This is a genomic window from Tabrizicola fusiformis (genome assembly GCF_013328815.1).
In the GTDB taxonomy this organism is placed as follows: Bacteria; Pseudomonadota; Alphaproteobacteria; order Rhodobacterales; family Rhodobacteraceae; genus Fuscibacter.
The window spans coordinates 1-109,206 of record NZ_JABUHN010000009.1; the positions used below are offsets into that span (position 1 = coordinate 1).

A 109,206-nucleotide genomic window follows, 5' to 3' on the forward strand; every position below is an offset into this window, starting at 1 on the left:
GCGGCCGAACCGGCCCCCGCCCCGCGCCCCGCGGCCGAACGTCCGGCGCCGCAGCCGGCCGCAGCCGCCCCGGCCTCGGGTGCCACCGTCACCCCGCTGCCGGTGCGCAAGGCGATCATCCCCGCCGGTCAGCCGCTGCCGCCGCAACCTTCGGCCAATGAGATCAGCCCCGAGGCGCTGGCTTCGGTGCGCGAGGTCGAAAAGCGCGCCCGCAAGCTTACACTGATGGAACTGACCGAGCGCACCTGCAAATGGCCGATCGGCGACCCGGCAACCGAAGACTTCTGGTTCTGTGGCCTGCCCAGCCTGCCCGGCAAACCCTATTGCGAGGCACATGTCGGCGTCGCCTTCCAGCCGATGAGCGCGCGGCGCGACCGCCGCCGCTGACCCATGCGGCGGGTGGAGCCGCTTTATCGCAAGGTCAACACCCTTGCGCGCGGCGTCCGCCACCAAAGCGGCGGCGAAGCCCGCTGGCAGCGCAACACCAAGGCGGAAAAGGCCGAAACCGATGCGGGGCTGACCCTGGGCAAGATGGCGCAAGGGGTGCGGCGCGGTCTGGATTATACGCCGCTCTTTCGCTTTCTTCTCTCGAAGGTCGGGCAGGATTGGGACGCCGTGCAGGCAGAGGCCATTGCCCGCCTTGACCGGCCCGATCCGATCTATTGGCTGGTCGCCCGCACCGAAGAGGCGCGTCAGCCTGTGGTCTGGCTGGGCGAAAGCAGCCGCTACAGCGGGCTTTGCATCGACGATCAGAACCGGCTGCAACGGGTTGATCCCACGCTCACGATCAATGATCTGGAACCGACCTGCGCCTGTTGCACGCATACGTTCAACGGTCAGCGCCTGACCCGGCCCTATCGCCCGCCGGAGTAGCGCTCAGACCGACAGGGCCGTGGTCTGCACCACCGTCCGCAGGGCAAAGCTGGAATGCATCTGCCGCACGCCGGGCAGGCGGGACAGATACTGGCGGTGGATGCGGGCAAAATCCTCGGTGTCTTCGGCCATGATCTTGAGCAGGTAATCCGCCTGCCCCGCCATCAGATGGCATTCCAGAATGTCGGGGATGCGGGCCACCTCACGCTCAAAGGCGTCCAGCAGCTCATCCGCCTGCCCCTGCAGGGTGATTTCGACGAAAACCGTGGTGGGCTTGCCGATCTTGCGGGTGTCGAGCAGGGCGACGTATTTGCCGATGAACCCCTCTTCCTCAAGCCGCTGCACCCGGCGATGGCAGGCCGAAGGCGACAGGTTCACCCGCTCGGACAGGTCGGCATTGGTGATGCGGCCTTCCTTTTGCAGCACGGTCAGGATGCGGCGGTCGGTTGCGTCAAGCTGGGGCGTCATGGGATTTTCTGCGTCAATTTAGATTCTTCTGCGAAAAATCTACCACGCCACCGCCCGGACGCCACAGGAAATTCAAAACTCGTGCAACGATTCTGCGTCACGCTTTGCCGCAAGGACATCAGGTCCGACAGGGAGAGAGAACATGAAAATCGGTTGCCCGAGAGAAATCAAACCGCAGGAGTTTCGCGTCGGGATGACTCCCGACGCGGCACGCGAGGCCATCGCACATGGCCATGAGGTGATGATCGAGACCAAAGCCGGCCTGGGTGCCGGCTTTTCCGATTCCGATTATCAGGCCGTGGGCGCCAAGATCGTCGCCACGGCGGAAGAGGTTTTTGCTGCCGCCGAAATGGTGGTGAAGGTGAAAGAACCCCAGCCGGTTGAGCGCAAGCGTCTGCGCGCCGGGCAGCTTCTGTTCACCTATCTGCATCTGGCGCCCGACCCCGAGCAGACCGCCGACCTTCTGGCCTCGGGCGTCACCGCCATCGCCTATGAGACGGTGACGGATGACCGCGGCGGGCTGCCGCTCTTGGCGCCGATGTCCGAGGTGGCCGGTCGCCTTGCGCCGCAGGTCGGCGCCTGGACGCTGCAAAAGGCCAATGGCGGGCGCGGTGTGCTGCTGGGCGGGGTGCCGGGCGTTTTGCCGGCCAAGGTTCTGGTGATCGGCGGCGGGGTGGTGGGCACCCATGCGGCCAAGGTTGCCGCCGGGATGGGGGCGGATGTGACCGTCATCGACCGCTCGGTGAACCGGCTGCGCTATCTGGACGATGTGTTCGGGCATTCGTTCAAGAACGCTTATGCGAGCGCCGGCAACACGATTGCGCTGGCGCGCGAAGCCGATCTGATCATCGGCGCCGTGCTGATCCCCGGGGCGGCGGCGCCCAAACTGATCAGCCGGGCCCAACTGTCCGAGCTGAAGCCCGGGGCGGCGCTGGTCGATGTGGCGATTGATCAGGGCGGCTGCTTTGAGACCTCACGCGCCACCACCCACCAAGACCCGATCTATGAAGTGGACGGGATCATGCATTACTGCGTGGCCAACATGCCGGGCGCGGTGGCCCGCACCTCGACCCAGGCGCTTGGCAATGCGACGCTACCCTTCCTGCTGGCCTTGGCCGACAAGGGCTGGAAACGCGCCTGCGCCGAGGACCGCCACCTTCTGGCCGGGCTGAACACCCATGCGGGCAAGCTGACCTATGCGGCGGTGGGCGCCGCGCTGGGTCTGCCGGTGATCACGCCGACCGAAGCCTTGGCCCTGTAAGCGACGGAAGCCGCGCGCTGCGGCGTATATGGGGCATCTTGCACAGGGTGCCCCATGTTTTCCTACCAACGTTCGACCTATATCCTCTGGGCCGTGATGGCCCTTCCCGCGCTGACCATGGCCGGGGCGCTGTTTGGCGCCGATGCCCGCGCCTTTCACGGCCTGTTGCATCCGACCGGCGAATGGGCGGCGCGGCTCATGATCATCGGCATGATGGCCTCGGGATTGGTGCTGCTGTTTCGCGGGCAAAGCTGGCCGCGCTGGCTGTTGCATCACCGCCGCGACATCGAGGTGGCGGCCTTTATCTATGCCGCGCTGCACACGATCGTCTATGTGATCGACCGCGGCACTCTGGAGCGGATTCTTGCCGCGCTGCCCGAAACCACCATCTGGACGGGCTGGCTGGCGATGCTGCTGTTCGTGCCGCTGGCCGCCACATCGAACAATGCCGCGCAACGCTGGCTGCGGACAGGGTGGAAACAGGTGCAGCGGCTGGCATGGCCCGCCGCGGTGCTGGTGCTGATCCATTGGGCCGCGCTGCACGATTGGGGCGGCTGGGCCCCTGCGATGGTGCATTTCGGCCCGCTTCTGGCGCTTTGGGCCTATCGGTTGTGGTTCTGGAACCTGCGGCAGCGCCCCCAGCGCCCCGCCGCGGCCTGAACCACGGGCGGCCCGCAGGGAAACCTGCGGGCCGCTGCTTTTGCTGGCTTACTTCCTCAGCGCCGCCAGAATGTCCTTCAGCAGGTCCACTTCCGACGGGCCGGCCGGAACCGCCGCCGCCGCTTCGGCCGCCTCTTGCTTGGCCGTCGCCGCTTTCAGCTTGTTCACTGCCTTGACCAGCAGGAACACCACCCAGGCGATGATCAGGAAGTTGATGACCGCCGTCAGGAAAGCCCCATAGGCAAAGACCGGCGCTCCCGCCTCCTTGGCTGCCGCGAGCGAGGCCGGATTGGTCCCCGACAGGTCGATGAAGAGGTTCGAGAAGTCGATCCCGCCGGTGATCAGACCGATGATCGGGTTGATCAGATCGCCCACCAGCGAATTGACGATGGCCGTAAAGGCCGCGCCGATGATGATACCTACCGCCAGATCAACCACATTGCCCTTGGCGATAAAAGCCTTGAATTCGTTCAACATTCCACTGTTCCCCTTGAGATGTCCCGCGCCTGTTCACGCTTGGCCCCCGGATCATGCCACAATTACGCCGTGAACTTCACGGGGAAATTACAGCAATGCCGACCCGCAATTGCACCTTTCGAAATACTCCCGCCGGAGGCATCGCCGCCAGCCGCAGGCATGGTCACTCGCCATAGGGCACCCAGATGGTCTTGACCTCGGTCGCGCGGGCCAGAAACTCACGCCCCTCACCCGCAGCCCCGAACCAGTCGCGCGCCAGCCCGTTGTTCACCCATGTCCGTTTGAGGTTGCCGGCACTCTCAGCCTCGATCAGGCCCGAAACCGGCGCCGAGGTGAAGGACCAGAGTGCATCAAGGTCCATATGCCCCGCCAGCGGCTTGGCCAGTTCGCCATGGGCGCCGGTGACGATGTTGACCACACCGCCCGGCACGTCCGACGTATCCAGCACCTGATAGAAGTCGGTCGCCAGCAAAGGCGCCTCTTCCGAGGGCACCAGCACACAAGGGTTGCCCATCGCCATCGCCGGCGCCATCACCGAGATCAGCCCCAGAAGCGGCGCCTCCTGCGGGCACAGCGCGCCGATCACCCCCACCGGCTCGTTCATCGCCAATGCGACACCACGGATCGGCACCGGCTTGACCGCGCCTTCGTATTTGTCGGCCCAGGCGGCATAGGTGAAGAGGCGCCGCACCGCCGCCTCAACCTCGGCCTCGCCGGGCTTGCCGGTGCTGGCGCGCAGCCGGGCGGCAAACTCATCGGCGCGGGCCGAGAGGTTTTCGGCGATGTAATAGATCACCTGCGCCCGGGCATGGGCGGTCTGCCGGGCCCAGCCCCGGGCGGTCTGCGCCGCCTCGACCGCATTGCGGATGTCCTTGCGGTTGCCGATGCCGACATGACCCAACAGCGCCCCGCGCGCGCCGATCACCGGGCGGGAATAGCCGCCATCGGGCCGCGCCTGCTTGCCGCCGATGTAAAGCTTGGCGGTGCGGTCCAGCCCCGCAACCTCGGCCAGTGCGGGCGCCTCGGCCCGCGCTGGTTTCAGGCCCTGAGCGCGCCCCAGCGGGCGCTGATAGGCCGCCAGCCCCTCCCAGCCGCCCTCGCGGCCAAAGCCGCTTTCGCGCATCCCGCCAAAACCCGCCGCGGCGTCAAAGAGGTTGGTGGCATTGACCCAGACCACCCCGGCGCGCAGCTTGGGCGCCATGTCCAGCGCCAGATTGACATTCTCGGTCCAGACACTCGCCGCAAGTCCATAGCGGCTGTTGTTGGCCAGTTCCACCGCCTCGCCCGGGGTGCGGAAGGTCATGCTGACAAGAACCGGGCCAAAGATTTCCTCTTGCATCAGGGGCGAGGCCGAACCCAGCCCGGTGATCAGCGTCGGCGGATAGAAGCAGCCCTCGGGCACCGCGCAGGCGGCATGATAGACCTCACCGTCGCGGCACCCTTCGACCAGCGCGCGGATATTAGCCAACTGCACCGGATCGACGATCGCGCCTACGTCGATGCATTTATCCAGCGGGTCGCCCAGCCGCAGCCCGTCCATCCGGCGCTTCAGCTTGTCATGGAAGCGCGCTGCAACGCCTTCCTGCACCAGTAGGCGGCTTCCCGCACAGCAGACCTGCCCCTGATTGAACCAGATCGCATCCACCAGCCCCTCGACCGCGCTGTCAAGATCGGCATCGTCAAACACGATGTAAGGCGACTTGCCGCCCAGCTCCAAAGTCAGCGCCTTGCCGCTGCCCGCCGTGGCGCGGCGGATCGCGCGGCCCACCTCGGTTGACCCGGTAAAGGCCACCTTGGCCACATCGGGATGCGCCACCAGCGCCGCCCCGGTGTCACCATGGCCGGTGACGATGTTCAGCACGCCCTTGGGCAGGCCCGCCTCGCGGCTGATCTCGGCAAAGAGCAGCGCGGTCAGCGGGGTATATTCGGCCGGTTTCAGCACCACCGTATTGCCCGCTGCCAGCGCCGGAGCCACCTTCCACGCCAGCATGAGCAGCGGGAAGTTCCACGGGATCACCTGCCCGCAGACGCCCAGCGGGCCAAAGCCCGGCCGCTCGGCCTCGACCAGTTGCGCAAGGCCCGCGTGATAATAGAAATGCCGCGCGACCAGCGGCAAGTCGATGTCGCGCGCCTCGCGGATCGGCTTGCCGTTGTCCATCGTCTCCAGCACGGCCAGTAGGCGGGAATGCTTCTGCACCAGCCGGGCCAGCGCATAAAGATACTTCGCCCGCTCATGCCCCGAAAGCCGCGCCCATTTCGGCTGCGCCCGCTTGGCCGCCGCCACCGCCGCCGCAACATCGGCTGCGGCCCCCTCGGTGACCTCGGCCAGAACCTGCCCCGTCGCCGGGTTCTTCGTGGCAAAAACTTCGCCCGGCGCGGTGAAGGCGCCGTCGATCCAATGCCCGAACCTGCCTTGATGCCCGGCAATCCAGGCCAGCGCCTCGGCATTGCCCTCCGGCGCGGGACCATAGCACATGCTGTCGAAAATTTCCTTGATAGTCATCTCAAAACCCACTTTCGACCTGAGAGACCCAGTCGCCCTTGATCCCTCAGGGTCTGCCCGGCCCATCGCATATCGTACTGCCACGTATAGAAAATATCTCCTGACCGCCTGAGCTCCGCTTCATGCGCGGCCCAAATCGCCTTCGCGACTTCAACCAAAGTGGCCTCGCCACCCAGACCCTTGAGGGCAGTCACAACTATCTCGGGGAAGTCCGCTCTGCTAATTGGCATTACCCTACCCCATCGCGTGGCGGTTGGCGGCCGAGTAATGGCCGGTCAGGTGGTGTTCCAGTTGCCGCTCGATATCGCCCAGAAGCGACGAGGCGCCAAAGCGGAAGAGGTCGGGTTGCAGCCAGGGGTGGCCCAGTTCATCCTTCATCAGCGCGAGGTAGAGCAGCGCATCCTTGGCCTTGGAAATCCCGCCTGCGGGTTTGTAGCCCACCTTGATGCCGGTGCGGTCCTGATAGTCGCGGATGCAGCGGATCATGGTCAGCGTGACCGGCAGCGTGGCGTTCACCGTCTCTTTGCCGGTCGAGGTCTTGATGAAATCCGCCCCTGCCATCATGCAGACCAGCGAGGCGCGGGCGACGTTGCGCAGCGTGCCCAGCTCGCCGGTGGCGAGGATCGCCTTGACATGGGCCGCCCCACAAGCCGCCCGCATCTCGGCCATCTCGTCATAAAGCGCCTGCCAGTTGCCGGTCAGCACATGCCGGCGCGAGATCACAATGTCGATTTCCGCCGCCCCGGCCCGGACACTTTCGCCGATTTCGGCAATCCGCAGCCGGTAGGGCGACAGCCCCGCCGGAAAGCCGGTCGAGACCGCCGCCACCGGAATGCCCGAACCTTCCAGCGCGCGGACGGCGGTTTCCACCATCTCGTGATAGACGCAGACCGCGCCGGTGGTCAGGCCCTCCATCCCCAGCGCGGCGAGAAGGTCCGGCCGCACCGGCTGGCGCGCCTTGGCGCAGAGGCGCTGCACCCGGCCTGCCGTATCGTCGCCCGCAAGGGTGGTCAGGTCGATCAGCGAAATCGCCTTGAGGAGCCAGGCCGCCTGATAGTCTTTCTTAACGCTGCGCCGCCCGCCCAAGGTGGCCGCCCGCCGCTCGATCGCCGAGGTGTTGGCCTGCACCGAGGCCACCCAGTCAAGGTCAAGCGTCATGCCCGGATTGCGCGCATGGGTCAGTTGCGGCAACTGGCTGCGCGTCTGCTCGGTCGTCTGCATCCTGCCGGCCCCCCGCGTGGTGATCTTGGGATCAGGCTGGCATGGTCGCGGCAGGCTGGCAAGGTGGCGGGCGGCGCAGCGGCAGGAATTTGACTATCGGGTCAGCTTTCGTGGCGCCGCCGCATCGGACCGAAACCGGACCATTCAGGGACCAGCCTCAGGCATCGTCCAGAGTGTCATCCTGCGAGGCCCAGCGGGCGCCGGTGCCCGGCTGCGGCAGGCTGCGGCGGTCCACCGTGCGGTGCATATGGGTGCGCGCCAGATAGAGCGCTGTCAGCGGCGCGGTCAGGTAAAGGAAGGCCGCCACCAGAACCTCACCCAGCGAGAAGCTGCCGTTTGCCCAAGGCAGCGCCAGCGCCGCCGCCAGCATGGCCGCCCCGACGCCCACCGTTGTTGCCTTGGTGGGGGCGTGCAGCCGCTGCATCGGGTCGCGCAGCCGAAGCAGCCCCCAGCTTCCGATCAGGCCGAACAGGCCGCTGAGGATCAGCAGGGCGGCAAGGGCAATGTCGATCAGCAGGCTCATGGCATCCTCATTCGATGATGCTGCCGCGCAGCAGGAATTTGCAGAAGGCCACGGTCGAAACGAACCCCGTCATCGCCAAAAGCATCGCCGCCTCGAAATTCAGGCCCGAGGCGGTCTTGACCCCGTAAAGCACGATCAGCGCGATGGTGTTCACCACCATCGTATCCACCGCAAGGATGCGGTCCGGCAGGGTTGGCGCCCGCAAAAGGTGGATCAGGTTCAGCAGAAGCGCCACGGCAAAGCAGCCGAAGGCAAAGGTCAGGGCAAGGGCCATCATGGTTCAAAGATCCTTTTCAGGCGGGCCTCGTATCGGGTGGCAACCTCATCGCGCAGCGCGTCGGGATCGGGGGCGTGCAGGGCATGGACCAGCAGCACCTTGCCATCGGCCGAGATATCGGCGGTCAGGGTGCCCGGCGTCATGGTGATGGTGCCCGCGAGGATCGACACCGCCTCGGGCGAGGTCAGGGTGACGGGCACCGCCACCCAGGCCGAGCGGATGCGTTCGGGCGGCCAGAACAGCACGATCCGCGCCACCTGAAAATTCGCCTTGATCACATCGACCAGCACCAGCCCCAGATAGGGCGGCAACAGCCATGGCCGATAGAGACGCGACTGGTCCGGCCAGTAGCGCGCCGTCAGAAGCGGGATCGCCGTGGCGAGGATCAGCGCCATCACCAGCGAGCCAAGCGCCGGGCGACCAACCAGCATCAGCCAGAAGATCACCAGAAGCAGGCTGAGGAGCGGATGCGGAAACAGGCGGCGCAGCATGGGTCAGCCTCCGCTTTGCGGCGCGGTGGCCGCGATATAGGGGGCCGGATCGGCCAGCCCTTCGGCGACGCCCTTCAACCACAGGGTCAGCGGCCCGGCGAGCAGCGTCATGGCAACCAGCCCCGCCAGCAGCAGGCCAGTCGCGGCAAGGGCCAGCGGCTCTGCCGCCGTGGGGGCGGTGCCGCGCGCCTTCCAGAACCGGGCCGAGCCGGTGAGGGCAAAGCCAAGGATGGTCAGGAAACTGGCCAGCAGAACCGCGCTCCAGATCAGCGGTGCCTGCGCCTCAAGCGCCTGCAAGAGCAGGATTTTTCCCAAGAAGCCCGACAGCGGCGGCAGGCCCGCCACGGCAATCGCGCTGGCCATGAACAGCGCCGCCACCGGGCCCGAGGCGCCCCGCCGCCCCGCCAGATCGGCGACAAGGAACAGCGCCGCCCCGGCGAGGGTCGAATGGATCAGGTAGTAAAGGGCGGCCACCGTCGCCCCGGGTGTTGCGGCCGCCACACACAGAAACACCAGCCCCATTGAGCCGATGGCGGCAAAGGCGGCCTGCCGGGGCAGGTCGCGGCTGCCCAGCACACCAACGGCGCCCAGCGCCAGCGTGGCCAGCGCCGCCGGTTGCAGAAGTTCGGCCCACATCCCCGCCGTCGGCCCGGCGTCAAACACCAGCCAGCCCAGCCGCAGCGCCGCGTAGGCGCCGACCTTGGTCATGATGGCAAACAGGGCGGCTACCGGCCCGGGGGCGGCGGCATAGGTGCCCGGCAGCCAGAATTGCAGCGGCACCAGCGCGCCCTTTACCGCAAAGACCATCAGCAGCAGCACCGCCGCCACCCGCGCCAGCGCCTGATCTCCCGGCGGCAGCAGCGGCCATTTCTGCGCCAGATCGGCCATGTTCAGCGTGCCGGTCACCGCATAGATCGTCGCCAGCGCAAAGAGAAACAGCGTCGAGCCGACAAGGTTGAAGCCGACATACTGGATGCCCGCCCGCAGCCGCCCTGCCCCGCCGCCATGCACCATCAGCCCGTATGAGGCGATCAGCAGCAGCTCGAAGAACACGAAGAGGTTGAAGGCGTCGGCAGTCAGGAAAGCGCCGGCCAGCCCGGCCAGCAGGAACAGGAACAGCGCATGGAAATGCCTGCCCCGCGCGTCCCAGCCGCTGGCCATGGTATAGACCAGCACCGGCAGCGCCACCACCGCAAGCAGCAAAAGCATCAGCACCGACAGCCCGTCGGCAATCAGCACGATGCCAAAGGGCGCCGGCCAGTTGCCAAGGTGATAGGCCACAGGCGCTCCGCCCCGCCCCGCCAACAGCAGCGCCAGCGCAAGAAACCCCGCTGCCCCGGCCAGCGCGATCAGCCGTTGCAGCGCGATCCCGCGCGCCACAAGCAGGATCAGCCCCGCCAGAACCGCAGGCAGCAGGATGGGCGCGATGACAAGATGGCTCATTCCCCCGCCTCCGCATCATCGCGCAGGTCCACCCGGTCATGGCCCGCCCCCAGATGGGCGCCAATCGCCATCAGCACCAGCACCGCCGTCATGCCAAAGGAAATCACGATGGCCGTCAGCACCAGCGCCTGCGGCAGCGGGTCGGTATAGCCGGGCGCGGCCTTGTCGATGATCGGCGGCAGGCCGGGGGCAAGGCGGCCCGAAATGAAGATGAAGATGTTGACGGCATAGGACAGGAAGGTCAGCCCGAGGATCACCGGGAATGTCCGCAGCCGCAGGATCAGATAGACCCCGCAGGCGGTCAGCAGCCCGATGGTGACGGCGATGAGCAGGTTCATGGCCGATCCTCCCGCTGCGCCAGAACGTCATGCGGGGCCGAAGCCACCCGCTCCCCCCCGCGCTGCGCCAGCCGGGACAGTTGCGCCAGCGCCAGCATCACCGCCCCCAGCACGCAAAGGAACACCCCAAGGTCAAACACGGCAGCGGTGGCCCATTCGAACTCTTCCAGCGGCCAGGGGTGAAGATAGCCATAGGCCGAGGTCAGGAAGGGCCGCCCGGCAAACCACGCGCCGATGCCGGTGGCACTGGCCACCAGAACCCCGGCGCCGATCAGCAGATGCGCGTCCAGCCGCCGCCGCGCCTCGCTCCAGCCATAACCCGAGGCGAGGTATTGCAGCATCAGCGCGATGGCCGCCACCAGCCCCGCCACAAAGCCGCCGCCCGGCATATTGTGCCCCCGCAGGAAGATATAGGCAGCCACCATCAGCGCGACCGGCAGCAAGAGCCGCGTCGCCATCACCAGAATCACCGGATGGCGGTCGCCCGCGATGCCCGGGTCTTCGCGCCGGGCCAGCAGCCGGTCATTGGCCGGGCCCGGCGACAACAGCGCATCAGCCAACGCAAAGATGATCAGCGCCGCGATGCCCAGAACGGTAATCTCGCCCCATGTATCAAAGCCGCGGAAATCGACGATGATCGTGTTCACCGCATTGGTGCCGCCCGCCCCCGGCTTGGACTGCGCCAGATGATAGGCCGAGATCGGTGCGAACGCGGCATCGCGCGACAAAAGTGCAAAGGCCAGCGCCGCCGTGCCCAGCCCCGCCGCCGCCGCCAGCACCAGATCGCGCGCACGCCGCCATGGGTGGCTTTCGGCGGGCGTCTCACGCGGCAGGAACGACAGCGACAGCAGCATCAGCAGCACCGTCACCACCTCGACCGTGATCTGGGTCAGCGCAAGGTCGGGCGCGGCAAGATAGGCAAAGCCCAGCGCGATCAGCAGGCCGACCACCCCGATGAACAAAAGCGCCAAGAGCCGCTGGCGATGCAGGACCACCGTCGCAAGGCTCGCCACCGCCAGAACCGCCGTGGCCGCCAGCACGGCAAGGTCCATCGGCACCGGCGGCCTTGTGCCGGCCATATGACTGCCGGTCAGGAAGGCCCAAAGCCCGCCCGCCAGCATCGCGCCCACCGCAATCGCCAACGCCCCGGACAGCCTCCCGCTGTCCGCCCGGGCCAGAACGGCCCGCGACAGGGCCAGCGCGCCGGCCACCAGCGCCTCAAAGATCGCCTTGGCGTCGGGGCGCGGGCTGGTCTGCCACAGCGTCGCCAGACGCGGCCACAGCCCCCAGAGCGCCAGCCCCGCCCCCACAGCGCCCAGCGACAGCCAGAGCGCGGGCACTTCGGCCCCATGCCACAGCGCCAGATGCAGATGCGGCACATGGCCCGTCACCGCCCCCGCCGCCGCCTGCGCCAAGGGCGCCAGCAGCAGCATCGGCGCGAGCCCGGAGGCGACAACCAGCGCCACCAGCAGCGCAGGTGCGAGCCAAAGCCCCGGCCCCGGATCATGCGGCGGATGGTCCAGCGGGCCGCGCGTCTGGCCAAGGAACGTCGCGGACCAGAGCCGCAGCGTATAGCCCACCGACAGGGCGGCACCCGCCACCGCTGCCACCACCACCCAGCCCCCGGCATGGGCCGCGGCCTCAAGCATCAGTTCTTTCGACAGAAAACCGTTCAGGGGGGGCAGGCCCGCCATCGCCGCCGCCGCCAGCGTCGCCAGCGCGAAGGTCAACGGCATCTGTTGCCGCAAGCCGCCCAGCCGGTCAATCTCGCGGGTATGCGCCGCATGGTCGATGATCCCCGCCAGCATGAAAAGCGCCGCCTTGAAACTGGCATGGGCAAGGATATGCACCATCGCCGCCGCCGCGGCCGCTTCGGTTCCCAGCCCCAGAAGGAAGGTGATCAGACCCAGATGGCTAACCGTGGAATAGGCGAGGATCGCCTTTAGGTCGGTCTTGAACAGCGCAATCGCCGCGCCAAGGATCAGCGTCACCAGACCCGCCCCGGCCACCAGCGCCGTCCACTCCGGCGTGCCCGCCAGCACCGGCCAAAGCCGCGCCATCAGGAATAGCCCCGCCTTCACCATGGTTGCCGAATGCAGATAGGCGGAAACCGGCGTGGGCGCCGCCATGGCATGGGGCAGCCAGAAATGGAACGGAAACTGCGCCGATTTGGTGAAGGCGCCCAAAAGAATCAGCAGCAGCGCCGGCAGATACACCGGGCTGGCCTGAATCTGGTCGCGCGCAGCAAGGACCGTGTCCAACTCGAACCCGCCCGCGATCCGGCCCAAAAGCAGCACACCCGCCAGCATGGCAAGCCCGCCGCCGCCCGTCACCGCCAGTGCCATCCGCGCGCCCTGCCGCCCATCGGGCCGGTCGCTCCACCAGCCGATCAAGAGGAAGGAGGTGAGCGAGGTCAGCTCCCAGAAGACCGCCAGCATCAACAGATTGCCCGACAGAACGATGCCCAGCATCGCCCCCTGAAACAGCATCAGATAGCTCAGGAACCGCCCCATCGGATCGGCGGCGTCCAAATAAAAGCGGGCGTAGAGGATGATCAACAGCCCGATGCCCAGAATCAGCGTGGCAAAGAGCAGGCCCAGCCCGTCCAGCCGCAGGCTGAACATCAGCCCCGCCTCGGGGAGCCAGCCCGCCTGCCAGCGGATCACCTCGCCCCGCAGCACCGCCGGGGCGTGGGACATCACGCCATAAAGCGCCAGCGCCGTTGCCAGAGCCGCCGCGAGTGCCGCCGCCCCGCGCCCCGCCCGCAAGGCCAAACCGGGCAGGAACGCGCCCAGAAAGGGAAGCGCTGCAATCAGGGCAAGCGTCATGTTTGCGGCCTTCCTTCGTCGAGGCGGTGCGGATGCGTCGCGGCGAATTTCCTGCAAGATGGCGCCTAAGTGCCGCCGTTTCAAGCAAATGCGACCGAATACCCACCCAGCCACCGCACCGCAAAGCGCGGGCAGGCCCATTTCCGGGCTTCAGACAGGCCGCGGCGGGGGGCGGCGCTACATCGCCCCTAGCCCCTCGCGCAGCGCGGCGTTCTGGTCCAGCAGGTAGCGCTGCGACAGGGGAATGGCCGCAGCGCCCAGCGAGCGGGCCTGCGCGCCCACCGTGCCTTCGCGGATCGCCGGGGGGGAAACCCCTGCAAGGTCCAGCCGGTGCAGCGCGGCATGGGTGCGGCGGGTGACCTCTGCCCGGATGGCGGAGGGCATCCAGCCGTCGATCAGGATCGCCTCAAGCTCCAGAAGCGTCGCCGCCGACAGGGCCGCCGCTGCCAGCCCCTCGGCGGCCAGAGTCATCCAGCCGTCCAGCACCGGCGCCGAAACGGTCCAGCCATCGGGCTGTTCCCAGAGGTGATCGGCGCTTTCGCCCGCCGCCTCCATCCTTGCCGCCAGCACCGAGAGCGAGGCGACATCGAAAAGCCGCCGCATCCGGCCATCACCGCCGGGCACCGGCATCGGCCCCACGCCGGCGGCATTGCCGGTGCGGCCCAGAAAAAGCTGGCCGTTCAGCACAAGCCCGCCACCGATGAAGGTGCCGAAGTAGAAATAGAGGAAATCCTTGGGCCGCTCGCCGGTGCCGAAGATCAGCTCCGCCCCGCAGGCCGAGGTGGCGTCGTTCTGCACATAGACGGCCATGCCGGTGGTCGCCGTCAGCTCCGCCTGAATGTCGCGGTCGCGCCAGGCGTCCATTTCGGCCTGCGGCGCGCCCAGTTCCTCGACCCAACTCCACAGTTGAAAGGGCATCGCCACGCCCAGCCCGCCGATACGGTCGCGCAGCGCCTCGGGCAGCACTGAGAGCAGGCCCGGCAGCGCCTCGGCCACGAAACCGACAATGCGGTCGGGGGTGGGATAGCGGTAAATGCGGCGCAGGGTGTTGCGGACCCGCCCCAGAAAGTCGATCAGCGTCAGATCGGCCGACCGCCGCCCCACCTTCAGCCCGACAAAGAACGCCCCCTCGGCATTCAGCGACATCGGCACCGAAGGCTGGCCGATCCGCCCGCGCACTGGCTCGCCGCGCTGCAAAAGCCCCTCTTGTTCCAGCGCGCGCATGATCACCGAAACCGTCTGCGCCGACAGGCCGGTGATCCGGGCAATATCGGATTTCGCCAGCGCCCCGTTCTGCCGCACCAGCGACAGCACCAGACGTTCGTTATGCGCCCGCATCCCCGACTGATTCGTCCCGCGAAGCGCGGTCGCCTCGGCAAGCGAAAGGTCTGGAGTGGCGTCCTGCATGACGGGCCTGTCGGTTTGAACGGGTCAGCTTGACCCATCTGGGAAAATGACACCTTTGCGAAGGATCACGTTGCCGTAAAGCGCGGGCTCGCCCGTGGCAACCACTGTATGCGCGGCGCGGATACGGGGATAGAGAGCGTCGCCCGAAAGCGGCACCACGGCAAAGTCGGGCACCATCCGGGCGGCAAGCGCGTCGATTTCATGGTGGATCGGGGCGGCCTGTGCCGGGTCATTGTTCAGACTGGCACGGAACACCGCCTGCGGCACCGCCCGGTCCAGCGGCAAAAGCCGCAAGATCGCCGCCATCAGCGCCAGAACGCCATGGCCATCGGCCCGCACCAGCCGCCGCGCATGGTCCTGCGCGGGGTAATTGCCATCGACCAGCGCGATTTCGTCGCCATGCCCCATCGCGCGCAGGGTGGCCAGCAACTCCGGGCCAAGGATGGAAGGGATGCCGATCAGCATCGGGGCTCTCCGTTTGTGGACTGCCGCCATTTTGCGCGACCTTTGGGCCGCGATGGCGCTTGAAGAGGCAGATTGCGGGGCGAGGGCGGGCCTGTCAATATTAAATCACTCTGATTTATTTATCTTGACGCAGGACCGGGAATCAGGCCATCTGAGCGACGACGCCGGGTCGGGAGCCTGTCGCCAAGCCTAAACCGGGGGGCATGACCCCCACCCTTGGGAGGACTGCAATGAAACTGAAAACCACAGCCCTGTTGGGCGCAGCCGCGCTTGCCCTGATGGCAGGCACCGCCTCGGCCGCCGATCTGGCCTGCCTGATCACCAAGAACAACACCAACCCCTTCTTCGTGAAGATGAAGGACGGCGCCGAAGCCGCCGCCACCGCCGCTGGTCTGGACTTCCAGGCCTATGCCGGTGAGAAGGACGGCGACGCCGCCCCGCAGATCACCGCCATCGAGAATTGCATCGCCGCCGGCGCCAAGGGCATCCTGATCACGCCCTCGAACGACTCGGTCGGGCCTGCCCTGAAAGACGCCCGCGCTGCCGGCATTCTGGTCATCGCGCTGGACACGCCGCTTGCCGATGCCGAAGCGCAGGACATCACCTTTGCGACCGACAACTTCGAAGCGGGCCTGCGCATCGGCAAATGGGCCGCGGCCAAGCTGGGCGCCGAAGCAGCCAATGCCAAGATCGCCATGCTGGACATCAACAAGGACAACATCTCGGTGGACGTGGCGCGCGACACCGGCTTCCTCGTGGGCTTTGGCATCGAAGTGCCGAACCTTGCCGTTCTGGCCTCGGAAACCGACCCGCGCGTGGTGGGGCATGAAACCTCGGACGCGAACCCCGAAGGCGGTCTGCGCGCGATGGAAACCCTGCTGGCCAAAGACCCCGACATCAACGTGGTCTACACCATCAACGAACCGGCCGCCGAAGGTGCCTATCAGGCGCTGAAGGCTGCGGGCAAGGAAGGTCAGGCGATCATCGTTTCGGTTGACGGCGGCTGCCCGGGCGTTGCCTCGGTCAAGTCGGGCGTGATCGGCGCCACCTCGCAGCAATACCCGATGCTGATGGCATCCAAAGGCATCGAGGCGATCGTCGCCTATGCCAAGGACGGCACCAAGCCGATGGTTTCCGAAGGTCTGTCCTTCTTCAACACCGGCGTGAACCTTGTCACCGACCAGCCGGTCGAAGGCGTCGAGTCGATCGACACCACCAAGGGCACGGAGCTGTGCTGGGGCTGATCCCGGCTTCCATCTGACTTGATTAAATGAAGGGCGGCTTTACAGTCGCCCTTCTTCATAGCCGGGGCTGCCCTGCCCCGTCGGCCATCACGGGGGAACCGCAGAGATGAGCGCAGAAGACACACCGACCAAGACGATTTCCGATTACGAGGCCGTGCTGACCAAGGCGAGTTCCGCCGTCGCCGCCTTTGAAAAGGACGACAAGACACTGGTTCACGTCGCGCGGGGTTATCTGCGCAAGAACCCCACGTTGATCCCGGCCCTGGTGCTGCTGATCTCGATCACCGCCTTTTCCATCATCGCGCCGCGCTTTCTGGGGATCGGCGCGCTTTCGACCGTGCTGAAACAGGTCACCGTCACCGGCTTTGTCGCATTGGCGCAGACGCTGGTGATCCTGACGGCGGGGATCGACCTTTCGGTGGGCGCCATCCTTGTGATCTGTTCGCTGATCATGGGCAATCTGGCTGTCTTTTCCGGGGTGCCGGTGCTGCTGGCGGTGCTGATCGGGCTGTTCTTCGGTGGGCTGATGGGCCTGTTGAACGGGGTGCTGGTGGCCAAGGTCAAGCTGCCCCCCTTCATCGTGACGCTGGGCACGCTGTCGATCTTCAACGCGCTGAAACTCTGGTATTCGCAGTCGGAATCCATCCGCAACGTCGATATCACCGAAAAGGCGCCGGGCCTTCTGTGGTTCGGCAATGGGTTCAACCTTGGCGGCGCCTCGATCAGCTATGGCGGGATCACCCTGATCCTCTTGGCGGCGCTCTTGTGGTATGTGCTGAACCATACCGCCTGGGGCCGCCATGTTCATGCCATCGGCGATGACCCGGATGCGGCGATGCTTTCGGGGATCCGGGTGAACCGGGTGCTGATTTCGGTCTATTGCGTGGCGGGCGTGATCTGCGGCTTTGCCGCATGGATTGCGGTGGGCCGCGTCGGCTCGATCTCGCCCATCGCCTTTGACACGGTGAACCTCGGCTCGATCACCGCAGTTGTGATCGGGGGCACCTCGCTCTTCGGCGGGCGCGGCTCGATCATCGGATCGGTGCTGGGTGCGTTCATCGTGGGGGTGTTCAACACCGGCCTGTCGCTGGCCGGCGTGGATGACTACTGGCAGATGTTCGCCGCCGGTTGCCTGGTGATCGTCGCCGTCGCTCTGGACCAATGGCTGCGGAGGGCTTCGCAATGACTGCTGTTCAACCTGTCCTGAAGGCCACCGGCCTGATGAAGCGCTATGGCACCGTGGTGGCCATGAACGGTGCCGACTTTGACCTGATGCCGGGCGAGATCTGCGCGGTGATCGGTGACAACGGCGCAGGCAAATCGACGCTGATCAAGGCGCTGTCGGGCGCCGTGACGCCCGACCATGGCGAGATCCTGCTGGACGGCCAGCCGGTCCACTTCCGCAGCCCCGACGATGCCCGCGCGCTGGGGATCGAAACGGTCTACCAGAACCTTGCCATGTCGCCGGCCCTGTCGATTGCCGACAACATGTTTCTGGGCCGCGAATGGCGCAAGCCCGGCATCATGGGCAGCCTCTTTCGCCAGATGGACCGCCCGCGGATGGAGAAATTCGCCCGCGACAAGTTGAGCGAACTGGGCCTGATGACCATTCAGGACATCAGCCAGGCGGTGGAGACGCTTTCGGGCGGCCAGCGGCAGGGGGTTGCGGTGGCACGGGCGGCGGCCTTTGGCTCCAAGGTGGTGATCCTTGACGAACCCACCGCCGCGCTGGGCGTCAAGGAAAGCCGCCGGGTGCTGGAGCTGATCCGCGATGTGCGGGCGCGGGGGATTCCGATCATCCTGATCAGCCACAACATGCCACATGTGTTCGAAGTGGCCGACCGCATCCATATCCACCGTCTGGGCCGCAGGCTCTGCGTGATCCGGCCGCAGGATTATTCGATGTCGGATGCCGTGGCCTTCATGACGGGCGCCAAGCTGCCCGAAGGTGTGAGCGAGGCGGCATGACCCCGCAGGCGCTGGCCGATCTGATCCGCCGGCGCGCGGAAAACAATGGCCCGGGGCGGTTCCTGACCGCCCTGGCCGGCCCGCCGGGCGCGGGCAAATCCACCCTTGCGGCGGCGCTGGTGGCCGCTTTGGGCGCAGGCGCCCGGGCGGTGCCGATGGACGGGTTCCATTATGACGACGGCCTGCTGATCCGCCGCGGGCTGCGCGACCGCAAGGGCGCCCCGGAAACCTTTGACGCAGCGGGCTTTCTGCATCTGTTGCAGCGCCTGCGGGTTGAGGACGAGGTGGCCATTCCCCTCTTTGACCGCGATCTGGAAATTTCCCGGGCCGGGGCCGATGTGGTCAGCCCCGAAGACCGTTTGCTGGTCGTCGAAGGCAACTGGCTGTTGCTGGATGAAGCACCCTGGAACGCCGCCCGCTATGACCTGACCGTCTTCATCGACGTGCCCGAGGCCGAGCTGGACCGCCGCCTTGTCGCCCGCTGGGCGCATCACGGCAAGACCCCGGAACAGGCCCGCGCATGGATCGACGGCAACGACCTGCCCAACATCCGCCGTTGCATCGCAGGCTCGCGCCGGGCCGATGTGGTGATCGGCTGGGGATGATCCCGGGCGGGATGGGCAGATTGCCCATCCTACGCCGCCCGCCTGTAGGATGGGCAATCTGCCCATCCCCCTCCCCCGGAAATGAAAAACCCCCGGACCAGCCGGGGGTTGATCGGGCGGGCATCGCTGCCCCAGTGTCGCTTGAACGCCTTAGAGAGCGCCTTCGCGTTGCGCCTTCTTGCGCGCCAGTTTGCGCGCACGGCGGACCGCTTCGGCTTGCTCGCGCGCTTTTTTGACGGAGGGTTTCTCGAAATGTTGCTTGAGCTTCATTTCGCGGAACACGCCTTCGCGCTGGAGCTTTTTCTTGAGGGCCCGGAGGGCTTGCTCGACGTTATTGTCGCGGACGCTGACCTGCATGTGGTTGTCACCACCTTCCTAAGTTAGAGTTGCACTAGATGTGCAGGCGCGGCCCACTTATCAAAGGGGCGCCGCGCTGTCTACAGCGGGCTGGGGCCGGAGGCGAAATGGATCAGGAATACAGCGCAGATCAGGCAAAGGACCGGGTTCTGGAGGCCGCTTTGGCCCATGTGCCGTTTGACGGCTGGTCCGAGGCCACGCTGGCCGCCGCGATCACCGATTCGGATGTGGCCCCCGCGCTGGCCCGCGCACTTTATCCGCGCGGCGGCATCGACCTTGCCGTGGCCTATCACCGGCGCGGCGATGCCCGCATGGCCGAGGCGCTGGCCGATCTGCCATCCCTGCGCTACCGCGACCGGGTGGCGCTGGCGGTGATGCTCCGGCTTGAAGCCGCCGAACGAGAACTGGTGCGGCGCGGTTCGGCCCTTTTCGCGCTGCCCCAGCACGCAGCCGAAGGGGCGGGTCTGATCTGGGGCACCGCCGATGCGATCTGGAACGCGCTGGGCGATACCTCGCGCGATGTGAACTGGTATAGCAAGCGCGCCACGCTTTCGGCGGTTTACGGGGCGACTGTGCTTTACTGGCTGGGCGACACATCTGAAGGCAATGCCGACACCCGTGCCTTTCTGGACCGCCGGATCGAGACGGTGATGCAGATCGAAAAGGTCAAGGCGGGGTTCCGCGCAAATCCCCTTGGCAAGGCGCTGCTGAACGGGCCGCTGGCCTTTCTCGACCGGCTGCAGGCGCCGCAGGGCACGGGTGACCTGCCCGGCCAAACGCCCCGCTGAAGCCCCCCCCCGACCGAAGGATCGACCATGACGCTTTCCCACAGCATGACCGCCATTGCGATCAGCGAACCCGGCGAGCCGGATGTGCTGCACCCCGTCACCGTGCCGGTGCCGGTGCCCGGCCATGGCCAGATCATCGTGCGGCTGGCCTATGCCGGGGTGAACCGGCCCGATGCGCTGCAACGCGCCGGGGCCTATGCACCGCCGCCCTCCGCCTCGCCCCTGCCGGGGTTGGAAGGGGCGGGCACCGTGGTTGACCGTGGCCCCGGCGTGACCCGCTGGAAGATCGGCGATCAGGTCTGCGCCCTGTTTCCCGGCGGCGCCTATGCCGAATATGCCGCCTGCGCCGAGGCCCATGCCCTGCCGATCCCCGCCGGGATGAGCCTGCGCGAAGCCGCCTGCCTGCCGGAAACCTGCTTTACCGTCTGGTCCAATATGGTGACGCGCGGCGGCTTGCAGGCCGGAGAGCGGTTTTTGGTCCATGGCGGCACATCTGGCATCGGCACCACCGCCATCCAGATTGCCCGCGCCCTTGGCGCCCGGGTCTTTGCCACCGCCGGCAGCGACGAAAAGGCCCGCTTCTGCGAGGAACTGGGGGCAGAGCGCGGCATCAACTACCATGACGAGGATTTCGTCACGATCCTCAAGGCCGAAGGTGGGGCGGACCTGATCCTTGACATGGTGGGCGGCCCCTATCTGCCGCGCAATATCCGCGCGCTGGCCGATGACGGGCGGCTGGTGCAGATCGCCTTTCTGCAAGGCCCCAAGGTCGAGGTCAACTTTGCCGAGATGATGACCCGCCGCCTGACCCTGACCGGATCAACCCTGCGGCCGCAATCAGATCAGGCCAAGGCCCGCATCGCGCAGGCGGTGGAAACCCATGTCTGGCCGCTGATCACACGCGGCGCGCTGCGTCCGGTGATCGACAGCGAATTTGCCCTGACCGAGGCCGCCAAGGCGCATTGGCGCATCGAAAGCCCGGGGCATATCGGCAAGATCGTGTTGAAGGTTGGTTAGGATGGGCAGATTGCCCATCCTACGCCAGCGCGTGTGATGGCCCCGCACAACCGGACGGCACCCCGCGTAGGATGGGCAATTTGCCCATCCCGCCGATCCCTCAATCGCCCAACTTGCGATGCACCTCGTCCAGGTCGACCTCACCCACCGGCATCTTGTTGTCGGGATCGTCGAAGTCATATTTGAAAAGCTGGAAATCCTTCTTGTAGATTTCCCAGATCAGGTGCCGCGACAGATCATCGAAATAGTCGCTGACCGGATGGGCGCGCTTCGGCCCGTGCCCTTCGCTTTCGTTGAAACGAGGGATCTTCTTGAGGTCGATCTTGTGCTTGGGCTTGATCCGCTTGACGACCTTCTGCATCCCTTCATCGAATTTCTCGGTGTGGAAGATGCTGTCATAGCGCCCGCCGTTGACGATGAAGGTCGAGATATGCCCCGACATCGCCGACCAGTGGATGTCCGGCTCCATCGGCTTGCGGAAGCGGATGGTGTCGCGCGCGAACAACAGGAAGCGGCGAAAGCTCTTGATCTGGTCAAAATCGAACCCGTTCTCGGGCGTGCCCGTCTCAACCCCGTATTTCTGCATCAGGAGCGGCACCAGATTGCCGCGATAGCGCTTGCCGTTGCGCTGGATGCCGCAAATCTTGTCGAAATAGGACGAAAGAATCCGGGCATAGGGGTTGCGCACGCAGGTAAAAGCATAAGACTTGTGGGTCTTGACGTTGCGCTCGATCAGCGGCTGGCTGGCCTCCAACGCCCATTTGTGCATACCGCCCGTCGCATCGTGAATGTCCCCATCGAAGAACACCCCATGGTCCGAGTAATACATGATCTGGCCGATCGTCGAGCAGGCGCATTTCGGCACCACGCGGTAAACCACGCTTTCGCTCTCCGTCATCCAGGTGCCGGGAAACCCCATCGTCTTCAACCTCCACGCGCGCAGATGCGCAACAGGCGCAGCTACCATTCAATCGGCGACAAAAAAGCAAACAAACTCTGTCTTTTCAATGTCCCTTGGAGGTAATTAAGGAAACAATGACCCGTCGGACCCCATACTGTCGCTGAAATGGCAAAAATAGCCTACATCCTGCTGTGCCACAAAGACCCCGAGGGCATCGTCGCCCAGGCCCAGCGCCTGACGGCGGCCGGTGATTTCGTGGCGATCCACTTCGATGCCCGCGCCCCGAAAGAGGCGTTTGACAAGATCCGGGCCGGTCTGGCCGCAAATCCCTCGGTCACCTTCACCCGCAAGCGCATCAAATGCGGCTGGGGGGCCTGGAGTCTGGTCGAGGCCACCCTTCTGGCTGTCGAGGCCGCGGTCGAGGAATTTCCCCGGGCCACGCATTTCTACATGCTGTCGGGCGACTGTATGCCAATCAAATCGGCCGAGTTCGCCCATACCTTCCTTGACCGCGAAGAGGTCGATTACATCGAAAGCTTCGATTTCTTCAAATCGGACTGGATCAAGACGGGCATCAAGGAAGAGCGGCTGATCTACCGCCACTGGTTCAACGAACGCACCAGCAAGCGGTTGTTCTACGCCTCGATGGACTGGCAGAAGCGGCTGGGGCTGGCGCGGGGGGTGCCTTCGGACATCGCCATGCAGATCGGCAGCCAGTGGTGGTGCCTGCGGCGGCGCACGGTGGAATGGGTGCTGGACTTTGTGAAGTCGCGCAAGGATGTGATGCGGTTCTTCCGCACCACATGGATTCCCGACGAGACCTTTTTTCAGACCATCGTGCGCCATCTGGTGCCCGAACATGAAATCCGCACCCGCACCCTGACCTTTCTGATGTTCACCGATTACGGGATGCCGGTCACCTTCTACAACGACCACTATGACCTGCTCTTGTCGCAGGATTATCTCTTTGCCCGCAAGATCAGCCCCGACGCCAAGGATCTGAAGGAACGGCTGGGCAAGCTTTATGCCGCCAAGGGGGTGCGCTTCGGCATCTCGAACGAGGGGCGCAGCCTTTTCACCTTCCTGACGGGCCGGGGCCGGATCGGCCGCCGCTTTGCCCCGCGCTTCTGGGAAACCGAGGCGAGCCTTGGCCGCGAGCGGACGCTGATGATGGTGACCTGCAAGAAATGGCACGTCGCCAAACGTCTGGTGGAACGGGTGCGGCAGGTCACCAACATGCCGGCGGTGGATTACCTCTTCAACGAGGCGTCCACCCCGATCCCCGATCTGGGCGGCATCCAGTCCACGCTGGAAAAGCGCACGCGGCACCGCCGGGCGCTGGTGCGGATGCTGTATGACTACTGGCAGACCGACCGGCTGATCTTCTGCATTGATCCGGCCATGGTCGATCTGATGCAGGATTTCTACAACGACAAGGCCAAGGTCCGCCTTCTGGAAATCGAATGCGACTTTACCGATGACTACCTGCTGGGCCATGCCCGGCGGGTCGGTCTGGCAGGCGAACGCACGCCGCAGGAAACCATCGACCGGCTGCTGCCGACCATCCGCTATGATGTGCGCTTTGAAAGCGACCGCATCCGCGATGCCGGATTCTCCGGCTTTCACCGCATCCGGCAAAGCGCCTCGGTTGACGAAAACACCGTGCCGCTGGCCGAGTTCCTTGATATCCCGGTCGACAAGGCGCGCGAGATCGCCGGCACCGACTATCTCTATGTGGACTGAGACATGGCCTATAGCTACGACCCGCAGAACATCTTCGCCCGCATCCTGCGCGGGGAAATCCCGAACAAGACCGTGGTGGAAACCGCCCATACGCTGGTGTTTCACGACATCCGCCCCCATGCGCCGGTGCATGTGCTGGCCATTCCCAAGGGCGCCTATGTGAATCTTGACCATTTCGCCGCCGAAGCTTCGGCGGAAGAGATCGTTGATTTTCACCGCACCGTGGCCAAGGTCATCGCCGATCTGGGGCTGGCCGGTGAGACAGGCTATCGCGGCATCACCAATGCGGGCCGCGACGGGATGCAGGAGGTGCCGCATTACCACCTGCATATCCTTGGCGGGCGGCTGATGGGGCGGCTGATCGACCCCGCCTGAATAAGCAAGGATCGGGTCGCGCGGCGGTGGCGGCGCGGCCTATAGCGGAACCAGACCGAACAGGAGGTTCCGATGATCCGCTTTACCCCGATCCCGACCGAAACCGTCCGTGCCTTGCAGGCCGGCGGACCCGATGCCAATGGCCAGTTGCCCGAGCGGCACATCAGCGACGGCGGCGGCAACCCCTGCCGCCATTGTCTGGCGATGATCCCCAAAGGTGCGGGAATGCTGATCCTGTCGCACCGCCCCTTCCCGGCGCCGCAGCCCTATGCCGAACAGGGGCCGATCTTCCTGTGTGCCGATACCTGCGCGCCGGGCGGCGGCGCGACCCTGCCCGAGATGCTGGCCTCACCCGACTATATCGTCCGGGGTTACGGGCCGGATGACCGCATCGTCTATGGCACCGGCGCCGTGGTGCCGACCGACAGGATTGCGGAAGAGGCCGCAACCCGGCTGACCGACCCACGCGTGGCTTATGTCCATGTGCGGTCCGCCCGCAACAACTGCTATCAGCTCAGGATCGACCGGGGGTGACCCCGGTCAATGCGCCTCGGCCCAGTTCCGGCCCTGCCCCGCATCGACCACCAGCGGCACCTTGAGTTTCACCGCAGGGTCAGCCGCCCCTTCCATCACGTCGCGGGCGGCCTTGATCAGCGGTTCCACGGCCTCTTCGGCCACCTCGAACAGCAATTCGTCGTGGACCTGTAGCAGCATCTTCGCGTCGATGCCCGCGATGGCGGCGGGCATCCGCACCATGGCGCGGCGGATCACATCGGCCGCCGTGCCTTGGATCGGCGCGTTGATCGCCGCCCGCTTGGCAAAGCCTGCCCCCGGACCCTTGGCGTTGATCTCGGGCGTGTGGATCTTCCGCCCGAACAGGGTCTGCACATGGCCATTCTCTTTGGCAAAGGCAATCGTGGCGTCCATATATTCGCGGATGCCCGGGAACCGCTCGAAGTAACGGTCGATGAAGCCCTGCGCCTCGGCCCGCGGAATCCGCAGGTTGCGGGCAAGGCCAAAGCCGGAAATGCCATAGATCACCCCGAAGTTGATCGCCTTGGCCTTGCGGCGGATGTCGGAGGTCATCTGCTCCAGCGGCACGTTGAACATCTCGCTCGCCGTCATGGCGTGGATGTCGAGGCTGTCGCGGAACGCCTGCTGCAAGGCCGGGATATCGGCGATATGCGCCAGAATCCGCAACTCGATCTGGCTGTAGTCAAGGCTGACGATCACCCGCCCTTTGGGCGCCACGAACGCCTCGCGGATGCGGCGGCCTTCCTCAGAGCGGACGGGGATGTTTTGCAGGTTCGGATCGGTTGAGGCAAGGCGCCCGGTGTTCGCCCCGGCGATGGAGTAGGACGTATGCACCCGCCCCGTTTCGTGGTTGATATGGTCCTGCAAGGCATCGGTATAGGTGGATTTCAGCTTGGCCAACTGCCGCCAGTCCAGCACGCGGGCGGGCAGTTCGTGTTCGGTGGCCAAGTCCTCCAGAATGTCGGCGCCGGTGCCATAGGCCCCGGTCTTGCCCTTTTCGCCGCCCGGCAGCGCCATCTTGTCGAACAGGATTTCGCCCAGTTGCTTGGGGGAGCCCACGTTGAATTTCTCGCCCGCAAGGGTCTGAATCTCATCCTCAAGCTGCGCCATCTTCTGGGCAAAGGCGTTGGACATCCGGCTAAGGGTATCACGGTCCACCTGCACGCCCGCCATTTCCATATCGGCCAGCACGGGCACCAGCGGGCGCTCAAGCGTCTCATAAACCGTGGTCACCCGCGCCTTGTGCAGTTGCGGCTTGAACAATTGCCAAAGCCGCAGCGTGACATCGGCATCTTCGGCGGCATATTTCACCGCATCGTCAATGCCGACCCGATCAAAGGTGATCTGGGTCTTGCCCGACCCCAGCAGCGATTTGATCGGGATCGGCGTGTGGTCAAGGTAATGTTCCGACAGGTAATCCATGCCGTGATTGTGCAGCCCCGCGTGCATCGCATAGCTCATCAGCATCGTGTCGTCGAAGGGGGTGATGCGGATGCCGTGGCGGGCAAAAATCTTCCAGTCGTATTTCATGTTCTGGCCGATCTTCAGGATCGACCCATCCTCCAGCACCGGCTTCAGAACCTCCAGCGCCTCATCCAGCGGAATTTGCCCATCGACCAGATCGCTTGAGCTGAAAAGGTCGCCACCGCCCTGTTTGTGGCCAAGGGGAATATAGCACGCCTTGCCCGCCTCCACCGAAAGAGAGATGCCCACCAGTTCGGCACGCATTTCATCAAGGCTGGTGGTTTCGGTATCCACCGCCAGAACCCCCGCCTCTTGTGCCGCCGCGACCCAGCCGCGCAGCGCCGCCAGATCGCGGACCGCTTCATAGCTGGCGGGGTCGAAAGGCAGGCGCTCGGCGGCGGCGGGCGCCTCATGCGCGCCGGCCACCTCATATCCCTTGCCCTCGGCAATCACGGGCGCCTCGATTTTCAGCTTGGTGGCCACCCGCGCGGCCAGCGTGCGGAATTCCATCCGCGCAAGGAAGTCGATCAAGGTCTGCGGCTCGGGCGGCTGCACCGACAGATCGTCCAGCGCCACCGGCACTTCGACATCGGTGCGCAGCCGGACCAGTTCCTGCGACAGGCGGATTTTCGCGGCGTTATCCACCAGCGACTCGCGCCGCTTGGGCTGCTTGATCTCGCCCGCCCGGGCGAGCAGGGTTTCCAGATCGCCATATTCGTTGATCAGGAGCGCCGCCGTCTTCAACCCGATCCCCGGCGCGCCCGGCACGTTGTCCACCGAATCCCCGGCGAGCGACTGCACATCCACCACCCGCTCTGGCCCGACGCCGAATTTCTCGATCACCTCGTCGCGGCCGATCGCCTTTTGCTTCATCGGGTCATACATGCCGATCCCCGGCCCGACGAGCTGCATCAGATCCTTGTCGGACGAGATGATGGTGCAATCCCCCCCCGCCGCCTGTGCCTGAAGCGCCAGCGTGGCCATGATGTCATCAGCCTCGAACCCCTCCATCTCGATGCAGGCGATGTTGAAGGCGCGGGTGGCATCGCGGGTCAGCGGGAATTGCGGCCGCAGGTCTTCGGGCAGTTCGGGGCGGTTGGCCTTGTATTCGGGATAAAGATCGTTGCGAAAGGTCTTGGACCCGGCATCGAACACCACGGCGATATGGGTGGCATGAGCCTTGCCCGCGGCGCCCGCGGTGATCTCGCTCCAGATCAGGTTGCAGAACCCGGCCACCGCCCCCACCGGCAGCCCGTCAGACTTGCGCGTGAGCGGCGGCAGCGCGTGATAGGCGCGAAAGATGAAAGCCGAGCCGTCGATCAGGTGAAGGTGATGCCCCTTGCCGAATGCCATGTGCCCGCGCTCCCTTTCGTGTCAGGATGCAGTATTGGCACGAAGCGGCGCGGGCTGCCACCCGCGAGAGGGGGAAGGGATGCGGACCTTTCTGTGGATCGCCGGCGGGTTTGTTCTGGGGGCCGGGCTGGCACTGGGGATCGGCGTGGCCTTGCCGAAGATCATCAGCGTTTCGCAGGCCGAAGGGGCCTATGCGATGGGGGTGGTGTTCTTCTGGATGCCGGCGGGGGCGATCCTTGGCGCGCTGGCGGGTCTGGCGGGACGGCTTCTCAGCCGGGGTTAGGCAGGTGCCACCAGAGCGCCAGCGTCACCGCCTGCGGCGTCGGCGTCCAGCGGCCAAAGGGCAGACCCGCCGCGCGCAACTGTTCGCCCACCCAGTCATTGCAGGGGTGCAGCAGGCTGAAATGCCCGGTGCCGCGCCAGAACCCGTCGCTGCCCGTCAGCCCTGCAACCGGCAGCGGCTGCGGCTGGCCATCGTCCGCCCGGACAAAGCTGGCTTCGATTCCGGTCAGCAGCCGGGCATATTGGGCAGGCGTGATGTCAAGCCAGCGCGGCCCCTCGGCACCGGCAGGAAACGCCGCCAGCACATCCACCCGCATCACGGCATCATCGCCGGTGGCCGCAGTCCAGACGGCACCCGCCGTGATGTCGGCATAGCTGCCCGCAGTGGTGTAGAACGCCGCGCTGCCCCAGCCCAGCACGATCCAGCGCGCCTGCGGATGCGACACCGGCACCCCCTTTTGCGCTTCGGCAAAGGCAAAGGCGGGGCGGGTCCGTTCATCCACCGGCAAGAGGAAATCATAGTGGATCGGGCCGCGCAGCAAACCGATCCGCACCGTCGCCGGCCCCTCAGCCCCCTCGCCGCCGCCGGGGATCAGCGCTCCGACGAAACCTGCCAGAAGATAGAGGACCGGCAGCGCCAGCACCAGCGCCGCCAGCCGGGTAAGCCAGCGGCCCATGGCACTAGTGGTCGTCGTGGGCGTGGTCGCGGTCGATCACATAGCGTTTGTCGCAATAGCCGCATTCGACAAAGCCGGTATCTTCGGGAATGGTCAGCCAGACGCGCGGATGGCCCAGCGCACCTTCGCCCCCGTCGCAGGCCACTTTCCAGCGGGTGACGATTTGGGTTTCCGGCGCAGAGGTGGTCATGGGGCTATCCTTGGCTGAAATGCTGCTCACATTCTAGCGATTGGGCCGTCCGGGGCAAGGGTGGCCGGTGCGCAGCCTCCCCCGGGCGTTGACATCGCCCCGCCCCTCGCCCAACAAGGCGCCATCTGAGGCCGAGGAGCGCATGTCCTACATCCCCTTCCCCGAGATTTCGCCCAACATCTTCTCGATCCCGCTGGGGCCGGTGACGCTGACCCTGCGCTGGTATGCGCTGGCCTATATCGTGGGCCTGATCGTGGGGTGGAAGCTGATCACCCGCATTCTGGCCACGCCGCGGCTGTGGTCCGGCACGCCCCCGGTGACCGCCGACCAGATCGAGCGGCTGCTGACATGGGTTATCGCCGGGGTGATCCTGGGCGGGCGGCTGGGCTATGTGTTCTTCTACCAATGGGATTTCTTTGCCGCCAACCCCAGCCACATCTTCCGGGTGTGGGAGGGGGGGATGTCTTTCCACGGCGGGTTCCTTGGCGTGGTCGCGGCGGGGGTGCTGTTCTGCCGCCGCGAAGGCATCCCGATGCTGACCATGGCCGACCTGATGGCCATTGCGACGCCCGCCGGGCTGTTTCTGGGGCGCATCGCCAATTTCATCAATGCCGAGCTTTGGGGCCGCCCGACGCACCTGCCCTGGGGAGTGGCTTTCCCGGGCGAGGCGGCGCAGACCTGCCCCGACATGCTGACCGTTTGTGCCCGCCATCCCAGCCAGCTTTATGAGGCGGCGCTTGAAGGTGTGGTGCTCTTCGCGCTGCTGGCCGCAGCCATCTGGCTTTGGGGCTGGCTGCGCTGGCCGGGCCGGGTCGCGGGGCTGTTCTTTGCCGGCTATGGCCTGTCGCGCTTCCTCGTCGAATTTGTCCGCCAGCCCGATGCGCAATTCGTCACGCTGGGCAATCCGCTTGGCCTTGCCGTGCATGTGCAGGGCTGGGGCCTGACCATGGGGCAGCTTCTGTCGCTGCCGATGATCGCGGCGGGCCTGTGGTTCATGCTGCGCGCCCGGCGCGCATGACGGCGCTTGCCGATATCCTCCGGGCGCGGATCGCCGCAACCGGACCGATCAGCCTGGCCGATTACATGGCCGAATGCCTGCTGCACCCCCAGCATGGCTATTACACCACCCGACCGCCTTTCGGGGCCGAGGGCGATTTCACCACCGCCCCCGAAATCTCGCAGATGTTCGGCGAATTGCTGGGCCTGTGCCTTGCCCAACACTGGCTGGACCTTGGTCGCCCCGCGCCCTTCACGCTGGCCGAGCTTGGCCCGGGGCGCGGCACGCTGATGGCCGATGTGCTGCGCGCCACGCGCGGGGTGCCCGGGTTTCATGCCGCGGCGCAGGTGGTGCTGGTCGAAGCCTCGCCCCGGCTGCGGGGCGTGCAGGCGGCCACGCTGGCACCCCACGCGCCGCTCTGGCTGGATGACACCGCCGATCTGCCCGACCGGCCACTGTTCCTGCTGGCGAATGAATTCTTTGATGCCCTGCCGGTCCACCAATACCAACGCGACGCGCGGGGCTGGTGCGAGCGTCTGGTGGGTCTGCGCGACGGCGCCCTGTGCTTTGGCCTCTCCGAGCCACAGTCGCGCCCCGACCTGACCGCCGCCTTCCCCGGCGATCCGCCCGGAACCGTGGTGGAAACCTGCCCCGAGGCGCAGCGGCATATGGCCCATATCGCCCGCCGCCTGCGGGATCATGGCGGGCTGGCACTGATCCTCGACTATGGCGGCTGGCAGTCCAAGGGCGACACCCTGCAGGCGCTGCGCCACCATGCCTTTGCAGACCCGCTGGCAGAACCCGGGCTGGCCGACCTGACCGCGCATGTCGATTTCGCCGCACTGGCCGCCGGGGCCGACGGGCTGGCGCACCGCTATACCGCCCAAGGCCGCCTTCTGCGCGCGCTGGGGATCGAGGCGCGGGCGACCCGGCTGGCACAGGGGCTGACCGGCGCGGCGCTTGAGGCGCATCTTGCCGCGACACGCCGCTTGACCGACCCCGCCGAAATGGGAGAGTTGTTCAAGGCGCTGGCGGTTCTGCCCGCCACCGCACCGCCGCCGCCGGGATTCGACTGATGCTGGAATTCATCACCTCCGACGCGCTGCCGGTCAGGCATGGCTTCTTCACCCGCAAGGGGGGGGCATCGTCCGGCATTTTCGCCGGGCTGAACTGCGGCACCGGCAGCTCTGATCTGGCCGAGATCGTGGCGATCAACCGGGCCCGCGTGGCCGAGGCGATGGGTGTCCCCCCGGATCAGATGATGACGGTGCATCAGGTGCATTCGCCCGATGTGCTGACGGTGACCGCCGCCCAGCCGATCCGCCCGCGCGCCGATGCCATGGTCACCGCGACGCCCGGCGTGGCGCTGGCGGTGCTGACCGCCGATTGCCAGCCTGTGCTGTTCGCCGATGCTGCGGCGGGCGTGGTGGGGGCCGCCCATGCCGGCTGGCGCGGGGCAAAGGACGGTGTGCTTGAGGCGACTCTGGACGCGATGGAGGCATTGGGGGCCAAGCGTGCCAACATCGCCGCCGTGATCGGCCCCTGCATCAGCCAGGCCGCCTATGAGGTCGGACCGGAGTTCTATGAGACCTTCACCGACGACGACCCCGAGACGCGCCGGTTTTTCGCGGGTGGCAACGGCGACCGGATGCTGTTCGACCTGCCCGCCTATGGGCTTTGGCGGTTGCGTCAGGCGGGGGTGGGCCATGCCGAATGGACCCGGCATTGCACCTACCGCGACCCCGAGCGATTCTATTCCTACCGCCGCACTACCCATGCCGGTGAAGTGGATTATGGCCGTCTGATCTCGGTGATCCGGCTTTAGGGCAGAAAACGGCCCGGATTTGCCGCAATTCAGGAAACAATCGCACGGCACTGTTTCCTGAACTTGGTTTATCCGATAGATAACAACGGGTTGGAACAGGAAAGCCGCCGCCACAATCGCGGCACCCCGCCCCCTGACTTGGGCGAAAATTCCACAATTGCAGCCAAAACGCCGCCGCAAAGCCGGGCGATAGTGGCCTCAAGGTTGAACAAGCCAACAGATCACGCGCAGGAGCCCGCCATGAAAAAAGAACGCCGCTGGATGAAATCGGTCCTCGCCGCCTCGACCGAGGTGCAGGTTGCGATGCCTTGGGCCCGGGGCGCCCGCCGCCGCCCGCAAGCGATGAAGCCTGCCATCGCGCAGCCGGTAAGCCGCGCCCTCGCCGCGCGCTAACCCTGCCTCTGATTCGCGCCGAAGGGCCGGGATCTTCCCGGCCTTTTGTCATTTTTCGGCCCGGCGAATCGCGGGGCGGCGTCACAACCTGCGGGATTGTTCGCGCAGCGCAGAACAATCCCCGCCATCCGCCCCGCGCCGGTTTCAAAGCCTGATCAATTAAGGATTAATTTTGACAGCGGGTCGCGTTTCCGCCATCTTCCGCCCTACAGACGTCCCTCTGTGAAATGGCGGAAACGGGAATGGTAAGACCTTCGGGCAGCCCCAACCGCACCGGACCTTCCCGTCCGGTCATGCTCGGTCAAGGCCGCCCCGGTGTTCTCTGGCACCATCACGGGGCGGCCTGAACTTTTCCGGGTTACCCCTTGAACCAACCGGCATATTCGGCGCGCAGCAGGTTCTTCTGCACCTTGCCCATGGTGTTGCGCGGCAGGCTTTCGACCACCAGCGCGCCCTTCGGCTGCTTGAACCGCGCCAGCCGGTCGCGCAGCCCCGCCAGCACGGCGCCTGCATCAAGCGTGACGCCCTTCTGCGCCGTCAGCACGGCAAAGACCGCCTCGCCGAAATCGGGATGCGGCAGGCCGATCACCGCGCTTTCCAGCACGCCGGACTGTTCGTCGAGCAGCATCTCGACCTCTTTGGGATAGACGTTGTAACCGCCGGTGATGATCAGATCCTTCGCCCGCCCGACGATGGTGACATAGCCGTCGGCATCCTGCGTGCCCAGATCGCCGGTGATGAACCAGCCATCCTCGCGCAGTTCCTCGCGGGTTTTTTCCGGCATCTGCCAGTAGCCCTTGAACACATTCGGGCCGCGCACCTCGATCACGCCAACCTCACCCCGGGCCACTTCACCCGCCTCACCCATGATGCGCAGTTCCACCCCCGGAAGGGGCAGGCCAACCGTGCCCGCCCGCCGCTCCCCGTCGTAGGGGTTGGAAGTGTTCATGTTGGTTTCCGTCATGCCATAGCGTTCCAGAATCCGCAGGCCGGTGCGCTCTTCAAACGCGCGGTGCGTTTCGGCCAAAAGCGGCGCCGAGCCAGAGATGAACAGCCGCATATGCCCGGTCAGCGCCCGGTCCAGCCGGGGATCGTCCAGCAGCCGGGTGTAGAAGGTCGGCACGCCCATCATCGCCGTCGCCTGCGGCAGAAGGCCGATCGCCTGATCGGTGTCAAACCCCGGCAGGAAAATCATCGACCCGCCGGTCAGCAGGCTGAGGTTCGAGGCCACGAAAAGCCCGTGGGTGTGAAAGATCGGCAGCGCGTGCAGCAGCACATCCCTGTCGGTAAAGCGCCAGAGATCGGCCAGAACCCGCGCGTTGGACAGCAGGTTGTCATGGCTGAGCATCGCCCCTTTCGAGCGCCCCGTGGTGCCCGAAGTGTAAAGGATCGCCGCCAGATCCTCTGGCCCGCGCGGCGCGACGGCCAGCGTATCGGGCAGACCGGCGGCCAATTCAGCCAATTCACCGCCGCCTGTCACCCCCAGGGTCAAAAGCCGCGCACCATGCTGTGCCGCAACTGGCGTCAGCGCCGCCTGCCGGACCGAATCGCACAGGAACACCCGCGGCGTGGCATTGCCAAGGAAATAGCCAACCTCTTCCGGCGTGTAGGCGGTGTTCAGCGGCAGGAAGACCGCCCCCGCCGCCACCGTGGCGCCGTAAACCGCCAGCGCCTCGGGCGATTTGGCGACCTGCACCGCCACCCGGTCGCCCGGCTGCACCCCTGCTGCGCGCAGCGCATGACCGAACCGCGCCACCATCCGCAAAAAGGCATCACCGGAAATCGAGCCCCCCGAGGCCAGTTTCAGCAGCACGGTCTGGCGCCCGGCAAGCGGTGCGAAGAGGGCATCGTAAAGCGTGTTCGTCATGGGGCGGCTCCTTCGGCTCTGCCGTTCTCGCACGGGGGAAGGCCGGTCCTCAAGCCGGTGGAAACCGATTGTTGCCAGATCGCGCGGAACGGGAGCGAAATGACCGCAAGACGGTCATGTTCCTGCCGCGCTTCACCGTCAGGTTGATCCCGACACCGCATCCAAGGGAGGTCAACATGACCCGCGTCCGCGCCCTCTTTGCCCGCATCGGCCTTTTCGCCCGCAAGGCGCAGGCCCCCGATCCGTTTGAGGGCCGCCTGATCCGCATTGGCATCCGCGAGCGGCGGCGCGACGGCGGCTGCCCCTATCAGCTTTTCAGAAACTGACCTCGACGCCCGGCAGTTTCAGCGCCTTCATCAGGTCGCGCACTTCCTGCCGGGCCGCCACGTTGGACAGGTTCAGCACATCCACCCCGGTGTCGCGCAGGTCCAGCACGGTCAGCCCGCGCGGGAAAAGCTCGCGGAAGATCACCCGCTCGGCAAAGCCGGGCGCCACGCGAAAGCCGATGCGGCGCGACAGGTCTTCCAGCGCAGCCCCCACCTTTTTCTTGTTGTGCATCGCCTGCGCCCCCAGCCGGTTGCGCAACACGATCCAGTCGATCGGCTTCAGCCCGGCCTGCGCCCGCAATTGCCGCGCGTTCCACACCATCTCGGAATAGATCGACGGCCCCTTGACCTTGCCCGTCTCGGGATCGACGCGCGCCAACAGGTCGAAATCAACGAAACTGTCATTCAGCGGCGTGATCAGCGTGTCGGCAAGGCTGTGGGCCACCTGGCTCAACCGTGTATGGCTACCGGGGCAGTCGATGATGATGAAATCGCTGGTCGGCTCCAGTGCGGCGACGGCGGCCGACAGCCGCGCGTCATAGGGATTTTCCCCCGCCGGAATCTGGGCCGGGGCAAGGTCGGGCAGATCGCGGTAATCGGGCACCGGCAGGTCAAGCCCCTGCCGCGCCAGATAGGCGCGGCGGTTCTCGACATAGCGGCCAAAGCTTTTCTGCCGCAGGTCAAGGTCCAGCGCCCCAACGCGGTGGCCCAGCCGCGCCAGCGCGGTGGCCACATGCATCGAGGTGGTCGATTTGCCCGAGCCACCCTTTTCGTTTCCGACAACGATGATATGCGCCATGCTGCGACTTCCCCAGAACCGGCCGATCTCGGCGGACTTCCGCTATAAGGGGCCGGCGCCGCGAAGGGAAGCGTTCCGCGACGCGCTATGAGGTCGGCGCCTCTTCGCCGCAACGGATCGTCACATTCACGCAGCGCCCCGCAGGCCAGTCGGTGCGGCCCCAGCAATAGCCGTCCAGTGCCGCCACCCGCCGCATGATCCAGACCGCCGGGGCACCATCCTCGGTCAGCCGGGTTTCCCCTTCGATCCGCATGGTGACCATGTCGGCATCATGGCTCAGAACCTCATAGCTGCCTTCCAGCCGCTCTTCGCCGCGAAAATCGGTGATCGGATGGTCCCAGACAAAGAAAGCCCGGCTGCGGGCGGCATCAAAACTCACGCGATGGGGGTTTCGCGCGCAGGTGTTGGGATTGAAGGTTGCGCCGAAGCGGCCCGACAGATCGTCAAAGATATCTGCCCGGGCGGGCACTGCGGCCAGCACGAGGGCAAGGCACAAAAGGCGAATCGGCATCATCCTCGAACCCTGTCGCCTTTCGCCGCCCCCCGCAAATGAAAAGGCGCGCCCCGGGGGACGCGCCTTGATCGCTGCATGGGTCAGGCTCAGAAGCCCAGACCGGCATATTTGTTCTTGAACTTCGACACGCGGCCGCCGGTGTCCATCAGCTTGGCCGACTGGCCGGTCCAGGCCGGGTGCGCCAGCGGGTCGATGTCGAGCGCCAGCGTGTCGCCTTCCTTGCCCCAGGTCGAGCGGGTCTCGTAGGTCGAACCATCCGTCATCTTGACGGTGATCGTGTGATAATCGGGGTGAATACCGCTTTTCATCTGTCCGCTCCTTACTCGTCTTTGGCTTTGTAGTTCGTGACTTCCGCGATCCGGGCCGATTTGCCGCGACGCGAGCGCAGATAGTAGAGCTTGGCGCGACGGACCTTGCCGCGACGCACCACTTCGATGCTGTCGATGTTGGTCGAGTAGAGCGGGAACACGCGCTCGACACCTTCGCCGAACGAGATCTTGCGGACGGTGAACGAGGCCGAGATGGTCGCGCCACCCTTGCGGCCGATCACGACGCCTTCGTAGTTCTGCACGCGCGAACGGGTGCCTTCGGTCACTTTGTAGCCGACGCGAACGGTGTCACCGGCCTTGAAATCCGGGATGGTCTTGCCGAGGGCGGCGATCTGCTCCGCCTCGATCTGTGCGATCAGGTTCATCGCAAGTCCTTTCGATGCTCGGGGTAATGCCCCGAAGATGATGCCGCACCAGCGCTCTTGGTCTTCGACCGGGTCCCTACCCTTTCAGGGTAAGCCCGCCAGAGATGGGGCCTGCTTTTGGGGGCCGACCCCGGGCTGACCCCCGGCGAAGCGGATGAGGGCAAAGGCCATGGGAATCGGGTCCGGCGGGCCAAGGCCCCGGACAGGGCGCGTATAGGGGTGACAGGGCCGACGGTCAAGGGATTTGCCCGGCGGGACGGCATCGGCACCAGGCCCCGTATTGCCTGCCACAGTCGCCCGGCCATGTCTGCCCCCGTCTGCCCAATTCGGCCAGATCAGGTTGCGCCGCCCCATTGCCTGTGCCTTTATGGCGCAAAACAGGCGGGGCCCCTGCCCCGGCCAAGTGCCAGGAATATCGCACATGCGGGTTATGCTGGTTGGAACCTCCAACTCGATCTTCAAGGACGGATACCGCGCCGAGTTTGAAAGCAACAGCGCTGTCACCCGGTTTAAATATCATGGGATGGGGGCGTCCTCTTCGATCATCCTGCCGTATTTTCTGGCGAACGAGGATCTGGCCGAATTCGACTTTCTGGTGATCGAAACCTCGATCAACGATGTGCTGCAATACATCAAGGGCGTGCTGAGTGCCGATCAGATCCGCGACAACCTGCGTTGGGCGTGTGCAAGGGCCGTCAGCGCCGGGTGCAAGCCCGTGGTCATGATCATGCCGACGCTGGGCGGTGTCCGAAAGCGCAACATCGCCGATGTGATCCACCGGCAGGTCGCGGCGGAATTTCAGGCCGGCTACATCGACGGCTACGATTTTGTGCGCACCGCCACCCTGTTCAAACCGCAAAAACCGGCCGGTTTCTTCAAGGACCAGTCCCATCTCAAACCCGCGATCGGACGGATTGTCGGCAAACTGGCGATTGCCAAGATGAAAAGCCTTGACGGCGCCGCGCTGCCGCCGGTTACGCTTGGCCACGATTTCCGCACGATCCTTGCCGGCGATCTTACGGATCAGCCGCTGGTGCGCACCAATTCGCTGATGACCATTTCCAGCCATGTGCTGGGCGAGGGCGATACCCTGACGGTCGATATCGGTGCCGGAAACGCCCTGTCGGGGCTTGCCATGAACCGGGTCGAATCCTGGGGTTTCCTGAACTTGCGCGGCAAGACTTCGGCGACCATGCCTCTGACGACCCGCTATTCCAAGCTGGCGGTCAGCTTTCTGGCCGGGGTCAAGGCGGTGCCGGCGCTTTTGCCGGATGCCGAAGGGCGGATCACCCTGTCGATCTCTGCCAAACCACAGTTCGGCACCTTGGTCAGCGTGCCGCAGAGCAGCAACAGCGCCGGACCGGAGGGCGCGCAGGTTGAGCTGATGGGGCTGGTGCTGCGCCGCGACCTCTAGCTGCGCGGCAAGCGCGCCAGCAGGTCAGGCCGCCGTTCGCCGGTGATGCGCAGCGCCTCGGCCCGGCGCCAGCGGGCGATTTCGGCATGGTTGCCGCTGGTCAGCACCGCCGGAATCTCGCGCCCTTCCCAGACCTGCGGCCGCGTATATTGCGGATGCTCCAGCAGCCCCTCGGAAAAACTTTCCTCGTCGGTTGACGCCTGATTGCCGAGCACGCCGGGCAACAGCCGCACGGTGGCATCCAGCACGGCCTGCGCCGCAATCTCGCCGCCGGTCAGAACGAAATCGCCCAGCGAAATCTCTTCGATATTCCAATGGTCCAAAAGCCGCTGGTCCACCCCCTCGAACCGGCCGCAGAGCAGGGTCATGCCGTCGCAGGCGGCCAGCCGCCGCGCCGCCGCCTGATCGAACGGACGGCCCCGCGGGGACAGATAGACCACCGGCCAGCGGGCGCGGTCGGGCGTATCCTCGGCCGCGTGGCGTAGGGCGCGGTCCAGCACATCGGCGCGCAGCACCATGCCTGCACCGCCCCCCGCGGGCGTGTCATCGACATTGCGATGCTTGCCTTCGCCGAATTGTCGCAGATGGATGGTCTGCAACCGCCAGAGCCCGATATCCAGCGCCTTGCCGGTCAGCGACAGGCCCAGCGTGCCCGGAAACGCCTCGGGGAAAAGGGTGATCACCCGTGCCTCCCACGCGCCTTTCAGGCGGGGCGCCTCTTCCATCAGGTCGCGCGGTTTCAGGCTGGCGCGGATCGACAGGCGGCCATGGGATTTCGTCGGCTGGGGTGCGGGTTCGTCAGTCATGCCCGGGTTCTAGTCGATCGGCGGCCCGCTGGAAAGCGGCGGCTTGCCCTCGACCAGCAGCCGGGCCAGCGTGACCATCTCATGCTTGATACGGTCAAGCTCGTCGGGGTCCAGCCCGGCCCGGTTCAGCCGCACGAAGGTATCGGCAAGATCCACCGGCGTGTTGCGCCCCACCGGCGGCACCGGGGACAGGGTGCTGCGCAGGGCATCGGGCAGGCGGATCAGATCATACAGCGCCTCGACCGGGCCAAGACGGCGCGGTGCCAGCAGTTCAAGCGGCACCTCATGCAATCGGGCCGGGGCCAGCAGCGGCACCAGATCCCGCAGAATCGCGCCGGGATCGGCGGCGGCGGCATGGTTGCGGGCAAAGGCGCGGGCGGTCAGCACCATGTCGGGATGTTTGGACAATTGCCAGTGGATCGAGCGCAGCCAGTCCGGCCCGGCCCGCGTCGTCAACAGCACCTCGACCTCGGCGGCGGGAAAGCGGCTTTGCAGCGCCTGCACCACCTCGGGCAGCAGGAACCTTGCGGCGGCATAATCCATGCGGCCAAGGCGCCCGGGCATGTGGCCCACCAGATCCTCGCATGAGATCAGCAAGCCCTGATGCGACCGCAACCGCAACCCGCCCAGCCAAAGCGCCAATGCGTTGCGCAAATCCGGCAGGGCGGACGGCTCAACCGAGGTGGCAAGTGCCGCCCTGCCCGCCGCCGCCAAAGGGCGCGACAGGGCGGCGGTCTGCACCAGAAAGCGCGGGCCAAGCGCGGCACGATGGGCTGCGAGGGCGGCCTGCACGCTGCTGGTGCCCGTCTTGTGAAACCCCGCGTGCAGCACGATGCGCATGGCCTATTCCCGGGGGGCCAGATCCATGGTCAGCGCCAGAAGGTCGCGCAGCGGCATTTCGGCCGCGCTGTCCGCCACCCGGTCGATCCGCGCCATCAGGGTTTCAGGACTGGGGCAGGCATCCCAAAGCCCGGGGTCGTCCGACAGGCTGCGGACCAGTTCGGTTGCATAAAGCGTCAGCAAGGCGGGGTCGTCGGGCAACAGCATCAGGCAGCGGGTGGGATAATCGCCGCCGCCGAAATGCACCGCGCTGCCCTCGGTCGCGTGCAGGATCAGCGCCTGCCAGTCGGCCCGGCGCGGCGTTCCGGCGACGCGGGCGAAAAGCCGCTCTTGCAGGGCGCGGGGGTCCAGCTCTTCGATGGCGCGGTGCATCAGCCGGGCCACCGCTGCGGGGGCATCGTCGGGCAGCGCGTCAAGTTCGGCCAGAAAGCGGTCGATCATGCCGCCATCCGGCGGCGCCTCTCGCGGCAGCCCCTCGATCTGCGCCAGCGCCCCGGTCAGGAAGGCGTCCATTTCCGCTGCCTTGACCGGGTTCCAGACCAGCCGCGCCACGGGAATCGACAGCAGCGACAGACCCAGCGGCAGCGCCACCGGCAGGGGCGGCAGAAAGCCCATGACCCCGCCGATCCCCCGGCCGATGCCGAACATCAGCGCCACCAGCAGCACCTGCACCACCACCTGCCCCAGCGCCCGCACCGGCACCTCGGGGCGGGCCCAAGCCGACAGGTCACGCGGCCAGTCGCCGGGCCGCATCGTGATCAGCCACAGGGTGAAGATGGTGGCAAAGGCATAGACCATCGGCCAGCCAAACCCGGCCAGCCCCGCCAGAAGCGGGCCGAGATAAAGCAGCGCCGTCGCCGCCATCAACATCCTGATACGCATGGTTTGTCCCGCCTTTGCCGCGCAAGGTGACGGCGGATGCGGCTTTAGTCCAGCCCCTCGGGCAGGTCGGCGATGATCCGGCGCGCGGCCAGATCGACCGTCGGCACCGCCGCGCGGGTGAAGGGGATCATCAGCGCCACCTTGCGGCCATTGCCCGTCACCTCAAGGATATCGCCCGCGCCGTGGTTGTGGATCGCGTGCAGCAGGCCCAGCAGGGCGCCGCCGGTGTCGCGCACCTCAAGCCCGATCAGATCGGCGTGGTAGAATTCATCGGCGGGCAGCTTGGGCAGCCGCGTCCGGTCCACATAAAGCCCGGCACCGCGCAGGGCATCGGCCTCTTCCTTGGTCTTCACGCCCGACAGGCGCGCGCCAAGTCCGCCTGCAACAGGGCGGCTCAGGGTAATCTTGAAGCTGCGGCTGCCGTCTTCGGTAAAGACGGGGCCGTAATCGGCAATCGCCGTCGGCTCGGCGCAGAAGCTTTTCAGCCGCACCTCGCCGCCAACGCCAAAGGCGCCCGCGATGGAACCGATGCAGATGCGGTCGCTGTCAGCAGCCATGACGGCCCTCCGCTGTGGGGTGGAGGCGGCCCTGACCGTAAACGGGGGCCGCCTCTGACGGGATATTATTCCGAAGCCGGAGCGGCAGCGCGGGCGGCCTTCTTGGCGGCGCGCTCCGCCATCTGCTTGCCGGGGACGGCGGCCTTGGTGTTGGCACGGACCTTCTTGGCCAGAACGCCGGCCGATTCCAGGAAACGCGCAACGCGGTCGGTCGGCTGGGCGCCTTGGGCCAGCAGTTCCTTGACGCGGTCGAGGTTCATCACCACGCGCTTTTCGTCGTCCTTGGCCAGCATCGGGTCATAGACGCCCAGCTTTTCCAGGAAACGGCCATCGCGGGGCATCCGCGAGTCCGACAGGACGATCGAGTAGTGCGGGCGCTTCTTGGACCCACCGCGGGCGAGACGGATTTTCGTTGCCATTTTGGTTCTCCTTGGGATGGCAGATGTAGGATGGGCAATATTGCCCATCCTACGGGGTTTCATTTCTGTAGTTTCTCGTGATGCCTGATGACTTCGGAGATGATGAAGTTCAGGAATTTCTTGGCAAACTCGGGGTCAAGGTTCGCCTCCTCCGCCAGCCGCTCCAGCCGGGCGATCTGACGTTCCTCCCGCGACGGGTCCGAGGGCGGCAGCCCGTGTTCGGCCTTGAGCCGGCCCACGCCCTGCGTGTGCTTGAACCGCTCCGCCAGGGTGAAGACCAGAATGGCGTCCAGCCGGTCGATCGACTCGCGGTGTTCCTTGAGCAGCGCGGCGGCGCGGGTGGCGGCGTCAACGGTCATGCGGTCCTCACGGGTTGGGCGGCGGGGCGCCGGGTATCGGGGCGGATCGGGAACGGCATCAGGCAAAGGCCCTCCGCGGCGGGTGGCGCCAGACCTGCATCGGGCCGTGCTGCGCGTGGGTGTATTCGTCTTCCAGCGTGCAGCCCATCCGCCTGGCCAGCGCCGCCGAACGGTCATTGCCGACCGCAATCAGGCTAATCGCCGTGGTCCAGCCCAGCACCGAATAGGCCCAGTCGCGCGCCGCCGTCGCCGCTTCAAAGGCAAAGCCCTTGCCCTCGGCCTCGGGCGCCCAGACGGTCCAGCCGATTTCCGGCTCGGGCCAGCCTTCGGGGAACCACGGACCGCACATGCCAAGGGGGGCGTCCGTCTCGCGGTCGGCAAAGACGAACATCGAATAGCCGCGATGCACCCAATGGCCGGTCAGATGGCAGAAGGCCCGCCACGCCAGATTGCGGTCGATCGGCCCGCCGATATAGCGGGCGCGGTCGCTGCCGGCGCAGGCGGCCCAAGTCTCGAAATCGCCCGACTTGGGCGCGCGCAGCACAAGGCGCGGGGTTTCCAGCCGGGGAATGCCACGAAGCTCGATCATGCCAGCCCCCGCAGGTCATGGCGGATCACCACATCGGTCGGGTCGGCGCCGGGGGCATCGGTGATCACCCCGCCCAGCCGCTTGCCCAAAGCGATCGAGCGGACATTGCCCGGGTCGATGTAATTGTCGATGTGGTCCCAGCCGAAACTTGCCCGCGCCCATGCCATCACGGCCCGCGCGCCTTCGGCGGCGATGCCCTGCCCTTCGGCGGCATCGGTCACGAACCAGCCGAGTTCGGGTTCAGGATAGCCCTCGGGCTGATAGATGCCGACCTCGCCGACGTAAGTGCCGCCCATCTCCATCGAGAAGGGGCCGAACCCCATCAGCGGCCATTGCCCCACTTCCGAAGCAAAGATGCGCCATGCCTGTTCGGCGGCAAACGGCCCGCCCTCCCAGACCGCGCGGTCCGAGGCGTAGAAGGCCAGCCGATGCGCGAAATCGGCATAGACCGGCATCCGCAACGTCAGGCGTTCCGTGGTCAGAACGGGCGCCGAGGGGAAGGCAATGCTGTCGGGGCGGCGGATCATGCAGCGGCCCCGTCAAACAGGTAAATCGCGCCTTCGTCCATCCAGACGGGGCGCATATCGGGCGCCAGCCGCCCACCCAGACGCCGGGCGATGGCATGGGAGGCGGCGTTGTCCCGATGCACTTCGGCGCGCGCCGAAGTCAGGCCCAGCGGGCCAAAGACCCAAGCCTGCATCGCCGTGGCCGCCTCGGTGGCAAGGCCCCTGCCCTCGGCCGCAGCGGTCCAGAGCGACCATGTCAGTTCGGCCTGCGCGTCGTCTTCCCATTGCATCGGGCCGACGTGGCCAACGGGCAGCCCCGCCGCACGCTCTTCGATGATCAGACGGCCAAAGCCGCGCAGCACCCAATGGCCAAAGAACGAGGTGAATTGCTCTGCCGCCTCGCGTTCCTTCTTGGGCCCGCCGGTAAATACCGTGCGCTCCGACAGGCGGTAATCGCGGAATGCAGGCCAGTCGGCCGCAACAGGCGCACGCAGAACCAGCCGCTCTGTTTCCAGAACGGGCAGGCCGGTCAACTGCGGGCGCAGGGCGGTGGTCATTTCTTCTTCATCAACCCCGACAGGCCCGAAGGCAGGCTCATCCCGCGCGGCATTCCGGGGAAGCCGCCGCCCATGCCCATGCCCTGCTGCACGCCCTTGGCGGCTTCGGCCATTTCCTCGGGCGACATTTTGGAGATGTCGGGCATTCCGCCCTTGCCCATCATCTGCTTGATGGCCTGTTTCATCATGCCACCCTTGCCCATCTTCTTCATCATATCGGCCATCTGCTTGTGCTGTTTCAGCAGCTTGTTCAGATCGGCGACATCCAGCCCCGCCCCGGCGGCGATGCGCTTCTTGCGGCTGGCGGCCAGAAGATCGGGGTTGGCGCGTTCTTTCTTGGTCATCGACTGGATCAGCGCGATCTGACGCTTGAGCATCCTGTCGTTGAAGCCCGCCTCTTCGGCCTTCTTGGCCATGCCGCCCATGCCGGGCAGCATCCCCATCAGCCCCTGCATCCCGCCCATCTTGAGCATCTGTTCCAACTGCATCCGCAGGTCGTTCATGTTGAACAACCCCTTCTGGAAGCGTTTGGCCATCCGCTCGGCCTGCTCGGCCTCGAACGTCTCGCGCGCCTTTTCCACAAGGGCCACGATATCGCCCATGCCCAAGATGCGGCCCGCGACGCGCTCCGCCTCGAAGGTCTCGATGGCGTCCATCTTTTCGCCAAGGCCGACAAAGCGGATCGGCTTGCCGGTAACGGCGCGCATTGAGAGGGCGGCACCGCCGCGACCGTCGCCGTCCATCCGGGTCAGGACCACACCGGAAATGCCGACCTTGGCATTGAACTCGGTCGCCACGTTCACGGCGTCCTGCCCGGTCAGGCCATCGACCACCAGCAGCGTTTCGCGCGGGGCGGCGATGTCGCGCACCGCCTGAACCTCGTCCATCAGCACTTCGTCGATGTGCAGACGACCGGCGGTATCGAGGAACAGCACGTCATAGCCGCCCAGATTGGCTTGCGTCTTGGCTCGCTTGGCGATCTGCACCGCGCTTTCGCCCTTGACGATGGGCAGGCTGTCCACCCCGATCTGGCTGCCCAGAATCGCCAACTGCTCCATCGCCGCCGGACGGTTGGTATCGAGCGAGGCCAGAAGCACCCGCTTGCCGTTCTTTTCCTTCAGCCGCTTGGCCAGCTTGGCCGTGGTCGTGGTCTTGCCCGAGCCTTGCAGACCGACCATCAGGATCGTCGCAGGCGGGTTGTCGATCTTCAGCGCATCCGGCTCGCCCTCGCCCGCCAGAACGCGGACCAGCTCGTCATGTACGATCTTGACGACCTGCTGACCGGGGGTGACCGAACGGGTCACCGCCTGCCCGGTGGCCTTGCCCTTGACCGCCTTCACGAAATCACGCGCCACCGGCAGCGAAACATCGGCCTCCAGCAACGCGACCCGCACTTCGCGCAGCGCGGCATCGACATCGGCTTCGGACAGGGCGCCCTGTTTGGTCAGACGGTCGAAGACGCTGCCAAGGCGTTCTGAGAGGCTTTCAAACATCGCGGCGCTCCTGCTTGCGGTCTGGCCCCCATATGGGAACCGGCGGGGATTTCCCAAGGCCAATGCAAAACGGCACCTGTGGGCGCAACGCGCTGACAGGTGGCGATCCCGGCATGTGCCAAGGGACCGGAAGCGGCAAGCCTCCGGGGAATTCAGGCGCGGATACGCCGGTCTGCCGCGCGAGTCAAGCGCCGCCCTTGCTTTCGGGCAGGTTGATGGGGCGGCGTGGCGCCGGATCGCCCTCCATCCAGCCGTTGATGGCGGCGGCAACGATATCGGCGGCGGGGCCGCTGGAATACATCTCGATCAGCGGTTCGCTGCGGCCGGTTTGCCAGACCAGCACCGGGCGGAACACCCGCACATCGGGCCGACGCTTGGCCAACCGCCCGTTCACCCGGTCGCGCCGTGTCGGATCGTCCTTCATCAGCGTGGCCTGCACCGAGGCGCCGCGCAGCCCCTGCAAGGCATAGCTCTTGCGCGCGGCGCCGAAAATGCCACGCTGATCGACCGTCACCTGCCCCGTGCCCCGGTCCAGTGTGATCACCTGCCGCTTGACGAAAACGCCAAAGCAACCGACCAGCAGGATCAGCGCAATCCCCGCCAGCACCGCCGCCGCCAGCCACATCTGCGCCCGCAGATAGCCGAAAGCCATCAGCGAGGGCACCGCCATGACCGCGATCAACCCGAGGGCCAGACCCCATGGAAAGGCCCGCAATTGCAGCCGCGTGGCGGAATATTCGGTGATCTTCATGGGCGCCTCCCTTGGGGAATTCTGCGCCTGTCGGGCGGGTCTGGCAACAAAAGCCTCTTGCCGAAGCGGCCATATTGCGCCTTTTCTGTGCGCAGACGCACAAAGGGCTTGCCATGGAAAACTGGGACGAGATCCGAACCGCCTATCAGGTTGCCCGGCTGGGCACCGTTTCGGGCGCGGCCGAGGTGCTGGGCGTGCATCATGCCACCGTGATCCGCCATATCGATGCGCTGGAAAAGCGGCTGGGGTCCAAGCTGTTTCAGCGCCATGCGCGCGGCTACACCCCCACCGAATCCGGGCGTGACCTGTTGGCGGTGGCGCAGACCACCGAAGAGCAGTTCGGCCAGCTTGCCAGCCGCATCAAGGGTCAGGGCGAAGAGGTCGCGGGCGAAATGGTGGTGACCGCCATCACCGGCGTCGCCGATCTGTTGACCCCGGTTCTGGCCGCCTATCAGGCCGCGCATCCCAAGGTGGTGATCCGTTTCCTGACCGATATGCGGGTCTTCCGGCTGGACTACGGCGAGGCGCATGTGGCGATCCGCGCCGGCGACACCCCGCAGGAACCCGACAATGTGGTGCAGCCTCTGGGCCGGATGAAGAACGGGCTTTATGCCGCGCGCAGCTATATCGCGGCCAACGGGATGCCGGCCTCGGTCGAGGAACTGGTGCATCACCGCTTCATCGGGCCCGATCAGCCCGACAGCCGTGCCCCCTTCTACCGCTGGCTGCGGGAACGGGTTCCGGCGGACCGCATCACCCTGCGCATCACCGAACCTTCGGCCAATCTGGCCGCACTTGAGGCCGGGATGGGTCTGGGCTTTTGCAACAGCCACTATGCCTCGACCCACCCCGATCTGGTCGAGGTGATGGCGCCGATCCCGGAATGGGAGGCGCCGCTCTGGATCGTCACCCATGTCGATCTGCACCGCACGCTCAAGGTGCAAAGCTTTCTTGCCTGCCTCAAGACGGCGGCAACCGGCTGGGCCTGCGTGTGAGCCTTTCGCCCCCTGCCCGCGGCCATTTGGCGATGCTGGCATTTTCGGCATTGGTGGCGGGGTCGTTCAGCCTCGGCGCCATGGCGGCGCCGCTGGTCTCGCCGGCGGCGCTGACGGTGGCGCGCTTTGCGCTGGCGGGGGCGCTGGTGGGGGCGGCGGCGCTGACCACAACCGGGCTGCCGCGCGGCGCGGCGCGCGCGCCCTGGCGCTATCTGGTGCTGGGGGCGCTGCTGGCGGCCTATTTCGTGCTGATGTTCGAGGGGCTGCGCACCGCCGCCGCAGTGCCTGCGGCGGCGGTCTTTACCCTGACGCCGATCCTTGCCGCGGGCTTTGGCTGGCTTGTGCTGCGCCAGATCACCACGCGGCGCATGGCGCTTGCGCTGACCCTTGGCGCGGCGGGCGCGCTGTGGGTGATCTTTCGCGGCGACTGGCGGGCGGCGGTCGGGCTGCATGTCGGCCGGGGCGAGGTGATCTATTTCTGGGGCTGCGTCGCCCATGCGCTTTACGCCCCCATGGTGCGCCGCCTGAATCGCGGAGAGCCTGCGGTGGTCTTTACCTTTGGCATGATGCTGGCGGGTTTTGCGCTGCTCTGCCTCTGGGGCTGGCGGGCGGTGCTGGAAACCGACTGGGCCGCGCTGCCGCCCATCGTCTGGATCTGCCTTGTCTATGTCTCGGTCGCGGCCTCGGCGATGACCTTTGTCCTGTTGCAATATGCGGTGCTGCGGCTGCCTGCGGCCAAGGTGATGGCCTATACCTATCTGGTGCCCTCATGGGTGATCCTGTGGGAGATTGCGCTGAACCATGGCGCGCCGCCGCCGGTGGTGCTGATCGGGGTGGCGCTGACGGTGCTGGCGCTGGCCCTGCTGCTGAAATCCGAACCTGAAACCCGTGGTGATCATGTCCTCCGACCCCAAGCCCCGCGCCCGTGACCTTGGCCTGCCCTTTCCCGGCACGCCCGGGCCGCTGAATGCCATCACCGATGTCGCAGGCGTGCAGGTGGGCTTTGCCACGCTGACCGACCCGGCGCGCAAGATGCGCACCGGCGTCACCGCCGTCCGCCCCCGCCCGGATGCCGGACAGCCCCTGCCGGTTCGCGCCGGGGTTGCCGTGCTGAACGGCAATGGCGAGATGACGGGAACGCATTGGATCGAGGATGCGGGCTATTTCATCGGCCCGGTCTGCATCACCAACACCCATGGCATCGGCGCGGTGCATCACGGCGCCACCCGCTGGATGATCGACCATTACGCCGATTTCTTCCGGCACAAACATGGCTGGGCCATGCCGGTCGTGGCCGAAACCTATGACGGCATCCTGAACGATATCAACGCCCTGCATGTTCGCCCCGAAGACGCCATTGCCGCCATTCAAAGCGCAAAGGGCGGTCCCGTCGCCGAAGGCTCGACCGGCGGCGGCAATGGCATGATCGCCTATGAGTTCAAGGGCGGCACCGGCACCGCCTCGCGCCGGGTCGGGATCGGCGGGGCGGACTACATGCTGGGCGTTCTGGTGCAGGCCAATCACGGGCGGCGCGACTGGCTGCGGATTCTGGGCCAGCCGGTGGGACAGTTGCAGCCCAAAGGCGCGTTTCAGGTCAAGGAAACGGGTTCTGTCATCGTGGTGATCGCCACCGATGCACCGTTGAGCCGGGTCTCGCTGCGGCATCTGGCGCGGCGGGCGGGCATGGGCATTGCCCGGGGCGGCACCCCGGGGGGCAACAGTTCGGGCGACATCTTCATCGCCTTTTCCACCGCCGACATCGGCCCCCTGCCGCAGGAAAGCCCTGCCCTGCTGACGCGGGTGGAGCTGAACAACGAATGGATCGACCCCCTGTATCTTGCCGCGGCCGAGGCGGTGGAAGAGGCGGTGGTCAATGCCATGGTGGCAGGCGAGCCGGTGGCCAAGGTCAAGCCCGAGGGCGAAATTCTGCCCGCCATCGACACCGAGGCGCTGCGCACCCTCTTCGCCGGTCAGGGCTGACAGCCCTGGTCAGCCGCGCCACAACATCGCAAGCGCCGCCCGCGTGGTCATTTCCGGCTGAAAGCGCCCCTGTTCCAGAAAGCTGGCCACCTGGGCGATCACCAACGGGTTGATCATCAGGAACGTATGCGTCACCGGCAGCACCAGATGGGCGCGCATCCCGGCAAGCCGGGTCGAGGCGACCGAGACCTTGCCGTCATCCTCGCCCGGGATCAGTTCGGAATAGGCGGGGTTGAGCGAGAGATTGCCCGCAATCACCCCCAATTCATAGCCTTCCGCCCCCGGCAGCCCGCGCGGCACCGAACCCGGCCCGGTGCCCAGTTCCGCCCCCGCCGGGCCGTTGATCCAGTCAAACAGCGCCAGATCACCCAAGGCATCCACCAGTTCCGAACCCTGATTGGGCGGCGCCAGCATGACGACCCGGCCCACCGGCGCGTCAGGATGGGTGGCAAGCCAGTGCCGCAGCACAATCCCGCCCATCGAATGGGTGACGAAATGCACCCGCGCGCCCGGTGCGCATTGCGCGACCTGCCCATCCAACACCCGCGCCAGTTCGGCAATCGGCGCCGAGGTGGAGCCATAACCCTCGTTCACCACCTGAAAGCCGCGCGCCTGCAGCACCTGCGCCATCGGCTCCAGCGACATCGGTTGCCGCGCCAGCCCATGCAGCAGGATCACGCAATCGCCCGCCGAAACCGGCAGCGCCATGACTGCCCACAGAAGAAATGCCCTGAACATGGGTCCGCAAATGGCCAGACCCGCCCCCGGATGCAAGGAGGGATGGACAAAACCGCCGCTGCGTCACAGGTTTGGCCATGGCCAGACGCGCTCTCCGGGTGGCGACCCGGGCCTTGATCCTGCAAGACGACCGGCTTTTGCTGGTCAACGCCTATCCGGGCGGGCGCTCCAACTTGTGGTGCGCGCCGGGCGGCGGCGCCGAAAGCGGTGCCTCGCTGCCGGTCAATCTTGCGCGGGAAGTGCATGAGGAAACCGGCCTGACGGTGGCGGTTGGCGCACCGGCGCTGATCAACGAATTTCACGATCCGCGCAGCGGCTTTCATCAGGTGGACATCTTCTTTCGCTGCACGCTGGTCGCAGGGCAGCTTTCGCCCAACTGGCGCGATCCCGAAGGCGTGGTGACCGAGCGACGCTTTTTCAGCCGGGCCGAGCTTGAGGCGCGGCTGGTGCGCTTCAAACCCGACAGCCTGCCCGCCGCCGCCTGGGGCACGGGCTGTCTTTACGATCCGTTGGAGGTGATCGTGCGTTAGGCAGGCCCCTTGCCCCGCCGCAGCATTGCCGCCACTCTGCACCAAGGGGCAGATGCAAGGGGATCAGGATGAGCCGCGCCTTCGTCAAGGAGGGAACCGCAGAGCTTGAGCCGCTGCCGGACCTGCCGCTTTCGTCGCATCCCAATGTCGTCACGCTGCGTGGTCTGGCCAGCCTGCGCGCAAGGCTGGCGGCAACGCAGGCCGAACTGACCCGCCTGCGCGCCCGGGCCGAACGGCTGGACCGCCTGCCCGAAGCCGCTGCCGAGCGCGATATCCGCTATCTCGAGGCGCGGCTGCGCTCGGCGATCCCGGTGGACCCTTTGGCACAACCGCTCTGCGAAGTGGCCTTCGGGCTACGGGTGACGGTGGCAGACGGGGACGGTCAGGAAACCACCTATGAAATCGTCGGCGAGGACGAGGCGGATGCCGCCCTTGGCCGCATCGCCCCGCAATCGCCGCTGGCACGGGCGCTGATGGGTGCCGGTCCGGGGGATGAGGTGGTCTGGCGCCGCCCGGCGGGCGACCTGCGGCTTGAGGTGCTTGCAATCGCCTATCCGGCAGAGGCAGGCGGCTGACATGGTGATCCGCCCGCTTGATCCCTTGGCCGATGCCGCGCTGCTGACCGGGTTCTTCGCGGCGGCGGCCGATTATATCGCGCTGGAACGCGACAGCGCGCCGGGGCCGGAGTTGCTGGACGAATTCTTCAACGACGCGCCACCGGGCTGCGATCCCGCCGCTTCGGCCCGGCTGGGCATGTTCGGCGACGACGGTCTTCAGGCGATTGCCGAAATGGGTTTCGGCTATCCGCAGCCACGGGACGCCTATCTGGGCCTGATGCTGCTGCACCCCGCAGCGCGGGGCAACGGAAACGGCGCCCGCTTCCTGCGCCATCTTGAAGAGCTGGCCCGTGGGCGCGGCATGGAGCGGTTGCTGCTGGCGGTGCTGGAGATCAACCCACGCGGCCGCGCCTTCTGGGAGCGGGAGGGATTCCGGCTGGAGGTCGCCAACCGCGAGGTGGAACTGGGCGGGGTGAAGCGGATCGCGCACCGTCTGGCCAAACCGCTTGTCCCATAGGGCGGACGAGGCGCCCCTCCCCCACGGTCATGTGATCAGGCCCGCCAGATGCGCCATGCGGCGGGCAAATTCGGTTTCGAAATCATGGGCGGCGGCAAAGGCGCGGGCGCGGGTGGCGGCGGCGATCAGGTTTGCGCGGTCCTTGGCCAGATCCGCCACGGCTTCGGCCAGCGCCTCGGGCCGGGCCATCGGCCGCACCCAGCCGGCGCCGGAAACCTGCGCCAGACGCCGCCACATCGCATTGTCATAGCCCAGAACCGGCACACCGCAGCCCATGCTTTCAAGATAGCTGCAAGACGGGTCCGCCTGCCGGTGACAGGACAGGAACAGATCGGCATGGGCGGTAACCCAAGGCACCAGCCCGCTTTCGAAGGGCAGCGGTTCATGCAGGCGGACGCGGTCGGACAGGCCCGCCTCGGCGATGCCCCGGGCAATGGCGGGGGCAAGACTGCCGGCACCGAAAATGTCGAGCGTGAAATCCACCCCGCGCGCCTGCAGGGCGCGGACCACCGGCACCAGATCCTGCGCGCCTTTCAGCGGCTCCAACCGGCCGGAATGCACCAGCCGCAGCGGCCCGCCCCCCGTCAGATGCGCCGCCCGCGCCGCCATAGCCGCCGGGGGCGCCAGCATGGCGGTTTTCATCCGGCCATCGAGGTAGAGCAGGCAGTCGCGGTTCAGCCCGGCATAGGCGGCCTCGGCCGGATAGCCGTTGACCTGCAATGCATCGGCGGCGCGGAAGGCGGCCCTGCGGCGGCGCTCCTGCATCAGATGCCAAAGCGCCGAACGCAGGCGGCGCGGCGCAGACAGCCCCGGATCAAGCCGTAGGATGGCGAGGCGGGTTTGCAGCGTATATTCAACCACATAGCACAGCCGCACGCCCGCCGCCCGGGCCAGAGGCGCCAGCCCCAGCGTCTGGTGCATATCCGCCGAAGCGGCGATGACCGCCGCCCCCGCCAACTCCGCCGCCGTAATCGCGGCGCCGGCTGGCAAGAGGCGCAGGCCAAAGCCCAAATCCCCGGGCGCGTGATCGCTGCCGAACGGGATCGCCCCCCCTTGCCAGAGCAGGCATTCCACCGGCCCGTCCCAGAGCGCGGCGTGCAGCCGCATCCCTTCGACGAATTTATCGTCGAGCCGCAGGCGCCCATCGGGCAATTGCGCCGCCGGGGCGGGGGCGATCATCAAGAGGCGCGGGCGGGTCATGCGCATGTCCTTCGGGCGGCAGATCGGGCTGACGGGGCGGGACCGGAGGGTTTCGCACCCTCCGGACCTCCCGCGGGATATTCGGGCCAAGATGAAAGCAGGGCGGCGCGGCGCATGGGTCAGCCCCCCCCGCGATAGGCGGCGGCGATCAGGGCCATGAGGTTCTGTTCCAGCCGGGCCCAGTCGCTGTCGGTTTGCAGCGGCAGGCCGACCAATGCACCGCTGGCGGCGGCAGAGAGGATGGCCGCCTCGATGGCGCCAGCCAGCAGGGCGTGCAGCGCGGGAATATCGGTTCCCGCCGGGGGCGGCAGGGCCGGGCGGGTGCGCACGACCCAATCCTGCAAGACCTGGCCCCGCGCCGCGACAAAGGGGGCAAGGCGACCGGGCGGGCTGGCGAATTCGGCAGCGCGGATGCGGCCCAGCAGCGGATCGGCCCGGCAGGCGGCGAGGAGGCCCCGGGCGAGGCTTTGCGAGAAGCTGGGCCAGTCGGGCGCCGGACTGTTGCGCGCCTCGGCAAGGCGGCTGGCCAGCCGGGTGGCCACGGCTTCGCCAAGGGCGGCCATCACCCCGTCGAGCCCGTCGAAATAGCGGTAGATCAATTGCTTGTCGCAGCCCGCCTCTTTGGCCAGCGCGTTGACGCCCAGCGCCGTCGCGCCGTCGCGGGCAAGGATCGTGGCCGCAGCGGCGATCACCCGGGCGGCGGTGGCGTCACGGTCGCGCCGGTGGTCGGTTCGGTCGGTTGCGGGCATGGGTCTCAGCTTTGTCACCGGATGGTGATAACAGGCTTGACGAATGTCACCAATAAGTGACATGCGCAAGTCACCGTATAGTGACAAAGGAATCACCCCATGACCCCGCTTCAGATCCGCCTGCTTGGCCTTGCCACCATCGGCGAGGCGCTGCTGTTCAATCTTGCTTTCGCCCGGCTGGCGGCGCGCTTTGATTATCCCGATATCCTGCGGCGCCCGGCGGAAGAGGTGCTGGCGCGTTTTGCCGAAGGCGGAGCGGCCTTGATTCTGGACTGGTATGGGCTGGCGGCTTCGGCGCTGATCATGGTGCCGATTGCGCTGGGGCTGGCGCTGCGGGGCGCGGCGCTGCACCCGCGGCAAGTGGCGGCGGCGATTCTGGGCAGCCTGGCCGGGCTGGCACAGGCGATCGGCCTGTTGCGCTGGGTCTTTGCGGTTCCGGCGCTGGCGGCGCTGCCGCAGGCGGATGCGGCCACCTTTGCCGTGCTGAACCAATGGGGCGGCGTGGCGATTGGCGAGCATATCGGCGCGCTGGCGACGGCCGGTTTCCTGATTGCGATGGCGCCGCTTGCGGGTGGGCGGATTGCGACGGCACTGGCCCGGCTCTCGGCGGCGCTGATGATCTTTGGCGCGGGCGAGGGGCTGATGCTGGCCACCGGGCATGACGGCAGCCTCTTTGGCCTTGCCGCGATGGTGGGGTTTCTCGGCTTTTCGGGCTGGCTGGTGCTGGTGGGGGTCAGCCTGCTGCGCCGCCCGCAGGGCTGATCCATGCAAAAGGGGCCCGCAAGGGGCCCCTTTCGTCTTTCCGGTAAGGAAAAAGCCGGATCAGAAGTCCATCCCGCCGCCCATGCCGCCGCCCGGCATCGCCGGAGCGGCCTTGTCGGCCGGCTTGTCGGCGATCATGGCTTCGGTGGTGATCAGGAGCGAGGCGACCGAGGCCGCATCTTCCAGAGCGGTGCGCACCACTTTGGCCGGGTCGATCACGCCGAAAGCGAACATGTCGCCATATTCTTCAGTCTGCGCGTTGAAGCCAAAGGACTTATCCGAGGATTCGCGGACCTTGCCAGCAACCACAGCCCCGTCAACGCCCGCGTTCTGGGCGATCTGGCGCAGCGGCGCTTCCAGAGCGCGGCGCACGATGGCGATACCGGCATTCTGGTCGGAGTTGACGCCGGTCAGACCGTCAAGCGACTTGCCGGCCTGGATCAGGGCCACGCCGCCGCCGACGACGATGCCTTCCTGAACCGCAGCGCGGGTGGCGTTCAGCGCGTCGTCAACGCGGTCCTTGCGCTCTTTCACTTCGACTTCGGTCATGCCGCCGACGCGGATGACGGCAACGCCGCCTGCCAACTTGGCCACACGCTCTTGCAGCTTTTCGCGGTCGTAGTCCGAGGTGGTTTCCTCGATCTGCGCGCGGATCTGGCCGACGCGGGCTTCGATCTCGGCCTTGTCACCAGCGCCATCGACGATGGTGGTGTTGTCCTTGTTGATCGAAATCTTCTTGGCACGGCCCAGCATGTCGATGGTCACCGATTCCAGCTTCATGCCCAGATCGTCGCTGATCACCTGACCGCCGGTCAGGATGGCGATGTCTTGCAGCATGGCCTTGCGGCGGTCGCCGAAGCCCGGAGCCTTGACGGCAGCAATCTTCAGACCGCCGCGCAGCTTGTTGACGACCAGCGTGGCCAGAGCCTCGCCTTCCACGTCTTCGGCCACGATGACCAGCGGGCGCTGCGACTGGATCACGGCTTCCAGCAGCGGAACCATCGGCTGCAGCGACGAGAGCTTCTTCTCATGCAGCAGGATGAAGGCGTCTTCCAGCTCGGCAATCATCTTGTCGGCATTGGTGACGAAGTAGGGCGACAGATAGCCGCGGTCGAACTGCATGCCTTCAACCACGTCGGTGGTGGTTTCCAGGCCCTTGTTCTCTTCGACGGTGATCACACCCTCGTTGCCGACCTTCTGCATCGCATCGGCGATCTGACGGCCGATTTCGGCCTCGCCATTGGCCGAGATGGTGCCGACTTGTGCAACTTCGGCGGTGTCCTTGACCGGACGGGCGGCGGCCTTGATGGCCGCGACAACCTTGGTGGTGGCCAGGTCGATGCCGCGCTTCAGATCCATCGGGTTCATGCCGGCGGCAACCGCCTTCATGCCTTCCTTGACGATGGCTTGCGCCAGAACGGTGGCGGTGGTGGTGCCGTCACCCGCTTCGTCATTGGTGCGGGAAGCGACTTCCTTCACCATCTGGGCGCCCATGTTCTCGAACTTGTCGGCCAGTTCGATTTCCTTGGCAACCGACACACCGTCCTTGGTGATGCGCGGCGCGCCGAAGGACTTTTCGATCACCACGTTGCGGCCTTTCGGGCCCAGGGTCACCTTCACGGCATCGGCAAGGATGTTCACGCCGCGCAGCATGCGGTCGCGGGCATCGGTATCAAAACGAACGTCTTTCGCACCCATAGTGCAGACTCCTCAGAATTGGGTTTCGCGTAGGATGGGCAATCTGCCCATCCCGGTTCGGGAAGGCGTCCTCAGGCGATGATGCCGAGAATGTCGCTTTCCTTCATGATCAGCAGTTCCTGACCGTCGAGGGTAACCTCGGTGCCCGACCATTTGCCGAACAGGATGCGGTCGCCGGTCTTGACCGACGGTGCGATCAGCTCGCCCGAATCCTTGCGCGCGCCTTCACCGACGGCCACGATCTCGCCTTCAGCGGGCTTTTCCTTGGCGGTTTCCGGGATGATCAGCCCGCCCTTGGTTTTTTCTTCGGACTGGACACGCTTGACCAGCACGCGGTCATGCAGCGGTTTGAAAGCCATCTGGTAACACTCCCTAAGGTTTCCAGGTTTGATTGCGATTAGCACTCAGCCAAGGCGAGTGCTAACGAAGCTGTAGCTAGGCAAGGACCGGGCGCGAGTCAACACCCGGCTGCCGAAAATCCTTGGGTTTGCGCCGCTGCGGCAGGCTCTTTTCCGCGCAGACCGGGGGCGATCGGCCGCCCTGCCCCCTTGGCCCGGGCGGCGGCGCGTGCAAGGCTGCATCCTCATACAGGATGACCTGACCATGCGCCGCCTTCTTGCCCTTGCCGCCCTTTGCCTTGCCCCGCTGCCTGGCCTTGCCGATTGTGTGGGCAACGACCTTATCGCCGCCCTACCTGTCACCCAGCAGGCCGCGCTGCGTGCCCGCGCTGATGCGGCGCCCTTTGCCCGGGGCAATCTCTGGCAGGCCAGCCGGGACGGGCAACAGGTGATTCTGGTCGGCACCTATCATCTTGACGACCCGCGCCACGCCGAAACCCTGACGCAGCTTGCCCCGGCGCTGGACAAGGCCACGCTCCTTCTGGTCGAGGCCGGCCCCGAGGAAGAGGCAGCCCTCAAGCACCGGCTGGCCAAAGAACCCGGGCTGATGGTGCAGACCTCTGGCCCGACCCTGCCCGAAACCCTGCCACCCGAGCAATGGCAGGCCCTGTCAGAGGCGCTTCAAGCGCGCGGCATTCCTGCCTTCATGGGGGCCAAGCTGAAACCTTGGTATCTGACGCTGCTGCTCTCGGTTCCGGTCTGCGCGCTTGAGGCGGCCACGCAGGGCAGCCGTGGTCTGGACGGTATGCTGATCGAGGCCGCCGCCGACCGCGGCCTGCCGGTGCGGGCACTGGAACCCTATGACACCGTGCTGCGGCTGTTTGACGACATGTCCGCCGGCGATCAGATCGAAATGGTCACCTCCACCCTCGCCATGGAGGCGCGATCCGAAGATATGGGCGCCACCCTTGCCACCGCCTATTTCGCCGGAGAAAGCCGTCTGGTCTGGGAGTTCATGCAGGTGCAAAGCCTGCAACTGCCCGGCCAGACGCCCGAAACCGTTGCCGAAGAGTTTGCGCAGATGGACAGGGCGATGATTTCCGGCCGCAACCGGGCATGGGTGCCGATCATCGAAGAGGCGGCAGCGCGCGGGCCGGTGCTTGTCGCATTCGGCGCGCTGCATCTCTCGGGTGAGGCGGGGGTGCTGAACCTCTTGGCAGAGCGCGGCTTTGCCATCACCCCGCTTGCGCCATAAACCGCCGACCAAACCCTAACCAGAACCACGGGGACAAGCGTGCAGCACATCGCCGACCATCGCCTGAGCGCGCTTTTCGTGCTGGATTTCGGGCTGTTCGATGTCGGCCCGGGCAAGCGCCAGATCGGGATTCCCGGCTTTCTCGCCCGCACCGACGGCGGGGTGAACCTGCTGATCGACACCGGCTTTGACCCGCTTTACGCGACGGATCCCAAAGCGGCGGCGGCGCGCGACGGGCTGGCGGGGTTCGGGCGGTTGATCGGCCATTCGGCGGCGCGGATCCTGCCGGGGCAACTGGCGCTGCTGGGACTGACACCTGCCGATATCCATGGCTGCATCCTGACCCATGGCCATATCGACCATGCCGGGGGCCTGCCGCTCCTCTCCTGCCCGCTCTGGCTGGGGGCCGCCGAAGCTGCCCTGCCCGCGCCGATCTGGTGGAACGGGCGCAGCCCGTGGGCATGGCCCGCCGCGCTGCGCATGCAGCCCGTCACCGCGCAGACGCAGCTTTGCCATGGCCTGACGCTGATCCCGACACCGGGCCACACGCCCGGCCATCTGTCGGTTCTGGTGGAATTGCCGGATCAGCCGCCGCTGATCCTGACCGCCGATGCCATCAACCGCGCCAGCGAACCGGACGAAGGCTTTCCCGATGCCGATGACCCGGTTGAGGCTGCCCGCTCTGCCGCGCGCCTGTTTGCGCTGCGCGATGCGATGGGCGCCCGGCTGATCTATGGCCATGATCCGGCGCAATGGCCCGGCCTGCCCAAGGCACCGCATCCCATGGGTTTGCACGCATGACACAGCCGGCAACCGCCCGCCTTGCCGGGCTGATGGTCTTCGGCTCGGCCCTTGGGTGGAGCACATCTGGCCTGTTCAGCCGCGCGATCCAGACCGATACCGCCACGATGATCCTGTTTCGCGGGCTTTCCGGGGCGGCTGGGCTGTTCATCCTGCTGCTGGCGCTGCGCGGTGTCGCGGGCCTGCGCGACTTTGCCCGGCTGGGCTGGGCCGGGGTCAGCTATGCGCTGGCCTCGGGGCTGGGGATGCTGTTCTTCATCGGGGCGCTGCAAAACACCTCGGTCGCGCATGTCTCGATCATCTATGCCACCGTGCCCTTTGCCGCGGCTGCCGTCGGCTGGCTTTTCCTGTCCGAAGTGCCGTCGCGGGCGGCGATGATCGCCTCGGCCCTCGCCCTTCTGGGGGCGGTGGCGATGGTGGGGCTGGGCAGCGACGGCCACTGGACGGGCGACCTGATGGCGCTGGGAATGATGCTGACAGCGGCCGCGATGATGGGGATTGCCCGCGCCAATCCGGGGATGCCCACACTGGCGGCCGGCACGCTTTCGGCGGTCTGGGCGCCACTGGTCTGCCTGCCCTTCGCGCGGATGGAGGGGCTGGATGGCCCCATGCTGGGGCTGCTGGCGGCCTTTGGACTGGTAAACACCACGATGGCGCTGGCGCTGTTCATTCTGGGCTCGCGCCACCTGCCGGCGGTGCGCACCGCCCTATTGTCGGCGCTGGAAACGCCGATGACGCCGCTCTGGGTCTGGCTGGTCTTTGCCGAAACGCCGGACGCGGCCACGCTGGCGGGGGGCGCGGTCGTGCTGGGGGCGGTGCTGTGGTATATCCGGCAGGAAGGCCGCGCCGGAACCGGGTGACCGGCAGGCCAGTAGGGCAGCCGGGTTCAACGCCCGCGGCCCTTGCCGGGCACCTCAAGCTGCCGCGCCACGGGGGCTGCGTGCTTGCCCGGGGCCTTGCCCTTGACGGCAAGATGCGGCGGCTTGCCCGGTTTGACGGGAAAGGGTTCCGCCATGGCGGAAAGGCCCACCGGAACGGCGGGGAAACGGATCGTCTTCGGCATGATCTGCCTCGCTGTCTGAAAATTGCAAAACCGCCACGCCAAGCGCGGCGCCGGACACCCCAAAGGGTCAGGCTGTCTTGTCCATTGTCAGGGCACTCCTCTGCCGGATCGCCGTCAGGGCCGCAGCATCCTGCCACAGCCGGGGTTCCTTGCCCGCAGGCTCAGAGCGTGAGGTCCATGATATCCGCCCTCCATCCAGAGGCGCGCAGGTTACCGCCGCACCCGCCCCCCGTCAACCGATGCCGCAATGCAGCAATCCCGCGCCGCATGGCCGCAGGCGGCGGTGCCCACGTGACAAACCCGGGGTCGCTGCTGTAAGTCCGGGGCCAGCACCGCACCCCCTTGCGAAGGAATATCCGATGACCACCCTCGTCCTTGGCCACAAATCGCCCGACACCGACTCGACCGGCTCGCCGCTGATCTGGGCCTGGTATCTGTCCGAAATCCGCAACACCCCGGCCAAGGCGGTGCTGCTGGGTCAGCCCAACACCGAAGCCGCCTTTGTGCTGCGTCACTGGGGCTTTGAACAACCCGAGATCATTGCCGACGTCACCGCCGAAGACAGCGTGGTGATCGTCGATACCAACAACCCCGCCGAACTGCCCCCCTCGATCAACGAGGCCAAGGTGCAGGCGATCATCGACCACCACATGCTGGTCGGCGGGCTCAAGACCAAGACCCCGATCAATGTGATCATCCGCCCGCTGGCCTGCACCGCCACCGTGATGCACGACATCATCGGCGCCGATCTGGCAAAGGCGCCGCGCGCCATCAAGGGCGTGATGTTGTCCTGCATCCTGTCCGATACGCTGGCCTTCCGCAGCCCGACCACCACCCCGCATGACAAAGCGGTGGCCGAGGCACTGGCCGTCGATCTGGGCCTCGACATCGCGGCCTTCGCCGCCGAGATGTTTGCCGCGAAATCCGATGTGTCGGCCTTTTCGGATGCCGAACTCCTGCGGATGGATTCCAAGGAATACAACGTCGCGGGCAAGGAACTGCGGGTCTCGGTTCTGGAAACCACCGCGCCCGCGGTGGTGCTGGACCGCAAGGCCAGCCTGATGGCCGCCATGCCGGGCGTTGCTGCCGAGGATGGCGCCGATCAGGTGCTTCTGTTCGTGGTGGATATTCTGCGCGAAGAGGCCACGCTGCTGGTGCCGAACGATCTGGTCCGCCAACTGGCCGAAGCGAGCTTTGGTGTGAAAGTCAGCGGCGATCAGGTGGTGCTGCCCGGCGTGATGAGCCGCAAGAAGCAGATCATCCCGGCGCTGAAACTGTAATCGCAGGCGCCCGGCGGCAAACCGCCGGGCGCAGGCCGCTCAGGCTGTTTCCAGCAGGCCGCGCCCTTTCAGCAAGGGCTCGACCCCGGGCATCCGGCCACGGAATTTGGTGTAAAGCACATCCGCCTCTTCCGAGCCGCCCGCCGACAGGATGAACGTTTCCAGCCGCGCCGCCGTGGCCGGATCGAACGGGTCGCCCGCCTCTTCAAAGGCGGCAAAGGCATCGGCGTCCATCACCTCGGACCACATGTAGCTGTAATAGCCCGAAGAATAGCCGTCACCCGAGAAGACATGCGCGAAATGCGGCGTGGCGTGGCGCATCCTGATGGCGCGCGGCATCCCGATCGCCTCCAGCACCTCGGCCTGTTTCTGCATCGGATCGGCGGGTGGCGTGCCTTCATGGAAGGCAAGATCGACCAGCGCCGAAGAAATGAACTCGACCGTGGCGAAGCCCTGATCATAGGTGCCCGCCGCCAGCAACCGTTGCAGCATTTCGGCGGGCATCGCGTCGCCCGTCTGCCAGTGCCGCGCGTGCTGTTCCAGCACCTGCGGCACCTCAAGCCAGTGTTCGTAAAGCTGGCTGGGCAGTTCGACGAAATCGCGGGCAACCGAGGTGCCCGAGATGAAGCCATAGGTCACATCTGACAGCATCTGATGCAAGGCATGGCCGAATTCGTGGAACAGCGTCCGCGCATCGTCATAGGACAGAAGGCAAGGCTCGCCCTTGGCGAAGTTGCAGACATTCACCACGATGGGCCGCACCTCGCCGCCCAGTTTCTTCTGGCTGCGCATCGCGGAACACCATGCGCCCGAGCGTTTCGAGCCGCGCGCGAAGTAATCGCCCAGAAACACCGCAACATGGGCGCCCTTGCGGGTCACCTCCCAGCCGCGCACATCAGGGTGATAGAAGGGGCCGGGCAATTCGCGGAACTCCAGCCCGAAGAGGCGGTTGGCACAATCGAACTGCGCCGCCAGCATGGCATCAAGGCTGAGGAAGGGTTTCAGCGCCGCCTCATCCAGATCATGTTCCGCCTTGCGGCGCTTTTCGCTGTAGTAACGCCAGTCCCAAGGCTCCAGCGGCCCGGCGATACCATCGGCGTGCAGCATCGCCTCCAGCACGGCGGCATCCGCAAGCGCCTTGGCCCGGGCCGGTTCCCAGACCCGCATCAGCAGGTCGCGCACCGCCTGCGGCGTCTTGGCCATCTCGGGTTCCAGCTTGTAATCGGCAAAGCTGGCATAGCCCAGAAGGGCCGCCCGCTCGTGCCGCAGGGCGAGGATTTCGGCGGCGATGGCGCGGTTGTCATGGGCATTGCCATTGGCGCCGCGCGCCACCCAGGCCGCATAGGCCCGCTCGCGCAGCGCCCGGCGCGGCGAGAATTGCAGGAACGGCACGATGAGCGAGCGGTTCAGCGTGACAACCGGCCCGCCCGCGTCTTTCTCCACGCCCGCAGCCCGGGCCGAAGCCACCACGAAATCGGGCAGCCCCTCAAAATCGGGCTCTGACAGGACCATGAACCAGCCGCGCTCTTCGGCCAGAAGGTTCTGGCTGAACTCTGTCCCCAGCACCGCAAGCCGCGCCTTCACCGCCGTCAGCCGTTCCGCCTGATCACCCTGCAACAGCGCGCCCGAGCGGACGAACATCTGCCGGTAAAGCGTCAGCACCCGCAATTCCTCGGCGCCAAGACCCAGCGTGTCGCGCCCCTGCCACAGCGCCTCGATCCGGGCGAAGAGGGCGGCATTGTTCGTCACCTCAGACGCGAAGGCCGACATTTTCGGCGCCAGCTCGCGCTGCAACGCCTCGCGCGCGTCATTCGAATCCGCCCCGGCAAGATTGTAGAACACCCCCGACACCCGGTCGAGCAGCGCCTCGGCCCCTTCCAGCGCGGCAATGGTATTGGCGAAATCCGGCGCCTCGGGGTTCCCGGCAATCGCCGCGATATTGGCCCGGGCCTGTTCCAGCGCCGCATCGAAGGCGGGGGCGAAATCGGCATCGGTGATCGCGGCAAAGGGCGGCAGGGCGAAGTCGCCGGTCCAGTCGGTCAGCAGGGCATTCATCGGCAGGTCTCCTTTGGCAGGCAGGCTAGCCCCTGCCCCAGCCAAGTGCCAGCCCTTCCGCAGTCAGCGCTCGCGCTGCCGCAACCGTGCCTCGATCCGCCGCAGGATCAGCGACAGCCCGATGGTCATGGTCAGATAGAGCAGCGCCGCGACGTTATAGGTTTCGAAATAACGGAAATTTCCCGCCGCCGTCACCTTGGCCAGTTGCGTGATGTCGCTGACCCCCAGCACCGAGACCAGCGAGGAATCCTTGACCATGGCCACGAAATCATTGCCCAAGGGCGGCAGGATCATGCGGAACGCCTGCGGAAAGACGATATGGCGGAACCGCTGCCAACCCGTCAGGCCAAGCGCCTGCCCCGCCTCGACCTGCCCCTTGTCCACCGCCTGCAATCCGGCGCGGAAAATCTCGGCCAGAAAGGCGGAATAGGCCAGCATCAGCGCGATCACCGCCCGCGCGATCAGGGGGAAATCCCGGGTCTTCCACAGGGGCAGGCCCAAAGGCTCGGCCACCTGATTGACCAGCCAGACCAGCCCCGGCGCCAGCACGAAGGCGACATAGAGCAGCAGAACGATGATCGGGATGCCGCGCATCACCTCGATGTAAAGCCGCGCGGTCTGGCGCAGCCAGAGGTGGCGCGACAGGCCCATGACGGCAAGACCAAGCCCAAGGGCACAGGCCCCCAGATAAGCCACCACCGCAACGATCACCGTCACCAGAATGCCCTTGGCCAGCGTCCGCAGCGCGGCACCATAGACATCGCTGGTGGCCACTTCCCAGAACAAAACGGCGCCGGTGACCGCAAGGATCACCAGCCACCAGGGAAAATCGCTGTCGGGTTTGGGATTCGGGGTCATCCGCGAGGGGGCGGCGGGCGCGAGGCTTGCCTCGCGCCCGCCGCCGGGCTCAGGTCATTGGCCCATCTTGTAGTCGAGGAACCATTTCTTGTTCAGCGCGTCGATTGTGCCATCGGCCTTCAGGCTGGCAATCGCGGCATTGAAGGGCGCCACGAGGTCGGAGCCTTTGGGAAAGATGAAACCGAAATCCTCGGTCCCCAGCTTTTCGCCGACGATCTTCAGCCCGCCGCCCGAAGCCTCGACATAGCCGGCGCCCGCCGTGCCATCGGTCAGCACAAGGTCCACATCGCCCGCTTTCAGCGCCTCGACCGTGGCGCCGAAGGTTTCAAACAGCTTGATGCGCGGGTTCGCCTCATTGCCGTCCAGCACCTCATAGACGCCGACATAGAAGGGCGTGGTGCCGGGCTGCGCGGCCATCAGCAGTTCGGGATTGGCGGCAAAGCCGGCCTTGTCGGCAAAGCGGGTCTCATCCCCGCGCACCAGCATGACCATTTCCGAGGTCATGTAGCTGTCCGAGAAATCGACCTTTTCCTTGCGGTCGTCGCGGATGGTGATGCCGGTCATGCCAAGGTCATACTGCCCTTCCGAAACGGCGGGGATCATCGCGTCCCAACTGATATTCTCATATTTCACAGTGATGTTCAGCCGCTTGGCGATTTCCGCCACGGCATCATATTCCCAGCCCACCGCCGCGCCCGAAGCATCGAGGAATTGCAGCGGCGGATAGGCATTCTCGGTCACGATCACCACTTCGCGGCCCGCCAGATCGGGCAGGGTTTCGGCAAAGGCGGCGGGGGCAAAGGCAAGCGTCAGGCCCAGAACTTGGCCCAGAAGGGCGGCAGCGATTTTCATGTGAGACTCCCTGTCACGAAGTGATGGCGGACTATGACAGGGCGCCACGGGAAAGTGCAAGGCATCGGCGCCAACTTGTGCAATCCTGCACGTCTTTGCCGCGATAGCGGCCCCTTTCTTTACGTTGCGCGCAAAGCTGCCCTGCCCCATCTTTGCGCCATCCCCGCAATGGAGACCGCAATGACCACCCGGATGCCCACCTATTTCATCAGCCACGGCGGCGGCCCCTGGCCCTGGATGCCCGACTGGCGCGCCATGTTCAAAAACCTCGAAGCCAGTTTCGTGCAGATGGTCAAGGATCTGCCCGAGCGGCCCAAAGCCATCCTGATGATCTCGGGCCATTGGGAGGAAGAGAGTTTTGCGGTGATGACCTCGGCCAACCCGCCGATGGTCTATGACTATCACGGCTTTCCGCCCGAGACGTTTCAGATCAAATATCCCGCCCCCGGCGCCCCCGATCTGGCCCGCAAGGCGGCCGATCTGATCGCGGCGGCGGGGCTGCCGGTGCGGCTGGACGCCAGCCAAGGCTTTGACCACGGCTGTTTCGTGCCCGCCTTCGTGATGTATCCCGATGCCTCGGTGCCGGTGTTCCAGATTTCGCTGCAGAAGGGCTATGATCCGGCAACCCATCTTGCGCTTGGCCGCGCGCTTGCGCCCCTGCGCGATGAAGGCGTGCTGATCGTCGGCTCGGGCCTGAGCTATCATAACCTGCGGCTCTTCGGGCCGGGCGCCAAGGTGCCGTCCGAAGCCTTCGACGCCTGGCTGGCAAAAGTGATGGCCGCCGATCCCGCCACGCGGAGCGCCGCCTTGGTGGATTGGGAAAGCGCGCCCTATGCCCGGGTCTGCCACGCGCAAGAGGACCATTTTGCGCCGATCTGGGCGGTGGTCGGCGCCGCCGAAGGCGAGACCGCGCGGCAGGTCTACCACGACACCGGGTTGTTTGGTGGCGTCACCGCGTCGAGCTATCGTTTGGGGTAAGGCAGGATGGGCAGATTGCCCATCCTACGGGTCCGGTAGGATGGGCAATCTGCCCATCCGCCTCACCCCCTGCGCCGCATCCCGCGCAGGTCGGACAGGCGGAAGGCGCCCAGCGCCATCGCCGTGCCGAAATAGCTGACCATCCCTGCCCCGACCAACAGCGCCAGCGCGCCATAGCGCCAGCCGGGGCTGACAAGCGCCTCGGCCAGAAGCCGCGCCCCGAACCACAGCACGACCGCCATGACCGCACAGGCCACCAGAATCCGTGGTAGCCGCTGGCGCAGGCGGTCGTCCAGTTGCGCCTCGGGCCCGATCCGGCGCGAACCCCACCAAAGCTGCGCCACCATGATCCAGCCCGAAATCGTCGTGGCCCAGGCGGCGGCGGCAAAGCCCAGAACCGGCATCAGACCCAGCGCCAGCCCGGCATTCACCACCATGGAAATCACCGCATAGCGGAAGGGGCTGCGGCTGTCCTCCCGGGCATAGAACAGAGGTTGCAGAACCTTGTGCAGCACGAAAGCCGGCAGACCGGCGCCATAGATCGCCAGCGCCAGTGCCGTTGCCGCCGTATCCGCCGCCCCGAAGGCGCCGCGCTGATACAGCACCTGCGTCAGCGGCAGCGCGATCACCACCAGCGCCACGGCGGCAGGCAGGGTCAGGAACAGCCCAAACTCGGTGCCGCGGTTGAAACTGGCCCGCCCGCCTGTCGCATCGCCGGCGCGCAGGCGGCGCGACAGGTCGGGCAACAGGACGGTGCCGATGGCGATGCCCACCACCCCCAGCGGCAGTTGGTAAAGCCGGTCCGCCAGCACTAGCCAGGTGACCGCCCCTTCGGTATAGCTCGCCACCTGACGGCCCACCAAAAGGTTGACCTGCACAACCCCCCCGGCCAGCACGGCAGGCGCCGCAATCGCCGCCAGCCGCCGCAGATCGGGCGTCAGACGCGGCAGCCGCAGATGCAGCCGGAACCCGATCCGCCAGGCCGAAATCCAGGTGAAGGCCAGTTGCACCACCCCCGTCACCGGCACGCACCAGGCCAGCGTCAGCCCCATATCCCAACCCGCCCACGCCGCCAGCATCATGGCGGCAATGAAGATCAGGTTCAGCAGGACCGGCACGAACCCCGCCTCGGTAAAACGGCCATGGGCGTTCAGCACCCCCGAGAGCAGCGCCACCAGCGAGATGAAAAGGATATAGTTGAAGCCGATCTCGCCATAGGTCACCGCAAGGTCGAACCGCGCATCGCCCGCAAAGCCCGAAGCCATGGCCCAGACCAGCCAGGGCATGGCCAGCGTGCCAAGGATCGAAAACACAAACAGCAGCGCCGCCATGCCGGTAAAGGCATCTTCGGCAAAGCGTTGCGCATCCTCGCCGCCTTCCAGCTTTTTGGCGAACATCGGCACGAAGGCCATGTTGAAGGCGCCCTCGGCAAAGAAGCGGCGGAACATGTTGGGCAGCGAGAAGGCGACGTTAAAGGCATCGGCCACCGGCCCGGCGCCGAGATAGGCCGCGATCATCATGTCACGCGCAAAGCCCACCCCGCGCGACAGCAGGGTCCAGCCGCCGACCGTCACCACCGACCGCATGAGCGAGATGGGTTTCATCGGGACGCCTTTCCGCCGGGCCAGAGGATCAGATCCATTACAGCGTCTGCGCCCGTTCGGCGCCCTCGGTGATGGCCTGCCGCAGCTTGCGGTCAAGGCTTTCCTGCTTGCCCTTGGCGTGCAGCTTCAGCCCGAACATGTCCTTGACATAGAAGCTGTCCACCACCTGCGCCCCATAGGTCGCAATCACCGCGCTGGCGATATAGATGTTGTTGGCCGCCAGCGTCCGGGTCAGATCATAAAGCAGCCCGGGCCGGTCGCGGGTATCAACCTCGATGATGGTGTAGATTTCCGACCCTTCGTTGTCGAAGGTGATATGGGTGGGAAAGCGGAACTCGCGCTCGCGCTTTTTCACCTTGTCACGGCCGGCAAGCGCCTGCCGGGCCACCACCTCGCCGCGCAGGGTCTTTTCGATCATCTGGCGCAGGCGTGGCAGGCCCGCCACCTCATAGGGTTTGCCCTCGCGGTCCTGCACCCAGAAGACCGGCGTCGCATAGCCGTCCTTTGAGGTATAGGTCCGCGCATCGACCACATTGGCCCCCACCAGCGCCAGCGCCCCGGCAAGCCGCGAGAAGATGCCCGGATGGTCAGCCAGCGCGAAAGCCGCCCGCGTGGCATCGCGCCCGGAATCCGGGTGCAGGTCGATGCGGATTTCATCATCGCCCAGACCCTTGAGCATCCGGGCGAAGACCTCTTGCGTGTCGGTGGTCAGCCCCTGCCAATAGGGCGCATAGTGCCGCCCGCATTCGCGGTTGATCTCTTCCGCGGTCCAGTCGGCCAGCCGGGCGCGCAGGGCGGCCTTCGCCTCATCCTCGCGCTTTTCGCGGTTGTAATGTTCCAGCCCGCCTTCCAGCGCCTCGGCGGTCAGCCGGTAAAGCTGGCGCAGCAGCATGGCCTTCCAGTTGTTCCAGGTGTCCGGTCCCACGCCGCGGATGTCGCAGACCGTCAGCACCGTCAAAAGGTCCAGCCGCTTGCGGGTCTTCACCGCCTTGGCAAAGTCGCGCACCGTGCGCGGGTCGCCGATGTCACGCTTCTGCGCCATGTCGGACATCAGCAGGTGATAGCGCACCAGCCATTCGACGGTTTCGCTTTCTTCCTCGTTCAGGCCCAACCGCGGCGCAACCCGCCGCGCAATCTGCGCGCCGATGATGGAATGATCCTCGGGCCGACCCTTGCCGATGTCATGCAGCAGCAGCGCCACATACAGCACCCGCCGGTTCACCCCCGCCTTGAGGATGGAGGAGGACAGCGGCAGATCCTCGATCAGCTCCCCCCGCTCGATCTGGGCAAGGGTAGAGATGGTCTGGATGATATGCTCGTCCACCGTGTAATGGTGATAGACGTTGAACTGCATCATCGCCACGACCGGCTCAAACTCGGGCAGGAAGGCTGACAGAACGCCCAATTCGTTCATCCGCCGCAGCGAACGTTCCGGGTTGCCGTGTTTCAGCATCAGGTCAAGGAAGATGCGCTGCGCTTCGGGGTTGTCGCGCATGTCATCGTCAATCAGGTGCAACTGCCCCGCCACCAGCCGCATGACATTGGGATGCAGCAGATAGCCCGAGCGCAGCCCCTCTTCGAACACCCGCAAGAGGTTCAGCTTGTCGGTCAGGAATTTCGCCGGATCGGCCACGTCGATGCGGCCCTGCACCAGTTTGTATCCCGGTTTCACCTTGTGGCGCCCGAACAGGCCCTTCAGCCGCGCTTCGGGCTTGGCATGGCGGGCCTCAAGCTCGGTCAGGAAGATGCGGGTCAGCTCGCCGACGCGGGTGGCATGGCGGAAGTAATCCTGCATGAAGATTTCGACCGCCCGCCGACCGCCGCTGTCACGGTAGCCCATGCGCGCGGCCACCTCGACCTGCAAATCGAAGGTCAACTGATCGGTGGCGCGGGCGGTGATGTAATGCATATGACAGCGGGCGGCCCAGAGGAACTCTTCGGCGCGCTGGAAGGTGGCGAACTCGTCCGCAGTGAAAAGCCCCGCCCCGACCAGCCCCGCCGCCGAGGGCACGCGGTTGAGGTATTTGCCAATCCAGTAAAGCGTTTGCAGGTCGCGCAACCCGCCCTTGGCCTCTTTGACATTCGGCTCAAGCACATAGCGTTGCCCGCCCTGCCGGCGGTGCCGCTCGGCCCGTTCGGCGAGCTTGGCCTCGATGAATTCGGGCCCGGTATTGCGGAACAACTCAGACCAGAGCCGGTCGCCCAATTCGGCAGCAAGGGGGGCATGGCCCGCGACAAAGCGATGTTCAAGCAGGGCGGTGCGGATGGTGATATCCTCACGCCCCAGCCGCAGGCAGTCCTTCACCGTGCGGCTGGCGTGACCCACCTTCAGCTTGAGATCCCAGAGCATGTAAAGCATCGATTCGATGACGCTTTCCGCCCAGGGGGTGATCTTCCACGGCGTCAGGAACAGCAGGTCCACATCGGAATGCGGCGCCATCTCGGCCCGGCCATAGCCGCCGACAGCAAGGACGGCTATCCGCTCCGCCTCGGTCGGGTTGGCCAAAGGGTGCAGAAGGTCGCGCGCCACCCGCAGGGCCACCCCCACCAGCGCATCGGTCAGCGCCGCCTGCGCGGCGACAAGCGGGCGGGCATCGCGGGGCCGGGCACGAAAAGCTTCGGCAAGGGCCGCATTGGCCGCCGCCTTGGCCACCGCGAGGTGGCGCACGGCAACCGCCCGCGCCGCCCGCGGCTCGCCGCCTTCGGCGAGGATCGGCAGCGCCTCGGCAGCGATGGCGGCCAGAACGGCAACCGGGTCAATCCGCCCGGCACCGGGCAGAAACGGCCCGGCAACCGCGGCCGAGGGAAGCTCACCCATCTCCTGCGGACCGGGCCGGATCAGAACCCGGCGCCGCCGAAGCTGCGCGGGGCAGGGTCGATCACCTGATACTGTCCGCCAGAAATGCGGGCGATGGCCAGACCGCGTTCGTTGGTGCCATCGCCGCGCAGCCGGAAGATGCCGTTCACGCCGACAAAACCCGAACCTTGGGTCAGCGCCGATTTGCTGACCGGCCCGGTCATGCGCGATTTCATCAGCGCGCCGATGGCGGCAATCCCGTCATAGGCCAGACCCGAGATCGGATGCGGCCCCTCGCCGAAGGCGCCCTGATAGCGGCTTTGATACTGGGCATAAAGGCCCGGATCGGGCAGCGCGAACCAGCCGCCCTGCACCCCCGGAAGCGACAGCGTGGCGGCAGGAATGTCCCACCGGGTCAGGCCGATGAACTGCGTCGTCGTGGGCGGCAGGCCGTTGTCGGCCAGCATCTGGCTGATCAGCGGCAAAGCACCTGCGGTATCGGCGGTCAGGAACAGCGCCTGCGCCCCCGAGGACCGGGCCTGCTGCACAATGGCCGGAGCCGCCTGCACCACGCCATTCTGCGAAAACTCATAGCTGCTGACCGCCACGACCGAACCGCCCGCAACCGCCACGCCCCGCTCGATCGCGCCACGGCCAAGGTTTCCGGCCGTGTTGCGGTCATGCACGACCATGATCTTGCCCTTGCCCTGACGCACCGCATAAGAGGCCAGACGGCGCGCGGTGTTGTCGAAGGTCGGGCCAAGCACGAAGACGTTATTCCCCGCGATATCAGTGTTGTTCGAGAAGGCCAGAACGTTCACGCCGCTGGCGGCCACCGCCACCCCCGCCGCATTCGCCTCTTGCGCATAGACCGGGCCAAGGATCACCTGCGCGCCCTCGGCCACCGCCTTGGTCGCCATCGCGGCGGCCTGCGACGGCTGGCCGGCGGTGTTGTAGACCCGCAGGTCGATCTGCACCCCGTTCAGGTCGGAAATCGCCATCCGCGCCGCATTCTGCAGCGACCGCGCCAGCAGCTCGTCACTGGCCTGACCCGAACCCGAGGGCACCAGCAAAGCCACCTGGACCTTGCCGCTGCCCGAGGTCGGCCCCGGAGCGGCGCCCGGCGTGCAGGCCGCAAGGGCAACCGCAGCAAGCGAAAGAGCAAGAGAACCCAGCGACTTGCGGGCGCGGCGCAAAACGGACAACATGGGGAAATCCTCACTCCCAAAGGCACGGCAATTGGGAGGCAAGCCTAAGGCCATCGCCGGGGGAAGTAAACTTGCGTTGAACCAAAGAGAGAGGCCGCGGTGACAATCGGCAAACTGACGCCCGAGACCCGGCCCCTTGCGGCGGGCCTGCATTTCATCTCGACCCCGATCGGGGCGGCGCGCGACATCACCTTGCGCGCGCTGGACATTCTGGCCTCGGCCGATGTGCTGGCAGCGGAAGACACTCGCACCCTGCGCCATCTGATGGAAATTCACGGCGTGGCGCTGAACGGGCGCCCGTTGGTGGCCTATCACGAACACAACGCCCCGCAGGCCCTGCCACGGCTGCTGTCGGCAATGGCAGCGGGCAAGAGCGTGGCCTATGCCTCCGAGGCCGGAACGCCGCTGGTGTCTGACCCCGGCTTCGAACTGGCGCGGGCGGCGGTGGCAGCGGGTCAGACGGTGCTGGCCGCCCCCGGCCCCTCGGCGGTGCTGTGCGCGCTGACCGTCTCGGGCCTGCCCTCGGACCGTTTTCTGTTCGCAGGCTTCCCCCCGGCCGCCAAAGGCGCACGCGAAACCTTCCTCAGGGAACTGGCGCCGATGCAGGCAACCCTGATCCTCTATGAATCGCCGAAACGCATTCAACAATTGTTAGAGGATTTGGTGCAGTTTCTGGGAGGAGAACGACAGGCGGCCGTCTGCCGGGAACTGACCAAGCGATTCGAGGAGGTCAGCCGGGGAACGCTGGCCGATCTGGCGGCGGCCTATGCAGATCGGGAGGTGAAGGGCGAAATCGTGGTGGTGATCGACCGGGCGGCAGTGCGGGCGGCCGATGCGGAAACCGTCGATCAGGCGCTGGGGCGGGCCCTGCAGGAGATGTCGGTGAAAGACGCGGCGGCAGCGGTGGCCGAGGCGTTCGGTTTGCCGCGCAAAGACGTGTATCGGATGGCCTTGGGCCGGGGGGACAAATGAGCGGATTGCAATCCTATCGGGCAGGTCTTCACGCCGAAGAGGCGGTGGAGCGGGTTTACAACCGATCCGGCAGAATGGTCTGCGCCCGGCGCTGGCGGGGCATTTCGGGCGAGATCGACCTGATCGCACGCGACGGTGCCGAAGTGATCTTCATCGAGGTCAAGCAGAGCCGGACCCATGACGAAGCGGCCCTGCATCTGTCGGAACGGCAGATCGCCCGCATATGTGGCGCAGCGGCCGAGTTCATTGGCGGCGAACCCGCCGGGCAGTTGACGCCGGTGCGGTTCGATCTGGCGCTGGTCGATGGTGCGGGGCGTATCGAGATTCTCGAGAATGCCTTTGCCGCGTGACGAATTGCATCCGGGCGCGGTCTGGGTCATCTAAGGGCAATCAAGCCCCGGAGGATGAACATGGCCCTGAAGGTCGCGCTGCAGATGGACCCGATCGGTTCGGTCAATATCAATGGCGATTCAACGTTCCGCATCGCGCTTGAGGCGCAGGCGCGCGGCCATACGCTGTTCTTCTACACGCCGGACAAACTGGCCTTTGTCGAAGGCCGGGTCATGGCGCGGGGTTTTCCCATCGAGCTGCGCCGCGAGATTGGCAACCATGTCAGCTATGGCCCGGAAACCGAGGTTGATCTGGCCGATTTCGATGTGGTCTGGCTGCGGCAGGATCCGCCCTTCGACATGAGCTATATCACCTCGACCCATCTGCTGGACATGATCCACCCCAAGACGCTGGTGGTGAATGATCCGTTCTGGGTGCGCAACTATCCCGAGAAGCTTTTGGTGCTGCGGTTCCCGCAACTGACGCCGCCCACCGCGATTGCCCGCGATCTGGCGACGATCCGCGCCTTCAAGGCGCGGCATGGCGATATCATCCTCAAGCCGCTCTATGGCAATGGTGGTGCGGGCGTGTTCCGGCTGGATGCCAATGACCGCAACCTTTCCTCGCTTTATGAATTGTTCACCGGCTTCTCGCGGGAACCGCTGATCGTGCAAAAATTCCTGCCGGATGTCGCCAAGGGTGACAAGCGGGTGATTCTGGTTGATGGCGAGCCGGTCGGCGCCATCAACCGGGTGCCGCAGGCGGGAGAGACCCGTTCAAACATGCATGTCGGTGGGCGGCCCGAAAAGATCGGGCTGACGGCGCGCGATCTGGAGATTTGCCGGACCATCGGGCCGGTTCTGCGCGAAAAGGGGCAGGTCTTCGTCGGGATCGACGTCATCGGCGATTGGCTGACCGAGATCAACGTGACCTCGCCCACCGGATTGCAGGAGCTGGAGCGGTTTGATGGCACCAATGCCGCCGCCCGCATCTGGGAAGTGATCGAGGCCAAGCGCCGGGCATAGGCACCAATCTGCGCCCGCCGCGCAGGGGCGCTTCAGCCATGCGCCTTCGCCCCGGCGATCAGCCGGAAGCTGACCGCTTCGGCGATATGGGGCAGGCGCACTTCGGCGGTGCCGTCAAGGTCGGCAATCGTGCGGGCCACCCGCATCACCCGGTGATAGCCGCGGGCCGAGAGGCCGAAGCGTTCGGCGACGCGGTTCAGCAGGGCGCGACCTTCGGCATCGGGTGCGGCCACCTCGTCGAGCAGGCGGCCCTCCATATCGGCATTGACGCGCACCCGCGGGTGATCGGCAAAGCGGGCGTTCTGGCGCGCGCGCGCGGCCTCGACCCGCGCGGCAACAATGGCCGAACTGTCGCCGGAGGCGGGCAGATCAAGATCGGTAAAGGCAACCGGCGGCACTTCCACGCGCAGATCGAAGCGGTCCATCAGCGGCCCCGAAATCCGGCCAAGGTAGTCGTCACCGCAGAGCGGAACCCGGGCGCAGGCCCGGGCGGGATCGGTAAGATAGCCGCATTTGCAGGGATTTGCCGCCGCGACCAGCAGAAAGCGGCAGGGATAGCGGATATGGGCATTCGCGCGGGCCACGACCACCTCGCCGGTCTCGATCGGCTGGCGCAGGGTTTCCAGCACCGCCCGGGAAAACTCGGGAAACTCGTCCATGAACAGCACGCCATTATGGGCGAGCGAGATTTCCCCGGGCTTGGCGCCCTTCCCCCCCCCGACGATGGCCGCCATCGAGGCGGTGTGATGCGGTTCGCGGAACGGACGGGCGCGGGAGATGCCGCCTTCGTTCAGCAACCCGGCCAGCGAATGGATCATCGAGGTTTCCAGCGCCTCTTGCGCCGCCAGGGGCGGCAGGATGCCCGGCAATCTGGCCGCCAGCATCGACTTTCCCGAACCGGGAGAGCCGACCATCATCAGATGGTGCCGCCCGGCCGCCGCGATTTCCAGCGCGCGTTTGGCACGTTCCTGCCCTTTGACCTCGCGCAGGTCGCGGCCGCTGGGCAAGGGGGTGACCTCACCCGCCTCGGCGGGGCTGAGGGCGGATTGGCCGGTATAATGGCGCACCACATCGTTGAGCGAGGCGGCGGCAAGAACCTCGGCCGCACCGACCCAGGCCGCCTCGGCGCCGCACCCCTTGGGGCAAAGCAACGTCTTGTCCTCTTCCGCCGCTGCCATGGCCGCAGGCAAGGCGCCGGTGACCGGGATCAACCGGCCATCCAGCGACAATTCCCCCAGCGCCAGCGTGTGTTCGACCTCTTCCTTGGGCAGGATGTCCAGCGCGGCCAGCAGGGCCAGCGCGATGGGCAGGTCGAAATGGCTGCCCTCTTTCGGAAGATCGGCGGGGGAGAGGTTGACGGTGATACGCTTGGAGGGCAGCGCGATCGACAGGGCGGCGATGGCGGCGCGAACCCGTTCGCGCGCCTCGGAAACCGCCTTGTCCGGCAGGCCCACCAGCGCGAAATTCGGCACGCCGGGGGTGACGGCACATTGCACCTCGACCAGCCGCGCCTCGACCCCTTCGAAGGCCACCGTAAAGGCCCGTGCGACCATGGGATGCTCCTTACCAATGGTTAACCGGTAGGGCGCAATGGTTGAGCAAAGGTTAACGACGGCGCAGGACCGGCGCGGGAAAATTCTTCGGCGAAGAATTTTGGCCCGGAGGCCCCGGCGGGGGTGCAGGTGGATGCCTGCGCCTCCGGCGGGGATATTTGGGCCAAGATGAAGGTCAGCCGCGCAGGGCCATGAACGGCGCCCAGGCTTCGGCGTCGGCCACCGTCTTGTCGCGGCAAAAGGCGTTGCAGAAGCCGAAGCGGCGGCCGTCCAGTTCCAGAACATGGGTCACCGGCTTGCCCGAATAGGGGCAGGCGGTGTTTTCGGCAGCAGTACCCTCGACGGCGCGGGCGGCCAGCGGCACCGGGCCGGGCCAGGGGCGGCGCGGCCAGTCGCGGCGGTAGAAGGGTTGGTCGGCCCCATCGACCAGCCCCATCGCCCGCCAGCGGCGGAAGCTGGGATGCGCAAGATGCGCCTGCACATAGGCCATGGCCCGGGGTGACACCGGCAGGTTATAGGTGGCGATCCGCGTCGCCACAGGGGCAAAGAAGGCATCTGCCGTCGAATAGGCGCCGGCAAGCCATGGGTTGTTGCCGGTCTGGTCCCAGGCCCAGCCCCAGAGCGTCTCCAGCCGGGCGAGGTCGGCCAGCACCTCGGCAGGCGGTTCGCAGGTGGTGTAGCTGACGCGCAGGTTCATCGGGCAATGGTTGCGCAGGGCGGTAAAGCCTGCATGCATCTCGGCGGCCAGAACCCGTGCCACGGCGCGCGCCCGGGGGTCGGCAGGCCAGAGGCCGGCTTCGGGGTGGCGGCTGGCCAGTTCTTCGGCGATGGCGATGGTTTCGGGCACCACCACCCCATCCGGCGTGCGCATGGTGGGGGCGGTTTTGCCGGGGAAGAACTCTTTGAGCATATTCGGCAATTCGTCGGAGTAGAGCCGGGCGAGCCGGGTCTTTACCGGAATGCCGAAGGCGTCGAACAACAGCCAGCCGCGCAGCGACCAGCTTGAATAGGCCCTGTCACCGATCACGAGGTCATAGGTCATCATCACTTCCCTTCCTGTCAGAGCCGAAGCTAGGGGGGGTGCGGCATCCTGAAAAGCGATGATTTGTGGGGCGCTCCATCACGGGCGGTGATTGACGCCGAGAAGGCTCCAGCGCCCGCCATCCAGCTGCAGGCAGGTGACCGAGAGGTTGGCGATATCCTGTGCCAGCGCCTCATAGGGGGAAATCGCGGCGGCGCGCTGAACCTGGGTCAGGATCGCGCCGAAATGAGCCACGGCGATGATGTCTTGCCCGGGGTGGGCGGCGGCCAGAGCGTCAGCCGCGGCGTCTATCCGGGCGGCGGCGGCGATCCAGCTTTCGCCGTTCGGCGGGGCGATATGGCCCGGCTCCTCCCAATAGCGGCGCGAGAGGTCGGGCCAGCGGGTGGCGACCTCGGTGAAGGGCAATCCGTCCCAGTCGCCGAAGTGAAACTCGCGCAGGGCGGGGTCATCGGGCAGGCGGCGGCGGCCAGGGCCAAGTGCATCGGCCGTGGCCGAGGCGCGGATCAGGTCCGAGGACACCAAGAGCGCCGGACGCGGCAGATGGGCGTTCAGCCGGGCAAGGGCGGCATGGTCGGACAGGTCGGCGGGAATGTCGCGCCAGCCGGCAAAGGCCCGCGCATGGGTCGGACCGTGGCGGACCCACCAGAGGCGCGTCATATCCCCTCCGGCAATTTGCCTTTGAGAACAAGCGGCAGCCCCGCCATGACCCCCACCACCAGATCGGCCTCTGCCGCGAGGCGCTGGTTCAGCCGCCCCTGTTCGTCACGAAAGGCACGGGCAAGGGCGTTTTCGGGCACGATGCCCCAGCCGACCTCGTTCGAGACAACCACCACCGGGCCGGCAGCTTGGGTAAGCGCCGCCAGCAGGGCCGCAATCTCGGCCTCCAGCTCCGCCCCGGCGAGCAGGGTGTTGGTCAGCCACAGGGTGGCGCAGTCGATCAGCACCGCCCCCCCTGCCCCGGCCAGCGCCCCCGCCACATCACGCGGCGCCTCGATGGTGGTCCAGCCTGCGCCGCGGTCCTGCCGGTGCGCGGCGATCCGCGCACGCATCTCATCATCCCAGGCTTCGGCGGTGGCGATATAGGTCAGCGGCAGGCCAGAGGCCCGCACCAGACGTTCAGCCAACCGCGATTTGCCAGACCGCGCGCCGCCGGTCACCAGCGTCAGTTTCGGGAAATCGGCGGGGGGCGGTGATCCGGTCAAAGATGTTTTCCGTATGAAAGTTTGGCCCGGCAAAGGGCCGCAGGATTGCCAATCGGGGGGCGTCATGGCGCTGGACGGATATAGCGATCAAACCCTGTCGCGCCAAGCGCGGGCGGCAGAGCTTCTGGATGCCGAGACCGAGGCAGCCCTGGCCCGCGCCTGGCGCGATCACGGCGATACCGCCGCGCTGCACCGGCTGGTGACGGCCTATATGCGGCTCGCGATTGCGACGGCGGCGCGGTTCCGCCGCTATGGCGCGCCGATGAACGACCTTGTGCAGGAGGCGGCGCTGGGTCTGATGAAGGCTGCCGAGAAATTCGACCCTGACCGGGGGGTGCGGTTTTCCACCTATGCCGTGTGGTGGATCAAGGCCGGGATACAGGATCATGTGATGCGCAACTGGTCACTGGTGCGGACCGGGTCCACCTCGGGGCAAAAGGCGCTGTTCTTCAACCTGCGCCGGGTGCAGGCCAAGCTTGAGCGCGAGGCGCACGCGCGGGGCGAGGTTCTGGACGCGGCACAGTTGCGCGAAAAGGTGGCGTCAGAGATCGGCGTGACGCTGGCCGAGGTGCAGATGATGGAGGGGCGGCTGGCGGGCATGGACGCCTCGCTCAATGCCACGCAGGCCGAGGATGAGGGGCGCGAGTGGATTGAAGTTCTGCCAGACGACGCCCCGCAGGCCGAAGCACAGGTGGAGGCGGCACATGACCGCGCCCGGCTGCGCGGCTGGCTGGCACAGGCGATGGCCGGGCTGAACCCGCGCGAGCGGCATATCGTGATCGAGCGCCGGTTGCGCGACGAGCCGCGGACGCTGGAAAGCCTTGGCAGCGAGCTGGGCCTGTCGAAAGAGCGCATCCGGCAGTTGGAGGCGGCGGCCTATGGCAAGCTGCGCAAGTCGCTGACCGAAGCCGCGCCCGAGGTGATGGCCTTCCTTGCCTGACCCGTGCGCCCGGCTTGTGCGCCCGACTTGTGCCGCGGCGCCTGCGGGCCTAATGCTTGGCAACGGGCGGCGGGAGAGGCCAGATGCTGGCAGGCAAGCGGATACTTCTGATCATCGGCGGCGGCATCGCAGCCTATAAATCCTTGCTTCTTATCAGGCTCTTGAAGGCCGAAGGCGTGCATGTGACCCCGGTTCTGACCGCAGGCGGGGCCGAGTTCGTCACCCCGTTGTCGGTTTCGGCCCTTGCGGGGGAAAAGGTCTATCAGGCGCTGTTCGACCTCACGGATGAGGCGGAGATGGGCCATATCCAGCTTTCCCGGGTGGCTGATCTGATCGTGGTGGCGCCTGCGACGGCGGACCTTCTGGCCAAGATGGCGGGCGGGCGGGCCGAGGATCTGGCCTCCACCCTGCTGCTGGCGACCGATACCCGGGTTCTGGCGGCGCCGGCGATGAATGTGCGAATGTGGCAGCATCCGGCGACGCAGCGCAATCTTGCGCAACTGCGCGCCGACGGGGTGCTGTTCGTCGGCCCGGACGAAGGCGACATGGCCTGCGGCGAATATGGGCCGGGCCGTCTGGCCGAACCGCCTGCCATTCTGGAGGCGATCCGTGCGGCGCTGGTGCGGGGGCCGCTGGTGGGAAAGCATGTGCTGGTCACCTCTGGCCCGACCCATGAACCCATTGATCCGGTTCGTTATATTGCCAACCGCTCTTCGGGCGCGCAGGGCACCGCCGTTGCGGCGGCGCTGCGCGATCTGGGGGCAAAGGTGACCTTTGTGACCGGCCCCGCCTCGGTTCCGCCGCCCGAAGGCGTGGCGGTGGTGCGGGTGGAAACCGCCGCCGAAATGCGTGCGGCGGTCGAGGCGGCGCTGCCCGCCGATGTGGCGGTAATGGCGGCGGCGGTGGCCGATTGGCGGGTCGCCAATGCCGGGGCGCAGAAGATCAAGAAGGACGGCTCGGGCCGCCTGCCCGTGTTGGAATTCGCCGAGAACCCCGACATTCTGGCTTGGATTTCAAAGGCTTCCCAACGCCCCGCGCTGGTCGTCGGCTTTGCCGCGGAAACCGAGAAAGTGGTGGACCATGCCACGGCCAAGCGGCTGCGCAAAGGCTGCGACTGGATCGTTGCCAATGATGTCTCGCCCGCGACGGGGATCATGGGGGGCAGCGAAAACGCGGTGACGGTGATTGATGCCGAAGGGGCCGAAACCTGGCCCCGCATGGCCAAGGACGCGGTGGCGCGGCGGCTGGCCGCGCGGATTGCGGATGCGGTAAATCGCGTTGAAACAAAGGGTTAAAGCCAAATGACTCCGCTGGTGCAGGTGGTTTGGGAAGATTGGGCCGACCGCAGCCTGCCGCTGCCCGCCTATCAGACGGCGGGAAGTGCGGGGGCCGATATCTGCGCCAACCTGCCACCCGAAATGCGACAAGGGGGGATCGTGCTGCGTCCGATGCAGCGGCTGGTGGTGCCCACGGGCATTCGTGTAGCAATCCCAGTGGGTTACGAAATGCAGATCCGCCCGCGCTCGGGCCTTGCGGTCCGCCATGGCATCACCCTGCCCAACACGCCGGGCACCATCGACAGCGATTATCGCGGACCTTTGGGCGTGGCGCTGGTGAACCTTGGCGAGGCGGATTTCACCGTGCAGCATGGGGATCGGATCGCGCAATGCGTGATCGCGCCGGTCTTGCAGGCCAGCTATGAAGTTGTTGAAACGCTTGACGAAACTGCGCGTGGAGCCGGGGGCTTCGGCTCAACCGGGCGGCGGTGATGCTGGTTCTGGGGCTGGCCGCGGGGCTTTGGGGGCTGGGTTGGCTGCTGCGGGTGCCCGTCGCGCTGCGGCTGGCGGCGCTGGCGGTGCTTTGGGCGGCGATCATTCTGGCGCATCTCGTGCTGCCGGAGGGCGCGGGCCTGCGGCAGACGCTGGGCGGCAGCGCGGCGGGTTGGGCCGTTCTGGGGGGCGCTGCCGGGTTGGTGCTGATTTATGCCATTGGTCTCAAACACTTGAAGGCGCGCACGACACCCGCCGCCTCTGAGGAAGGCCCCTTCCGGCAGGCTGAACTGGACCGCTATTCCCGCCATATCCTCTTGCGCGAGATTGGCGGGCCGGGGCAGATGCGGCTGAAATCGGCCAAGGTTCTGGTGATCGGCGCGGGGGGGTTGGGCTCTCCGGCGCTGTTGTATCTGGCGGCAAGCGGGGTGGGCACGCTGGGGGTAATCGACGATGACCGGGTTGAGGGATCGAACCTGCAACGGCAGATTATTCATTCAGATCAACGGATTGGCATGGCGAAAACCCAATCTGCCGAAATCGCGGTCAAGGCGCTGAACCCCTTTGTCGAGGTGCGCCCCTATCAGCGGCGGCTGGATGCCGAAATTGCCGAGGCGCTGATCGCCGAGTATGACCTTGTGCTGGATGGCACCGACAATTTCGACACCCGCTATCTGGTCAACCGGACCTGCGCAAAACTGGGCAAGCCGCTGATCGCCGGGGCGATGACCCAATGGGAGGGGCAGCTTTCCCTTTACGATCCGGCCCATGGAACCCCTTGTTACGAATGTGTTTTCCCCGAGCGCCCGCTGCCCGGCATGGTGCCCGCCTGCGCCGAGGCGGGGGTCGCGGCGCCTTTGCCCGGCATCATCGGCGCCATGATGGCGATGGAGGCGGTCAAGCATCTGACGGGCGCCGGAGAGACGCTTGCGGGCCGCCTGCTGATCCACGATGCGCTTTATGCCGAAAGCCGGGTGATTGCGGTCAAGCGGCGGGCCGGATGCGCGGCTTGCGGCGCAATGCATTGAGAACGCTGGATTAACCCGGAGATTTCCGCGCTTTTCTCTGTCGTTTTTCCGTCTGTTCTGCGTATTTTTTGCGTAGATACAGCGTAGTGACACAGCGCCGCCGCCCGCGGCGTTAACCAATTGCGCCGAAGCGGCGCATTTTTCCTGCGACAGCGCGCCGCAGCTTTGGCATCCTTGGCCCATCAGACAGGAGGGATGCGGCGTGTTTGCAGGGGTGGACTGGATTGCGGTGGCGGTGGGTGCGGTGCTGGCCTTTGGCGTGGGCTGGTTCTGGTATTCACCCAAAGGGTTTTACCCGGCATGGAGCGCTTCGGCCGGGGTGCAGCATCGGCGCGAAGACCCGATGGGGGCGGCGTTTGGCTCGCTCACGCTGGGACTGGTGCTGTATGCGGTCTTCGTGGGCGTGATGGTGGCGCGGGGAATGACGGGGCCGCTGATCCTTGGCATCGTGGCCTTCATCGTGATGGGCTATTCCAACAATGCTTTCAAGAAGCTGGGCGCCACCAGCCGCAACATTGACGCCGGAAGCTGGGCCGTATCCGGCGCGCTGATGTTGCTGGCGCAATGGCTGATCTGACAGGATAGAGCGCGGAGGGGCGCGTTGGCCCCTCTGCCCGGCTCAGGCGGCGCCCACCTCGGCCAGAAGCTGCGCATTGCCACCCGAAGCGGTGGTGTCGATGCAGACATGCCGTTCAAGCAGCACATGCGCGGTGTCGGGCCGGTCGGTGATCAGCGGCAGGATCGGGCCTTTGCGCCCGGCCAGCGCCCGGGCCCGGGCCCGGGCGCCTTCGGCATCGCCCCACCAGAGCGCACCGCCAAACCCGTCGAGCCGCGCAAGGGCCAAGGGCGCCAGCCCCGGCGCCTCAACCGCGCGGCCGCCAAGGGCGCGCACCGCCTCGGCCTGTGCCAGCGCCGCCTCTGGCGAGGGGCCAAGGCAAAGAAGGGGCAGGCGCGGCAGCGCGGTCAGCCGGTTCGATTCGCCGGTCGGACCGGGCAGCACCCGCGCCTCGGGCATGGCTGCGGGCAGCGCAAGGCGCAGGGCAGTCGCCACCTCGGCCTCGGGCATCTCACGGCTGTCGGGGGCGGTTGCGGGGGCTGCGTTGCGGGTGAAACGGGGCAGGTAATCGGGGCCGCCCGCCTTGGGCCCGGTGCCGGAAAGACCTTCACCGCCAAAGGGTTGGCTGCCCACAACCGCGCCGATCTGGTTGCGGTTGACATAGATGTTGCCGACATGGGCGGCATCCACCACCGCCTGCACCCGGTCATCAATGCGGGTATGCAGGCCAAGGGTAAGCCCATAGCCGGTGGCGTTGATCGCGCCGACCACGGCGTCAATCTCGCCCGCCCTGAAGGTGGCGATGTGCAGCACGGGGCCGAAGATCTCACGCGGCATGTCTTCGATGCCTTTGACGCGGATCACGGTGGGGGCGATGAAATGGCCGGCCTTGGGCGCCGCCATTTCCTGCATCACCCGGCCCTCGGCCCGGGCGGCGGCGATGTAATCGGCGATGCCCTGCTGCGCCTCGGCGTCGATCACCGGGCCGATGTCGGTGAAAAGGTCGGCCGGATCGCCCAAGGCCAGTTCCGCCATGGCGCCGAACAGCATTTCGGTAACGGTTTCGGCAACGTCTTCCTGCACATAGAGGCAGCGCAGCGCCGAACAGCGTTGCCCCGCCGACTGGAAGCTGGAGCCGAGGATGTCGCGCACCGCCTGTTCGGGCAGGGCGGTGCTGTCCACGATCATCGCGTTCAGCCCGCCGGTTTCGGCAATCAGCGGTGCGGAGGGGTCAAGGTGTTCGGTCATTGCGCGGCGGATCAGCAGGGCGGTTTCGGTCGATCCGGTGAAGGCCACGCCTTTCACCCGCGCATCGCGGGTCAGGGCGGCGCCCACCTGCCCGTCGCCGGGCAGGAGTTGCAGCGCCGTGGCGGGCACCCCGGCCTGATGCAACAGACGCACGGCAAAGGCGGCAATCAGCGGCGTCTGTTCCGCCGGTTTGGCCAGCACGGCGTTTCCGGCGGCCAGCGCGGCGCCGATCTGGCCCGAGAAGATCGCCAGTGGGAAGTTCCATGGGCTGATGCAGGCAAAGACCCCGCGCGCCGGATAGGGTTGGGCGGCGCCGGTGGCGTAATAGCGCAGGAAGTCCACCGCCTCGCGCAGTTCGGCCACGGCATCGGCCAGCGTCTTGCCCGCCTCGCGCGCCAGAAGGGCGAAGATTTCGCCGAAATGCGCCTCATAGAGGTCGGCGGCGCGGTTCAGCACCTCAGCCCGGATCGCCGGTTCGGCGGCCCAGGGTTCGGCCAGCCGCAGGGCGGTATCGACATCGGCGGTGCTGGCAAGGGTGACATGGCCGACCGGGGCGCCGGTGGCCGGGTTGGCCACGGCCAGACGCGCGCCGCCCGCCATGCGGCCCGCAAGCATCGGCTGCGCCTCGAACGGGGGGGCCATATGGGGGGCGCGGGCGGCCTCGATCCGGGCGAGATCGCCCGTGTCGGTCAGGTCGAAGCCCGCCGAATTGCGCCGCCCGGGGAACAGGTCCGGCGCGGTCAGGATCGCCGGATTGGCCAGCGATTCCATGCCTTCAAGCGCGGTCAGCGGGCAGGCGGCCACACGCTCGGCGGGCACATCCTCGTCCACGATCTGGTTCACGAAGCTGGAGTTGGCGCCGTTTTCCAACAGCCGCCGCACCAGATAGGCCAGAAGGTCACGATGCGCGCCCACAGGCGCATAGATGCGGCAGCGGGTGCCGCGGTCGGCCAGCACGATGTCATGCAGGCGTTCACCCATGCCATGCAGGCGCTGAAACTCAAAATCGCGCAGGGGAATGCCGGTTTGTTCGGCCATATCCAGAATGGCGGCGACGGTATGGGCGTTATGGCCGGCGAATTGCGGATAGATGCGGTCGGTCATGCCCAGAAGCTTGCGCGCATTAGCGATATAGCTGGCATCGGTGGCCTGTTTGCGGGTGAAGACCGGGAAAGAGGCCAGGCCCAGCACCTGCGCCCGCTTCACCTCGGCGTCCCAATAGGCGCCTTTCACCAGCCGGACCATGATCTTGCGGTCCAGCCGCACCGACAGGCCGTAAAGCCAGTCCAGCACGGCGCCCGCACGGCGGCCATACGCCTGCACCACCACGCCGAACCCGTCCCAGCCCTTCAGCGCCGGGTCCGAGAGTGTGGCCTCGATCACCTCAAGCGAGAGGGCCAGACGGTCGGCTTCTTCGGCGTCGATGTTGAAGCCAAGGCCGGCGGCGCGCGCCAGACCGGCCAGCGCGCGGACGCGGGGCACCAGTTCCTCCATCACGCGGGCGCGTTTGGCGACCTCATAGCGGGGATGCAGGGCCGAGAGTTTCACCGAAATCCCGGGATTGCTGCGGATGTCGCCCTTGTCGGCGGCGGCGGCGATTGCGGTGATCGCCTTGGAATAGGAGAGGTGATAGCGGCGGGCATCCGCCTCGGTCCGCGCGGCCTCGCCCAGCATGTCATAGCTGTAGGTGTAGCCTTTGGCTTCCAGTTCCCGGGCGCGTTTCATCGCGGATTCAATGGTTTCGCCCAGCACGAACTGGCGGCCCATTTCCTTCATCGCGCGGGTGACGGCGGTGCGGATCACCGGCTCTCCCAACCGTTTCATCGCGGCGCGCAGATGGCCGACCACCCCCGGCTCGCGGTCTTCCAGCACCTTGCCCGTCAGCATCAGCGCCCAGGTTGAGGCGTTGACGAGGGACGAGGCGGAGCGGCCAAGGTGGCGACCCCAGTCGGAGGGCGCGATCTTGTCTTCGATCAGCGCATCCATGGTTTCGGCATCGGGCACCCGCAGAAGCGCCTCGGCCAGACACATCAGCGCGATACCCTCTTCGGTCGAAAGCCCGTATTCGGCAAGGAAGACCTCCATCAGCCCGGGCTTTACGCTGGCGCGGATGCGGCGGACCAGATCGGCGCCGGACGTTGCGATGCGGGTGCGATCCTCGGCCGAAAGCCCGGCCTCGGCGATCAGGGTGCGGATCAATGCGGCCTCATCGGCAAGCGACTGATGGTCGATGATGTCCCAGGCCGATGTCATGTCGCGGATCATGGTGCTTCCCCTGCTGCTTTGGCCCATGATACAGGCAATGATGCAGGCTGTTTTCCCGTTCTTGCCAGTTTCTGCGGGCGGATCGGCTGAAATTTTGCGGAAAGGCGGGCCGAATGGATCGGATTGAGATGGATGGTTTCGACCGGGCGATCCTGCGGGAATTGTCGGTTGACGGCAGGGTCAGCGCCACCGAACTGGCGCGGCGGATCGGGCTGTCGAAATCGCCGGTGCAGACCCGGCTGAAACGGCTGGAAGAGGCCGGGGTGATCACCGGCTACCGCGCGATTCTGGACCCGATCCGCATGGGGCAGGCCCATGTCGCCTTTGTCGAGGTGCGGCTGTCGGACACCCGCGAGGCGGCGTTGCAGGCGTTCAACCGCGCCGTGCTGGCGGTGCCGGAGATTGAGCAATGCCACATGATTGCCAGCCGCTTTGACTATCTTCTGAAAGTGCGAACCTCGGACATTCAGGATTACCGCCGCGTGCTGGCCGAGCGGATCAGCGCCCTGCCCCATGTCGCCGCCACCTCGACCTATGTGGCGATGGAGGCGGTCAAGGAGGTGGTCTGAGCGCGCAAGTCAGGCATTCCAGACTTACCCTTGCAAAATCATAGCGCGAGAAATGCAGAGCCATCCACAAGGAATGGTTGAACTCATACAGAGATTTACCATGAAATCGCTTTTTACTGCCTGCGCGCTGGGTCTTTTTTTTGCAACCGCCGCTGTCGCCGGCCCCGACAGCCCGACCTTCACCGCCCATGAGGTGCAGTGCAAGGGTCGGGACTGCTGGGCGGCCGTCGTCAATGATGACGGCTTTGGCGTGATCGTCGAAGGCAAGGGCCGGCGCGCCACACGCAAGGCCGCCGAAGCCAAGGCCGAAGAGCTGAACGCTTCGGGGGGCGAGGGCTCTTTCGCCGATCCCTGCTTTCAGAACCCCGAAACCTGTGGCGGGCTGGCGGGCTGAGGCACGGGCGGCAGCTTGCGTTTGCGCTCCGCCGTCTCTGGTGCCCGCGGCGAGACTTGAACTCGCACACCCGAAGGCTAGGGATTTTAAGTCCCCTGTGTCTACCGTTCCACCACGCGGGCCAGAGGCGGCACCTTAGGGCCGGGGCGCGGCGGCGGCAAGCGGGCGCGGTCAGGTGGGTGGGGCGGCCAGCAGGCGGTGGACCAGTTCAAAGCTGTTTCGCACCATCAGCTTGCGGACCATGTTGGCGCGATGCACCTCGACCGTGCGGGGCGAACATTCCAGCGCCAGCGCGATTTCCTTACTGGTAAAGCCGTTGACCAGATAGCGCGCCACCCGCTTTTCCGCCGGGGTAAGCTGGTTGGCCGGGCCAGCGCCGCTTTCCAGCGGGCGATAGGTCCAGATCGCCAGCCGCTGCGGGTCGTCGCGGTCCAGCGCCGCCCCCCGCCCCTCCATCCAGACCACCTGCCCATCCTTGCGGCGCATGAAGCGTTCGTCATGATAGACCGGCTGATCCTGCATCGCCTTGCGGGCACGGGCGCCGATCACCTCGTAATCGGTCTGGCCGGGGTAAAGCATCCGCACCGACTGCCCCTCCACCTCGCGCGGGGTCCAGCCGAAGACCGCCTCCACCCGCAGGCTGGCATGCAGGATGATGCGGTCGGCCAGGATCAGCGTGGCATCGGGGGCGTTCTGAAACGCCAGCCGCTCAAGATCGCGGGCGCGGGAGGGGGGTGCGGGGGGCATGGGCGCTCCGGCAGGCTACTTAGGCATCTAAGTATTCTTACGGATGGTCGCGGCAAGGGCAATCTTTCAGGATCACCGCATCCGAAAACCCGGTCGGGGGGCGTTCCCCGCAATGGGTGTAGCAAGGTTCGGGCGGAGGGAACCGATGAAGAAAATCTATCCGAATGCCGCGGCGGCGCTTGATGGCCTGCTGTTTGACGGCATGACGATTGCCGCCGGGGGCTTTGGCCTCTGCGGCATTCCGGAATTGCTGATTGCGGCGATCAGGGACGCCGGCACCAAGGATCTGACCATTGCCTCGAACAATGCGGGCGTGGACGGGTTTGGTCTGGGCGTGCTGCTGGCGACACGGCAGGTGAAGAAGATGATCTCCTCTTATGTGGGCGAGAATGCCGAATTCATGCGGCAATACCTGTCGGGCGAGCTGGAGCTGGAGTTCAACCCGCAAGGCACGCTGGCCGAACGGCTGCGCGCCGGGGGGGCGGGGATTCCCGGCTTTTACACCAAGACCGGCGTCGGCACGGTGATTGCCGAGGGCAAGGAGGTGAAGAATTTCAACGGGCAGGATTACATCCTTGAAACCGGGATCGTCACCGACATCTCGATCGTCAAGGCGTGGAAGGCCGATCCCTCGGGCAACCTGATCTTCCGCAAGACCGCCCGCAACTTCAACCCGCCCGCCGCGACCGCAGGCCGGGTCTGCATCGCGGAGGTCGAGGAGATCGTGCCGCTGGGCAGCCTTGACCCCGACCACATCCACCTGCCGGGGATCTATGTGCATCGCCTGATTCAGGGCGACCACGAAAAACGCATCGAACAGCGGACTGTCCGCAAGCGGGAGGTTTGAGCCATGTGGGACCGCAACCAGATCGCCGCGCGGGCGGCGCAGGAATTGCAGGACGGCACCTATGTCAACCTTGGCATCGGGATTCCGACGCTGGTGTCGAATTACATCCCCGAGGGCGTGAATGTGACGCTGCAATCGGAAAACGGCATGTTGGGCATGGGCCCCTTCCCCTTTGAGGGCGATGAGGATGCCGACCTGATCAATGCCGGCAAGCAGACCATCACCGAACTGCCGCAGACCGCCTATTTCGATTCTGCGCAGTCTTTCGCCATGATCCGTGGCGGCAAGATTGCCATGGCGATTCTGGGCGCGATGGAAGTGGCCGAGAATGGCGATCTGGCGAACTGGATGATTCCGGGCAAGCTGGTCAAGGGCATGGGCGGCGCGATGGACCTTGTGGCGGGGGTTGGCCGCGTGGTGGTGGTGATGGACCACACCAGCAAGCATGGCGAGAGCAAGGTGCTGAAATCCTGCACCCTGCCGCTGACGGGCAAGGCGGTGGTGAACCGCATCATCACCAATCTGGGCGTGCTGGATGTGGTGCCGGGCGGCCTGAAGATCGTGCAGATTGCCGATGGCGTGACCGAGGCCGAGTTGCGGGCCGCAACGGAGGCCACAATCGTTGACTGAGATCGTCAAGGAACTGAACGGCCACAAGGGCCGCTATGTGCTGCGCCGCAATGGCGAAGAGGCGGAGGTGACCTTTTCGGTCACCTCTCCGACGCTGATCATCGCCGACCATACCGGCGTGCCCGACAGTTTTCGTGGCACGGGCGCCGGGCTGGCGCTGGTCGAGGCGATGGTGGCGGATGCGCGGGCCAGCGGCTTCAAGATCATGCCGCTGTGCCCCTTCGTGAATGCGCAACGCAAGAAACATCCCGAATGGGCGGATGCCTTTTCAGTCTGAGCCGCAGTCAGGCGGAACGGGTCAGCCCTTGCCGGGCTGACCCTTGTCATTTGCGGCACTGATCACCTTGAAGACGCAAGGGTCGGTCATCAGCTCGGGCGGGCTGAGGCAGAGGCCCTGCGCCACGGACCATGCCGCCAGCACCTTGGGCACATAATCGCGCGTCTCGGCATAGGGCGGCACGCCGTCATTCGCCTCGACCGCGCCTTCGCCGGCGTTATAGGCGGCCAGAACCATCAGCGGATCGCGGTTGAACCGCTTCATCAGCCAGTCGAGATAGGCGACCCCGCCCTTGATGTTCTGCGCCGGATCGGTGGAATCGGTGACGCCAAAGCGGGTTGCGGTGGCCGGGATAAGCTGCATCAGCCCCACCGCCCCCGCGGATGAAACCGCCGCGGGCCGCCCAGCGCTTTCCACGCCGATCACCGCCAGCACCAATGCGGGCGACACCTCGGTTCCCAGTGTCGCCAGCAGGATATCCTTGCCATAGGTGTCGGCGATGTCCTGCATATGCTGCATCCGCGGCCCGGCCACCTGCGCGCCGCCCGGCCCCTGCGACAGCACCGCCAGCGCCAGCGGGAAACGCCCCGAGACCTGATCGCGCTGCGGCGGCACCTTGTCCCAGAACCAGCCATATTGGGCGCCGGGCGAGGGGACGGCGGCGGCGGCCCCCGCGGGCGCCGGCGTATCGGCGGGCGGCTCCACACCGTTGGGGTCAACCTTGGGCAAAGCGGCAAGGGCGCGGGCCTGTTCGGCAGGGTCGATCTGCACCGTGATCCGCTTGCCCGGCAGCCCGGCGCCGACCTTGAGCCGCTTGAAAGTGAAACCGCCGTCACCGGACAGAGCTTCGCCCCCCGCCGCAAGCGGCAGGGCCAGAATCAAGGACGCCGAGATGATGCCTGCCAGTCTTCGCATCGCGTTGGATGCCTGCTTCGCTTTTGTTGGGGGCAGTATGGGTGCAAAGGGGGTGCGAATCTACCCTGCGGCGGGCCGGACCCTGCGTTTTGGCCGCGATCTGGCCACAAAGCCACGCCTCTTTCCGGTGCGCATTCAGGTTTCGCAGAATTAAATCCAGCCTTTTCCTATGGTTGCCAGAAAGATTACGAAAACGTGAATTTGGGCGGAAATGTCAGGGTGTCTCCCAATCACAGCCATGAATCGCTGGCTTATTGCTCTCAAGCCGAAGCGAAGGCGACCGGACCAGAGACCCGGCGCGGGAAACTTCGAAGCGGTGAAACCAGAGCAAAATGCAAACCAAGGGACTGAACCATGAAACTCCTGAACCTCTTCAAAGCCTTCAAGTCGGACGAATCGGGCGCCGTGACCGTTGACTGGGTTGTGCTGACCGCGGCCATCGTCGGCCTGGGCATGGTGGTGATGACCACCGTTGGCGGCGGCATCGAAGATCTGGGCGACGATATCGTCACCGACCTGACTGATGGCTCGATCAACGGCTACGGCCCGAACAACTGATCGGCATCAGGCATCAGCCTGAACCAGTTTTCCGCAAGGGCCGCATCCGCAGGGATGCGGCCCTTCGCCTTTGACACACAACCCCGGCTTGTGCCGCGAGTTTTCCCTGCAATCTTCCCGAAATCACCCCGCGGCCGCCCCAATCGGGCCATGAATCAGGGGCTTACTGTCCTCAAGCCGAAGCGAAGGCTACCGGAGCAGAGACCGGCGCGGGAAAGTTCGAAGCGGTGAAACCAGAGCAAAACGCAAACAAGGGACCTGAACCATGAAACTCCTGAACCTCTTCAAATCCTTCAAGTCGGACGAATCGGGCGCCGTGACCGTTGACTGGGTCGTGCTGACCGCAGCCATCGTCGGCCTGGGCATGGTCGTGATGACGACCGTCGGCGGCGGGATCGAAGATCTGGGCGACGATATCGTCACCGACCTGACTGATGGCTCGATCAACGGCTACGGCCCGAACAACTGATCGGCATCAGGCATCAGCCTGAACCGATCCGCCTGACAGGGGCCGCATCCGCAAGGTTGCGGCCCTTCCCTTTGGCCGGCACGCTCCTTTGCAATGCCCGAATGGCGCCATCTGTGCGCCGCAATCCTGGGGTCTTGTCGGGTTTGGGCCAATTGCGTGCAGGGCAGTCCTGCAAGCGGCATTTCGATGGTGACGATCATGGTGTTTGAAAAGATCCGGTCTGCGCTTCGCTCCGTCATCTTCGATGAGGAAGGCGCCGTGACCGTCGACTGGGTTGTGTTGAGTGCCGCAATCATCGGAATTGCCATGGTTGTGCTGACGCCTATTGCCTTCGAGACAGGCAGCGCCTCGGAACAGGTGGCAGACTACATCGCCGGGGTTCCTTCCGGCTATGGCTCGAATGACTGATCTGCAAGGCCCGTGGGTGGGCGGTGCTGGAAAGATGGTGATGGTATGAGAATGATTTTTGGACTGGTGCTGGTGGCGGGTCTGGCCTTGGCCGGGGCCGCTGTCTGGATGGCAAAGGGCTATATCTCGAAAACCGAGACTGCCCTGCAACAGGAATTGCAGATCAAGGCCAAGACCGGTGGTCTGGTCGAGGTCTTCGTGGTCAACAAGCCCAAATCCTATGGCGAACAGTTGACCAAGGAAGACGTGCAAAAGATCTACTGGCCGAAGAACGCCCTGCCCGACGGCATCTTCATCGAGGATGCGCAGCTCTTCCCGGCAACCACGACCGAGCCGCGCTATGTGGCCCGCGACATGGAGAAGTTCGAACCGATCCTTGCGATCAAGGTGACCGAACCGGGCGTTCAGGCGGGTCTGAACGGCGAGCTGGAAAAGGGCATGCGCGCCTTTGCGATCAAGGTCGAGGCCGCCGACTTCCTCCAGCCGGGCGACCATGTTGATGTCTACTGGACCGGCAGCATCTCGGGCACCGAGGGTGAGTTCACCCGGCTGATCGAAACCGGCATGAAGATCATCGCCGTCGACCGCAACACCAAGAAAAGCTCGTCTCAGGGCCAGATCACCAACCGCACGATGACGGTGGCTGCCACGCCGGAACAGGTGGCGCGGCTGGCGCAGGGGCAGGCAACCGGACGGCTGGCGATGTCACTGGTCGGCGTCGGGGATGAGACCGGCGGCGGGCTGGTCGAGGTGGACAGCAAGGCGCTTCTGGGCGTGGTCGAACAGGCGCCGGTGGCGCAGGCGCCCGAGGCGCAGGTCTGCACCATCCGCACCCGCAAGGGCGCCGAGGTGGTGGAAATTCCGATCCCCTGCACCAACTGAACCGGGAAAAATCGCAAGGCGCGGCCCCATAACTGGTGCCGCGCCTTTGCCTTGCCGCGATGGCTGGGGTCTGTTGCAGGTCATCCACATCAGGAACCGGCTCCAACCAATTGATTCTTGCATAAAAACGCCATTTCCCGCATGATCCGGGGTGGAGCGGGCGAAAAGAACCCGCCCAGAGGCGTGATCGAAAGGGCAGGTCACATGGGAATGCGAAGCCTATTGGCGGCGGGAATGCTGGGGTTGGTCCTGGCATCTTCTGTGCTGTCCCCCGTGCAGGCTCAGACCTTGCGCGTCCTTCAGGGCAGCGAAAGCGCGCCCCTTCAGGTGCCGATGAACCGCGCCGTGGTGGTCGAAAGCGATACGCCCTTTGCCGAGTTGTCGATCGCCAATCCGGGCATCGCCGATATTTCGACGCTCTCGGACAAATCCATCTACGTGCTGGGCAAGACGCCCGGGCGCACGACGCTGACGCTTCTGGCGGCCGATGGCACGCTGATTTCCAACGTCGATGTGCATGTCACCCCCGACATCGCCGAGTTCAAGGAACGCCTCCAACAGATTCTGCCCGGCGAAAAGATCGAGGTGCGGACGGCCAATGACGGCATCGTGCTGTCCGGCACGGTCAGTTCAACCGCCAAACTGGACCGCGCGCTGGATCTGGCCAATCGCTATGCGCCTGAACGGGTGTCGAACCTGATGACGGTGGGCGGCACGCAGCAGGTGATGCTCAAGGTGCGCTTTGCCGAAATGCAACGCTCGGTTTCCAAGAACCTGTCGGCCTCACTGGGGATGGCGGGCGGCAATTCGGTGGGCGTGATCGGCGGTTCGGGGCAGTTTGCCAACCACAACAACCTGAATTCGGTGCTGAACGGCAATACCTTTACCTCTGGCAACGAAGCCGAAGGACGGATGACGCTGGGCTTCTCGGCCGGGTCGCTGGAATTTGCGGTGCTGCTTGAGGCGCTGGAATCGAAGGGTGTGGTGCGGACGCTGGCCGAACCGAACCTGACGGCACTGTCGGGGCAAGAGGCCAAGTTCCTTGCCGGCGGCGAATACCCGATCCCGGTCAGCTCGACCGACGGGGTGGTGACCATCGAATACAAGCCCTTCGGGGTAGAGCTGAACTTCACGCCGGTCGTGGTGGATGGGGATATCATCAACCTGACGATCAACGCCTCGGTCTCGTCGATCGACACCACCGTCACCTTGCAGAACGACGGGTTCAGCCTGAACGCCTTCAAGCGGCGCGAAACCTCGACCACGGTGGAAATGCGCGACGGCGAAAGCTTTGCCATCGCCGGCCTGTTGCAGGACGATTTCCGCGACCTGAACGGCCAGGTGCCGTGGCTGGGCGACATTCCGGTGCTGGGCGCCCTGTTCCGCAGCGCGGAATATGAGCGGGCGCAATCGGAACTGGTGATCATCGTCACGCCGCATCTGGTCACGCCGACCCGGGGCGAGGCGCTGGCCCTGCCGACCGACCGGATCAAGCTGCCGACCGAAAAGGATCTGTTCCTGTTCGGCAATGTCGCGGGCCGTCCGAAAGGCGCTGCGGGCGAAGTGGCCCGGCAGGACTTTACCGGCTCTTACGGCTATGTGATGGAGTAGGGCATGGCTTTGCGCGCGATCCTGATGGCCTCTGTCGCGGCCATGGCCCTGACCGGATGCACCGATACCGATTTCTTCCGCGAGGTCGGCTCTGAGGTGGATGAGGGCGGCTTTGGCAACGCCACCATGAACAACACCATGCTGATGACCGGCCAGATCGAGGCGACGGTGGCGCTTGGCCGCCGCTTTGCCAACGAAGTGCCGACGACGATCAACTTTGCCTTCAACTCGTCGCAGCTTTCGGATGCCGCCCGCGCCACGCTGCGCGAGCAGGCCAAATGGATCCGGCAATTCCCCGAGGTGCGCTTCCGGGTCTATGGCCATACCGATCTTGTGGGCTCTGAGGCGTATAACAAGGCGCTGGGGCTGCGGCGGGCGAATGCGGCGGTGGCCTTCCTTGTGGGGCAGGGCATCGGCTCGGCCCGGCTTGAGGCGGTGGTGTCTTTCGGCAAGACCCGCCCCGTGATCCAGACCCCCGGCCCCGAAGAGCGCAACCGCCGCACGGTGACCGAAGTGGTTGGCTTCGTGCAGGACAACCCGATGGTTCTGAACGGCAAATATGCCGAAATCATCATGCGGGAATATGTCAAATCCGGCAAACGGGAACATCCGACCAACACCACGGTCGGAACCGAGGTTGACCCCTCGCAGTAACCGCAACAGGGGCCGCAATGCGGCCCCTTTCGTTTCCTTTCCGGCACGATCCATCGTTAAAATTCAAAGATTGACGCTTTTTTAGCCCCAATCTCGACAAACTCCCCCTGCACCTTCGGCCTAATGGGAACAGTCTGCCGCAGCGACATGCGGCCGGCCCCCGGGGCCCTGATCGCCGGACGCGATCAGGCATCGGAGGCTGATAGTGGAAGGGCACGAGGCGATGACGAGCGTGGCGAACCTGCAACCCGATCCTGCACCGCTTCTGGCGTGTACGATCTCGCGCGATGTCCAGAATTTCGATCTGCTCATCGACGAGATGGAGCTGGAACTGGGCGAGGCCTGGGGCGACCTGGGATTTGAGGATGCGCTGGTCTTCTTTGGCCAGCCGGATGCGGCGGGGCTGGAGTTCGTGGCCATCGCGGTGAACGGCGCCGACGAGGCGGACCTTGCCACGATCACCGACATCATCCGGGCAGCAAAGGAACGGTCGATCAAGGTGATCCTGATTGCCGATCAGGTCAGCCCGATTGCCCTGCATCAGATGTTGCGGCTCGGTGCCGATGATTTCGTGCCCTATCCGCTGCCCGAAGGTGCCCTGCACGAATCGATCGAGCGTATCCGCAAACCGGCCCCGGCCCCCGAGCCAGCCCCGGTCGCCGCAGCGGCGGCGGCCCCTGCCCCGGCCGCCGATCCCGATGCCGGCACCCATCCCGCCTTCAAGGCCAAGGGCGACCGCGACGGTGTGGTCCTGCCGGTGCATGGGCTGGCGGGCGGCTGCGGCGCCTCGACCTTTGCGACCAACCTCGCCTGGGAACTGGCCACGGTGGACAAGACACCGCCGCGGGTTTGCCTGATCGACTTTGACTTTCAGTATGGCTCGGCTGCGACCTATCTGGACCTGCCGCGCAAGGAAGCGGTGTTCGAGATTCTGACGGACACCGCCCATGCCGACAGCGACACGCTGTTGCAGGCGATGCTGACCTTCAACGACCGGCTGCATGTGCTGACGGCTCCGTCCGACATGCTGCCGCTGGATATTCTGGGGCCTGAAGAGATCGGCAAGATCATCGACATGGCACGCGCCAATTTCGATTTCGTGGTCATCGACATGCCGAAAACCATCGTGGCCTGGACGGAAACCGTGCTGAACCGCGCGCATCTTTACTTTGCGCCGCTGGAGCTTGACCTGCGCTCGGCCCAGAACGTGCTGCGGCTGGTCCGCGCGCTCAAGGCTGAGGGGCTGCCGCATGAAAAGCTGCGCTTCGTGCTGAACCGGGCGCCGAAATTCACCGACCTCTCTGCCAAGAGCCGGGTCAAGCGGATGGCCGAAAGCCTCGACATCAGCTTTGAGGTGCAACTGCCCGACGGTGGCGCGCAGGTGACGCAGGCCAATGACCACGGCCTGCCCCTGTCCGAGAATGCCGGGAAGAATCCGCTACGCCGCGAAATCCAGAAACTGGCCAAATCGCTTTTCGATCTGAACAAGGCGGTCGAGGCCGGCAGGGCCTGAGGCCCGCCGCCACCGCGACACACAGCGACACCTGGGGGAACAGATGTTTTCGCGTTTCAAAAAGCCTGAAGGGGCGCCCGGCCGTCCTGCCGCCACCGCGCCGGTGACGCAGGCCACGCCTTCCGCCCGCCCCGCGGCGGGTGCAGCGGCACCCAAAGCCATGACCGGCGGCCGTGCAGCCGCGGGGGCCACCGTGCGGCCCGCAGCCGAAATGGCCGCGCAGGACAAGGAAAAGAAACGCAAGGACCGGATGCAGGAGCTGAAGACCGAGCTGCACAAGCGTCTTCTGGACAACCTGAATCTTGCCGCGCTGGAAAAGGCCACCGAAGCCAGCCTGAAATCGGAAATCGCCGCCATCGCCGCCGAGGCGCTGGATGAAATGTCGGTCGCGCTGAACAAGGACGACCGCAGCACGCTGAACCAGGAACTTTATGACGAGGTGATGGGCCTTGGCCCGCTTGAGCCGCTGCTCAAGGACGAATCGGTCAACGATATTCTGGTCAACGGGCCGAACCGGATCTTTGTGGAACGCTCGGGCAAGCTGGAACTGACCGACATCACCTTCAAGGATGAACGCCACCTGCTGCGGATCATCGACAAGATCGTGTCGGCGGTGGGTCGCCGGGTGGATGAAAGCAACCCTTATTGCGACGCCCGCCTTGCCGATGGCAGCCGTTTCAACTGCATGGTGCCGCCGGTCGCGGTGGATGGCAGCCTTGTTTCCATTCGGAAATTCAAGAAGGAAAAGCTGGGCGTTCCCGATCTGGTGCGCTTTGGCGCCTTTACCGAGGAAATCGCGCTCTATCTGCAAGCCGCGGTTTCGACCCGGCTGAACATCATCGTTTCGGGCGGCACGGGTTCGGGGAAAACCACCACGCTGAACGCGCTGTCCAGCTTCATCGACAACCGCGAGCGGGTGCTGACCATCGAAGACACCGCCGAATTGCAACTGCAACAGGTGCATGTCGGCCGGATGGAAAGCCGCCCGCCGAACGTCGAAGGCAAGGGCGCGGTGACGCAGCGCGACTGTCTGCGCAACGCGCTGCGGATGCGCCCCGACCGGATCATCGTGGGCGAAACCCGGGGTGAGGAAGTCATCGACATGCTTCAGGCGATGAACACCGGCCATGACGGATCGATGACCACGATCCACGCCAACTCGGCCCGCGACGGCATCAGCCGTCTGGAAAACATGGTCGCCATGGCCGGGATCGAAATGCCGCTGAAGGCGGTGCGCAGCCAGATCGCCTCGGCTGTCAACCTGATCGTGCAGGCCAGCCGCTTGCAGGACGGCTCGCGCCGGATGGTGTCGGTGACGGAAATCACCGGCATGGAAGGCGAAGTGATCTCGATGCAGGAAATCTTCCGCTACGAACGCCTTGGGGTGGAACCGAACGGCAAGATCATTGGCCGCTTCAATGCGACGGGCGTCCGCAGCCATTACTCGGACCGCTTCAAGCAATGGGGTTACGACCTGCCCGCCTCGATCTATGAACCGCTTATCTGAGGAACCGCCATGCAAATCTCAGCCGCGCCGCTGATCTATATCCTGATCTTCGTGGCCGTCCTTGTGCTGGTGGAGGGCCTCTATCTGACGGTCTTCGGCAAGTCGATCAGTCTCAACAGCCGGATGAGCCGCCGTCTGGCCCTGCTGGAAAAGAACCAGAACCGTGAACAGGTTCTGGAGCAACTCCGCAAGGAGATGAGCCAGCATCTGAATTCGCGCGGGATTCCGCTGTATTCCATTCTGGCGGCCAAGGCGCAGAAGGCCAACATCGCCTTTTCGCCGCAGCAACTGATCATGATCATGGGTGGCTTGTCGGTGGTGGCCTATCTGGGCCTGACGCTGGGCACCGAGGCCAGCACGCCGGTCCGCGCGCTGATCGCCATCGCCATGGGGATTGGTGGCGTCTACACTTGGGTCAACAACAAGGCCAAGAAGCGGATGGCCCTGCTGGAGGAACAGCTTCCCGACGCGGTGGAGCTGATGGTGCGCAGCCTGCGGGTGGGGCATCCGTTTTCCTCGGCCATCGGCATTGTGTCCAAGGAAGTGCCCGACCCCTTGGGGACCGAATTCGGCATGATCGCCGACGAGGCCGCCTATGGCCGCGACGTTGCCGAAAGCCTGAAAGCCTTTGCCGAGCGGATGGACAGCCAGGATTTGCGCTTTCTTGCCGTGGCCGTGACGATCCAGCAGCAATCGGGCGGCAACCTGGCCGAGATTCTTGACGGTCTGGCCAAAGTGATCCGCGCCCGGTTCAAGCTGTTCCGCCGGGTCAAGGCCATCACCGCCGAGGCGAAATGGTCGGGCATGTTCCTGTCGGCCTTCCCGATTGGCGCGCTGATCATGATTTCGGTGGTCAAGCCGGACTATTACGACAAGGTGAAAGACACCCCCGCCTTCATTCCCGCGGCGCTGGTCGTGGCGGTCTTTCTGGTGGTCAACGTCGTCTTCATGAAGATGATGGTCAATATCAAGGTCTAGGGCATCATGGATTTTCTGAGCAACCTCAATACGATGCTGACCAGCCAGTTCGGCCCGCTGGGCCCATTCCTGGCGATCGGGCTCTTGGGTCTGGCGCTGATCCTGGTCACCCTGCCTTCGATGCTGAAAAAGCAGGAAGACCCGCTGGCCAAACTCAAGGCGCAGCGTGAAGGCACGGCCCGCGCCGCCAAGGCGGGCGGCGGGGCCGATCTGCGCCGCGGCCAGGACCGCGACAAGCTGGAGAAGTTCGCCGGCTTCCTCGAACCGCAGGATGCCGAAACCATGTCTGCCTCGCGGCTCAAGATGCTGCGGGCGGGGTATCGGGCCAAGAATGCGGTGCGGATGTTCCACTTTGCGCAATTCGCGCTGGGTCTGGGCTTTCTGGCCCTTGGGATGATCTATGCGCTGGTCGTTTCTTCGCAGCAGGAGGTCGGCACGCAATTCATGATCATCGCCACCATCGGTCCGGGGGCGGCGGGCTATTACCTGCCGCAATACTGGGTGCAGCGCCGGTTGCAGGCCCGTCAGGCCGAGATCGTCGCCGGTTTTCCCGATGCACTGGACATGATGCTGGTCTGTGTCGAGGCGGGCCAATCGCTGGACCAGTCGATCAACCGCGTCGCCAAGGAAAGCCGCGCCGGATACCCTGCCCTCGCCGATGAATTCGAGATGGTCGCGCATGAGGTGAAGGCCGGCAAGGAACGGGTGCAGGTGCTGAAGGATATGTCGGAACGGGTGGGCATCTCGGATGTGTCGTCCTTCGTCACGACGCTGGTGCAATCGGCCACCTTCGGCACCTCGATTGCCGAGGCGCTCCGGGTTTATTCGGCAGAAATGCGCGACAAGCGCGTGATGCGCGCCGAAGAGAAGGCAAACACCTTGCCGACCAAGCTGACGCTGGGCACAATGATGTTTACCGTGCCGCCCTTGATGATCATCCTGATCGGACCGTCGGTCTACGGCATTTCGCAGACGCTGAGCGGTGGCGGGGGCTGACAAGACGTGCTTTTGCAAGCGGGCCGGATGGCCCTTATCCTGCCGCTTCTGGCCGCCTGCACATTTGCGGGCGGCCTTGGTGCATCTGACCCGGTGCGCGCGCCGGGGCTGAACAGCCGCGAAGAGGGGGTGGACGGGTTGCTTGTCGGTCACCGCCTTATGGAGGCGGGCGAGTTTGAACTGGCGCTGAAATCCTATCTGCGCGCCGCGGCCCAGCACGGGATGAATGCCGATGTGCTGTCGGCTCTCGGCTCGGCCAACCTGCAACTGGGCCGTTTGGGACAGGCCGAAACCCTGTTGCGCCGCGCGGTCGAGATGGACCCGTCCTTTGTGCCCGCGCTGAACAATCTGGGCGTGGTGCTGATGGAGCAGGGAAAATACGGTGAGGCGCGGGTGGTCTTCCAGCAGGCCTTTCAGGTGGACAGTGGCCAAACGGACTCGATCCGCGAGAATCTGCGGCTGGCTATCGCCCAGACCGAAAATGCGGTATATCCTGACCCCGAGTATCAGGAACCGCGGTATAATCTGGTGCGGCGCGGCTATGGCGAATATGTCTTGCTGACGCAGCTTTAGGCCCGCGCGAAGTCGAGCAGTCAAAAGGACGCAAAATGCGCCACCCTGTCGTGTTTGCCGCCGGTCTGGCGGGGCTGGTCGCATTGGCGGCCTGCAATCAGCGCACCTCGGATGCCGAGGTGCAGCGCGCGCTGAAAAGCGTGAACGTCATCGACGAGTCAAACCTTTCCGACATCATGCTGACCGTGGGCGACCCGAGTGAGGCGGTCGCCTATTTCTCGAAATCGGCGGCGGAAAACCCGGACCGGATCGACCTCAAGCGCGGGCTGGCCAAGTCGCTGATCCGCGCCAACCAGCCGACACAGGCCGCTGCGGTCTGGACCCAGATTCTGGCGATGCCCGGCGCGGGCAATGAGGACCGGGTGGGGTTGGCCGATGCGCTGATCCGCTCGAACGAATGGGGCCGGGCCGAGGCCGAACTGAACAAGATCCCCCCCACCTTTGAGACCTATGAGCGTTACCGGCTTGAGGCGATGGTGGCTGACAGCAAGAAGAACTGGAAGAAAGCCGACAGTTTCTATGAAATCGCCGCCGGGCTGACGACAAAACCGGCCGGGGTTCTGAACAACTGGGGCTATTCCAAACTGACCCGCGCCGATTACGCCGGGGCCGAGAAGCTGTTTCTTGAGGCGCTGACCTATGATCCGGGCATGTTCACCGCCAAGAACAACCTTGTTCTGGCGCGCGGCGCGCAGCGCAAATACGACCTGCCGGTGATCCAGATGACCCAGATCGAGCGGGCGGAGCTTCTGTATACGCTGGCGCTGACGGCGATCAAGCAGGGCGATGTCGCCGTAGGCAAGGGTCTGCTGCAGAACGCCATCGACACCCATCCGCAACATTTCGAAGCTGCCGCGCGCAGCCTTGCCGCGCTGGACGGCTGAACCATGACCGGGCTTTCGCCGCTGGCCGCGCTGGCCTTTCTTGTGTTTTCGCTGCCGATCGGCATCTGGGTGGCATGGTCTGACCTGTCAAAGATGAAGATTCCGAACAAGGCGGTGCTGGCGATGCTGGCGGGCTTTGTAGTGGTGGGGATTTTGGTGCTGCCGATCAAGGTCTTTGGCCTTGCACTGGCGCTGGGGGCGGCGGTTCTGGTGGTGGGCTTTGTCGCCAATGCCGCCGGGCTGGTGGGGGCGGGGGATGCCAAGTTTGCCGCCGCCATCGCGCCGGTCTTCATCGGGGGCGACCTGCGCTTTATCCTTGGCCTGTTTGCTGCCTGCCTGCTGGGCGCCTTTGCCAGCCACCGGCTGATGCGGGCAATCCCGGCCTTTCGCCGCGCCACGCCCGATTGGGCCAGTTGGACCCATGCCGATTTCCCGATGGGCCTCGCGCTGGCCGGGACATTGATCTTCTATCTTCTGGCCGCACTTAGGCCATTTTTCTAGGGTTTCCTTTCGGGCAACAGATTGTCCCGAGGGAATCCGATGAACGTGCAAGTCTCGCCGCCCGCCTCTGGCGTGATCGCCCCGCCGCAGCCCAAGACGCTGGCCGATACCGGGCTGTCTCTGGTGATGATGCGGGAAATCCTGCTCAAGACCATGTTCCGCATGAACATTTCTCTGGTCAGCGATCTGGCCCGGGCAATCTGTCTGCCGCTGCCGCTCACGCAGGAACTGATCGACCTGGCCCGCAGCCAGAAGATGCTGGAGGCGACGGGGACGCTGCATGCCACCTCGGGCAGCGAGATGGGCTATCAACTGACCGATGCGGGCAAGTCGCGGGCGCTGGATGCCCTGAGCCAGTCGGAATATTACGGCGCGCTGCCGGTGCCGCTTGAAGCCTATGGCGCGCAGATGAAGCGGCAATCGGTGCGCGACATCAAGCTGACCCGGCCCGAACTGATGAAGGGGATGGGCCATCTGATCCTGCCGCCCGACCTGATCGACAACCTTGGTCCGGCGGTCACCTCGGGGCGGTCAATCCTGATGTATGGCCCGCCCGGCAACGGGAAATCCAGTATTTCCAACGGCATCCGCGCCGCATTGGGCGACCGCATCTATGTGCCGCGGGCCATCGAATATTCGGGGCAGGTGATCACGGTCTATGACCCGATCGTGCATTCGGCGGCGGTGGAATCGGTCGATGATCCGACCGCCCTGCGCCGCACCGGCGCGCGGTTCGACAACCGCTATGTGCATTGCGAACGCCCCACGGTGATCACCGGGGGCGAATTGACGCTGGACATGCTGGACCTGAAATACAACCCGACCGCCCGCACCTATCAGGCGCCGTTGCAACTGAAGGCTTCGGGCGGGATCTTCATCGTCGATGACCTTGGCCGCCAGTCGGAACCGCCGCAAAAGCTGGTGAACCGCTGGATCGTGCCGCTGGAAGAGGCGCGTGACATTCTGGCGCTGCAATCGGGTGAGAAATTCACCGTGCCGTTCGATACGCTGGTGATCTTCTCGACCAACTTCCACCCGAACGAGATTTTCGACGGCGCGGCGCTGCGGCGGATCTTCTTCAAGATCAAGGTCGATGGCCCCAATCAGGAAATGTTCCTGAAGATCTTCGCCATGGTCGCGCGGAAAAAGAAGATGCCGCTGAACGAGGCGGCGCTCTTGCATCTCTTGAAGGTGAAGTATCCCACCATCGCCATGAACTTCGCCAACTATCAGCCGACCTTCCTGATCGACCAGATGATCTCGGTCTGCGAGTTCGAGGGCATCCCCTATCAGATGACCCCCGAGCTGATCGACCGTGCCTGGGGCAACATGTTCGTGCGTGACGAGGTGATTGCCAAGTAGGATGGGCAATCTGCCCATCCCGCCGATCTATTCGGCGGCCACCGCTTGCGAGCTGAGTTCGCGTTCCAGATTGCCGTTCTTGTCCAGAATCCGGGTCTTGGTGGCCCAGATCACCAGATGCTCGGGGTCAAGCCAGCGTTCGCCCTCGGCCCGGACGGCGGTGGGTGTGCCCATGGTCACCGCAAGGTGCAGCACCGGATAATGGCATTCGCCGACCACCATCGTCTCATGGCCCAAAAGGCGCACCGTCATGGCATAGGCTGTCGCGGTGGCGGGCGTCACCTGCTGGGCGAAAAGCTGCACCTCGCGCCCCGGGGTCAGGCTGGCAGGATCGGGCAGCGCGCCCTGCCAATCATAGCGCACCGCATTGCCGTTGAAGCTGCTCTGCATCGGATAGATGCCCCAGAGCGCCTGCATCTCGGTGGTCTGGTCCGGTTGCGGGTGGGACTGATAGCGCAGGGTGTTGCCCTGCCGGGTGATGCCGTCGATCACGGCGCCATCGGCAAAGGTCACCTTGGCGGGCGTCTTGCCCGGCGGCAGGCAATCGGCCCCTGCCCCGGTGGCCAGTGCGCAAAGGGCGGCGGCAAGGGTTCGCATTACTTTCCTCCGAACAGGCGCAGGCCGGTTTCCGTCACGATGGCATCCAGCGGCTGATCGGTGTCTTCGATCGGCACTTCGTCCACCTCTTGCGCGGCAAAGGCAAAGCCCACGGCCAGCGTCCGGCGCCGGGCGCGCAGCCCCTCCAGCGTGCGGTCATAAAAGCCGCCGCCATAACCCAGCCGGAAGCCCCGCGCATCAAAGGCCAGAAGCGGCACGATCAGCACCTCGGGCTCGATCCAGGCGCCTTCGGCGGGGATCAGCGCGCCGAACTCCCCTTCCACCATCGCGGCGCCCGGGCTCCATTCGCGGAACCGCAGGGGCTGCGCCGCGCCGGGGATCACCGGCACGCCGACGGCGGCGGGATGGGCTGCCATGGCAGGCAGCGGGTCAATCTCGGTGCGCATCGGCATGTAACCGGCCAGCGGGCGGTGCCGATGGGCCGACAGAAAATCGGCAAGGATTTCCGCGGCCTGCCCCTGCTCCTTGGCAAAGGCCGCTTTGCGGGCGGCAAAGGCGGCCTTGCGGGCCGCCGCTTTCAGGGCGACGAGATCGGTCATAGCAAAAGCACCGTGGCAAGGCCGAGGAAGGCGAAGAACCCCATCACATCGGTCAGGGTGGTCACGAAGGTTCCCGAGGCAAGCGCCGGGTCAAAGCCGAATTTTTCCAGCGTCAGCGGCACCATGACGCCGCCCAGCGCCGCCACGATCTGGTTGACGATCATCGCCATGCCCAGAACCGCGCCCAGCCGCATGTCCCAGAAGATCAGCCCCCCCGCCGTGCCGAGGATCAGCGCCAGCGCCAGCCCGTTCAAGAGCCCCGCCCCCAATTCGCGCAGCACCACGCGGCGGGCGTTGGCCGAGGTCAGGTCGCGCGTCGCCAGCGCCCGCACCGCGACGGCCAGCGACTGCGTGCCCGCGATCCCCCCGGTCGAGGCGACAATCGGCATCAATGCCGCCAGCGCCACAAGTGCCGCAATCGTCGCCTGAAACTGCGAGATGACGATGGCCGAAATCGAGGCGGTGAAGAGGTTGATCACCAGCCAGGGCAGCCGCTGCTTCACCGTTTCCAGCGACCCGTCCGAGATCGAGCTTTCTTCGCCCACACCGGCCAAAAGCAGCATGTCTTCCTGATGCTCTTCATCCAGCACGTTCATCGCGTCGTCGATGGTGATCACGCCCACAAGGCGCCCCGCCGCATCGACCACCGGGCAGGAAATCAGGTGATACTGGTTGAAGATATAGGCCACATCCTCTTCGGCATCGGTGGCCTCGATGGTGCGAAAGCTGTCTTCGGTGATGTCGCGCAACCGGGCTTCGCGCGGGGCGGACAGCACGCGGCCAAGGGTGACATAGCCGGTCGGCTTCATCCGCGGATCGGACAGGATGACGTGATAGAACTGGTCCGGCAGATGCTCGGCGGCGCGCAGGTGGTCGATCGCCTCGCCCACGGTCCAGTGTTCGGGCGCCACCACCACCTCGCGCTGCATCAGGCGGCCGGCGGATTGTTCGGGATAGGCCAGCGATTGTTCCACCGCCAGGCGGTCTGCCTGATCCAGCGCCGAGAGGATGCGCACGATCTGCGGCGCGTCGAGGTCTTCGAGGATGTCCACCACATCGTCGGAATCCAGCTCGCGCATGGCTTCGGCGACGACATCGGCGGGCAGCGCCTCGATCACCTCTTCGCGGATGGAATCGTCCAGTTCCGACAGGATTTCGCCGTCGATCTCACGCGAGGACAGGGCCAGCAGCGCGTTCCGCTCGGTCGGGCCGATCTGCTCCAGAAGGTCGGCGATGTCGGCGGCGTGCAACGGCTCCAGAAGTTCGGTAACGCGGGCGGCATCGCCCGCCTCGACCGCCTCAAGAATGGCATCGACCCGGGCTTGTTCCAGCCCGTCCTCTTCCCTGACTGCCAGTTCTTCGGCCATCGGCGCCCCTTTTCGATTACCCCATCCTTAGCGAAAGCTGTTTCGGCAAAACAGGGGGCGGATGGAAATTTACCAAATGCTCATCAATGGCTAGTCTGATCCGGTTGCAATGCGAAGGGGCCCCGATGGCCGATCTCCTTTTGGGGCAGGTTCTGTCCTATGACGCCGATCCTTTTGCCGAAGGGATCGCCGCCGCCCGGCATGAAAGTGCGGGCGCCGTTCTGGTGGAGGGCGGGCGCATCGCGGCGGTCGGCCCGGCCGACCGGCTGCGCGCCGCCCATCCGCAGGCCCGGGTGACCGATTACGGCAAGGCGCTGATTTCGGCCGGGTTTGTCGATGCCCATGCGCATTATCCGCAGACGGCGATCATCGCCTCATGGGGTAAGCGGCTGATCGACTGGCTGAACCTTTACACCTTCCCCGAGGAAATGCGCTTTGCCGATCCGGCCTATGCGCAGGCGGTGGCAGAGCGGTATCTGGGGCTGGTAACCGCGCATGGCACCACTTCGGCTTGCAGCTATTGCACGATCCATCCCGAAAGCGTCGATGCCATCTTTGGCGCCGCCGCGACGCGGGATATGCGGCTTTGGGCGGGCAAGACCTGCATGGACCGCAATGCGCCCGAAGGGTTGCGCGATACTGCCCAGACCGGGCATGACCAATCGGCGGCGCTGCTGGCCAAATGGCACGGGCGCGGGCGGGCGGCCTATGTGATCACGCCGCGGTTTTCGCCCACCTCGACACCCGAACAGCTTGCTGCGATGGGGGCACTTTGGGCCGCCAATCCCGATTGCCTGATGCAGACGCACCTCAGCGAGCAGACGGATGAGGTTGCCTGGGTGCAGGCGCTGTTCCCGCAGGCCCGCGATTATCTGGATACCTATGAGGCGCATGGGCTGCTGGGCAAGGGCGGGCTTTACGGCCATTCCATCTGGCTGACCGATCGCGAAAAGGCCCGGCTGGCTGAGGTGGATGCCAGCCTGGTCCATTGTCCGACCTCGAACACTTTCATCGGTTCGGGCCTCTTTGACATGGACGGGTTGAAACGCGCCGGGCTGCGGGTGGGGCTGGCGACCGATACCGGGGGCGGCTCGTCGTTTTCCATGCTGCGGACCATGGCGGCGGCCTATGAGGTGGCGCAGTTGCGTGGCCGCGCGCTGCATCCGGCAGAGCTTTGGTGGCTGGCCACCCAAGGCTCGGCCCGCAGCCTGCACGCCGACCACCTGATCGGCAACATCGCCCCGGGGATGGAGGCCGATCTGGTGGTGGTTGACCTTGCCTCGACCCCCGCCATCGCGCAGGCAGTGACGCGGGCCGCGGATATCTGGCAGGCGATCTTCCCGACGATCATGATGGGCGACGACCGCGCAATCCGCGCCACCTGGATCAATGGAAAGCCGGTGGCGGCGTGACGGCCGCAAAGGCTGCGCAGAAGTAAACCGGCCGGTTTGAAAGCGTTCGGGCATCACATTTGATCCGAAGGCATACAAACGACCGGAAAAGCGATATCAGGGAGTTGACGATTGCCGCCAAGCGTTACAGGCAGGGCGGAACGCCGGTGGCGGTCGCTGCCCCGGCCTGTTTTTGCCGCGCTGGAGGAACACCATGTTCAAACGCCTGATCATCGCCATCGTCCTTCTGGGCCTTATCGTCGGCGGAATTGTCTGGTTCAAGTTCTTCCGCGACGAGATGATTGCCCAGTTCCTTGGCGGCATGGTCCCGCCGCCGGTGCCGGTCACCGCCGAAACCGTCGAAGGCGTGACATGGGAGCCGGGGATCGACGCCATCGGCACCTCGCTTTCGGCGCGCGGGGTTGATCTGGCCATCGAATCCGGCGGGCTGGTGCGCGAAATCCTCTTTGCCGCCAATGATGCGATCACCGAGGGGCAGAACCTCGTGCAGATCGACGATGACAGCGAAAAGGCGGCTTTGGCCGCCGCGCAGGCCGGGCTGGGCGTGGCCCAGACCGAAGCCAAGCGCGCCAGCACCCTGTCCGAGCGCGGCGTGGGCGCTGCCAACACGGTCGAGGCCGCAGCGGCGCAGGTGGAAAGTGCGCGCGCGCAGGTGGCGCAGGTGCAGACCGCGCTGGACGCCAAGCGGCTGACCGCGCCCTTCGCAGGTGTCATCGGCATTCCGCAGATCGAGGTGGGCCAATATGTCTCGCCCGGGCAGATCTATGCGACCTTGCAGGATCTGGGTCAGATGCGGGTCGATTTCGCGGTGCCTGAACAGCAAATCGCGGCACTTGCGCTGGGTGGCGCCGTTTCGGTCGCCTCCGAGGTGGGCGGGTTCAAGGCCGAGGGCCGCATCATCGCCATCGAGCCGCGGGTCGATCCCAATTCGCGGATGGTTTCGGTGCGCGCCGAGGTGGAAAACCCCTCGGGCCAGCTTTATCCCGGCCAGTTCCTGCGCGTGCGCATCTCGCTGCCCGCCGAGGCGGGGGTGATCGCGGTGCCGCAAACCGCCGTCAGCTCTTCGCTTTACGGCGACTCGGTCTATGTGATCCGGGCCGGCGAGACGGCGGACGAGCTGACGGTCGAGCAGGTCTTCGTCAAGATCGGCCGCCGCGAGGGCGGACGGATCGAGATTGTCAGCGGCCTTGCCGCCGGGGATCAGATCGTGACCTCGGGGCAGAACCGGCTTTCGTCTGGCGCCAAGGTCAAGATCGACACTTCGGTCGCGCTTGGCGCGCCGGCCGGCGAATAAGGGGCAGGCGATGCATTTTTCCGAACTCTTTATCCGCCGCCCCGTTCTTTCGACGGTCCTTGCCGCGCTGATCCTGTTTCTGGGGCTGGCCTCGGTGATGAACCTTCAGGTCCGCCAATATCCCGAGGTCGAGGAGACGGTGATCACCATCACCACGATCTACCCCGGCGCGGCGCCCGACCTGATCCAGGGTTTCGTGACCAGCCCCATCGCGGCGGCGGTCTCGACCACGGAAAACATCGACTATGTGACCAGCCAGTCCACGCCCTCGGCCTCGGTCGTGACGGTGCAGATGAAACTGGGCGCCAACCCCGACATCGCCCTGACCGAAGTGATGTCGAAGGTGCAGCAGGTGCGCGGCCAACTGCCCGCCGATGCCGAAGATCCGGTGATCGTCAAGGGCACGGGCATGACCTTTGCCCTGATGTATCTGGCGGTGCAGAACCCCAATATGACGCCCGAACAGTTGACCGAATACCTTGAGCGGGTGGTGCGGCCACGAGTGACCAATATCGACGGCGTGGCGCAGATGGAAATCATGGGTGCCGCCGAATATGCCATGCGCATCTGGCTGGACCCGCTGCAAATGTCGGCGCGTGGCGTGACCGCTTCGGAAGTGCTGGCGGCGATCCGTTCGTCAAACTTCCTCTCGGCGCCGGGCAAGACCGAGAACGAGTATTTCACCTATTCCCTGACGCTGGATTCCACTGTGCAGACGCCCGAAGCCTTTGGCGCCCTGCCACTGGTAGAAGGCGCCAATGGCACGGTGCGGCTGCGCGATGTGGCGCGGATTGAACTGGCTTCGGGTTCGACCGATGCCATCGTGACCTTTGCCGGAGAGCCGGGCACCTTCATCGGCATCATTCCCGCCCCGGGCGAAAACCAGCTTGATGTGGCCGCCAATGTGCTGACCGAACTGCCCAAGCTGAACGCCACCCTGCCACAGGGCATGACGGTCAAACTGGTCTACGATTCCACCGAAACCATCGCCGCCTCGATCAGCGAGGTGTTCAAGACCATCGCCGAAGCGGTGGCGATCGTGGTGGTGGTGATCCTCTTGTTCCTCGGCTCGTTCCGCTCGGTCGTCATGCCCATTGTCACCATCCCCCTGTCGTTGATCGGGGTTTGTGCGGTGATGCTGATGCTGGGCTATTCGATCAACCTCTTGACGCTTCTGGCGATGGTTCTGGCCATCGGTCTGGTGGTGGACGATGCGATTGTGGTGGTGGAAAACATCCACCGCCATATTGACGACGGCCAAAGCCCGGCCCGCGCGGCGATCACCGGGATGAAGGAAATCACCGGGCCGGTGATTGCGATGACGATCACGCTGGCCGCCGTGCTGGCGCCGCTGGCCTTTACTGGCGGTCTGACCGGCTCGCTGTTCACCGAATTCGCGCTGACGCTGGCGGGATCGGTTGTGATTTCCGGCGTGGTTGCGCTGACCATCACCCCCACCATGTCGGCCCGGCTCCTCAGCCATGGCGCCCCCGGGCGGTTCCAGCGGATTGTGGACCGGGTGCTGACGGGCGTGTCGAACTGGTATGAAAGGCGGGTCTCGTCGTCGCTCGATTACCGGCCGGTGACGCTGCTTATGGTGGTGTCGCTGGTGGGGGCCATGGGGTTCATGTTCCTCAACACCTCGTCCGAGCTGGCGCCGGAAGAGGATCAGGGCGCGCTTTTCGCCATCCTGAACGGCCCGCGCTATGCCACGCTGGACTACACCGACACCTTCACCCGTGAAATCGGCAAGCGGACGGCGGATATCCCCGAGGTGCAAACCTCGTTCTCGGTGGCGGGAATGGGCGGGGCCGGCAATACCGGCTTTTACATCTGGGCGCTGAAGGACTGGTCGCAGCGTGACCGCAGTCAGGCCGCCATTCAGGCCGAGGTTCAGGGCATCCTCGATGGCGCCCCGGGGGTGCAGGGCTATGTCTTTGCCCCGCCCACCCTGCCCGGCGCCGGAGGCGGCCTGCCGATTTCCATGGTGATCCAGTCAATCCACGCGCCCGAGAGGGTGGTGGAAGTGGTCGAGGAAATCCGCGCCAAGGCGATGCAGACCGGCAAGTTCATCGTGTTGCAGAACAGCCTGTCGTTCGACGCGCCGCAGGTCCGCATCACCATTGACCGCGACCGCGCGGCAGAGCTGGGCGTTTCGGTGGCCGATATCGGCAGCACGCTGGGCATCATGGTGGGCGGCGGCGCGGTAGCGCAGTTCGACCGCGATTCCAACAGCTATGACGTGATCACCCAGGTTCCCGCCGAATGGCGCGACAACCCCGAGCGGTTGAGCGAATTCTTCGTGCGCGCCCGTTCGGGGCAGATGGTGCCGCTGTCCTCGGTGGTGAGCATTTCACCACGGGTCACCGCCGCCGCCATCGAGCAGTTCAACCAGTTGAACGCTGCCACGCTGGCGGGGATGCCGATGATCGGCCTCTCCACCGGCGAGGCACTGGCCGAGCTGGAGCGAATCGCGGCAGAGGTGCTGCCGGACGGCTTCTTTGTCGATTATTCCGGCCAGTCGCGGCTGGAAAAGACCGAAGGCAACACCATCCTTCTGGCCTTCGGCGCGGCGCTGATTGTGATTTATCTGGTGCTGGCGGCACAGTTCGAAAGCTTCCGCGACCCGTTCATC

117 protein-coding genes and 1 tRNA gene (1 of these 118 only partly in view) are annotated in these 109,206 nt (G+C 65.7%); 62 read left to right on the plus strand and 56 right to left on the minus strand.

What is annotated here, in order from left to right; translation table 11 throughout:
• Both HS053_RS14620 and HS053_RS14625 read left to right on the plus strand, forming a co-directional pair.
• The coding region (locus HS053_RS14620; RefSeq protein ID WP_241699881.1) for a GcrA family cell cycle regulator at positions 1 to 387 on the plus strand (387 nt) is incomplete at its 5' end.
• A 3-nt stretch (positions 388 to 390) separates the two neighbouring features.
• Complete coding sequence (locus HS053_RS14625) at positions 391 to 873, plus strand: hypothetical protein (protein ID WP_174212010.1); 483 nt, start codon at positions 391 to 393, stop codon at positions 871 to 873.
• A gap of 3 nt (positions 874 to 876) precedes the next feature.
• Here the strand turns inward: HS053_RS14625 and HS053_RS14630 are convergent, their stop codons facing one another.
• Positions 877 to 1,341: an Lrp/AsnC family transcriptional regulator gene (locus HS053_RS14630; RefSeq protein WP_174212011.1), complete on the minus strand. Its 465-nt coding sequence runs from the start codon at positions 1,339 to 1,341 to the stop codon at positions 877 to 879.
• A 142-nt stretch (positions 1,342 to 1,483) separates the two neighbouring features.
• On the opposite strand from HS053_RS14630, the gene ald reads away from it, so the two are divergent.
• Together ald and HS053_RS14640 are read left to right on the plus strand one after the other, a co-directional pair.
• Positions 1,484 to 2,602, plus strand: coding sequence for an alanine dehydrogenase (gene ald, locus HS053_RS14635; protein ID WP_174212012.1), 1,119 nt, complete (start codon positions 1,484 to 1,486; stop codon positions 2,600 to 2,602).
• A 54-nt stretch (positions 2,603 to 2,656) separates the two neighbouring features.
• Positions 2,657 to 3,262, plus strand: coding sequence for a ferric reductase-like transmembrane domain-containing protein (locus HS053_RS14640; protein ID WP_174212013.1), 606 nt, complete (start codon positions 2,657 to 2,659; stop codon positions 3,260 to 3,262).
• A 48-nt stretch (positions 3,263 to 3,310) separates the two neighbouring features.
• Here HS053_RS14640 and mscL read toward each other — a convergent pair whose 3' ends face one another.
• From mscL to HS053_RS14695, 11 genes are all read right to left on the minus strand, one after another.
• Complete coding sequence (gene mscL, locus HS053_RS14645; RefSeq protein WP_174212014.1) at positions 3,311 to 3,739, minus strand: large conductance mechanosensitive channel protein MscL; 429 nt, start codon at positions 3,737 to 3,739, stop codon at positions 3,311 to 3,313.
• A 163-nt stretch (positions 3,740 to 3,902) separates the two neighbouring features.
• Positions 3,903 to 6,242 (minus strand): aldehyde dehydrogenase family protein, encoded by a 2,340-nt coding sequence (locus HS053_RS14650; protein WP_174212015.1) that lies wholly within the window; start codon positions 6,240 to 6,242, stop codon positions 3,903 to 3,905.
• 234 nt (positions 6,243 to 6,476) lie between these two features.
• Positions 6,477 to 7,463: a deoxyribose-phosphate aldolase gene (gene deoC, locus HS053_RS14655; protein ID WP_174212016.1), complete on the minus strand. Its 987-nt coding sequence runs from the start codon at positions 7,461 to 7,463 to the stop codon at positions 6,477 to 6,479.
• 157 nt (positions 7,464 to 7,620) lie between these two features.
• Positions 7,621 to 7,986, minus strand: coding sequence for a monovalent cation/H(+) antiporter subunit G (mnhG, locus tag HS053_RS14660; RefSeq protein ID WP_174212017.1), 366 nt, complete (start codon positions 7,984 to 7,986; stop codon positions 7,621 to 7,623).
• A 7-nt stretch (positions 7,987 to 7,993) separates the two neighbouring features.
• A complete protein-coding gene (locus HS053_RS14665) occupies positions 7,994 to 8,263 on the minus strand; it encodes a K+/H+ antiporter subunit F (protein ID WP_174212018.1) in 270 nt (89 codons plus the stop codon).
• Positions 8,260 to 8,754 carry a Na+/H+ antiporter subunit E gene (locus HS053_RS14670; RefSeq protein ID WP_174212019.1) on the minus strand — a complete coding sequence of 165 codons (495 nt, stop codon included), beginning with the start codon at positions 8,752 to 8,754 and terminating at the stop codon, positions 8,260 to 8,262. The genes HS053_RS14665 and HS053_RS14670 overlap by 4 nt, the downstream gene beginning before the upstream one ends.
• A gap of 3 nt (positions 8,755 to 8,757) precedes the next feature.
• Positions 8,758 to 10,197 carry a proton-conducting transporter transmembrane domain-containing protein gene (locus HS053_RS14675; RefSeq protein WP_174212020.1) on the minus strand — a complete coding sequence of 480 codons (1,440 nt, stop codon included), beginning with the start codon at positions 10,195 to 10,197 and terminating at the stop codon, positions 8,758 to 8,760.
• On the minus strand, positions 10,194 to 10,535 hold the full coding sequence (locus HS053_RS14680; RefSeq protein WP_174212021.1) for a Na+/H+ antiporter subunit C: 342 nt from the start codon (positions 10,533 to 10,535) through the stop codon (positions 10,194 to 10,196). Before HS053_RS14680 ends, HS053_RS14675 begins: the two co-directional genes overlap by 4 nt.
• Positions 10,532 to 13,363: a monovalent cation/H+ antiporter subunit A gene (locus tag HS053_RS14685; protein WP_174212022.1), complete on the minus strand. Its 2,832-nt coding sequence runs from the start codon at positions 13,361 to 13,363 to the stop codon at positions 10,532 to 10,534. The genes HS053_RS14680 and HS053_RS14685 overlap by 4 nt, the downstream gene beginning before the upstream one ends.
• 177 nt (positions 13,364 to 13,540) lie before the next feature.
• Positions 13,541 to 14,770 (minus strand): ROK family transcriptional regulator, encoded by a 1,230-nt coding sequence (locus HS053_RS14690; protein ID WP_174212023.1) that lies wholly within the window; start codon positions 14,768 to 14,770, stop codon positions 13,541 to 13,543.
• A gap of 24 nt (positions 14,771 to 14,794) precedes the next feature.
• Positions 14,795 to 15,235, minus strand: a complete 441-nt coding sequence (locus tag HS053_RS14695) for an RbsD/FucU family protein (protein ID WP_174212024.1) — start codon at positions 15,233 to 15,235, stop codon at positions 14,795 to 14,797.
• 230 nt (positions 15,236 to 15,465) lie between these two features.
• On the opposite strand from HS053_RS14695, the gene HS053_RS14700 reads away from it, so the two are divergent.
• The 4 genes from HS053_RS14700 (at position 15,466) to HS053_RS14715 (ending at position 19,052) form a co-directional block, all read left to right on the plus strand.
• Positions 15,466 to 16,479, plus strand: coding sequence for a substrate-binding domain-containing protein (locus HS053_RS14700; protein WP_174212025.1), 1,014 nt, complete (start codon positions 15,466 to 15,468; stop codon positions 16,477 to 16,479).
• A gap of 106 nt (positions 16,480 to 16,585) precedes the next feature.
• Positions 16,586 to 17,665 carry an ABC transporter permease gene (locus HS053_RS14705; RefSeq protein WP_174212026.1) on the plus strand — a complete coding sequence of 360 codons (1,080 nt, stop codon included), beginning with the start codon at positions 16,586 to 16,588 and terminating at the stop codon, positions 17,663 to 17,665.
• The gene (locus HS053_RS14710; protein ID WP_174212027.1) at positions 17,662 to 18,447 is read left to right on the plus strand and encodes an ATP-binding cassette domain-containing protein; all 786 of its coding nucleotides are present in this window, start codon (positions 17,662 to 17,664) and stop codon (positions 18,445 to 18,447) included. The genes HS053_RS14705 and HS053_RS14710 overlap by 4 nt, the downstream gene beginning before the upstream one ends.
• A complete protein-coding gene (locus tag HS053_RS14715) occupies positions 18,444 to 19,052 on the plus strand; it encodes a nucleoside/nucleotide kinase family protein (RefSeq protein ID WP_174212028.1) in 609 nt (202 codons plus the stop codon). Before HS053_RS14710 ends, HS053_RS14715 begins: the two co-directional genes overlap by 4 nt.
• Positions 19,053 to 19,202: 150 nt before the next feature.
• Here HS053_RS14715 and rpsU read toward each other — a convergent pair whose 3' ends face one another.
• The gene (gene rpsU, locus HS053_RS14720) at positions 19,203 to 19,409 is read right to left on the minus strand and encodes a 30S ribosomal protein S21 (RefSeq protein ID WP_023666753.1); all 207 of its coding nucleotides are present in this window, start codon (positions 19,407 to 19,409) and stop codon (positions 19,203 to 19,205) included.
• A gap of 107 nt (positions 19,410 to 19,516) precedes the next feature.
• On the opposite strand from rpsU, the gene HS053_RS14725 reads away from it, so the two are divergent.
• On the plus strand, positions 19,517 to 20,197 hold the full coding sequence (locus tag HS053_RS14725) for a COQ9 family protein (protein WP_174212029.1): 681 nt from the start codon (positions 19,517 to 19,519) through the stop codon (positions 20,195 to 20,197).
• Positions 20,198 to 20,224: 27 nt separating this feature from the next.
• A complete protein-coding gene (locus HS053_RS14730) occupies positions 20,225 to 21,214 on the plus strand; it encodes an NAD(P)H-quinone oxidoreductase (RefSeq protein ID WP_174212030.1) in 990 nt (329 codons plus the stop codon).
• Positions 21,215 to 21,314: 100 nt separating this feature from the next.
• On the opposite strand, the gene HS053_RS14735 is transcribed toward HS053_RS14730, so the two are convergent.
• Entirely contained in the window at positions 21,315 to 22,133 is an 819-nt protein-coding gene (locus tag HS053_RS14735) for a sulfotransferase family protein (RefSeq protein WP_174212204.1), read from the minus strand.
• Between the two features lie 147 nt (positions 22,134 to 22,280).
• Between HS053_RS14735 and HS053_RS14740 the strand changes: the two genes are divergently transcribed.
• The 3 genes from HS053_RS14740 (at position 22,281) to HS053_RS14750 (ending at position 24,767) form a co-directional block, all read left to right on the plus strand.
• A complete protein-coding gene (locus HS053_RS14740; protein ID WP_174212031.1) occupies positions 22,281 to 23,858 on the plus strand; it encodes a DUF5928 domain-containing protein in 1,578 nt (525 codons plus the stop codon).
• 3 nt (positions 23,859 to 23,861) lie between these two features.
• Positions 23,862 to 24,233 carry an HIT domain-containing protein gene (locus tag HS053_RS14745; RefSeq protein WP_174212032.1) on the plus strand — a complete coding sequence of 124 codons (372 nt, stop codon included), beginning with the start codon at positions 23,862 to 23,864 and terminating at the stop codon, positions 24,231 to 24,233.
• Between the two features lie 72 nt (positions 24,234 to 24,305).
• Entirely contained in the window at positions 24,306 to 24,767 is a 462-nt protein-coding gene (locus tag HS053_RS14750) for a DUF1203 domain-containing protein (RefSeq protein ID WP_174212033.1), read from the plus strand.
• 6 nt (positions 24,768 to 24,773) lie between these two features.
• Here HS053_RS14750 and polA read toward each other — a convergent pair whose 3' ends face one another.
• The gene (gene polA / locus HS053_RS14755) at positions 24,774 to 27,584 is read right to left on the minus strand and encodes a DNA polymerase I (RefSeq protein WP_174212034.1); all 2,811 of its coding nucleotides are present in this window, start codon (positions 27,582 to 27,584) and stop codon (positions 24,774 to 24,776) included.
• 79 nt (positions 27,585 to 27,663) lie between these two features.
• On the opposite strand from polA, the gene HS053_RS14760 reads away from it, so the two are divergent.
• A complete protein-coding gene (locus HS053_RS14760; RefSeq protein ID WP_174212035.1) occupies positions 27,664 to 27,867 on the plus strand; it encodes a hypothetical protein in 204 nt (67 codons plus the stop codon).
• Here the strand turns inward: HS053_RS14760 and HS053_RS14765 are convergent.
• A complete protein-coding gene (locus HS053_RS14765) occupies positions 27,854 to 28,543 on the minus strand; it encodes a TIGR02117 family protein (protein ID WP_174212036.1) in 690 nt (229 codons plus the stop codon). The genes HS053_RS14760 and HS053_RS14765 overlap by 14 nt on opposite strands.
• A gap of 4 nt (positions 28,544 to 28,547) precedes the next feature.
• A complete protein-coding gene (locus HS053_RS14770) occupies positions 28,548 to 28,733 on the minus strand; it encodes a zinc-finger domain-containing protein (RefSeq protein ID WP_174212037.1) in 186 nt (61 codons plus the stop codon).
• Positions 28,734 to 28,875: 142 nt separating this feature from the next.
• Here HS053_RS14770 and lgt point away from each other — a divergent pair, with 142 nt between their 5' ends.
• The 4 genes from lgt (at position 28,876) to HS053_RS14790 (ending at position 31,948) form a co-directional block, all read left to right on the plus strand.
• Positions 28,876 to 29,751, plus strand: a complete 876-nt coding sequence (lgt, locus tag HS053_RS14775; RefSeq protein ID WP_174212038.1) for a prolipoprotein diacylglyceryl transferase — start codon at positions 28,876 to 28,878, stop codon at positions 29,749 to 29,751.
• Positions 29,748 to 30,806, plus strand: coding sequence for a class I SAM-dependent methyltransferase (locus tag HS053_RS14780; protein WP_174212039.1), 1,059 nt, complete (start codon positions 29,748 to 29,750; stop codon positions 30,804 to 30,806). The genes lgt and HS053_RS14780 overlap by 4 nt, the downstream gene beginning before the upstream one ends.
• Positions 30,806 to 31,555 (plus strand): peptidoglycan editing factor PgeF, encoded by a 750-nt coding sequence (pgeF, locus tag HS053_RS14785; RefSeq protein ID WP_174212040.1) that lies wholly within the window; start codon positions 30,806 to 30,808, stop codon positions 31,553 to 31,555. Before HS053_RS14780 ends, pgeF begins: the two co-directional genes overlap by 1 nt.
• A gap of 240 nt (positions 31,556 to 31,795) precedes the next feature.
• Positions 31,796 to 31,948, plus strand: coding sequence for a hypothetical protein (locus tag HS053_RS14790; protein ID WP_174212041.1), 153 nt, complete (start codon positions 31,796 to 31,798; stop codon positions 31,946 to 31,948).
• Between the two features lie 358 nt (positions 31,949 to 32,306).
• On the opposite strand, the gene HS053_RS14795 is transcribed toward HS053_RS14790, so the two are convergent.
• Positions 32,307 to 33,815 (minus strand): malonate--CoA ligase, encoded by a 1,509-nt coding sequence (locus HS053_RS14795; protein ID WP_174212042.1) that lies wholly within the window; start codon positions 33,813 to 33,815, stop codon positions 32,307 to 32,309.
• A gap of 176 nt (positions 33,816 to 33,991) precedes the next feature.
• On the opposite strand from HS053_RS14795, the gene HS053_RS14800 reads away from it, so the two are divergent.
• On the plus strand, positions 33,992 to 34,141 hold the full coding sequence (locus HS053_RS14800) for a hypothetical protein (RefSeq protein ID WP_174212043.1): 150 nt from the start codon (positions 33,992 to 33,994) through the stop codon (positions 34,139 to 34,141).
• Here HS053_RS14800 and HS053_RS14805 read toward each other — a convergent pair.
• The 4 genes from HS053_RS14805 to rplS all read right to left on the minus strand — a co-directional run bounded on the left by HS053_RS14805 (position 34,131) and on the right by rplS (position 36,148).
• Positions 34,131 to 34,940 carry a division plane positioning ATPase MipZ gene (locus HS053_RS14805; protein ID WP_174212044.1) on the minus strand — a complete coding sequence of 270 codons (810 nt, stop codon included), beginning with the start codon at positions 34,938 to 34,940 and terminating at the stop codon, positions 34,131 to 34,133. The two genes, HS053_RS14800 and HS053_RS14805, sit on opposite strands and share 11 nt — an antisense overlap.
• A gap of 85 nt (positions 34,941 to 35,025) precedes the next feature.
• On the minus strand, positions 35,026 to 35,454 hold the full coding sequence (locus tag HS053_RS14810) for a hypothetical protein (protein WP_174212045.1): 429 nt from the start codon (positions 35,452 to 35,454) through the stop codon (positions 35,026 to 35,028).
• A gap of 86 nt (positions 35,455 to 35,540) precedes the next feature.
• Positions 35,541 to 35,762: a 50S ribosomal protein L31 gene (rpmE, locus tag HS053_RS14815; RefSeq protein WP_174212046.1), complete on the minus strand. Its 222-nt coding sequence runs from the start codon at positions 35,760 to 35,762 to the stop codon at positions 35,541 to 35,543.
• Positions 35,763 to 35,773: 11 nt separating this feature from the next.
• On the minus strand, positions 35,774 to 36,148 hold the full coding sequence (gene rplS / locus HS053_RS14820) for a 50S ribosomal protein L19 (protein WP_174212047.1): 375 nt from the start codon (positions 36,146 to 36,148) through the stop codon (positions 35,774 to 35,776).
• A 421-nt stretch (positions 36,149 to 36,569) separates the two neighbouring features.
• Here rplS and HS053_RS14825 point away from each other — a divergent pair, with 421 nt between their 5' ends.
• Positions 36,570 to 37,562, plus strand: coding sequence for an SGNH/GDSL hydrolase family protein (locus HS053_RS14825; protein ID WP_174212048.1), 993 nt, complete (start codon positions 36,570 to 36,572; stop codon positions 37,560 to 37,562).
• Here HS053_RS14825 and trmD read toward each other — a convergent pair.
• From trmD to HS053_RS14880, 11 genes are all read right to left on the minus strand, one after another.
• Positions 37,559 to 38,368 (minus strand): tRNA (guanosine(37)-N1)-methyltransferase TrmD, encoded by an 810-nt coding sequence (trmD, locus tag HS053_RS14830; protein ID WP_174212049.1) that lies wholly within the window; start codon positions 38,366 to 38,368, stop codon positions 37,559 to 37,561. The genes HS053_RS14825 and trmD overlap by 4 nt on opposite strands.
• A 9-nt stretch (positions 38,369 to 38,377) precedes the next feature.
• On the minus strand, positions 38,378 to 39,208 hold the full coding sequence (locus HS053_RS14835) for a hypothetical protein (protein ID WP_174212050.1): 831 nt from the start codon (positions 39,206 to 39,208) through the stop codon (positions 38,378 to 38,380).
• A 3-nt stretch (positions 39,209 to 39,211) separates the two neighbouring features.
• Positions 39,212 to 40,090: a hypothetical protein gene (locus tag HS053_RS14840; RefSeq protein WP_174212051.1), complete on the minus strand. Its 879-nt coding sequence runs from the start codon at positions 40,088 to 40,090 to the stop codon at positions 39,212 to 39,214.
• A gap of 44 nt (positions 40,091 to 40,134) precedes the next feature.
• Complete coding sequence (rimM, locus tag HS053_RS14845) at positions 40,135 to 40,647, minus strand: ribosome maturation factor RimM (RefSeq protein ID WP_174212052.1); 513 nt, start codon at positions 40,645 to 40,647, stop codon at positions 40,135 to 40,137.
• 65 nt (positions 40,648 to 40,712) lie between these two features.
• A complete protein-coding gene (gene rpsP / locus HS053_RS14850) occupies positions 40,713 to 41,066 on the minus strand; it encodes a 30S ribosomal protein S16 (protein WP_174212053.1) in 354 nt (117 codons plus the stop codon).
• Positions 41,067 to 41,125: 59 nt separating this feature from the next.
• Entirely contained in the window at positions 41,126 to 41,425 is a 300-nt protein-coding gene (locus HS053_RS14855) for a chorismate mutase (protein WP_174212054.1), read from the minus strand.
• A 58-nt stretch (positions 41,426 to 41,483) separates the two neighbouring features.
• On the minus strand, positions 41,484 to 42,014 hold the full coding sequence (locus HS053_RS14860) for a GNAT family N-acetyltransferase (protein WP_174212055.1): 531 nt from the start codon (positions 42,012 to 42,014) through the stop codon (positions 41,484 to 41,486).
• Positions 42,011 to 42,541 (minus strand): GNAT family N-acetyltransferase, encoded by a 531-nt coding sequence (locus HS053_RS14865; RefSeq protein ID WP_174212056.1) that lies wholly within the window; start codon positions 42,539 to 42,541, stop codon positions 42,011 to 42,013. Before HS053_RS14865 ends, HS053_RS14860 begins: the two co-directional genes overlap by 4 nt.
• The gene (locus tag HS053_RS14870) at positions 42,538 to 43,077 is read right to left on the minus strand and encodes a GNAT family N-acetyltransferase (protein WP_174212057.1); all 540 of its coding nucleotides are present in this window, start codon (positions 43,075 to 43,077) and stop codon (positions 42,538 to 42,540) included. Before HS053_RS14870 ends, HS053_RS14865 begins: the two co-directional genes overlap by 4 nt.
• Positions 43,074 to 44,570 (minus strand): signal recognition particle protein, encoded by a 1,497-nt coding sequence (gene ffh / locus HS053_RS14875; RefSeq protein WP_174212058.1) that lies wholly within the window; start codon positions 44,568 to 44,570, stop codon positions 43,074 to 43,076. The genes HS053_RS14870 and ffh overlap by 4 nt, the downstream gene beginning before the upstream one ends.
• Positions 44,571 to 44,754: 184 nt before the next feature.
• Positions 44,755 to 45,321 carry an Asp23/Gls24 family envelope stress response protein gene (locus HS053_RS14880; RefSeq protein ID WP_174212059.1) on the minus strand — a complete coding sequence of 189 codons (567 nt, stop codon included), beginning with the start codon at positions 45,319 to 45,321 and terminating at the stop codon, positions 44,755 to 44,757.
• A 113-nt stretch (positions 45,322 to 45,434) separates the two neighbouring features.
• Here HS053_RS14880 and HS053_RS14885 point away from each other — a divergent pair, with 113 nt between their 5' ends.
• From HS053_RS14885 to HS053_RS14895, 3 genes are read left to right on the plus strand one after another with little or no spacing between them, the layout of a single operon-like run.
• Positions 45,435 to 46,316: a LysR family transcriptional regulator gene (locus HS053_RS14885; protein WP_174212060.1), complete on the plus strand. Its 882-nt coding sequence runs from the start codon at positions 45,435 to 45,437 to the stop codon at positions 46,314 to 46,316.
• Positions 46,313 to 47,245, plus strand: a complete 933-nt coding sequence (locus HS053_RS14890) for a DMT family transporter (protein ID WP_347233335.1) — start codon at positions 46,313 to 46,315, stop codon at positions 47,243 to 47,245. The genes HS053_RS14885 and HS053_RS14890 overlap by 4 nt, the downstream gene beginning before the upstream one ends.
• Complete coding sequence (locus HS053_RS14895) at positions 47,214 to 48,296, plus strand: DmpA family aminopeptidase (RefSeq protein WP_174212205.1); 1,083 nt, start codon at positions 47,214 to 47,216, stop codon at positions 48,294 to 48,296. Before HS053_RS14890 ends, HS053_RS14895 begins: the two co-directional genes overlap by 32 nt.
• 9 nt (positions 48,297 to 48,305) lie before the next feature.
• Here HS053_RS14895 and HS053_RS14900 read toward each other — a convergent pair whose 3' ends face one another.
• A complete protein-coding gene (locus tag HS053_RS14900; RefSeq protein WP_174212062.1) occupies positions 48,306 to 49,034 on the minus strand; it encodes an alpha/beta fold hydrolase in 729 nt (242 codons plus the stop codon).
• 77 nt (positions 49,035 to 49,111) lie between these two features.
• Here HS053_RS14900 and HS053_RS14905 point away from each other — a divergent pair, with 77 nt between their 5' ends.
• From HS053_RS14905 to HS053_RS14915, 3 genes are all read left to right on the plus strand, one after another.
• Positions 49,112 to 49,564, plus strand: a complete 453-nt coding sequence (locus HS053_RS14905) for an NUDIX domain-containing protein (RefSeq protein WP_174212063.1) — start codon at positions 49,112 to 49,114, stop codon at positions 49,562 to 49,564.
• Between the two features lie 68 nt (positions 49,565 to 49,632).
• Complete coding sequence (locus tag HS053_RS14910) at positions 49,633 to 50,139, plus strand: GreA/GreB family elongation factor (protein ID WP_174212064.1); 507 nt, start codon at positions 49,633 to 49,635, stop codon at positions 50,137 to 50,139.
• Position 50,140: 1 nt separating this feature from the next.
• Positions 50,141 to 50,638 carry a GNAT family N-acetyltransferase gene (locus tag HS053_RS14915; protein ID WP_174212065.1) on the plus strand — a complete coding sequence of 166 codons (498 nt, stop codon included), beginning with the start codon at positions 50,141 to 50,143 and terminating at the stop codon, positions 50,636 to 50,638.
• Positions 50,639 to 50,665: 27 nt separating this feature from the next.
• Here HS053_RS14915 and HS053_RS14920 read toward each other — a convergent pair whose 3' ends face one another.
• Both HS053_RS14920 and HS053_RS14925 read right to left on the minus strand, forming a co-directional pair.
• Positions 50,666 to 51,838, minus strand: a complete 1,173-nt coding sequence (locus HS053_RS14920) for a glycosyltransferase (RefSeq protein WP_174212066.1) — start codon at positions 51,836 to 51,838, stop codon at positions 50,666 to 50,668.
• Between the two features lie 119 nt (positions 51,839 to 51,957).
• Positions 51,958 to 52,587, minus strand: a complete 630-nt coding sequence (locus tag HS053_RS14925) for a TetR/AcrR family transcriptional regulator (RefSeq protein WP_174212067.1) — start codon at positions 52,585 to 52,587, stop codon at positions 51,958 to 51,960.
• A gap of 99 nt (positions 52,588 to 52,686) precedes the next feature.
• Between HS053_RS14925 and HS053_RS14930 the strand changes: the two genes are divergently transcribed.
• Positions 52,687 to 53,349, plus strand: coding sequence for a DUF4386 family protein (locus HS053_RS14930; protein ID WP_174212068.1), 663 nt, complete (start codon positions 52,687 to 52,689; stop codon positions 53,347 to 53,349).
• A 60-nt stretch (positions 53,350 to 53,409) separates the two neighbouring features.
• On the opposite strand, the gene groL is transcribed toward HS053_RS14930, so the two are convergent.
• Positions 53,410 to 55,047, minus strand: a complete 1,638-nt coding sequence (gene groL / locus HS053_RS14935) for a chaperonin GroEL (protein ID WP_174212069.1) — start codon at positions 55,045 to 55,047, stop codon at positions 53,410 to 53,412.
• 71 nt (positions 55,048 to 55,118) lie between these two features.
• Positions 55,119 to 55,406: a co-chaperone GroES gene (gene groES / locus HS053_RS14940; RefSeq protein ID WP_174212070.1), complete on the minus strand. Its 288-nt coding sequence runs from the start codon at positions 55,404 to 55,406 to the stop codon at positions 55,119 to 55,121.
• 244 nt (positions 55,407 to 55,650) lie between these two features.
• Here groES and HS053_RS14945 point away from each other — a divergent pair, with 244 nt between their 5' ends.
• From HS053_RS14945 to HS053_RS14955, 3 genes are read left to right on the plus strand one after another with little or no spacing between them, the layout of a single operon-like run.
• Positions 55,651 to 56,640, plus strand: a complete 990-nt coding sequence (locus HS053_RS14945; protein WP_174212071.1) for a TraB/GumN family protein — start codon at positions 55,651 to 55,653, stop codon at positions 56,638 to 56,640.
• A gap of 39 nt (positions 56,641 to 56,679) precedes the next feature.
• Positions 56,680 to 57,441 (plus strand): MBL fold metallo-hydrolase, encoded by a 762-nt coding sequence (locus tag HS053_RS14950; protein ID WP_174212072.1) that lies wholly within the window; start codon positions 56,680 to 56,682, stop codon positions 57,439 to 57,441.
• Positions 57,438 to 58,301: a DMT family transporter gene (locus tag HS053_RS14955; RefSeq protein WP_174212073.1), complete on the plus strand. Its 864-nt coding sequence runs from the start codon at positions 57,438 to 57,440 to the stop codon at positions 58,299 to 58,301. The genes HS053_RS14950 and HS053_RS14955 overlap by 4 nt, the downstream gene beginning before the upstream one ends.
• A gap of 26 nt (positions 58,302 to 58,327) precedes the next feature.
• Here HS053_RS14955 and HS053_RS14960 read toward each other — a convergent pair whose 3' ends face one another.
• Positions 58,328 to 58,504 (minus strand): hypothetical protein, encoded by a 177-nt coding sequence (locus HS053_RS14960; RefSeq protein ID WP_174212074.1) that lies wholly within the window; start codon positions 58,502 to 58,504, stop codon positions 58,328 to 58,330.
• 359 nt (positions 58,505 to 58,863) lie between these two features.
• On the opposite strand from HS053_RS14960, the gene HS053_RS14965 reads away from it, so the two are divergent.
• Complete coding sequence (locus HS053_RS14965) at positions 58,864 to 59,784, plus strand: manganese-dependent inorganic pyrophosphatase (RefSeq protein ID WP_174212075.1); 921 nt, start codon at positions 58,864 to 58,866, stop codon at positions 59,782 to 59,784.
• Positions 59,785 to 59,823: 39 nt separating this feature from the next.
• Here the strand turns inward: HS053_RS14965 and HS053_RS14970 are convergent, their stop codons facing one another.
• The 3 genes from HS053_RS14970 to HS053_RS14980 form a co-directional block, all read right to left on the minus strand.
• Positions 59,824 to 61,839, minus strand: coding sequence for a M3 family metallopeptidase (locus HS053_RS14970; protein WP_458358899.1), 2,016 nt, complete (start codon positions 61,837 to 61,839; stop codon positions 59,824 to 59,826).
• A gap of 63 nt (positions 61,840 to 61,902) precedes the next feature.
• On the minus strand, positions 61,903 to 62,697 hold the full coding sequence (locus HS053_RS14975; RefSeq protein WP_174212076.1) for an amino acid ABC transporter permease: 795 nt from the start codon (positions 62,695 to 62,697) through the stop codon (positions 61,903 to 61,905).
• 54 nt (positions 62,698 to 62,751) lie between these two features.
• Positions 62,752 to 63,549, minus strand: a complete 798-nt coding sequence (locus HS053_RS14980; protein WP_174212077.1) for a transporter substrate-binding domain-containing protein — start codon at positions 63,547 to 63,549, stop codon at positions 62,752 to 62,754.
• A gap of 168 nt (positions 63,550 to 63,717) precedes the next feature.
• Here HS053_RS14980 and HS053_RS14985 point away from each other — a divergent pair, with 168 nt between their 5' ends.
• Complete coding sequence (locus HS053_RS14985; RefSeq protein WP_241699883.1) at positions 63,718 to 64,527, plus strand: DODA-type extradiol aromatic ring-opening family dioxygenase; 810 nt, start codon at positions 63,718 to 63,720, stop codon at positions 64,525 to 64,527.
• A gap of 62 nt (positions 64,528 to 64,589) precedes the next feature.
• Here the strand turns inward: HS053_RS14985 and murJ are convergent, their stop codons facing one another.
• Genes murJ through HS053_RS15000 form a run of 3 tightly spaced genes read right to left on the minus strand, consistent with a single transcriptional unit; the run spans position 64,590 to position 70,136 of the window.
• Positions 64,590 to 66,131: a murein biosynthesis integral membrane protein MurJ gene (murJ, locus tag HS053_RS14990; protein WP_174212078.1), complete on the minus strand. Its 1,542-nt coding sequence runs from the start codon at positions 66,129 to 66,131 to the stop codon at positions 64,590 to 64,592.
• A 37-nt stretch (positions 66,132 to 66,168) separates the two neighbouring features.
• Complete coding sequence (locus HS053_RS14995; RefSeq protein ID WP_174212079.1) at positions 66,169 to 68,949, minus strand: [protein-PII] uridylyltransferase; 2,781 nt, start codon at positions 68,947 to 68,949, stop codon at positions 66,169 to 66,171.
• Positions 68,950 to 68,969: 20 nt separating this feature from the next.
• Positions 68,970 to 70,136 (minus strand): penicillin-binding protein activator, encoded by a 1,167-nt coding sequence (locus HS053_RS15000; protein ID WP_174212080.1) that lies wholly within the window; start codon positions 70,134 to 70,136, stop codon positions 68,970 to 68,972.
• Between the two features lie 99 nt (positions 70,137 to 70,235).
• Between HS053_RS15000 and rsmI the strand changes: the two genes are divergently transcribed.
• The 3 genes from rsmI to gshB are packed head-to-tail and all read left to right on the plus strand — an operon-like array spanning position 70,236 to position 72,463.
• On the plus strand, positions 70,236 to 71,108 hold the full coding sequence (rsmI, locus tag HS053_RS15005) for a 16S rRNA (cytidine(1402)-2'-O)-methyltransferase (protein ID WP_174212081.1): 873 nt from the start codon (positions 70,236 to 70,238) through the stop codon (positions 71,106 to 71,108).
• Positions 71,105 to 71,458 (plus strand): YraN family protein, encoded by a 354-nt coding sequence (locus tag HS053_RS15010; RefSeq protein ID WP_174212082.1) that lies wholly within the window; start codon positions 71,105 to 71,107, stop codon positions 71,456 to 71,458. The genes rsmI and HS053_RS15010 overlap by 4 nt, the downstream gene beginning before the upstream one ends.
• 60 nt (positions 71,459 to 71,518) lie before the next feature.
• The gene (gene gshB / locus HS053_RS15015; RefSeq protein ID WP_174212083.1) at positions 71,519 to 72,463 is read left to right on the plus strand and encodes a glutathione synthase; all 945 of its coding nucleotides are present in this window, start codon (positions 71,519 to 71,521) and stop codon (positions 72,461 to 72,463) included.
• A gap of 32 nt (positions 72,464 to 72,495) precedes the next feature.
• Here the strand turns inward: gshB and HS053_RS15020 are convergent, their stop codons facing one another.
• The 4 genes from HS053_RS15020 to cobU form a co-directional block, all read right to left on the minus strand.
• Positions 72,496 to 74,016 (minus strand): YifB family Mg chelatase-like AAA ATPase, encoded by a 1,521-nt coding sequence (locus HS053_RS15020; RefSeq protein ID WP_174212084.1) that lies wholly within the window; start codon positions 74,014 to 74,016, stop codon positions 72,496 to 72,498.
• A gap of 175 nt (positions 74,017 to 74,191) precedes the next feature.
• On the minus strand, positions 74,192 to 75,058 hold the full coding sequence (locus HS053_RS15025) for a glutathione S-transferase (RefSeq protein ID WP_174212208.1): 867 nt from the start codon (positions 75,056 to 75,058) through the stop codon (positions 74,192 to 74,194).
• Positions 75,059 to 75,136: 78 nt separating this feature from the next.
• Entirely contained in the window at positions 75,137 to 75,715 is a 579-nt protein-coding gene (locus HS053_RS15030; protein ID WP_174212085.1) for a histidine phosphatase family protein, read from the minus strand.
• Positions 75,712 to 76,260 carry a bifunctional adenosylcobinamide kinase/adenosylcobinamide-phosphate guanylyltransferase gene (gene cobU, locus HS053_RS15035; RefSeq protein ID WP_174212086.1) on the minus strand — a complete coding sequence of 183 codons (549 nt, stop codon included), beginning with the start codon at positions 76,258 to 76,260 and terminating at the stop codon, positions 75,712 to 75,714. Before cobU ends, HS053_RS15030 begins: the two co-directional genes overlap by 4 nt.
• 64 nt (positions 76,261 to 76,324) lie before the next feature.
• On the opposite strand from cobU, the gene HS053_RS15040 reads away from it, so the two are divergent.
• From HS053_RS15040 to HS053_RS15060, 5 genes are all read left to right on the plus strand, one after another.
• Positions 76,325 to 77,200 (plus strand): RNA polymerase factor sigma-32, encoded by an 876-nt coding sequence (locus HS053_RS15040; RefSeq protein ID WP_174212087.1) that lies wholly within the window; start codon positions 76,325 to 76,327, stop codon positions 77,198 to 77,200.
• A gap of 83 nt (positions 77,201 to 77,283) precedes the next feature.
• Positions 77,284 to 78,495, plus strand: a complete 1,212-nt coding sequence (gene coaBC, locus HS053_RS15045; protein ID WP_174212088.1) for a bifunctional phosphopantothenoylcysteine decarboxylase/phosphopantothenate--cysteine ligase CoaBC — start codon at positions 77,284 to 77,286, stop codon at positions 78,493 to 78,495.
• Positions 78,496 to 78,501: 6 nt separating this feature from the next.
• Positions 78,502 to 78,969, plus strand: a complete 468-nt coding sequence (gene dut, locus HS053_RS15050) for a dUTP diphosphatase (protein WP_174212089.1) — start codon at positions 78,502 to 78,504, stop codon at positions 78,967 to 78,969.
• Positions 78,966 to 79,997, plus strand: a complete 1,032-nt coding sequence (locus tag HS053_RS15055; protein ID WP_174212090.1) for a molybdopterin-synthase adenylyltransferase MoeB — start codon at positions 78,966 to 78,968, stop codon at positions 79,995 to 79,997. The genes dut and HS053_RS15055 overlap by 4 nt, the downstream gene beginning before the upstream one ends.
• Before the next feature lie 202 nt (positions 79,998 to 80,199).
• A complete protein-coding gene (locus HS053_RS15060) occupies positions 80,200 to 80,574 on the plus strand; it encodes a DUF1761 family protein (protein WP_174212091.1) in 375 nt (124 codons plus the stop codon).
• A gap of 42 nt (positions 80,575 to 80,616) precedes the next feature.
• Here HS053_RS15060 and putA read toward each other — a convergent pair whose 3' ends face one another.
• Complete coding sequence (gene putA / locus HS053_RS15065; protein ID WP_241699884.1) at positions 80,617 to 84,066, minus strand: bifunctional proline dehydrogenase/L-glutamate gamma-semialdehyde dehydrogenase PutA; 3,450 nt, start codon at positions 84,064 to 84,066, stop codon at positions 80,617 to 80,619.
• A gap of 113 nt (positions 84,067 to 84,179) precedes the next feature.
• On the opposite strand from putA, the gene HS053_RS15070 reads away from it, so the two are divergent.
• Complete coding sequence (locus HS053_RS15070; protein ID WP_174212092.1) at positions 84,180 to 84,635, plus strand: Lrp/AsnC family transcriptional regulator; 456 nt, start codon at positions 84,180 to 84,182, stop codon at positions 84,633 to 84,635.
• A 100-nt stretch (positions 84,636 to 84,735) separates the two neighbouring features.
• Positions 84,736 to 85,029, plus strand: coding sequence for a hypothetical protein (locus HS053_RS15075; protein ID WP_174212093.1), 294 nt, complete (start codon positions 84,736 to 84,738; stop codon positions 85,027 to 85,029).
• A gap of 38 nt (positions 85,030 to 85,067) precedes the next feature.
• On the opposite strand, the gene HS053_RS15080 is transcribed toward HS053_RS15075, so the two are convergent.
• Positions 85,068 to 85,151 (minus strand) — tRNA-Leu (locus tag HS053_RS15080).
• A gap of 49 nt (positions 85,152 to 85,200) precedes the next feature.
• A complete protein-coding gene (locus HS053_RS15085; RefSeq protein ID WP_174212094.1) occupies positions 85,201 to 85,776 on the minus strand; it encodes a LuxR C-terminal-related transcriptional regulator in 576 nt (191 codons plus the stop codon).
• A 145-nt stretch (positions 85,777 to 85,921) separates the two neighbouring features.
• On the opposite strand from HS053_RS15085, the gene HS053_RS15090 reads away from it, so the two are divergent.
• The 3 genes from HS053_RS15090 to HS053_RS15100 are packed head-to-tail and all read left to right on the plus strand — an operon-like array spanning position 85,922 to position 87,530.
• Entirely contained in the window at positions 85,922 to 86,623 is a 702-nt protein-coding gene (locus tag HS053_RS15090) for a CoA transferase subunit A (protein WP_174212095.1), read from the plus strand.
• 3 nt (positions 86,624 to 86,626) lie between these two features.
• Positions 86,627 to 87,253 carry a 3-oxoacid CoA-transferase subunit B gene (locus HS053_RS15095; protein WP_174212096.1) on the plus strand — a complete coding sequence of 209 codons (627 nt, stop codon included), beginning with the start codon at positions 86,627 to 86,629 and terminating at the stop codon, positions 87,251 to 87,253.
• Positions 87,246 to 87,530, plus strand: coding sequence for a GNAT family N-acetyltransferase (locus tag HS053_RS15100; RefSeq protein ID WP_174212097.1), 285 nt, complete (start codon positions 87,246 to 87,248; stop codon positions 87,528 to 87,530). The genes HS053_RS15095 and HS053_RS15100 overlap by 8 nt, the downstream gene beginning before the upstream one ends.
• Positions 87,531 to 87,551: 21 nt before the next feature.
• On the opposite strand, the gene HS053_RS15105 is transcribed toward HS053_RS15100, so the two are convergent.
• Complete coding sequence (locus HS053_RS15105) at positions 87,552 to 88,445, minus strand: lytic transglycosylase domain-containing protein (RefSeq protein ID WP_174212098.1); 894 nt, start codon at positions 88,443 to 88,445, stop codon at positions 87,552 to 87,554.
• Between the two features lie 354 nt (positions 88,446 to 88,799).
• Here HS053_RS15105 and HS053_RS15110 point away from each other — a divergent pair, with 354 nt between their 5' ends.
• The 14 genes from HS053_RS15110 (at position 88,800) to HS053_RS15175 (ending at position 101,341) form a co-directional block, all read left to right on the plus strand.
• Positions 88,800 to 89,003 carry a pilus assembly protein gene (locus tag HS053_RS15110; protein WP_174212099.1) on the plus strand — a complete coding sequence of 68 codons (204 nt, stop codon included), beginning with the start codon at positions 88,800 to 88,802 and terminating at the stop codon, positions 89,001 to 89,003.
• Positions 89,004 to 89,268: 265 nt separating this feature from the next.
• The gene (locus HS053_RS15115; protein WP_174212100.1) at positions 89,269 to 89,472 is read left to right on the plus strand and encodes a pilus assembly protein; all 204 of its coding nucleotides are present in this window, start codon (positions 89,269 to 89,271) and stop codon (positions 89,470 to 89,472) included.
• 186 nt (positions 89,473 to 89,658) lie between these two features.
• Positions 89,659 to 89,880, plus strand: a complete 222-nt coding sequence (locus HS053_RS15120; RefSeq protein ID WP_174212101.1) for a hypothetical protein — start codon at positions 89,659 to 89,661, stop codon at positions 89,878 to 89,880.
• A 45-nt stretch (positions 89,881 to 89,925) separates the two neighbouring features.
• Positions 89,926 to 90,762 (plus strand): Flp pilus assembly protein CpaB, encoded by an 837-nt coding sequence (cpaB, locus tag HS053_RS15125; RefSeq protein ID WP_174212102.1) that lies wholly within the window; start codon positions 89,926 to 89,928, stop codon positions 90,760 to 90,762.
• A gap of 234 nt (positions 90,763 to 90,996) precedes the next feature.
• The gene (locus HS053_RS15130) at positions 90,997 to 92,373 is read left to right on the plus strand and encodes a type II and III secretion system protein family protein (RefSeq protein ID WP_458358900.1); all 1,377 of its coding nucleotides are present in this window, start codon (positions 90,997 to 90,999) and stop codon (positions 92,371 to 92,373) included.
• A gap of 3 nt (positions 92,374 to 92,376) precedes the next feature.
• Complete coding sequence (locus tag HS053_RS15135; RefSeq protein WP_174212104.1) at positions 92,377 to 93,027, plus strand: OmpA family protein; 651 nt, start codon at positions 92,377 to 92,379, stop codon at positions 93,025 to 93,027.
• Between the two features lie 223 nt (positions 93,028 to 93,250).
• Positions 93,251 to 94,540 (plus strand): AAA family ATPase, encoded by a 1,290-nt coding sequence (locus HS053_RS15140; protein ID WP_174212210.1) that lies wholly within the window; start codon positions 93,251 to 93,253, stop codon positions 94,538 to 94,540.
• A gap of 43 nt (positions 94,541 to 94,583) precedes the next feature.
• Positions 94,584 to 96,047, plus strand: a complete 1,464-nt coding sequence (locus tag HS053_RS15145; RefSeq protein WP_174212105.1) for a CpaF family protein — start codon at positions 94,584 to 94,586, stop codon at positions 96,045 to 96,047.
• A gap of 9 nt (positions 96,048 to 96,056) precedes the next feature.
• Positions 96,057 to 97,025, plus strand: a complete 969-nt coding sequence (locus HS053_RS15150; RefSeq protein WP_174212106.1) for a type II secretion system F family protein — start codon at positions 96,057 to 96,059, stop codon at positions 97,023 to 97,025.
• Between the two features lie 6 nt (positions 97,026 to 97,031).
• Positions 97,032 to 98,021: a type II secretion system F family protein gene (locus HS053_RS15155; protein ID WP_174212107.1), complete on the plus strand. Its 990-nt coding sequence runs from the start codon at positions 97,032 to 97,034 to the stop codon at positions 98,019 to 98,021.
• Positions 98,022 to 98,048: 27 nt separating this feature from the next.
• Entirely contained in the window at positions 98,049 to 98,594 is a 546-nt protein-coding gene (locus HS053_RS15160; protein WP_458358901.1) for a tetratricopeptide repeat protein, read from the plus strand.
• Between the two features lie 35 nt (positions 98,595 to 98,629).
• Entirely contained in the window at positions 98,630 to 99,478 is an 849-nt protein-coding gene (locus HS053_RS15165; protein WP_174212108.1) for a tetratricopeptide repeat protein, read from the plus strand.
• Between the two features lie 3 nt (positions 99,479 to 99,481).
• Positions 99,482 to 99,979 carry a prepilin peptidase gene (locus HS053_RS15170; RefSeq protein ID WP_174212109.1) on the plus strand — a complete coding sequence of 166 codons (498 nt, stop codon included), beginning with the start codon at positions 99,482 to 99,484 and terminating at the stop codon, positions 99,977 to 99,979.
• Between the two features lie 39 nt (positions 99,980 to 100,018).
• Entirely contained in the window at positions 100,019 to 101,341 is a 1,323-nt protein-coding gene (locus tag HS053_RS15175; protein ID WP_174212110.1) for a P-loop NTPase family protein, read from the plus strand.
• Positions 101,342 to 101,368: 27 nt separating this feature from the next.
• Here the strand turns inward: HS053_RS15175 and HS053_RS15180 are convergent, their stop codons facing one another.
• The 3 genes from HS053_RS15180 to mgtE are packed head-to-tail and all read right to left on the minus strand — an operon-like array spanning position 101,369 to position 103,865.
• Complete coding sequence (locus tag HS053_RS15180) at positions 101,369 to 101,938, minus strand: hypothetical protein (RefSeq protein ID WP_174212111.1); 570 nt, start codon at positions 101,936 to 101,938, stop codon at positions 101,369 to 101,371.
• Positions 101,938 to 102,498, minus strand: a complete 561-nt coding sequence (locus tag HS053_RS15185; protein ID WP_174212112.1) for a 5-formyltetrahydrofolate cyclo-ligase — start codon at positions 102,496 to 102,498, stop codon at positions 101,938 to 101,940. Before HS053_RS15185 ends, HS053_RS15180 begins: the two co-directional genes overlap by 1 nt.
• Entirely contained in the window at positions 102,495 to 103,865 is a 1,371-nt protein-coding gene (gene mgtE / locus HS053_RS15190; RefSeq protein WP_174212113.1) for a magnesium transporter, read from the minus strand. The genes HS053_RS15185 and mgtE overlap by 4 nt, the downstream gene beginning before the upstream one ends.
• A 125-nt stretch (positions 103,866 to 103,990) precedes the next feature.
• On the opposite strand from mgtE, the gene guaD reads away from it, so the two are divergent.
• The 3 genes from guaD to HS053_RS15205 all read left to right on the plus strand — a co-directional run.
• Positions 103,991 to 105,277: a guanine deaminase gene (gene guaD / locus HS053_RS15195; protein ID WP_174212114.1), complete on the plus strand. Its 1,287-nt coding sequence runs from the start codon at positions 103,991 to 103,993 to the stop codon at positions 105,275 to 105,277.
• A gap of 193 nt (positions 105,278 to 105,470) precedes the next feature.
• The gene (locus tag HS053_RS15200) at positions 105,471 to 106,571 is read left to right on the plus strand and encodes an efflux RND transporter periplasmic adaptor subunit (protein ID WP_174212115.1); all 1,101 of its coding nucleotides are present in this window, start codon (positions 105,471 to 105,473) and stop codon (positions 106,569 to 106,571) included.
• 10 nt (positions 106,572 to 106,581) lie between these two features.
• Positions 106,582 to 109,206: the 5' portion of an efflux RND transporter permease subunit gene (locus tag HS053_RS15205; RefSeq protein ID WP_174212116.1), read on the plus strand. 453 nt of this gene lie beyond the right edge of the window; 2,625 of the gene's 3,078 nt are visible here — the first part of the coding sequence; its start codon is at positions 106,582 to 106,584; its stop codon lies off the right edge, out of view.

Coding starts and splice junctions, on each gene's coding strand:
- HS053_RS14625 (WP_174212010.1), top strand. CDS start 391: ATGCGGCGGGTGGAGCCGCTTTATCGCAAGGTCAACACCCTTGCGCGC.
- HS053_RS14630 (WP_174212011.1), bottom strand. CDS start 1,341: ATGACGCCCCAGCTTGACGCAACCGACCGCCGCATCCTGACCGTGCTG.
- ald (WP_174212012.1), top strand. CDS start 1,484: ATGAAAATCGGTTGCCCGAGAGAAATCAAACCGCAGGAGTTTCGCGTC.
- HS053_RS14640 (WP_174212013.1), top strand. CDS start 2,657: ATGTTTTCCTACCAACGTTCGACCTATATCCTCTGGGCCGTGATGGCC.
- mscL (WP_174212014.1), bottom strand. CDS start 3,739: ATGTTGAACGAATTCAAGGCTTTTATCGCCAAGGGCAATGTGGTTGAT.
- HS053_RS14650 (WP_174212015.1), bottom strand. CDS start 6,242: ATGACTATCAAGGAAATTTTCGACAGCATGTGCTATGGTCCCGCGCCG.
- deoC (WP_174212016.1), bottom strand. CDS start 7,463: ATGCAGACGACCGAGCAGACGCGCAGCCAGTTGCCGCAACTGACCCAT.
- mnhG (WP_174212017.1), bottom strand. CDS start 7,986: ATGAGCCTGCTGATCGACATTGCCCTTGCCGCCCTGCTGATCCTCAGC.
- HS053_RS14665 (WP_174212018.1), bottom strand. CDS start 8,263: ATGATGGCCCTTGCCCTGACCTTTGCCTTCGGCTGCTTTGCCGTGGCG.
- HS053_RS14670 (WP_174212019.1), bottom strand. CDS start 8,754: ATGCTGCGCCGCCTGTTTCCGCATCCGCTCCTCAGCCTGCTTCTGGTG.
- HS053_RS14675 (WP_174212020.1), bottom strand. CDS start 10,197: ATGAGCCATCTTGTCATCGCGCCCATCCTGCTGCCTGCGGTTCTGGCG.
- HS053_RS14680 (WP_174212021.1), bottom strand. CDS start 10,535: ATGAACCTGCTCATCGCCGTCACCATCGGGCTGCTGACCGCCTGCGGG.
- HS053_RS14685 (WP_174212022.1), bottom strand. CDS start 13,363: ATGACGCTTGCCCTGATTGCAGCGCTTCCCTTTCTGGGCGCGTTCCTG.
- HS053_RS14690 (WP_174212023.1), bottom strand. CDS start 14,770: ATGCAGGACGCCACTCCAGACCTTTCGCTTGCCGAGGCGACCGCGCTT.
- HS053_RS14695 (WP_174212024.1), bottom strand. CDS start 15,235: ATGCTGATCGGCATCCCTTCCATCCTTGGCCCGGAGTTGCTGGCCACC.
- HS053_RS14700 (WP_174212025.1), top strand. CDS start 15,466: ATGAAACTGAAAACCACAGCCCTGTTGGGCGCAGCCGCGCTTGCCCTG.
- HS053_RS14705 (WP_174212026.1), top strand. CDS start 16,586: ATGAGCGCAGAAGACACACCGACCAAGACGATTTCCGATTACGAGGCC.
- HS053_RS14710 (WP_174212027.1), top strand. CDS start 17,662: ATGACTGCTGTTCAACCTGTCCTGAAGGCCACCGGCCTGATGAAGCGC.
- HS053_RS14715 (WP_174212028.1), top strand. CDS start 18,444: ATGACCCCGCAGGCGCTGGCCGATCTGATCCGCCGGCGCGCGGAAAAC.
- rpsU (WP_023666753.1), bottom strand. CDS start 19,409: ATGCAGGTCAGCGTCCGCGACAATAACGTCGAGCAAGCCCTCCGGGCC.
- HS053_RS14725 (WP_174212029.1), top strand. CDS start 19,517: ATGGATCAGGAATACAGCGCAGATCAGGCAAAGGACCGGGTTCTGGAG.
- HS053_RS14730 (WP_174212030.1), top strand. CDS start 20,225: ATGACGCTTTCCCACAGCATGACCGCCATTGCGATCAGCGAACCCGGC.
- HS053_RS14735 (WP_174212204.1), bottom strand. CDS start 22,133: ATGGGGTTTCCCGGCACCTGGATGACGGAGAGCGAAAGCGTGGTTTAC.
- HS053_RS14740 (WP_174212031.1), top strand. CDS start 22,281: ATGGCAAAAATAGCCTACATCCTGCTGTGCCACAAAGACCCCGAGGGC.
- HS053_RS14745 (WP_174212032.1), top strand. CDS start 23,862: ATGGCCTATAGCTACGACCCGCAGAACATCTTCGCCCGCATCCTGCGC.
- HS053_RS14750 (WP_174212033.1), top strand. CDS start 24,306: ATGATCCGCTTTACCCCGATCCCGACCGAAACCGTCCGTGCCTTGCAG.
- polA (WP_174212034.1), bottom strand. CDS start 27,584: ATGGCATTCGGCAAGGGGCATCACCTTCACCTGATCGACGGCTCGGCT.
- HS053_RS14760 (WP_174212035.1), top strand. CDS start 27,664: ATGCGGACCTTTCTGTGGATCGCCGGCGGGTTTGTTCTGGGGGCCGGG.
- HS053_RS14765 (WP_174212036.1), bottom strand. CDS start 28,543: ATGGGCCGCTGGCTTACCCGGCTGGCGGCGCTGGTGCTGGCGCTGCCG.
- HS053_RS14770 (WP_174212037.1), bottom strand. CDS start 28,733: ATGACCACCTCTGCGCCGGAAACCCAAATCGTCACCCGCTGGAAAGTG.
- lgt (WP_174212038.1), top strand. CDS start 28,876: ATGTCCTACATCCCCTTCCCCGAGATTTCGCCCAACATCTTCTCGATC.
- HS053_RS14780 (WP_174212039.1), top strand. CDS start 29,748: ATGACGGCGCTTGCCGATATCCTCCGGGCGCGGATCGCCGCAACCGGA.
- pgeF (WP_174212040.1), top strand. CDS start 30,806: ATGCTGGAATTCATCACCTCCGACGCGCTGCCGGTCAGGCATGGCTTC.
- HS053_RS14790 (WP_174212041.1), top strand. CDS start 31,796: ATGAAAAAAGAACGCCGCTGGATGAAATCGGTCCTCGCCGCCTCGACC.
- HS053_RS14795 (WP_174212042.1), bottom strand. CDS start 33,815: ATGACGAACACGCTTTACGATGCCCTCTTCGCACCGCTTGCCGGGCGC.
- HS053_RS14800 (WP_174212043.1), top strand. CDS start 33,992: ATGACCCGCGTCCGCGCCCTCTTTGCCCGCATCGGCCTTTTCGCCCGC.
- HS053_RS14805 (WP_174212044.1), bottom strand. CDS start 34,940: ATGGCGCATATCATCGTTGTCGGAAACGAAAAGGGTGGCTCGGGCAAA.
- HS053_RS14810 (WP_174212045.1), bottom strand. CDS start 35,454: ATGATGCCGATTCGCCTTTTGTGCCTTGCCCTCGTGCTGGCCGCAGTG.
- rpmE (WP_174212046.1), bottom strand. CDS start 35,762: ATGAAAAGCGGTATTCACCCCGATTATCACACGATCACCGTCAAGATG.
- rplS (WP_174212047.1), bottom strand. CDS start 36,148: ATGAACCTGATCGCACAGATCGAGGCGGAGCAGATCGCCGCCCTCGGC.
- HS053_RS14825 (WP_174212048.1), top strand. CDS start 36,570: ATGCGGGTTATGCTGGTTGGAACCTCCAACTCGATCTTCAAGGACGGA.
- trmD (WP_174212049.1), bottom strand. CDS start 38,368: ATGACTGACGAACCCGCACCCCAGCCGACGAAATCCCATGGCCGCCTG.
- HS053_RS14835 (WP_174212050.1), bottom strand. CDS start 39,208: ATGCGCATCGTGCTGCACGCGGGGTTTCACAAGACGGGCACCAGCAGC.
- HS053_RS14840 (WP_174212051.1), bottom strand. CDS start 40,090: ATGCGTATCAGGATGTTGATGGCGGCGACGGCGCTGCTTTATCTCGGC.
- rimM (WP_174212052.1), bottom strand. CDS start 40,647: ATGGCTGCTGACAGCGACCGCATCTGCATCGGTTCCATCGCGGGCGCC.
- rpsP (WP_174212053.1), bottom strand. CDS start 41,066: ATGGCAACGAAAATCCGTCTCGCCCGCGGTGGGTCCAAGAAGCGCCCG.
- HS053_RS14855 (WP_174212054.1), bottom strand. CDS start 41,425: ATGACCGTTGACGCCGCCACCCGCGCCGCCGCGCTGCTCAAGGAACAC.
- HS053_RS14860 (WP_174212055.1), bottom strand. CDS start 42,014: ATGATCGAGCTTCGTGGCATTCCCCGGCTGGAAACCCCGCGCCTTGTG.
- HS053_RS14865 (WP_174212056.1), bottom strand. CDS start 42,541: ATGATCCGCCGCCCCGACAGCATTGCCTTCCCCTCGGCGCCCGTTCTG.
- HS053_RS14870 (WP_174212057.1), bottom strand. CDS start 43,077: ATGACCACCGCCCTGCGCCCGCAGTTGACCGGCCTGCCCGTTCTGGAA.
- ffh (WP_174212058.1), bottom strand. CDS start 44,570: ATGTTTGAAAGCCTCTCAGAACGCCTTGGCAGCGTCTTCGACCGTCTG.
- HS053_RS14880 (WP_174212059.1), bottom strand. CDS start 45,321: ATGAAGATCACCGAATATTCCGCCACGCGGCTGCAATTGCGGGCCTTT.
- HS053_RS14885 (WP_174212060.1), top strand. CDS start 45,435: ATGGAAAACTGGGACGAGATCCGAACCGCCTATCAGGTTGCCCGGCTG.
- HS053_RS14895 (WP_174212205.1), top strand. CDS start 47,214: ATGTCCTCCGACCCCAAGCCCCGCGCCCGTGACCTTGGCCTGCCCTTT.
- HS053_RS14900 (WP_174212062.1), bottom strand. CDS start 49,034: ATGTTCAGGGCATTTCTTCTGTGGGCAGTCATGGCGCTGCCGGTTTCG.
- HS053_RS14905 (WP_174212063.1), top strand. CDS start 49,112: ATGGCCAGACGCGCTCTCCGGGTGGCGACCCGGGCCTTGATCCTGCAA.
- HS053_RS14910 (WP_174212064.1), top strand. CDS start 49,633: ATGAGCCGCGCCTTCGTCAAGGAGGGAACCGCAGAGCTTGAGCCGCTG.
- HS053_RS14915 (WP_174212065.1), top strand. CDS start 50,141: ATGGTGATCCGCCCGCTTGATCCCTTGGCCGATGCCGCGCTGCTGACC.
- HS053_RS14920 (WP_174212066.1), bottom strand. CDS start 51,838: ATGACCCGCCCGCGCCTCTTGATGATCGCCCCCGCCCCGGCGGCGCAA.
- HS053_RS14925 (WP_174212067.1), bottom strand. CDS start 52,587: ATGCCCGCAACCGACCGAACCGACCACCGGCGCGACCGTGACGCCACC.
- HS053_RS14930 (WP_174212068.1), top strand. CDS start 52,687: ATGACCCCGCTTCAGATCCGCCTGCTTGGCCTTGCCACCATCGGCGAG.
- groL (WP_174212069.1), bottom strand. CDS start 55,047: ATGGGTGCGAAAGACGTTCGTTTTGATACCGATGCCCGCGACCGCATG.
- groES (WP_174212070.1), bottom strand. CDS start 55,406: ATGGCTTTCAAACCGCTGCATGACCGCGTGCTGGTCAAGCGTGTCCAG.
- HS053_RS14945 (WP_174212071.1), top strand. CDS start 55,651: ATGCGCCGCCTTCTTGCCCTTGCCGCCCTTTGCCTTGCCCCGCTGCCT.
- HS053_RS14955 (WP_174212073.1), top strand. CDS start 57,438: ATGACACAGCCGGCAACCGCCCGCCTTGCCGGGCTGATGGTCTTCGGC.
- HS053_RS14960 (WP_174212074.1), bottom strand. CDS start 58,504: ATGCCGAAGACGATCCGTTTCCCCGCCGTTCCGGTGGGCCTTTCCGCC.
- HS053_RS14965 (WP_174212075.1), top strand. CDS start 58,864: ATGACCACCCTCGTCCTTGGCCACAAATCGCCCGACACCGACTCGACC.
- HS053_RS14970 (WP_458358899.1), bottom strand. CDS start 61,839: ATGAATGCCCTGCTGACCGACTGGACCGGCGACTTCGCCCTGCCGCCC.
- HS053_RS14975 (WP_174212076.1), bottom strand. CDS start 62,697: ATGACCCCGAATCCCAAACCCGACAGCGATTTTCCCTGGTGGCTGGTG.
- HS053_RS14980 (WP_174212077.1), bottom strand. CDS start 63,549: ATGAAAATCGCTGCCGCCCTTCTGGGCCAAGTTCTGGGCCTGACGCTT.
- HS053_RS14985 (WP_241699883.1), top strand. CDS start 63,718: ATGGAGACCGCAATGACCACCCGGATGCCCACCTATTTCATCAGCCAC.
- murJ (WP_174212078.1), bottom strand. CDS start 66,131: ATGAAACCCATCTCGCTCATGCGGTCGGTGGTGACGGTCGGCGGCTGG.
- HS053_RS14995 (WP_174212079.1), bottom strand. CDS start 68,949: ATGGGTGAGCTTCCCTCGGCCGCGGTTGCCGGGCCGTTTCTGCCCGGT.
- HS053_RS15000 (WP_174212080.1), bottom strand. CDS start 70,136: ATGTTGTCCGTTTTGCGCCGCGCCCGCAAGTCGCTGGGTTCTCTTGCT.
- HS053_RS15010 (WP_174212082.1), top strand. CDS start 71,105: ATGAGCGGATTGCAATCCTATCGGGCAGGTCTTCACGCCGAAGAGGCG.
- gshB (WP_174212083.1), top strand. CDS start 71,519: ATGGCCCTGAAGGTCGCGCTGCAGATGGACCCGATCGGTTCGGTCAAT.
- HS053_RS15020 (WP_174212084.1), bottom strand. CDS start 74,016: ATGGTCGCACGGGCCTTTACGGTGGCCTTCGAAGGGGTCGAGGCGCGG.
- HS053_RS15025 (WP_174212208.1), bottom strand. CDS start 75,058: ATGACCTATGACCTCGTGATCGGTGACAGGGCCTATTCAAGCTGGTCG.
- HS053_RS15030 (WP_174212085.1), bottom strand. CDS start 75,715: ATGACGCGCCTCTGGTGGGTCCGCCACGGTCCGACCCATGCGCGGGCC.
- HS053_RS15040 (WP_174212087.1), top strand. CDS start 76,325: ATGGCGCTGGACGGATATAGCGATCAAACCCTGTCGCGCCAAGCGCGG.
- coaBC (WP_174212088.1), top strand. CDS start 77,284: ATGCTGGCAGGCAAGCGGATACTTCTGATCATCGGCGGCGGCATCGCA.
- dut (WP_174212089.1), top strand. CDS start 78,502: ATGACTCCGCTGGTGCAGGTGGTTTGGGAAGATTGGGCCGACCGCAGC.
- putA (WP_241699884.1), bottom strand. CDS start 84,066: ATGATCCGCGACATGACATCGGCCTGGGACATCATCGACCATCAGTCG.
- HS053_RS15070 (WP_174212092.1), top strand. CDS start 84,180: ATGGATCGGATTGAGATGGATGGTTTCGACCGGGCGATCCTGCGGGAA.
- HS053_RS15075 (WP_174212093.1), top strand. CDS start 84,736: ATGAAATCGCTTTTTACTGCCTGCGCGCTGGGTCTTTTTTTTGCAACC.
- HS053_RS15085 (WP_174212094.1), bottom strand. CDS start 85,776: ATGCCCCCCGCACCCCCCTCCCGCGCCCGCGATCTTGAGCGGCTGGCG.
- HS053_RS15090 (WP_174212095.1), top strand. CDS start 85,922: ATGAAGAAAATCTATCCGAATGCCGCGGCGGCGCTTGATGGCCTGCTG.
- HS053_RS15095 (WP_174212096.1), top strand. CDS start 86,627: ATGTGGGACCGCAACCAGATCGCCGCGCGGGCGGCGCAGGAATTGCAG.
- HS053_RS15105 (WP_174212098.1), bottom strand. CDS start 88,445: ATGCGAAGACTGGCAGGCATCATCTCGGCGTCCTTGATTCTGGCCCTG.
- HS053_RS15110 (WP_174212099.1), top strand. CDS start 88,800: ATGAAACTCCTGAACCTCTTCAAAGCCTTCAAGTCGGACGAATCGGGC.
- HS053_RS15115 (WP_174212100.1), top strand. CDS start 89,269: ATGAAACTCCTGAACCTCTTCAAATCCTTCAAGTCGGACGAATCGGGC.
- HS053_RS15120 (WP_174212101.1), top strand. CDS start 89,659: ATGGTGACGATCATGGTGTTTGAAAAGATCCGGTCTGCGCTTCGCTCC.
- cpaB (WP_174212102.1), top strand. CDS start 89,926: ATGAGAATGATTTTTGGACTGGTGCTGGTGGCGGGTCTGGCCTTGGCC.
- HS053_RS15130 (WP_458358900.1), top strand. CDS start 90,997: ATGCTGGGGTTGGTCCTGGCATCTTCTGTGCTGTCCCCCGTGCAGGCT.
- HS053_RS15135 (WP_174212104.1), top strand. CDS start 92,377: ATGGCTTTGCGCGCGATCCTGATGGCCTCTGTCGCGGCCATGGCCCTG.
- HS053_RS15140 (WP_174212210.1), top strand. CDS start 93,251: ATGACGAGCGTGGCGAACCTGCAACCCGATCCTGCACCGCTTCTGGCG.
- HS053_RS15145 (WP_174212105.1), top strand. CDS start 94,584: ATGTTTTCGCGTTTCAAAAAGCCTGAAGGGGCGCCCGGCCGTCCTGCC.
- HS053_RS15150 (WP_174212106.1), top strand. CDS start 96,057: ATGCAAATCTCAGCCGCGCCGCTGATCTATATCCTGATCTTCGTGGCC.
- HS053_RS15155 (WP_174212107.1), top strand. CDS start 97,032: ATGGATTTTCTGAGCAACCTCAATACGATGCTGACCAGCCAGTTCGGC.
- HS053_RS15160 (WP_458358901.1), top strand. CDS start 98,049: ATGGCCCTTATCCTGCCGCTTCTGGCCGCCTGCACATTTGCGGGCGGC.
- HS053_RS15165 (WP_174212108.1), top strand. CDS start 98,630: ATGCGCCACCCTGTCGTGTTTGCCGCCGGTCTGGCGGGGCTGGTCGCA.
- HS053_RS15170 (WP_174212109.1), top strand. CDS start 99,482: ATGACCGGGCTTTCGCCGCTGGCCGCGCTGGCCTTTCTTGTGTTTTCG.
- HS053_RS15175 (WP_174212110.1), top strand. CDS start 100,019: ATGAACGTGCAAGTCTCGCCGCCCGCCTCTGGCGTGATCGCCCCGCCG.
- HS053_RS15180 (WP_174212111.1), bottom strand. CDS start 101,938: ATGCGAACCCTTGCCGCCGCCCTTTGCGCACTGGCCACCGGGGCAGGG.
- HS053_RS15185 (WP_174212112.1), bottom strand. CDS start 102,498: ATGACCGATCTCGTCGCCCTGAAAGCGGCGGCCCGCAAGGCCGCCTTT.
- mgtE (WP_174212113.1), bottom strand. CDS start 103,865: ATGGCCGAAGAACTGGCAGTCAGGGAAGAGGACGGGCTGGAACAAGCC.
- guaD (WP_174212114.1), top strand. CDS start 103,991: ATGGCCGATCTCCTTTTGGGGCAGGTTCTGTCCTATGACGCCGATCCT.
- HS053_RS15200 (WP_174212115.1), top strand. CDS start 105,471: ATGTTCAAACGCCTGATCATCGCCATCGTCCTTCTGGGCCTTATCGTC.